A 115,343-nucleotide genomic window follows, 5' to 3' on the forward strand; every position below is an offset into this window, starting at 1 on the left:
GCGCCGGCCGGGGCGACCACGGCCGGCCCGGCGACACCCGCGCCACCCGCCGCCGCGCCGGCGGCGCCGAAGCCGGCGGTGCGGGCCGGTGGGAAATCGGCCGGCGGGTCCGCCGGTGCCAAGGCGCCCGGCAGGAAGTCGCCGAGCAGGCCCGAGAGCGCGTCGGCGGACCCGAAGCCCGCCCCGTCGACCACCGGGCCGGCTCCGAACGAGCCGGCGCCCGGTACGGCCGCACCCGCCAAGGCGCCGAAGGGCGCCGCGAAGGAGGCGGGCGCGAAGGCCGGGAAGAAGGCCGCCGCGCGGAAGGCGACCCCCGAGAAGGCCGCGGCCGAGCGGAAGACCACCGGCAAGCCCGCCGCCGGTACTCCCGGCGAGGTCGGCCGGACCGAGGGAACCCCGGTCCTGCCGACGCGACAGGACAGGCGCCGACTGGTCAAGGACGTTCGCGCCCGGGCCAAGGCCCTGCGGGCGGAGGCGCGGGAGGATCCGTCCGCCGTCGACCGCCTGCGCGAGCTGTACGAGGGCCAACCCGACCACGTGCTCGGTGCGTTGGGCGACGATCCGGTGGCCGCGCAGGTCCGGGACCGCCGCCGGGCGCGCCGGCAGAAGGACGAACTCGCCAGGATCGACGCGAGCGACTTTCGCCCGCCGCACGAGGCCACGGTGCGCGTGCTCGACCCCGACGGGCGGGTCGTACACAACGAGTCCCTGCGCAGCGGCGGCGTCACCCCCGAACAGCGCGCGGCGCGCGGCCTGAACCGCGCCAACCAGGACAGTCACACCGAGGCCAAGGCGGTGGCGCGGGTTCCGCTGACGGCCGGTCAGCGGATGTACATCACCGGTCAGTACGACCCGTGCGGCTCCTGCCGCGCCGCCATGCAGGCGGCGGCCCTGCGCAGCGGCGGCCGGATCAACTACTGGTGGCCCGGCGGACCACCCGAAGGCATCTGGTTCCCGACCGGCTCCGGGGGTGTGCGGTGATCGACATCCTCGACCTGATCATCCGCGAGACGCTGATCGCCGGCGTGCCCGGCCTGACCGGTGCCCGGATCGGGTTTCAGCCGCCCGACGACGACTGGCGGCAGCGGGTGGGCGCGAGCCAGGGGGTGTGGGTCAACTGCGCGCTGGTCGATCTGCGCGAGGACCGGCACATGCGGCAGAACATCCGGCAGCGGATCACCACGGGGGCGGTCACCGTGGAGCGGCCCGAGCCGGCGCGGATCCGCTGCCACTACCTGATCACCGCGTGGAACGCGGCCAAGGACAGCCCGCAGATGCCCGCGACCGAGCAGGAGCACATGGTGCTCGGCGCGGTCCTGGCCGTGCTCCTGCACGCCGACCCGCTGGTCGCCTCCGCCGTCCTGACGCCCGATCAACTCGACGGGGTGCCCGAGGTGTTGCGCGAGGCGGAGCTGCCCGTCGAGGTGGTGCCGCCGGAAGGGTTCGGCAAACTCGCCGAGTTCTGGGGCACGGTCGGCCGGGCCACCTCGTGGCGCCCCGCCGTGTACCTGATCGTCACCATGCCGGTCCCGGAGGCGGACCGGCGCATCGACGGCGTGGTGCACACCGTGCTCACCTCCTACGCGGGCACACCGCCCGACGGCCCCGCCGAGCAACTCGTCGACGTGGGTGGCCTGGTGCTCGACGCCACCGCCGGCCCCGGCGTGCCGCCGGTGCCGGTGGCCGACGCCCGCGTGGTGCTGCTCGACGCGGCGGGCGGCGAGGCGGTCCGCGCCCGCAGCGGCGCCGACGGACGCTTCGTGGTGGTCGACGTGCGGCCGGGTGCGTACACCGCGCTGGTCACCGCCGCCGGACTGCCGCCACCGGCGCCCACCCCCGTCCAGGTCCCCGGTTCCCCCGACGCGCTGATCGAACTGCGCTTCACCTGATCACCCGATCACCTGAGAGGACGTCCGCCATGGCCGTGCAGGTCTCGTACCCCGGCGTCTACATCGAAGAGACCGAGCCCGCCGCGCCCATCCAGGGCGTGTCGACCAGCATCGCGGCGTTCATCGGGATCACCGCGCAGGGGCCGATCGCCGAACCCACCCTGGTGACCAGCCCGGACGCGTTCACCGCGCTGTTCGGCCCGCCCGTCGACGGCGGCGACGTGCCCTTCTACCTGCCGCTCGCCGTGGACGGCTTCTTCCGCAACGGCGGCACCCAGTGCTTCGTGCTGCGCGTGGGCACCGCGACACCGGCCGGGATCGACCTGCCGGGGCGGGCCGCGGGCGCGCCGGCCGCGGCCCGGGCGGTGGCCCGCCTCGACGGTCCGGACGGCGAGGGCGGCTCGGTGAAGATCGCCGACTCCAGCGCGCTGGCCGCCGCGTTGACCGCGGCCGGCGCCGGTACCGACCTGCCCGTGCTCCGGGGCAGCGCGAGCATCACCGCCGTCGACGCCACCCGGCGCGTGCTCACAGTGAACGTGGTCGACGGTCTGGCGGTGGGCGATCGGGTGGTGGTGGCCAAGGGCACCGACCGGCAGACGTTGCGGGTGAAGTCGGTCCAGGCGCCGGACACGGTCGTGCTGGCGAGCGGCCTGTCGGGCACCGGCGACTTCGCCGGGGGCACCGTGAGCGGTGACGATCTCGCCGCGGGGGACACCGTGTTGCGGTTGACCGTGCCCGCCGCGATCGCGCTGCGCCCACTGGTCCCGGTCGGCTCGTCCGTGCGGATCTCCGACGGCACCAACACCGAGTGGGGCATCGTCGCGGCGGTCTCCAACGACTCGATCACCCTGCGCAAGCCGCTCGCCAAGGCGTACAAGCTCACCGCGCCGACGCGGGTGGCCACCGCCGAGTTCGATCTCACCGTCACCGACCGCAACGGCCGGGCCGTCGGCTATCCGGGCCTGTCCACCACCCCGTCGCATCCGCGCTGGTGGGGCGGGCCGACGGTGGCGAGCGACTACCTGCGGATCGTGATCGCGGCCGACGCGCCGATCCCGGCGGGCGATCCGCGCCCCAAGGTCGGGACGTACGCCCTCGCGGGCGCCGTCGCCGACGTGCCCGCCACCTCCTGGGCCGACGTGGCGAACAAGATGCCCCAGCACCTGAACCTGCTCCGCCCGATCGACGAGATCAGCCTCGTACTCGCGCCGGGCTGCACCGACACCGGCGCACAGCGGGCGATCGTCGAGCACTGCGAGTCGCTCTACGACCGCTTCGCGATCCTGGACAGCCTGCCCGGCGTCGACGTGGTCACGGTCAAGGCCCAACGCGCCGACCTCACCGGTGCGTTGGACAAGGGATTCGCGGCGCTCTACTACCCGTGGATCCAACTCCGCGACCCCGCCAAGCAGGCGGTGGTGCCGCAACCGCCGTCCGGCCACCTGGCCGGGATCTACGCGCACACCGACGCGACCCGGGGCGTACACAAGGCCCCGGCCAACGTCGGCATCGCGGGCGCGCTCGGCCTGGAACGGCGCCTCAGCGACGCCGATCAGGGCCTGCTCAACCCCGACGGGGTCAACGCGCTGCGCATCCTGCCCGGACGTGGCTCGCCGGTGGTGTGGGGCGCGCGCACCACCACGGGCGATCGCAACTGGCAGTACGTCAACGTGCGACGGTTGTTCCTCTACCTGGAGGAGTCGATCCAACTCGGGCTGCGCGGAGCGGTGTTCGAGCCGAACGACCTCGAACTGTGGGGCAAGCTCAAGCACACCCTCACCGAATTCCTCACCCGGGTCTGGCGCGACGGCGCGCTGTTCGGCGCCAAGGCCAAGGACGCGTTCTTCGTCCGCATCGACGAGGCGCTGAACCCGCCGAGTACCCGCAAACTCGGGCTGCTCTACATCGAGATCGGCGTACAGCCGGTCTACCCGGCCGAGTTCATCGTGGTCCGCATCGGCATCTGGGACGGCGGCGCGGAGGTCAGCGAGCAGTAGCGGGCGCGCGGCGGCGCGACACCGACCGGTACGACAGGGCAACGGCAACGACAGGCAGCGGAGGGCGCCGTGAGCACGGGCGATATCCAGGATCCCTTTGTCAATTTCAACTTCAAGGTCGAACTCGACGGGATCATCCGCGTCGGCTTCCACGAGGTGAGCGGCCTCGACGCGACGGTCGACGTGATGGAACACCGCGAGGGCGGCTGGAACATCACCCCGTACAAGTTCCCCGGCCAGGCCAAATTCGCCAACATCATGCTCAAGTGGGGCATGACCACCGACACCGAACTGTACGACTGGCACCGGCAGATCGTCGAGGGCGACATCGTCCGCAAGAACGGCGCGGTGCTGCTCCTGGACCGGCGCGGCGTGGTCACCTCGCGATGGAACTTCGTCCGCGCCTGGCCCACGAAGTACACCGCCCCGCCGCTCACCGCCGAGTCCAACGACATCGCGATCGAGACCCTGGAACTGGTCCACGAGGGCCTGGAGCGGGTGCAGTGACCATGTTGCGGATCGAACACGACTTCACCCTCCCGGTCGGACTCCTCGGCGACGACGGCACGTTGCACCGCGACGGCACGATGCGGCTGGCCACCGCCGCCGACGAGATCCTGCCGCTCGCCGACCCGCGCGTGCAGCGCAACCCGGCCTATCTGTCGGTGATCCTGCTCAGTCGGGTGGTCACTCGGGTGGGCGCGGTCGAGACGGTGACCCCGCGCACGATCGAGACGCTGTTCGCCGCCGATCTGGCGCACCTCCAGGGCCTGTACAACCGGATCAACAGCGTGGACGAGCCGGATGCGGCGGCCGAGGGGTCCTGTCCGAACTGCGGCGAGGAGGTCCGCCCGGGCCACGAGCGCCTGGGGGGATCCGCGGATATCCGGTCGATCGGCTGAGGGAGGAGATCGCCTTCGTCGCCTACCACCTGCACTGGTCGCACGCCGAACTGATGGACCTCGACCACGCCGAGCGGCGCCGGTGGGTGGAGCGGGTGTCGGCGATCAACCAGCGTCTCAACGAGGCGGCGGGCGGCGGCTGATGTCGCGGATGTGAGAGCGGGCGTGGATGTGGGTCCGAGCGCTGCGAGCGCCGGGTGCGAAGGGGAGCACTGGTCGTGAACGTGGGTATCGGAAGAGGAGTTCGACCGTGATCGTCACGGGAGCGCGTCCGCCGTCGGCGGGGTGGCCGGTTCGGGCGGCCGCCTCCTCGATGCTCGCCGCCGTTCGTGCCCGGGTCGAGCCGGGCGCCGGGCGGGACCGGGCGACGCGGGTCGAGGGGCGGGTGCCCGGAGCCGTGTTCGTGCTGCGGGTGGCGCCGCGTGCGCCGAAGCCCCCCGGGCCGCGGACGATTTCCGGGCGGGTCGCGGATATTCGGCGGTGTGCGCATGTGCGGCTCGACGTGCGGGTGAGCCTGCCGCCGATGATGGCCCTCACGCGGGTCGAGCGGGTCGACGCGGGTGCGGCGGCCGGGTTCGGGGCGGTCGGCGGGCTGCCGGTACCGGTGTTGCGTACCGGGTCCGCCGCGGCCGGCCGTGCGGTGGTCGAACGGGCGCGGGCGACGCGGGAGTTGTACGAGCGGGGTGCCGGGCACGGTCGGCGGATCGAGGAGCCGGGCGGGCGGACGACCCCGACGTCGCGCGGTGCTCGGCCCGGCCCGCCCGGGGCGGCGTCCTCTGCGCGGTCGCTGACCGCGTTGACGTTTGCCGCCTCCGCCCGTCCCGAGCCCGCCCCGGCCGCCGCCGTGGCCGGGTATCCCGCCGATGCGATCGCCCGGGACCGGACCGCGCAGCCGTCCCGCGCCGCGCCGGCCGCCTCCGCGCTCACCTCGGCGGATCTGCCGCGTCTGGTGGACGGCGTGGTGCGGGAGATCGACCGTCGGGTGCTCGCCCGCCAGGAGCGTCGGGGGTGGAGCCGATGACCGTGATGGAACGCGCCACGATCACCAATTCCGTCACCGGCAAGCTCACCCGCGTGTTGTTCAACCCGGAGGACTACACGGTCAACCGGGAGACCACCTACGCCCAACTCCCGGTCCCCGGACTGTCCGCGCCGATCGTGCAGTTCGTGCACGGCAACGCGCGGACCCTGGAGATGGAGTTGTTCCTCGACTCCCTGGAGGCGAACGATCAGGCGGGCGCGGGCAGCGACGTGCGGATCCTGGTGCGCCGCGTCGTCGACCTGATGGACATCGACCCCACCCTGCACGCGCCGCCGCCACTGGTGTTCGCCTGGTCGAGTCTGACCTTCACCTGCGTACTGACCCGGGTCGCACAGAAGTTCGTGATGTTCAAGCCGGACGGCACCCCGGTGCGGGCCCGACTGAGCGTCACCTTCAGCGAGTTCCGCAACGTGGACATGGAGGCGAAGGAGGTCAAGCGGCAGACCTCCGACTACACCAAGGCGCATACGGTCGTGACCGGCGAGACGTTGCAGTCGATCGCCTGGCGCGAGTACGGGTCCGCCGCCGCGTGGCGGCCGATCGCGCTGCACAACGGGCTCGACGACCCGCGGGTATTGGCCGTCGGCGACACGCTGCACATCCCGCGCCTGCCGTACCGGGATCGGGGTACCGACGAGGTCTTCGACGCGCCACCGCCGGAGGTGCCGGCATGACCGTGTTCCCGCACTACGCCCCGGAGATGCGGTTGCGGTTCGCCGGGCGGCCCGCGCCGGCCGCGGTGCGCGGCTCGGTCACCGGGGTCACCTGCCAGACGGGCATGGGCGACGCGGACCGCCTGGAGGTCTCCCTCGCCAACGAGGCGCTGCGCCGGCTGGACGATCCGCTGTTCGGGCTCGACACCGAGGTGAGCATCGCCCTGGGCTACGCGCCGGACGAGCCGCGCCGGTTGTTCACCGGCGAAGTGGTGGGCAGCGAGGCGACGTTCCCCGCCGACGGCATGCCGATGTTGCGGGTGATCGCGCAGGATCGCCGGACCCGGCTCGCCGCCGCCTCGCCCGCGCGCTGGTTCGGGGTGCCGGTGCCCAAGCTCGGCGTGCTGCCGCTGCCGGACCTGGTGGTCGCCCCGCTGCTCGCGGTCGAACACGGGATGATCCCGCTGCTCGACCCGCTGGGCGCGTTTTTGTCCGCCGCGCTCGGCGTGGTCGACGTGGTGGCCTCGGTCGAGGACCCGAGCATGCGGCAGCGGGTGGTGCGGCGGCAACACTCGGAGACCACGCTCGACTTCCTGCGCAAGATCGCCGCGGAGAACGCGTGGGAGTTGATCGTCGAGCACGACAGCGAACCGTCGGGTTTCGTGCTGCGGCTGATGTCGCCCGCCGCGTATCTGTCGCCCGACGTGACGCTGCGGTACGGGAGTTCGCTGATCGAGTTCAACCCCCGGATCAGCACCGTCGGCCAGGTGGGGCGGGTCTCGGTGCGGGTGTGGCGGTCGGAGGTCGGCCTGGAACTGACCATCGCGGTCGGCTACGACTGGGACCGCCGGGCGCTGACGATCGAGGTGGTGCCCGGATTCCGGGGGCCGGAGGGTCGGGGCGGGCCCGCGCGCGAGGTGCTGCTCGTGGACGAACCGGTGACCATCGCCACCGCGCCGCGACTGATCGTGTCCAAGCTGCTGCCTCGGCTGAACCGGCGTACCACGGCCAGCGGTTCGTGTGTGGGCGATCCCCGGATCACGGCGGGGCGGGTGTTGCGGATCGAGGGTGTGGGGGAGACGTTCGGCGGCCTGTGGCGGGTGGTCTCGGCCCAGCACACCCTCGACGGCGGCGGCTACCGCACGTCCTTCGACCTGCGCAAGGAGATCTGGTTCGGGGGCATCCCGCCGGCGGCACAGGGCGCGGTCCGGGTGCAGGGCGGGCTGTTGTCGCTGCCGGCGCCCAATTCATAGGTGGGAGAGAGACCTGCTGCCGTTGCACGCCGAACGCCGAACGCCGAACGCCGACTGGCGACCGCCGACCGAAGCGCCGACCGAATCCGCTACCGATGACCACCACCCGCGCCGTGTGCGCGGACCCGACCGATGTTCCGACCGCTCGACTTCCCGGGAGGACCGGCATGTTCGAACCGCTCTTCGACGCCCTCGACGACATCCACGAGTCGGACAGCCCCCGGGTGACCGGCGTCGCGCCCGCGACCGTGGTGGACAACCTCGACCTGACCGGGGCCGGGCGCGTGCAGATCCGGTACGCGTGGTTGCCGGGCGTGGAGCCGTGGGCACGGGTGTGCGCGACGGTGGCGGGCGACGGGTCGGGCGTGTGGTTCATGCCGCAGCCGAACGACGAGGTCCTGGTCGCGTTCCGCAACGGCGACGTGCGCGAGCCGTACGTGCTCGGTGGGCTCTGGACGATGACCTCGCGCCCACCGGCGGCCCTGCCCACCGACTCGATCACCAAGCGGGTGATCCGCACTCCCGTGGGCCACGAGATCACCATCGACGACCTGGTGCAGAAGCTCACCCTGAACCACACCCTGGGCCACTCGATCGAGATCGCCGCGGACGGGATCACCCTGTCGGTGGCCGGGGGAGCGGCGAAGATCTCGCTGAGCGCGTCCGGCGCGGTGACCGTCACCGGCACCCGTTCGGTGGAGGTCAGCGGCCTGGATGTGAGCGTCAAGGCCGGCAACGGCCTGACGGCGAACGCGACTCGGGCGGACATCCAGGCCGCCGCCACGTGCAGCATCCAGGGCGCGCTCGTGAAGATCAACTGACCCGCCGGGCTGGGTCCACGCCCACGGCGTCGCATCCGAAGACACCCCCCGGCTCACCACACGCGATCCCACCACACCCGAGGAGGCAGCCGTGCCCGCAGCAGCGCGTGTCACCGACCCCACCGGACACCCCGGCATGGTCGCGGGACCCGGCGTGGCCACCGTGCTGATCGGCGGCCTGCCCGCCGCCGTCCAGGGCGACATGCACGCGTGCGCGTTCCCGCCGCCGGCCGCGCACCCGCCGTCGCCGTTCACCAAGGGCTCGGCCACGGTGCTCGTCGGCGGTCGCGGCGCGCTGCGGCAGGGCGATCTCGCCGGCTGCGGTGCGCCCGTGGTGGCCGGCGTGCCGACCGTGCTGATCGGAGGTTGACGGTGGCCGAGCCGAACGCGCCGCTGAATCCGGATCCCGCGCAGCGCACCCCCGAAGATGCCGCCGTGCTGGGTCGGGGCTGGGCCGCGCCCGCGCACCTGGATCCGCTCGGCGAGGCTGCGCAGGCGTCCGGGCCGGAGAAGGTCCGCCAGTCGGTGCTGTTGATCCTGGGCACCAGGCGCGGCGAGCGGGTGATGCGCCCCGACTTCGGCGCGGGCCTGGAGGACCTGCTGTTCGAACCGGTCACGGCGGCCACCGCCGCCGTGGTGCGGCTGCGCGTGGAACAGGGCCTGATCGCCTGGGAACCGCGGATCGACGTGCTCGGCGTCGAGGTGTCGGTAACCGACCGGGCGGCGGGCCGGCTGGACGTGAGCATCGACTACCGGATCCGCGCCACCAACACCTTCTACAACCTGGTCTACCCGTTCTACCTGCACGAGGGAGCAACCAGGTGAGGGCATCGAGAGGGCACACAGCGCTCGGGCGCGGGCGAGGCGGTGGTGGGGCGGTCTGTGGGCGGGGGCACAGCCGGTTGGGCGCGTCGGCGGGGTGTGCCGTGGGCGGGTGTGGGTGCGGTGTCGGGGTGGTGTGTGGGGGCGGGTGCGCGCGAGGGAGCGGCCGGGTGAGGGCGTCAAACGGGCGTGCGGGATGTGGGTGCAGGTGCCGAGGTGGCGTCGGGTGGGTGTGCGGGGGCGGGTGTGCGCGAGGGCGCGGCCTCGTGAGGGGGCCGATCGGGCGTGCCGCAGGCGGGCGTGGGCGTGGGCGCGGGGGCGGGGGCGGTGGTGGGCGTGCGGGTGGGGTGGCCGCGTGGCGAGTGAGTGGGCTGCGGTCGCGGTCGGGCGTGGGGTCGGGGCGGTGTGTGGTGGGTGTGGGTGAAGGGGTGGGCGCGTGAGTGGGGTGCGCGGGCGGGGTGAGGTGGTGGCGGCTTTGTCGGCCGCGCGGAACGGGTGGGTTCCTGATTGGCATCCGACGCCGGGTGGGGCTTCGATCGGGGTCGCGCATGGTCTCGGGGCGTTGTTGGCCGCGCTGGAGGAGCGGCTTACCGCGTTGCCCGACCGGCAACTCGCCGCGCTTTTGGACATGGTCGGGGTGTCGCTGCTGCCGGCTCAGGGGGCCGACACGACCGTCTTGCTGCAACCGCTGCCGGGTGTGCCCGACGCCCGGGTCACCGCCGGCTCGCGGCTCGGCGCCACCGTGCCGGGACAGGACGCGCCGCTGGTCTTCGAGACCCAGGAGACGGTGGCCCTGGCCGGCGCGCCGCTGGTCGAGGTGTGGAGCGTGGACCCGGGCGCGGACGCCGCCGCCGACCACTCCGCCGACGTCCTGGCCCGCCGCCCGGTCACGCTGTTCACCGGACTGCGCCCCGCGGTAAGGGAGTTGTACCTGGCGCACGACACGCTGTTCGCGTTCGCGGGGCGCGCCGTCGTCGAGGTGGCGATCGCCCTCGCCCGCCCCGCGTCGACCGCGCTGCGGGTCGGCTGGGCCTGGTGGGACGGCGCCGACTGGCGGCCGTTCGCGCCGTGGGGGGACGGCGACGACGCCTCCCGCGACGGCACGGCCGGACTGACCCGCTCGGGCACGGTCCGGCTGGTCGCCCCCTGCGCGACGGCCGTGACCACGACGGTCGACGGGATCGACGGCTATTGGATCCGGGCCCGGCTCGACTCCGCTCTTTCGGCACAACCCGGTTTCGTGGTACCCGAGTTCGCGCACATTCGGCTCACCGCGGAGAGCACGCATGCCCGGATCGCGCTGTTCGCGCGTCCCGCGACGGGCGCCGGAACCACCGTCACCGTGCACGCGCCCTACGGGACGACCGCGCCGCCGACGGTGACGCTGCACGTCGCGGACACCACCGCCGGCGTCAAGGAGGACGTGGCCGGGCAGCCCGACAAGCCGCTCGCCGTGGCGGGTGGGCACGCGGGCCACACCGTACGGTTCGGCGTCACCGTGCCGCCGACCGCCGCCGACACCTTCACCGCCGGTACCGCCGCCCCGAAACCGGGTGTCGACTACTTCCCGCTCGACGACCCCGACGACCTCACCGCGCCGCTCGCCCTGGATACGCCACTGCACCTGGATCTGACCCTGCGCGCCGGACTGGCTCCGGACAAGGCGGTCGCCGACGCGCAAGCCGTCGATCTCACCCGGGCGTTCACCCCGCTGGGTCCGGCCCCGGTACGCGGCAGCGCGTTCCACGTCGCGTGCGACGCGGCCTTCGGCAAACCCGGCGCCCGGGTGAGCGTGGTGGTGGGCCGCCCGCGCACCGCGGCGGAGGAGGCCGACCAGCGCACCGGCGAACTGACCGGCGGGGTCCAGAACGCCAAGGAGTTCCGGGACAAGACCGTCGCCGACATCCGCGCCGTGGCGACGAAGCTGGCCGCCCTCACCGCCGTCACCGGCGACCTCGGCCGCGCCGTCGTCTCGCCGCTGTCCGGCGAGGACCCCGTCGGCTGGTACACCGGGGTCAAGACGCACATCCGCGACGCGCTCGGCGCGCTCGGCACCGCCGCGCAGACCGAACCCGGCCTGTTCGCGGGTGTCGGCAGCGCCCGCGACCACGTCAAGGCCGCGCAGACCGCGGCCGATCCCGGCCCCGACCTCGCCGCCGCGCTGACCGCCCTCGGCGGCGCGCCGCGCGCAAGTGCCGCGCTGCTCCTGGCCACCGCCGATGTGGCGGCGCAACTGTCCGCCGGGGCGAGCGCGTTGGCCGCTCCCCGAGCCGCGCTCGCCCAGGCTCTGGCAGGCGGCTCCGACGCCCAAGTGGCCGCCGCACACGGTCCGTTGGCCGGTGTACTCGCCACCGTGCTGGCCACCCCCACGCCCTACCTCGCGGACACGCCGCTGCCGTCCTTCCTCACCGCCGACCCCGTCGCGTTCGTCGCCGACGTGACCGCGCGGATCGGCGCGGCCAAGGCGGCCGTCGACACCCAGGTGCAAAAGGCCCGCACGATCGCCACCGACCTGGAGAACCTGGCCCCCGAGGACCTGCTCAAGGCCGTCGCCGGGGCGCAGACCCCCAACCAGCTCACCGCCCCCGAGGTGACCTGGGAATACTTCGACGGCACCCGCTGGCGACCGATCGGCGCCGCCGGCGCCCCCGCGGTACTCGCCCTGCAACGCTCGGGAGCGCTGCACTTCACCGTGCCCCACGACTGGGCGAGCGCGAGCGTCACCGGCGACGAACGCCGCTGGCTGCGCGCGAGGTTGGAGCGCGGCAGCTTCTCGTTCCTGCGACAGGTCAGCTGGACCGACAAGTCCGGCGTGCTCAACTTCCTGCCCGTGGTGGAGCCGCGCCCGCCGATCCTGGACCGGTTCGAGGTCTTCTACCGCCACCTCGCCGGACCGGACGACCCGGCCCACACGCTCGCGCTCGACGACCACACGCTCGCCGACCTGACCACCCGCCTCGCCTTCCCCGGACCCGGCGCCACGCCGTTTCGACCGATGGCCGAGACCGCCCCGAGCCTGTACCTCGGCTTCGACGGCGAACTGCCCGCCGACCGCCTCGGGCTCTACGTCGAGCCCGCCGGCGAGGACCCCGACACGGTACCGGTGCGGCCCACCTGGGAGGGGTACGACGGCAGCGCGTGGGTGACGCTGGCCACCGACGACGGCACGGAGGGGCTGACCCGCACCGGCGTGATCGGCCTGCTGTGGCCCGGCACCTCCGGCGTGCCCGGCGCGCCCGTCGCGGGCGCCGCCGACCACACGGTGACCCTGCTCGGGCGCGGCGCCGCGGCCCGATTCGCCCCCGGCGACCGGCTGTTGCTCACCGACCTGCGCGGCGGTGAGCCGGTGACGGTGGCCGGCGCCGACGGCGAGACGCTGACCGTGCGCGATCGGCTCACCCGCGCCTTCGCCGGCGGCGAACTCCGCGACGCGCCGCCGGCCCGATTCGGCACCCCGCGCACGTGGATCCGGGCCCGCTTCCCGGCCGAGGCCGACCCGCCACAGGCGGCGCTGACCGCGTTGGTCCCGGGCGGCGCGCGGGTGCGGCAGGTGCAGACGGTCGCCGACGAACTGCTCGGCTCTGCCGACGGCAGCGCCGGACAGGTCTTCCAGGCCCTGCGGATCCCGGTCCTGGACGGCGCCGTGGTCGAGGTACGCGAACTCGACGGCGACCGGGCGGCCGTCGATCTCCCGCTGTTGCAAAGGGAGTTGGGGGAGCGGGCGGCGGCCGCGCTGCGCCTGGTGGGCGATCCGCGCACCGGCCGGACCACCGAGGTGTGGGTGCGCTGGGACGAACTGCCCTCGCTCGGCCTGGCCGGCCCGGCCGACCGGGTGTACGTGTGCGACCACGCCACCGGGCGCCTGCTGTTCGGCGGCGACGGCCACGGCCGGGTGCCGCCGGTGGGCGCGGACAACGTGCGGCTGCGCAGCTACCGCTCCGGGGGCGGTGCGATCGGCAACGTACCGGCCGGCGCGATCACCCAGGCGATCAGCGCCGTCGCGGTCGGAGGGGTGAACAACCCCCGGGGCGCGAGCGGCGGTACGGACGCGGAACGTTTCCCCGACGTGCTGCGTCGCGGGCCGGCGCTGCTGCGGCATCGGCGGCTCGCGCTGACCGAGGCGGACGTGGCCGCGCTGGCCCGGGAGACGGTACCGGCGATCGCGGCGGCCCGCGCGCTCGGCGCCCGGGATCGGCACGGGCGGGTGCGCCCGGGCGTGGTCCGGCTCGTCGTGGTGCCGCGCGACGGCACGCAACGGCCCGCGCCGACGGGGGAGTTGTTGCGGCGGGTCCGGGACGCGGTGGGTGCGCGGATGCCGGCGGCGGCGCGCCTGGTGGTCGAGGGGGCGCGCTACTTCCCGGTCGGTGTGGCAGCCACGGTGCGGCCGGTGCGGGTCGGCGACGCGGGGCCGGTGCGGGGTGCGGTGCTCGCCGACCTGGCGCTGTTCCTGCATCCGCTGGACGGCGGGCCGGGCGGGACCGGGTGGCCGTTCGGTCGCGGGGTGTATCTGTCCGATCTGGCCCGGCGGCTGGAGGCGGTACCGGGGGTGGACGTGGTGACCTCGTTGGAGCTGACCGTGGGCGGTGTGCCGACCGGGGACGTGGTCCCGGTCGACCCGGACGCGGTGGTGTGCGCGGGTCCGCTCGCGGTGCGGTTGGCCGGTGCGGCCGGTGCGGCCGGTGCGGCCGGTGCGGCCGGTGCGGCCGGGACGACCGGGCGGTCCGCGGGTTCCGGAAGGGAGTACTGAACCATGCCCCTGTTCCCGCCGAATCCCGACACCAGGCGATGGCCGGATCTCGTCGCCGAGGCACGGGCGTTGTTGCCGCTGGAGAGCCCGCGGTGGACCGACCACAACCACTCGGATCCCGGCATCGCGGTGATCGAGATGCTGGCGTGGCTGGTGGACACCGACGTCTATCGGGTCTCCCGGGTGACCGACCGGCATCGTCGCAAGCTGCTCGCGCTGCTCGGTGTGCGACCGGCCGCGCCGAGCGCCGCACGGGTCGTGTTGTCGATCCGCCCCGGGCCCGGCGCACCGGCCGAACTGCCCGCCGGGCTCGGCTTCGTCGCACATGGGGCGGACGCGCCGCTCGGCCTGGAGACCGTGGCGGCCTTGCCGCTGACCGGTGCCACGGTGGCGACGGCCGGCACCGCGACGGACACCGCCGATGAGTCCAATTGGACCGATCACACCCCCACCCTCCTCGCGGGAACCACCGTGGACGCCCTCGGCCCGGACCCGCACGTCGGCGCCGCACTGCTGCTCGGCCTGGACCGGGCGCTGCCCGCGGGCACCGCGCTGACCCTGTGGGTGGACGCCGACGGCACCGACGACCTCGACACCGAGCCGCATCACAGCGCGCGAACCGTCTGGGAAGTGCGTTCCGGCGGCGCCTGGGTGGCGCCGGCCGAGGTCGACGACCACACCCGTGCGCTGACCCGATCGGCCGCCGTGCGATTGCGGATCGGGCCCGGCGGGTTGCCCGTCGAGCCGCTGGGCCCGGCCGGTGCCCGGGCCTGGTTGCGGTGTCGCCTCGCGCGGGGCCGGCACGACGCGGCGCCGCGGCTGCGCCGGGTGGTCGCGGACGCGGTCGAGGCGACGCAGGCGAGTACGGCGGTCGGCGCCTACGACGTCGCGCCGGGGGCGGTGGTCGGCGGGGCGGGCGCTCCGGTGGAAGGGGCCCGTACCGCGCTGACGATCACCGTGGACAACACGCGGACGGTGCGCACGGTGCATACCGGCGACCCGGCCGCGCCGACCGTGCGGGTGCTGCGCTGGATCGCGCCGACCGCGACGGCGCCCGGGCGGCTCGTGGTCGAACTCGTCGCGGTGGGCGTCGGGGACGGCGCGCCGGAGCAGGTCTTCGCGCTGCCCGGCGGCGCGACGGCCGAGGCACCCGGGGTGTGGTTGGCCGACCCGGCGGGCGGCGTGGAGGCGGTGCGGTTGGTTCCGGACCTGGACGCGGCCCGCCGGACCGACCTGTCCGCCGTGTTCGACGCCCGCACCGGCACGCTGACCTTCGGCGACGGCCGCGCGGGGCGGGTGCCCGAACCGGGCCGTACGGTGCTCGCCGGCTACCGGAGCACCGCCGGGGCCCGAGGCGGCGTACTCGCCCCGCCCGCACCCGTGGCCGTCGCCGACGACGCCCGCACCCGGGTCCTGCTCGGCGGCCCACCCGCCCCCGGCGCGCTGACCGCCACCCTCGTCGGCCCTGCGGAGGGCGGCACCGACGCCGAGGACACCGCCGCCGCCGCGGCCCGCGCGGAACGGGCGCTGTGGGCCCACGAACGCCTGCTCGACGCGCTCGCCGCGGCCGACGCCCCATCGCTCGACGATCTGCCCCGCGCGACCGTGCCGCGCTTGGCCGTGCCGGAACGCGCGGTCACCCTGCCGGGCATCGAGCGGTGCGCCCTGGACACCCCCGGCACCCGGATCGCCCGGGCCCGCGCCTTCGCCGAGACCGACCCGCGCCTGCCGGGCCTGGTCGCGGCGGGCTGCGTGACCGTCGTGGTGGTGCCGGCGCTGCCGCGCGAGCGTCCCGAACCCACCCCCGGCCTGCTGCGCGCGGTCCGCCGGCACCTGGCCGGGCGGCGAACGGCCGGCACCCGGTTCTTCGTGACCGGACCGCGCTATGTCGAGGTACGCGCCGAGACGACGGTCGTCATGCTCCCGGGCGCCGATCCGGCGGTGGTCGCGGCGGCGGTGCGGGTCGCGCTGGACACCTTCCTGCACCCGGTCACCGGCGGGCCGCGCGGTACGGGCCGGCCGTTCGGGCGGGACGTGTATCGCAGCGAGGTGATGCGGGTGATCGACGAGGTCCCCGGGGTGGACCACGTGCGCGCGCTCGCGCTGCGCGCCGACGGCGGGCCGCCCGGTTGCGGCGGGTTGTGCGTACCGCCGACCGCACTGGTCGTGCCGGGTCCGCACACGGTGAACGCGGTACGGGCGGAGGCGGGTCGATGAGGGGCGATGGCGGCGCGGCGGCGACGGGATCCGCCGATCGGGTGGTCGAGGAGGTCGGCGTACGACTGGCCGCCGCCGATCTGCGCGACCTCACGGGCAACGAGGTGTCGAGCCTGGCCCGGCACACCCGGGCCGCGCATCGCACGTGGGGTGTCGGCGTGGGCCTGGAGGTGTGGAACCTCGGCGACGGGCGGGTGCTCGTGGAGCCGGGCGTGGCACACAGCCGATGCGGCGAGTTGCTGGTGCTCGGGGCCGACGAGGTGCCGTTCGTGCCGGCGCGGGCGACCGGGCCGCTGACGCTGGTGCTGCGCGCCGAATGCGGCGGCCCGAGGGCCCGGACGCGCTGGGTGGCGAGCGGGATACCGGCGGGCGCCGAGGACGTACCGCTCGCGGTGTACCACCCCGACACGCGGACGCTGGACGTCGGCGACGGCGCGCGGCGCAACGCGCACGGACCCGGCCCGGCGGTGGTGGTCGCGGGCCGGATGGCGCGGGGCGGGACGGCCGCCGAGGGGTCGCGGGCGCAGTGGTCGGCCCGGATCGACTTCGCCCGCCCGTTCGCGGGTGTACCGGAGGTGTTCGTCACCGCCGAGGGGCCGCCGCCGCCCCCCGCGGGCGCCACCACCGTGCAGGTCTCGGCGGTCGACGCGGCGGGCTTTCGGATCACCGTGCGGCACGTGCTTCCGGACGACGGCGCGCCGACCGAGCAGCCGAAGGTGTCCGCGGTGCCGATGGCGTTCGGGTGGACGGCGGTACTGGCCGCCGGGCCGGTCCCGGCACGCCCCGAGCCCCGGACCGACCCATGCCCACCACCGTGCACCCGCCCACCCCTGAACCTGCCCGGCCTCCGCGGCCGAGCCGACACACCGGCCGACGTCCGACCGGGCACGCGCCCGGATCCTCGATCGAGGGGGAAGTTCGTATGACGGGCCCGACGACGAGTGGGGCGGGGTTGCCGTCCACGCATCGGCCGCGCTTCTTCGCTCGGCAGGTGCGGGTGCGCTCGGGCGCGCGGGGTGGGGCGGGTTGGACACCGCTGTGCCGGTTGCCGCGCCGTGTGCGGGTGGCCGCATCGGCGGGTGTTCGTCCGGGTGTGTGCCCGGGTCTCGGATCGAGGGGGAAGTTCGTATGACGGGCCCGACGACGAGTGGGGCGGGGTTGCCGTCCACGCATCGGCCGCGCTTCTTCGCTCGGCAGGTGCTTGCCGCGGCGGAGTTGAACGATGTGGTCGCGGTGGAGCGTTCGCGGCGGTGGTTGCACAACCGGGTGTTGCACGGGTGGGGGGTGGCGCTCGGTCTCGAGGTCACCGGCGCTCGGGGCGGCAAGCGGGTGGCGGTCGGTGCCGGGTATGCGCTCGATGCGCTCGGGCGGGATCTGATCCTGGCCGAGGGGGTGGAGGTCGACGTACCGGCCGTCGCCGCCGGGCCGGACGGCGGTGCCGTGGTGTTCTGCCTGACGCTGCGCTGGACCGAGGACGAGGAGGCGGCGGTCCGGACCCGGTCGGGCGAGTGCGGGGCGGTCGGGGCGGTGCGGTTGACGGACGGGCCGACCGCGGCCTGGTGTACACCGGCCGAACTGCGCGACGGGCTGGACGTGTTGCTCGCGACGGTGTCGGTGCGGGGGTGCGCGCTGACCGCGCCGCCCGATCCGGCCGGGCGGCGGGTGCTGCCGGTGTTGCCGACGCCGTATGTGGCCACCGGCTCCACGGGTGCCTTCGGCACGGTGTGGTCGCGGGTCGTGGATCCGGCCACCGGGGTGGTGATCGGGCTGCGCACGCTGGTGGACACGAGCGCGGCCGGCTTCGGCGACACCCCCGCGTATCTGGTCCGCCTCGACGGCGACCGGGAGTTGACCGCCGTCGGCGCGCCGGGCGGCCAGGCGTGCGTGCTGGACGGTACGCCCTACGTCGACGCCCCCGAGCCGGGACGGATGACCGTGGTGGTGCCGATGCCCGCCGGCCGGATCGGCGGGGTCGTCGGCGGCGCCACGACGCTGCCGCTGAACCCGGCGCAGGTACTGGCCGATGTCACCCTGCCCGACCTGGTGCGAAGCGCACTGGGCTGGCACATCTCGTGGATGGGGGTGGAGGGGGCGTGAGCGGCGTGAGCGAGTACCGCTGGGTCAACGCCCTCGGCCGCTGGCCCGGCGCGCGGTTCGCCGGCGTGCGCACCGACGGCGAGCGGTTGGCGCTGGCCCCGGGCGCCGCCTCGCTCGAACCGGTGGCCGTCGCCGACCTGGACCCGGCGGGCGGCCCGCTGGGCATGGTCGTGCTCGCCGACGGCACGGTCCTGGTCGCCGACCCGGGCCACGGCCGCGTGCTGCGGGTGGACGGCTGCGACCACACGGTATGCGTCCTCGGCTGCCTCGACGTCGCGACGGGCGACCCGGCCGCACTCCGCGAACCGCGCGGCCTGTGGCTGCTCGGCGGCGGACGGCTGTTGGTGGTGGGCGACGCGCCGCAGGACCTTCGCGCTCCCGACGGTTCGCGCCGAGCGCAATGTCGCCCCGTCGGCATGGTCGTTCGGGCCGACACCGGTGAATACCTCGCGCCGTGGACCGACCCGCCGCCGGCCGAGGACCCCGCGCTGCGGGCCGCCCGCGAACGGGTCGGCGGGCTCGCGGCGGTGCGGGTGGCCGACGGGGTGCTGGTGGCGGGCGGGGCGCGACAGGTGCCGGGCGCCGGGGTGGTGTTCGTTCCGGACGACGGCGGCGACGTCGTGCTGTCGGCCGCGGGGAACCTGGCCGGCATCGCGGTGGATCGTTGCGGGCGGGTGCTCGTCGCCGGCCCCGGTGGCATCGCCCGGCTCGGCCCTCGGCGGATCGGCGCGCGCGGCGTCGCCGTGGTGCCCGCGCCGAGGGAGCCGGTCGGGGTCGAGCACTGGGATCGGGTGCGGGTCGTGCTCGCCGAACCCGCGCCGGCGGGCACCCACGTTCGGGTCTGGACGATGCTCGCGACCGACGCCGCCGGCACCCCCGATCCGCCCGACCCGATGCACGCCGACGCCGACGACGCGCCCGTGCCGACCGCCAGGGGACGCTGGCGGGCCGGCCCGCTGGACGGTGTGGACGTACGGGTCCTCGCCGGCCCGGCCCACCCCGGCGACCGGCTCTGGATCACGATCGAACTGCTCGGTGACGGCCGCGGCACCGCGCGCGTGGACGACATCCGGGTGGAACGCCTGGGGCGCGGCCTCCTCGACGTGCTGCCCGCCGCCTACACGGGCGACGACGACGGCTCCGGCACGCTCGGCCGACTGCTCGGTCTGTTCGGCTCCGCGCACGCGGCGTCGGTGCGCGGCCTCGACGACCTGCCCGCCTCGCTCGACCCCGGCTCGGCCCCCGACCGCCCCGACGACCCGTGGCTGGACCGGCTCGCCGGCTGGGTCGACGCCGTACCGCTGACCGCCGCCGACGACGCGGCCCGCCGCGCGAACGTCGCGGGGGCGTACGCCGCGCACGGCCGGCGCGGCACCCCCGCCGGCCTGATCGAGGCGGTCGGACGCGAGACCGGGGTCGCCGTGCGGGTCGTCGAACCGCTGCTGCGCGCACAGGTCTGGCGCCTGGGCACCGGCGGCCTCGGCCGGGACACCGGCACCCGCGTCGCCGACCCCGGCCCGCCCGCCCTGGACACCACCGCGGTCCTCGACGGCGCCGACCTCGTCCCGGCCCACGATCGTGGCCTGCCGCTGTACGCGGCCTACGCGCACCGGGTGTGCGTGCACGTCCCGCCGGAGCGGGCCGACGCACTGCCCGAGATCACCCGCGTGGTCGAGCGCGAGCGACCGGCACACGTGTTCGCACGGGTGCGGCTCAGCCGCCCGGGCGTGATCCCGGGACAGGTCGGCATCGACACCGTCGTGGCGGGCCCGCCGCCCGCGTGGACCGCCGGTACCGGTCCCGGGTCGGGCGCCGACCCGCGCCTGCCCGGCTCGCCCGCCGCGCACGTCGGCGGCCCGGTCGATACCCGCCTCGACACAACGCTTCCCACACCGGGCGGTCGCGGTGCGACCCCCGTCCGTCTGCAAGGGGTTGAGCACACGTGAGCCAGGACCGACACAACCACACGTCGGACACGGGATGCGGCTGTGGCGGCGAGGACGCGGCCCCGGCGCCGCCGGTGCGCAACCGGTTCTATCCCGGCAAGTCGATGGACGTCCGCCACTGGTACATCGAACAGTCCTACCACCGGCGGACGGCGGCCACCCTGGCCCGACTCGGCCTCGGTCCGGGCGTGTTGTGCGGGCTCGACGTCGAACTGGGCACCGACGGCGCGCTGACCGTCTTCCCGGGCGTCGCGGTGGACGGCCACGGCCGGCTGGTCGTGGTCGACGAGCGGGTACGGGTCGAGCACCCGAACCAGCCCACGGACTGCGCGGGACACCCGAAGGGCGACCCGATCCAGACCGGCACGGTGGTACTGCGGTTGTGCGGGCACGAGTGCGGGGCCGAGTACGCGCGCATGCCCGTGGTGGACTGCGAGGTGCGCGAGGAGTGTGTGCCTTCGCTGACCCTGGAACGGTTCTCCCTGCGGATCACCGCCGGCGAACCCGATCCGGTCGGGCTGACCGCCGCGCAGTGTGCCGCGATCTTCCCGACCCGACCAGGCGAGCACTTCGACCGCCGGGAGAAGATCGCCGACACCGTCGAACACGACTGCGGGTGCGTCGAGGAGTGCCCGGCGCTGGCGACGGTGACCTACGACCCGCCCCACGCGCCGGACCTGGACGCGGTCACCGCGCGGCCGGTCGTGTACTCCAACCGGGTGCTGTTCGACCTGCTGATGTGCCTGGCCGCGCGGGTGGACAGGTGTTGCGCCGACACCACCGCCCCGCCACGGATCACCGGGCTGTGGCCGAAGGTCGGCACCGGGGCGAACCCGGACACCTGGCGGGCGTTCGTCGCCGAGAAGCGCCTGGAGATCGCCTTCGACCGGCCGCTCGTGGACGCCGCGTTCGACGCCCCCGACACCTGGCTGGGCCTGTGGCAACTGGATCACCTCGGCGCCCGGCGGCTGACCCTGACCCGGGCCGGCGGCGCGTTCACCCGCGTCACGGTGCCCGCCGGCGGCGAGGGCGTGGCGTACACCGTCGGCCTACAGAGCGAGGGGCTGCCCACCTCGACGGTGTTCGTGGTGGGCAGCCGGGTGGCGCTCGGCGGGCCGCCGCGCGCGCAGGGCCCGGACGGACTCGCCCTGGACCCGGACCTGGTCGGCACGGCACTGACCACGGCCGATCGCAACACGCTGTGGGCGCTGACCCCGGGCGCGCCCCGGGACACCACCCTGAACACGCTGATCGACCGGGCGCCGCTCACCGCCGTCCCGCCGTTCCCCTCCGGCAACGGCACCCAGGGCGGCGAGATGCACGTGTTCACCCCGTTCCCGCCGCCGACCCTGCAGGACGAGGAGCACGCGCCCCGGCTGCTGCGGGTGTGGCCCGAGGGCGGCGTACGCCCGAACCGGGCCGAAGCGTCGCGTTTCACGCGTAGGCCGCGGATCCAGCTCACCGTGGACCGGGCGCTCACCGATGCCGCCCTGGCCGAGCCCGGCGGCTGGATGCGGCTGTTCCAGGCGGTGCGCGAGGGTGACCGGATCGCCGGCTTCCGGCGGCTCGAACTGGGCGGCGGCGTGGCCGCGCGGCCCGAGGGCGAGTCGCCGGCGCCGGCCGAGTCGATCACCTACACCTTCGAGGTGACCGGGGCGGAGCCGGACGGGGAGTTCCTGCTCCAGGTGCGCTCCTCGGACACCGTCGCGGTGCCGCCGTCGGGCGCGGACGCGCCGACCCTGGCGCTGGACGCGGACTTCCTCGGTACCGCGCTGGACAACCACACGCTCTTCTCGATCTGGTCCGGCGACCGGCACCCGCTCCCGCCGCCGCCGGCCGGCGTCCTCGGCACCCGGTCGACGGTCGGCGAGCGGTTGTTCGACGGGAACCCCGGCGGGTTCCTGCACATCGCGTTCACGGTGGCGCGGGGATGAGCGCGGCGGCGGTGAACCGACACGCATGCCGAGACGCCCACCGAGGCGTATGCCGCGACGCACACCCGCACGCGCACCGACTCACACACCCATACGCACACCCATACGCACACCGATACGCATACCGAGGAGCTGAGGGACGTTGACCGGGTACGAACAAACGATCCGGCCCGTGGCGCCGGGCGGGCCGGGCGGGTGCGGTTGTGGGTGCGGCGGGGGCGACGCCGGGACCGGCGGGTCCGGTTCCGGTGGTTGCGGATGCGGGGACTGCCTGGCGGGACACGCGACCGGGCGGCTGCGCCCCCGCTGGTTCGGCGGACAACTCGTCGGCCCGGAGGACCTGACGCAGACCGGGGTCTGGCTGCTGGAGCGCATGCGCCGCCACAACCGGCTGCTGCACGGATGGGGCGTGGTGTGCGGGGCGAGCGTACGCACGGTGCCGTTCGGCGACGGCGGCCGGCTGCCCTGGCTGCTCGACGTGTCGGCCGGCTACGTGCTGGGCCCGTACGGCGACGAGATCGTGATCGAGCATCCGGTGCGGGTGGACGTGCGCGACGCGCTGCCCGGCGGCACCGAGGGCTGCCCGCCGCCGACCGACCCGTGGTGCGCGCCGGTGCGCCGGCGCCGCGAACCGGGGCGCACGTACTACCTGGCGGTGCGGTACGACGAATGCCTCACCGCGCCCGTGGCGGCGGCCGGGTGCGGGTGCGAGGACACGGCCTGCGAGTACAGCCGGGTGCGGGAGGGCTTCGTGTTCGGTGTGCTGGACACGCTGCCCCCGGCGTACCTCGCGGGGATCGACGACACCCGCCAGGAGACGACCGGCTGTTCGTCCCGGATCACCGGCAACGGCACCCGGCCGTGCCCGTCGTGCCCCACCGACCCGTGGGTGGTGCTGGCCGACTTCACCGCGGCGGCGGACGGTCGGCTCACCGTCGACCCGCTGTACAACCGCCGCTTCGCCGCCTCGTTCGGCGGCTTCGGCTTCTACTGCGGCCAACCCGGTCAGAGCCTGGCGGGATCGCGGTGGGGCGAGGTCACCCGGCAGGCCGCGGCGCGGGCCTTCGACGAGAGCCGCGCCGAGGACGTGCTGACCGCCGACGACCCGGCGGCGGTACGGGCGCTGCCGGCGCGCGCCCTGCTCGCGGTCGCGGACACCCCGCACCTGGCCGACGTACTGGGCGAGCGCACGGTGGCCGAGCTGGCCCGAGTCGACGCGGCGACGCTGATCGAGAGGGCCCGGGAGGCGGCCGTCCCGCCCGGCCCGGTGCTGACCGCGATCGACCGCGCCAACCTGGTGCTGCGGCTGACCGAGGACTGATCCCGGACGGCCGCCGAACCCTGAAGCCGGAGCCGAGGGGAGTCGAGGGGAGCCGAGCGAGCCGAAGGAAGCCGACCCTGAAGCTCGACCGGAGATCGAGGTGTGTCCTCCGAACCCGGACCGGGCCTCCCGAAAGCCGCCGGCACCGGATCGCGCGCCGGGTCACCGGGCCCGCCCGGCGCTATCGTGAAAGACGGCCGGTGTCGACGCCACGATCGTGTCCGGGGCAGCCCCCGGACCCGGGCGGCGCCGCCGATCGGGCGTGGCGGATCGGGCTCTTCGCGGCGGACCGCGCGTGGAGTCGCGTCGATTCGAGTCCCGAGTCCCGAGTCCCACCACGCTCGGCGCCGTCGCCTCCGGCCCCGGTACGGCCCCCGCCCGTCGCGGGCCGCCGCGCAGGAAGGGGACTCCCATGGCCGGCGCGTACGTGTACGACTTCTCCGAAGGCTCCCGCGATCGGGCCGATCTGCTCGGCGGCAAAGGCGCGAACCTCGCCGAGATGACCCGGCTCGGCCTGCCGGTACCGCCCGGGTTCACGGTGAGTACCGACGCCTGCCGGGTCTTTCTGCGCACCGGCGCGCCGCCGACCGGCCTGGACCGGGAGATCGACGAACACCTGGCCGACCTGGAGAAGTCGATCGGACGGCGGCTGGGGCAGCCGGACGATCCGCTGCTGGTGTCGGTGCGTTCGGGGGCACGGTTCTCCATGCCGGGGATGATGGACACGATCCTCGACGTCGGCCTCAACGACGCCTCGGTGCTCGGTCTGGCCGAGACGAGCGGCCGGGAGCGCTTCGCGTGGGACTCCTATCGCCGACTGGTGCAGATGTACGGGACCACCGTGCTGGGCGTGGCCGCGACGCGGTTCGAGGAGGTGCTGAGCCGGCGGCGGGCCGAGTTGGGCATCGCCGACGACCTGGGGCTGGGTGTGTCCGACCTGATGGCGGTTGTGCGGGAGTTCCGGGCACTGATCGCGGCGGACACCGGTGAGGAGTTTCCGCAGGATCCGCGCGAGCAGTTGGATCGGGCGGTGCTCGCGGTGTTCCGGTCCTGGAACGGCGAGCGGGCCCGGGTCTACCGGCGGCGCGAGCACATCCCCGACGACCTGGGGACGGCGGTGACCGTACAGGCGATGGTGTTCGGCAACTCGGGGCCCGACTCGGGCACGGGCGTCGCGTTCACCCGCGATCCGGGCACCGGACGCACCGGCGTGTACGGCGACTACCTGCCCGACGCGCAGGGCGAGGACGTGGTCTCCGGGGTGCGGGACGCGCATGCGCTCCAGGACCTGGAACGGCTCGATCCCACCGCGTACGAACGCCTGATCGGGTGCCTGGGACTGTTGGAGGCGCACTATCGCGACCTGTGCGACGTGGAGTTCACCGTCGAGCGGGGCAGGTTGTGGATCCTGCAGACCCGGGTGGGCAAACGCAGCGCCGAGGCGGCCTTCCGGATCGCCTGCGCGCTGGTGGACGAGGGTGTGATCGACTGGCCGGAGGCGCTGGCGCGGGTCGACGGCGGGCAGCTCGACCAGCTGACCTTCCCGCGCTTCGACGCGCACGCCGACACCGAACCGCTCGCGCACGGTGTGCCGGCCTCGCCCGGGGCGGCGGTCGGCGCGGCGGTGTTCGACGTGGCCGAGGCGACCCGGCGGGCCGAGGCGGGGGAGCCGGTGGTGCTGGTCCGGCCCGAGACCAGTCCGGACGACCTGCCCGGGATGATCGCCGCCGAGGCCGTGGTCACCGGTCGGGGCGGCAAGACCAGCCACGCGGCGGTGGTCGCGCGCGGCATGGGCAAGGTCTGCGTGTGCGGTGCGGCTGACCTGGACATCGACATCGAGGGCCGGCGGGCCACCGCGGCCGACGGGACCGTGGTCGCGGAGGGCGACAGGATCTCGGTCGACGGCACGGCCGGCACCGTGTACCTCGGCGAACTGCCGCTGGTGGCCTCGCCCGTCACGCACTACCTGGAGACCCGCGAGCGTACGCCCGGCGTGGTCGAGGCGGTCGCCCGCTTCCTGGACGCGGCCGACGGGACCCGCCGCCTGGACGTGCTCGCCAACGCCGACACCGCCGAGGACGCGGCCCGGGCCCGGCGCTTCGGCGCCCGGGGGATCGGCCTGTGCCGCACCGAACACATGTTCCTGGGCGATCGGCGCCGGCTCGTCGAGGACCTGATCCTGGCCCGCGGCGACGCCGACCGCCGGCGGGCCCTGGACGCCCTGTTGCCGCTCCAGCGCCGCGACTTCACCGACATCCTGGCGGCCATGGACGGCCTGCCGGTGACCATCCGGCTGATCGACCCGCCGCTGCACGAGTTCCTGCCCGACCACACCGAATCGGCGGTACGGATCGCCCGGGAGCGCGCGGCGGGGCGGGAGCCGGACGCGCGCGAGGCACGGATGTACGAGGCGGGCGAACGCCTGCGTGAGCGCAACCCGATGCTGGGGCTGCGCGGGGTGCGCCTGGCCCTGGTCGTCCCCGGCCTGATCGCCACCCAGGTGCGCGCGATCGCCGAGGCGACGGTGGCCCGGCTGCGGGCCGGCGGCGACCCCAGGGCGGAGATCATGATCCCGCTGGTGGCCACCGTCGAGGAACTGCGCCCGGCCCGGGCGGAGGTGGAGCGAGTCCTCGCCGAGGTCGGGCGGGAGGCGGGCGTGGCGGTGCGGTGTCCGGTGGGCACGATGATCGAACTGCCCAGGGCCGCGCTCACCGCGGCCGAACTCGCGGGTGAGGCGGACTTCTTCTCGTTCGGCACCAACGACCTGACCCAGACCACGTGGGGGCTGTCCCGCGACGATGCCGAAGCCTCCTTCCTGGCCGCCTACCTGGAGCGCGGCATCCTGGCCGTCTCCCCGTTCGAAACGCTCGACCGCGCCGGCGTCGGCCGGTTGATCGAGAGCGCCGTCACCGAGGCCCGCCGCGCCCAGCCGGACCTCCGCATCGGCGTCTGCGGGGAACACGCGGGCGACCCGGCGTCGATCCACTACCTCGCCGGCCTCCCCATCACCTACGTCTCCTGCTCCCCCTACCGCCTGCCGAGTACCCGCCTGGAAACCGCCCGAGCGGCGGTGGTGGGCGGCGACCCGGGCGACACACGCTGAGCGGAGTCGGAACGCCGCGCCGGTCGCGCGTTGGCGGAATCGGAATGCGTGACCCTTCGGAATCGGCCATGCGGTGATGTCCGAGAGTGGGCGGGGGGTTCCGCGTGACGGGGATGAGCGAGTCCCCGGGAGCGTGTCGAAGAGGGGGTTCTTCACTTTCGGCTCGCTGGGCTGTTTTCCGGGATTTCACCGGGTGTAGTCGGTCGGTCACATGATCGCCGCATGCGTTGTCCACTTTCGGTGACGAGGCCGAAACAGAGCGTGTCGCCACTGTCCGTAAATGGGGTTTCACGCACCGCTGTCGATGCGGAAATGTGGCCTGCGTCGAAGCCGGGCCAACCAACCGCACGGCCCCCGGGGCGGCGGGGCCGGCTCGACGCGAACGAGATCGATACGAACTCGGCCACGTAGAACGCACAACAAGGAATGAGGACACTTCGATGTTCCGCTCACTCGCCATCGCGGCGTCCGGCGTGGTTGCCGGCACCCTCATGAGCACGCTCGTCTTCGCGCCCACCGCACGGGCCGACGCCGCCGCTCCCGACACCTCCTGCCCGACGGGGAACCTCTGCGTCTACAGCGGGGAGAGCCTCACGGGAACGCGCACGGTCGTCTCGGCGCGGGCGATCGAGGAGCGCGGTGACGCCGGATACACGATCCGGGAGCCGGTTCTGTCGATCGCGAACCGCACCGGCTTCGACGTGCTCCACGGCGTGAGTCGCTCCGTGGTGTGCATCCGGTTCCCCTGTTACCAGTACACCGTGGACGGGCGCGTCGAGGCCGGGCGCGACCTCGCGTCCGCCGACACGGCCGGTCGGCCGCTGGTCGTCGGCAAGGACTTCGGCCGGTAGGACCACGGCCGACAGGACTCGGGTACTTCGGTACGACCGCCCGGGGTCGCCGTCCCGCGAGGGATGGCGGCCCCGGGCCATCGCCAAGGAGGCCATGCCGTGCGACGCGGTCGATCCGGATGGTCGGCGGGCGCTGCCGCGGGGTCGGCCGCGTTGTGCCGCTTCGCCTGTCGGGGACGGGTGGCATCATGATCGGCGTGATCGATGAGCGCTACTCCCGGCTTGCCGCCGAGCACCTGCCCTCCGACCTCGCCGGACGGTGGATCGCGTTGCTGCGTCCCGGCGTTCGGCTGCGCCGAGCCGGTGCCGGCGAGCAGGTCGTCGCGGTCCTCGGCGGCGCGCCGGAGTTGCCGAGTGGGGTCGATTGGCCCGACTGGCCGGGGGTCGGGCCGTTGTCGTTCATCGCCTCGGTGCGGTGTGCGGCGCTGCCGGCGGCCGGGCGGTCGCCGGGCTTTCCGCCCGACGGAACGTTGCTGTTCTTCTACTTCGACGGCCGGGTCGAGAGTGACGGCGACGACGGGCCGGCGTTCGTCTCCATCTACGATCCCGCGACGTGGGTCGGAGCCCGAGTGCTGTATGTCCCGGAGGGCACGCCGGTCTTCCCGGCCGACGTGCCCCGTGGGCCGGCACCGTACCCGCGGGTGGAGTTGGCGGCGGAGGTCGAGCAAAGTGCCCCCGACCTCTGGTTGCCACAGGTGCGCAGGGCCCTGCTCGGCACCGACGACCCGTGGCCCGAGCCTCGCGAAATCCCGGCCGCGCTGAGGCCGTTCCGCCGCGCCTTCGCAAAGCTCAACAGCCACATCGGCCACCGGATCGGCGGACATGCCGCACCGATCCAGGGCCCGGTGGAATACGAGGCCGCAGCCGCGGAACTCGGCATCGAACGCCTGTGGGGCGACCCACAGTTGGACGCGGCGGCCACCCACTGGGTCCTCCTCGCCCAGTTCGACAGCGACGAGGCCGCGGGAATGGAATGGGCCGACACGGGAACCCTGTACTGGCTGATCCACCCCGAAGACCTCGCCGACCGAAACTTCACCCGAACCCGCCTGATAACCCAGTCCTGAGCCCCATGGCCGCGAGTGAACCGGTTGCGGGTCGCCGCCACCGGCGCGACCGTCGGCTTGGTGTGCCGGAGCGAGGTGGCCGTGGGCTCGGGGGTTTACGGCTGCGGGTCTACGGCTGCGGGTTGGTGTCCAGGGGGCGTAGGAAGCGGCGTTCGTAGCGTTTGATGCAGCCCGTGGTGCGGGCGAGTTCGATCGCGGCTTGGCATTCCTGGTCGGTCGCACTGTCGATGCGGTACCGCTCGTAGGCGGCGAACCCGGGGAACGAGAAGAGGGCGTAGGCGATGTCGCTGTCGCCCTCGCTCGGCAGGAAGTAGCCGTGGTGGGTGCCGCCGAAGCGGTTGACCAGGTGGATCCAGCGGCGGCCGTACTCCTCGAAGTCGGCGAGCTTGTCGGCGTCGATCTCGTACCTGAGGTGAATGGTGATCATGCGCTCATGATGCCGGGTCGCCGGGCCGGCGTGGCGGATCAGCCGGACTTCAGGCGCATGGCCAGCAACTGGCCGGGCCACTCGGGTTGGTCGGGGCGTTCGACCGTGAAGGGGGTGACGGGGGTGAAGCCCAGGCTTTGGTATTGGCGGACCAGAGCGCCGTCGTCGCCTCCGTAGCAGTCGACGCGGATCAGGTCGACGCCGCGGCTCGCCGCCTCCCGGCGGGCGTCCGCGATCAGGGCGGCGCCGACACCCGCGCCGACGAAGCGGCGGTCGGTGACGAGGAGGTTGATGAACAACTCGGGTTCGTCGACCGGGTCGATGTACGCGGAGGGCGTGTCGGAGAAGACACAACCACCGGCCGGGACACCGTCGATCTCGGCCAGACGGGCGTGCCCGCAGCGGATCACCGACTGGACGCGCGCCTCACCCCCCGGGCGGGTGGACCACGGTTCGGTGCCCCATTGGCCGGGGCGGCCGGCGGCGGTCAGCCAGGCCACCGCGCTGTCGAGCATGGTGAGGAAGACCGGCACGGCGCCCGTGTCGACGTCGACGGTCCGCACCCGTACCGGCGGACGTGTGCCGTTCTCGTGTTCCCGTGCCATCGGGGGCCCCTTTCCGATCACCCCGATCCTCGCATGCGACGCGACTCGTGGAACAGGAGAGAAAGCGTCGATCGGCGGTCGGGTCCACCGAAATCACGATCGTCGCACTGCGGACGTGGTCGGTTCCAGCGTGTTACGTTCCCGCCATGGCATCGAGTACTGCGAAGCAAGTCATCGATGGTTTACGGGAGTTGGCTACACCGGGTCGATCCGCCGCCGAAGTGTTCGCGCGGGCCGATGAGTTGCTGCGGAATGTGCTCGGGTACGACGCGGTCTGTTGGCACACCGCGGATCCCACGACCGGGCTCGTCACCTCCGTGGTGAGCAACGACCTGAGCATGGCGGGGTTTCGTGAGGCGGTGCGGATCGAGGTGTGGCACGAGGACATCGCCTCCTTCGCCGCGATCCGGCGCAGTGGGGTCCGCGCCGAGACGCTGAGTCGGGCGACTCGGGGGCAGCCCGAACGGGCGATGAGATTTCGCGAGCAGCTCGCCCCGTCCGGGTTCGGTGACGAATTGCGCATGGTCTTCGACACGCAGGGCGGCCGGTGGGGTTGTGCCGCGTTCATGCGGGGTCGCGAGCACGGCCCCTTTCTGGGCCGGCAGCGGGACCTGGCCGATGTCGCCGCGCGGCACATCGGCAACGCGCTGCGCGCCTGCCATGCCGCCCCGACGTGGGCGCTCCCGGCGGATCAGGCGCCCGCGATGATGATCCTCGGTCCGTCGAACGGCCTGGTCGCGGCGGATCAGCGGGCCCAGCGGCTGCTCGCCGACCTCGCCGACGACTCGTCGGCCTCACTGTCCGTGCCCACCGCCTTCGCGATGGTGTCCGAGCACGCGCGACGGGCCGCGTCCGGGGTGCTCGCCGCGCAGGTGCCGATTCGGGTGCGCACCGGGGACGGGCGGTGGTTCGTGCTGCATGCCTCGCTGGTCGACGGTTTCGCCGACGGGCACGTCGGGGTGGTGGCCTCGCCCGCGTCACCGGCCGAGACGATGCCGCTGTACCTGGCCGCGTTCGGGTTGACCGGGCGCGAGCAGGAGGTGGCGTTGCAGGCGATTCGCGGTTGTGACACGCGGGAGATCGCCCGGGTCCTGGCGATGACCCCGTACACCGTCCAGGACCACCTGAAGGCCGTCTTCACCAAGGCCGGGGTGTCCAGTCGCCGGGCGCTGATCGCCCGCATCGTGCAGGGTGAGCTGCCGCCGGAGTAGCGGTCGCGGGTGGTGGGCGGGCGCCGGGAAAAGAGCGCGGATGTGCGTCGGGGCGGTGTTAGGGTGCCAGACGCACTGTGTCACATGGGATGAGTTCGTTCGGAGAGGAACGTCATGCGCCGAGGGTTCAGCGGTCTCTACGGAATTCTTCCCATCAGTGCAGCCGCAGGAGCCTCTGGCCGTCATGAACCATCTGAACATCGGGATTCTCGCGCATGTTGACGCGGGGAAGACCAGCCTGACCGAGCGTCTGCTGTTCGACGCGGGAGTGATCTCCCGAGTCGGCAGTGTCGATGCCGGCAGTACCCAGACCGACTCGCTCGACCTGGAGCGTCGGCGTGGGATCACCATCCGTTCCGCCGTGGTGGCGTTTCGAGTGGACGACCTCCAGGTCAATGTCATCGACACCCCCGGCCACTCCGACTTCGTCGCGGAGGTGGAGCGGGCGCTACGCGTACTCGACGGCGCCGTGTTGGTGGTGTCCGCGGTGGAGGGCGTGCAGGCCCGAACCCGGGTGCTGATGCGTTCGCTGGCCCGACTGCGGATCCCCGTCCTGGTGTTCGTGAACAAGATCGACCGAATGGGTGCGCGCTACCGGGAGGTGCGGGCCGCGCTGGCCGCCGAACTGGGGCCCGGGTGCGTCGCGATGGGGTCGGTGGCCGGGATCGGTACCGCGGACGCGCGATTCGCGCCCTTCGACGTGGGCGACCCGGGGTTCGCGGAGCGGCTCGCGGAGGCGTTCGCCGACCACGGCGAGTCGTTCGTGGACGCGTATCTGGACGACCGGGTCGTGGTCACGGCGGCGGACTACACGCGCGAACTGCGGCGCCAGGTACGAGAGGCGCGGGTGTACCCGGTCTTCTTCGGCTCGGCCCTGAACGGGGAAGGGGTCGAACACCTGGTGCGGGGAATCGCCGCGTGGTTGCCGCGCGTCGAGGCGGCGGCGGGGCAAGAGCCCTTGCGAGCGGTCGTGTTGAAGATCGAGCGGGGGCGCGCGGGGGAGAAGATCGCGTACGTGCGGACCTGGAGCGGGGTGCTTCGGGCGCGGGAAGCGGTCGCGCTGTTCCGGCGCGAACACGGGGGCGGTGTGGTCGAGTCGACCGTGCGGGCCTCCGGGGTGCAGGTCTTCGATCGTGGTACGGCGGTCCGGGACGCGGATGCGACGGCGGGCACCATCGCGAAGGTGCGGGGTCTGGCGCAGGCGCGGGTCGGCGACCAACTGGGGTCGGCGGACGGGCTGCCTCGGACCGGACTGTTCGCGCCGCCGACGCTGGAATCCGAGGTCACGCCCGGGCATCCGGGCGAACGCCCCGCGCTGTACGCCGCGTTGCAGCGGATGGCCGAGGAGGACCCGATGATCGACGTGCGGGGCGACGAGTCGTCGGGGGCGATCTCGGTGCGCCTGTACGGCGAGGTGCAGAAGGAGGTGATCGGGTCGACGCTGGCCGAGGAGTTCGGTCTGCGGGTGGCGTTCGCCGAGTCGCGGCCGCTGTACTTCGAGCGCCCGGTCGGGGTGGGCGAGGCCGTGGAGGAGATGGACGCGGACGGGCCCACCTACTTCTGGGCCACGGTCGGTGTGCGGGTCGAGCCGGCGCCGCCGGGGAGCGGGATCGAGTTGCGGCTGGGGGTCGAGCTGGGGGCGTTGCCGCTCGCGTTCCATCGGGCGATCGAGGAGAGTGCGCGTCGGACGTTGCGGCAGGGGTTGTATGGGTGGGAAGTGCTGGACTGCACGGTGACGTTGACCCGTACGGGGTATTTCAGTCCGGTGAGTGCGGCGGGGGACTTCCGCAGTGTGACGCCGCTGGTGGTGGCCGATGCGTTGCGGCGGGCCGGGACGCGGGTGTTCGAGCCGACGCATCGGTTCGAGGTGGAGACTCCGGCGGACTGCCTGGGCGTGGTGTTGTCGGCGCTTTCCGCGGCGCGGGCGGTGCCGGAGGAGCAGGTGGCGCGGGGGGATCGGTTCCTGGTGCGGGGGAGCCTTCCGGCGGCGATGGTGCACGGGGTCACGGGGCGGTTGCCGGGGCTGACGCGGGGGGAGGGGGTCCTGGTGAGCGAATTCGAGGGGTATCGGCCGTTTGGGGGGCGGACGGTTCCGAGGCGGGAGCGTGCGGGGGCGGATCCGTATGACCGTGAGCGCTACATGTTGCAGTCGCTGGGCCGGGTTCGGGGTGGCTGAGGTCGCGCGCGCACGGTGGTCGCGGGTGGGCCCGGCTCGGTTGTCCTCAAGCGCCGGACGGGCTGGGGGGTTGGTGGCCCGGCGCCGGGGGCTGCGGTTTGGCCTTCGGCCACGGTTTGGTGGTGGCCTCCGGCCCGGTGTCCTCAGGCGCCGGACGGGCTGATTGTTTGGGTGTTCCCAGTGCCGGGGGCTGCGGTTTGGCCTCCGGCCGGGTGTCCTCAGGCGCCGGACGGGCTGGTTTGGTTTGGGTGTTCCGTGTGTCGGGGCTGCGGTTTGGTGGTGGCCTCCGGCCCGGGGTCCTCAAGCGCGGGACGGGCTGATTGTTTGGGTGTTCCCAGTGCCGGGGGCTGGGGTTTGGCCTCCGGCCGGGTGTCCTCAGGTGCCGGAGGGGCTGGTTTGGTTCGAGTGGCGCGTGTCGGGGGCTGTGGTTGGGGGTGGTTTCCGGGGCGTCGGGGGGCTTCATGGGGTGGGCTTTGTGGGGGGTGCTCCTGTGGAGGCTCTGGCTACCAGGCGGGGGGTGAAGCGGTGGTCTACGTGGGGGGCGTGGTAGCCCTGGAGTTGTTGCCACATCGCCGTGGCGATTGCCGTGGACATTTGTTCTATTGGTTGTTGGATCGTGCTCAGTGGCGGGTCGCTGTGGGCGGCCAGGTATGAGTCGTCGTAGCCGACCACCGAGACGTCGGTCGGGACGTGGCGGCCGGATTCGCGGGCGGCGGAGATCGCGCCGAGGGCCATCAGGTCGCTGCCGGTGATGATCGCCGTGGCGCCGGCGTCCAGGAGGCGGCGGGCCGCGGCCTGGCCGCCGGTGATCGAGTACGTGGACTCCACGTAGAGCGCGTCGTCGCAGCCGCCGAACGTCGCGGTCATCGCCGCGCGGTAGCCGGCCAGGCGGTGGCGGGAGGGGCGGTAGAACTCCTCGCCGCCGGCCAGCGCGATCCGGGTGTGCCCGAGGCTGTGCAGGTGCGCCACCGCCATCGCGGCGCCGGCCGCCTCGTCGGTGGTGACCGTCGACACCGGCAGGCCCGGCACGCCGCCGTTGACCAGCACCATCGCCACGTGCTTCCCGTGCAGGTGCCAGTAGAAGCCGTGGTCGGCCTCGGGGTTGGCGTGTCGTCCGGAGACCAGGACCAGTCCCTCGATGCCCCGCCTTAACAGGGTTTCGATGTAGTCCAGCTCGGTCGGCCCGTGCTTCGTGGAGCTGCCGATCAGCGCGGTCACCCCGTACTGGCTCAGCCGCGCCTCCACCGCGCCGGCCAGCAGGGCGAAGGCGGGGTTCTCCAGCTCCGGCACGATGATGCCGACGAAGGGTTGTCCGACCGGGGCCGGCGCGACCATGCCCTGCTCGCGGATCGCCGCCAGGACCCGGGTCCTGGTGTGTTCGGCGACGCCGGGCTTGTCGTTGAGGACCCGGCTGACGGTCGCCGCGCTCACCCCGATCCGGTCGGCGATCCTGCGGACCGATGGGCGGTCTGGTGTCACGCGATGGTCACCTCTCTCGGGTGGATACGGCGCACGGGAGACGCGCACACGCTAGCGAAACGTGTTTCTCCGTTGCAACAAAATCTTTGAAACATGTTGCAGAGTGTTGCAGTCGTCAGCGTCGAGCTTTTACGCTCCTCGGCATTCGACCTGATGAACGGCACGTTTCGGAGTCGCAAACACCATGCACCCACCGGAAACACTCTGTAACACAGTGGCACATCACGACGGTTCGCCGGGCTACGTGAGCAACCCGTCGCCGCAACCGGGCGAGCGCGTCGAGCTGTTGGTGCGCGCCCGCACCGACGCCGGCACCAAGCGGGTACACGTGCGCACCAAGCTCGACGGCGAACCGGTGTTCACCGAGGCGCGGGTGGATCGGGTGGCCGGCGACGAGACCTGGTGGCGCGTCGAGGTCGAGGTCGGCAGCACCGAGTTCGGCTACCGCTTCCTGCTCGACACCCCCACGGGCAACCGCTGGCTGACCGGCGCCGGTGTCGCCTCGCGCGACGTGCCCGACACCGGCGACTTCACCCTCACCACCCACCCGGCGCCGCCCGCCTGGGCCGCCGACGCGGTCGTGTACCAGATCTTCCCGGACCGCTTCGCCCGCTCCGCCCGGCAGAGCGACGTCCTCCCGGACTGGGCCACTCCGGCCGCCTGGGACGACCCCGTCCCGTGGGGCACCCCGGGCGCACTCCAGCAGATCTACGGCGGCGACCTGTGGGGCGTGCTCGACCGGCTCGACCACATCCGGGGACTGGGCGCGAACGTCCTCTACCTCACCCCGTTCTTCCCGGCCCGCTCCAACCACCGCTACGACGCGACCACCTTCGACCGGGTCGACCCGCTGCTCGGTGGCGACGAGGCGCTGCGGGCGCTGACCGCCGAGGCACACCGGCGCGGCATGCGGGTGATCGGCGACCTGACGCTCAATCACTCCGGGGACGGGCACGAGTGGTTCCGGCGCGGACAGGCCGAACCGGACTCCGCCGAGGCCGGTTTCTACTACTTCGACGGCGCGGATCGAGGCCGCTACGCCTCGTTCTGCGGTGTGGACACGCTGCCGAAGTTCGACCACGCCTCCGCCGAGTTGCGGGCGCGGTTGTATGAAGGCGCGGGCTCGGTGGTGGCGCGGTATCCGCGCGACTTCGGGCTCGACGGCTGGCGGATCGACGTCGCCCAGTCGGCCGGCCGCTACGGCACGCAGGACCGCAACGCCGAGGTGGCCCGCGCCACCCGCGCCACGCTGAACGCCGCCGCACCGGACACGCTGCTCCTGGCCGAGCACCAGCACGACGCGTCCGCGTCCCTGCGCGGCGACGGCTGGCAGGGCACGATGGCCTACTCCGGCTTCACCCGACCGGTCTGGGGGTGGCTCGCCGACGCGCCGCTCACCGAGTTCTGGGGGGTGCCCGGGCCGATCCCGGACTACGGCGGCGACGAACTGGCCGCCGTCATGCGGGACTTCGCCGCCCTGCTGCCCTGGCGCTCGTACACCCACAACCTGACCCTGCTCGACTCGCACGACACCCAGCGTTTCCGCTCGATGGCCGGGCGCGAACGCCAACACCTGGGCGCCGCACTGCTGTTCACCCTGCCGGGCCTGCCGATGGTGTTCGCCGGCGACGAGGTCGGCGTGGAAGGGGTGCACCTGGAGGACGGCCGCCGGCCGTTCCCGTGGGACCCCGCGCGCTGGGACCACGAAACCCACCGCGTCTACCGCGACCTGATCGCGCTGCGGCGCGGACACCGGGCCCTGCGCGAGGGCGGCCTGCGCTGGCTGCGCTGCGCTGCCGACACCGTGCTGTTCGAGCGGTGGCTGCCCGAGGAGACGCTGCTCGTCCAGGTCGACCGCGCCTCGCACACCCCGGTCGCCGCGCCGGTCGCCGCGCACAGCCTGACCGGCGGACCCGACCTGCGCCCCGGCGAGCCGATGCCCGCCGACGGACCGGCCTTCCACGTCTGGCGGGTGGAACACCCGTGACCCGCACCGAGCCCGCCGCCCCCGCACCCACCCCGGGAGAGTCCCCCCGCATGTCCCTGCCCGCGAACACCGGCGGCGTGATCGAGACGTTGTCGAACGTGCGCTCGACGCACCTGGACAACGTGCGCGACGTCCACGTGTACCTGCCGCCCGGCTACGACCGGCAGGGCGGACCGTACCCCGTGGTGTGGCTGCACGACGGGCAACACGTGTTCGCCCGCACCGGCCTGGAACCCAGCTGGCGGGTCGAGGAGACCCTGGACCGGCTGATCGCCGCCGGCCTGCTGCCGCCGCTGATCGCGGTGGCCGTGGACAACGGACGCGACGACCGCGGCGCCGAGTACAGCCACTACGTGCCCTACCCGCGCGACCCGCGCGCGTTGTCCCGGGGCGAGCTGTACGAGCGTTTCCTGATCGAGGAGTTGCGCCCGCTGATCGCGGCCCGGTACCCGATCACCGACGACCCGGCGCACACCGCCGTGCTCGGCTCCTCGATGGGTGGCCTGGTCAGCTACCACCTGGCGTTTCGCCGCCCCGACGTGTTCGGCCTGGCCGGAGTGCTCTCGCCGTTCCTGGTCTTCGTCGATCCGATCACCCTCGCCGAGACGCCCGTGCACCACCGGCAGAGCGCGCGTGGCCCGGCGCGGATCTGGATCGACATCGGCGGCATGGAGGGCCTGATCACCGTGCGGCACACCCGCGACCTGGTCGACCACCTCGTCACCGACCTCGGCTACGCGCCGGACCGCGAGGTGCGCTTCCACGAGGATCCGCGGGCGCCGCACCACGAGAGCGCCTGGGCCCGACGGGTGGGCAGCGCGCTGCTGCACCTGTTCGGCGACCCCGACCTGCCGCTGGTCGAACTGACCATGCCCGAGCGGCCCGCGGTGGCCACCGGACAGGCCGACGTGAGCGTGGCGCCGGTGGGCGTGCGTGCCGACGGCTGCACCTACTCGGTACTGGACGCCGCGCTCGCCTGGACCCCCGCCGACGCGCTGCGCCCGCTCGGCCTGGCCCGGGTCACCCCCGGTCGACCCGGGCCCGTCACGTTGACCGCGACGGCCGGCGGCCGTACCGCCGAGGGCACGTTGGAGGTGGTCGAGGGCGGCGCCGACGCGCTGTTGGAGGTCACCGTGACCACCGCCGCCGACCTGCCCGCCGACGAGACCGTGTACTACTCCGGCCTGGTCACCACGCGCGTCGCCGCCGGCATCCACCACGGCACCTGGCGGCTGCCGCGCGGGGTGGGCCTCAACGGCGCGGTCGGTCGCGGCTGGCGCTGCGACGGCCTCACCGATGACGGCACACCGATCCGCGACCCCTTCCACCACGACGGCGACCGCCGGATCACCGTGCACGTCCCCGCGTGGACCGACCCGAACGCGCATACCCCCGCGGCGCCCGCCGCCGACCCCGCACCCGAGACCGTCACGACCGCACCCATCGAGGAGACCCCGTGAGACCACGACTGCTGCTCCCGGCCGTGCTCGCCGCCGCCACGCTGCTCGTCACCGCGTGCGCCGGCGGGGGCGGCGACAAGGGCGACGACAAGACCGCCTCGCCCGCCTCGGCCCCGGCGGCCGGCAACGGCTCGCTGACCGTCTGGGCCGACGACGCCCGGGCCAAGCCGCTCCAGGACATCGCCGCCGCGTTCACCCGGGACAAGGGCGTCAAGGTCAAGGTCGTGCAGAAGGGCCTGGGCGAGATCCGCGACGACTTCGTCTCCCAGGCCCCCAGCGGCCAGGGCCCCGACGTGGTCGTCGGACCGCATGACTGGCTCGGCAAACTCGTCCACAACGGAGTGCTCGCACCGCTCGAACTCGGCGACCGCGCCGCCGCCTTCTCCCCGGTCGCGCTGGAGGCGATGCGCTACGAGGGCCGCACGTACGGACTGCCGTACGCCGTCGACAGCATCGCCCTGCTGCGCAACACCGAACTGGCCCCGCAGGCCCCCGCCTCCTTCGATGAACTGCTCGCCACCGGGCGTCGGTTGGTCGAGCAGGGTCGCGCCGAACTGCCGGTGGCGGTACCCGTCGACGCCAAGAGCGGTTCGCCGTACCACCTGTACCCGCTGCAGACCTCGTTCGGCTGCCAGGTCTTCGGCACCAAGCCCGACGGCGCCTACGACCAGGCCAAACTCGAACTGGACGGCCCCGGCTGTCAGCGCTTCGGCCCATGGCTGCGCGGCCTGGGCAAGGACGGCGTGCTCTCCACCTCGCTCACCGCCGACATCGCCACCGACGCCTTCCTCAAGGGCAAGACCCCGTTCCTGCTCGCCGGCCCCTGGGACGCGGCGACCTTCCGCGCCGCGCACGTGCCGTTCGCGGTCGACCCGGTGCCCAGCGCCGACGGCTCCCCGGCCCGGCCGTTCGTCGGCGTCCAGGGCTTCTTCGTCGGCGCCAAGTCGGCAAACCCGATCCTGGCCCAGGACTTCGTGCTCAACTACCTCTCCACTCCGCAGGCGCAGCGTGCCCTGTACGACACCGGCGGCCGGGTCCCGGCGACCACCGCCGTGCTCGACCAGGTCGAGAACGACCCTGTAGTGGCCGGTTTCGCCCGCGCCGCCCAGGCGGGCATGCCGACGCCGAACCTGCCCGCCATGGACAGCGTGTGGGCCGACTGGGGCCTGACCCAACTGGCCATCATCCAGGGACACGGCGATCCGGGGGAGCTGACCGGCGCGATGGCCGCACGCATCCGCGCCAAGATCGCCGCCGGCTGAGCCGGAGCGACGAGGAGAGACCGAGATCGTGACCCAGACCCTGTCCACCCAACCGCCGCACACCCCACCGGGCCGGCGACCCACGGCCGACCCCGGCCACCCCCCGGCCCGCCGCGGCCTCGTCGGCCTCGCCGTGCGGATCGTCCTGCTCGCCGTCGTCGACGCCCTCGCGGTCTACGGGCTCCTCGCACTGGCCGCGCAGCACAAGTGGGGGATGTTCGGCGCCCTGCTCGTGGGCACGGTCGCGGTCAACGTGATCTACGCCGGCAAGCGCCACGTGCCGGCCAAATACCTCGCCCCCGGCGTCGCGTTGCTGCTCGTGTACCAGGTGTACGTGGTGTTCTACACCGGGTTCGCCGCCTTCACGAACTACGGCGACGGCCACAACAGCGACAAGCCCGACGCCGTCGCGGCGATCCTCGCGCACAGCGAGACCCGCGTACCCGACTCGCCGGTACGCCCGGCCGCGGTCGTCGCCCGCGGCGACCGGGTCGGCCTGTTGGTGACCCTGCCCGACCGGGGTGTACGCCTCGGGTGGGCGGGGCACCCGCTGGAGCCCGTCGCGGACCCGGTGTACGACTCCGCCGGGCGCGCGGTCGCCGCGCCCGGCTGGCACCGGCTGAGCTACGCGCAGATCGCGAACCGGCAGAAGGAGATCAGCGAACTGCGGGTGCCCGCGAGCGAGGACCCGAACAGCGGCAGCCTGCGCACCGCCGACGGGATCAGCGCCGCCGCCTACCGATCCACGCTCGACTACGACCGCGGCGCCGACACCATCACCGACCGGGCCACCGGCAAGGTCTATCGACCCACCTCCGACGGCGTCTTCGCCGCCGACGACGGCACCAGACTCAGTCCGGGTTGGAAGGTCTTCGTCGGCGTGGACAACTTCGAGAAGATCCTCACCGACCGCGACATCCGCGGACCCTTCCTCGGGGTGCTGGTGTGGACCTTCGTCTTCGCCGGCATCTCGGTCGCGGTGCCGTTCGCCATCGGACTGGTCCTGGCCGCGGTGCTGGACGGCAAACGGCTGCGCGGGCACCGGATCTACCGTTCGCTGATCATGCTGCCCTACGCCTTCCCGGCCTTCCTGGCCGCACTGGTGTGGCAGGGCCTGCTCAACACCGACTACGGCTACGTCAACGTCTCGCTCCTGGACGGCGCGCACATCCCGTGGCTCACCGATCCGTGGTTGGCCCGGCTCAGCGTGCTCGCGGTCAACGTGTGGATCAGCTTCCCGTACATGTTCCTCATCTGTACCGGCGCGCTCCAGGCGATCCCCGCCGAGGTCACCGAGGCGGCGCGGATCGACGGCGCGGGACGCGGACGGATCCTGCGGCACATCAAACTGCCGCTCCTGCTCACCGCCGTCACCCCGATGCTGATCGCGACCTTCGCCTTCAACTTCAACAACTTCAACGTCATCTACATGCTCACCGGCGGCGGCCCCAAGGACCCCGACGCGCCGATCGAGGTCGGCTCCACCGACCTGCTGATCTCGCTGGTGTACAAACTCGCCTTCGGCGGCAGCAATCGCCAATACGGCATGGCCTGCGCCGTGTCGATCCTGATCTTCGTGGTGGTCGCCGCGATCTCCGTCGTCGGCCTGCGCCGCAGCCGCGCGTTCGAGGAGTCCTGATGATCCGTTGGTTCGCGCGCACCGGATGGCGGCACCTGATCGGGGTGCTCGCGGTCGTGGTGGCCGTCTTCCCCCTGGTGTTCGTGCTCTCCGCGTCGCTGAACCCCAGCGGCACCCTGACCGGATCCAACGAACTGTTCTCGGACACCACCGACGCGCACTACCGGGAACTGTTCGACGACCCGCTGCACCCGTTCGGCAAGTGGTTCCTGAACTCGATGGCGGTCGGGCTGGCCACCGCGATCGGGTCGGTGCTCCTGGGCGCCTGCGCCGGCTACGCCTTCTCGCGCTTTCGGTTCCGGGGGCGGAGGGCCGGGCTGACCACGCTGCTCCTGGTCCAGATGTTCCCGCAACTGCTCGCCTACGTCGCGCTGTTCCTGCTCCTGTCCAGCTTCGACGACGTGTTCCCCGCGATCGGTCTGGGCAGCCGGCTGGGACTGGTGATGATCTACCTCGGCGGCGCGCTCGGGGTGAACACCTACCTGATGAAGGGCTTCTTCGACACCGTGCCGCGCGACCTCGACGAGGCGGCGCGGATCGACGGGGCCTCGCACGCCCAGGTGTTCTTCCGGATCGTGCTGCCGCTGGTGGCACCGGTACTGGCCGTGGTCGCGCTGCTGTCCTTCGTGGCCACGCTCAACGACTTCGTGATCGCGAGCCTGGTCCTGAACGACCCGGACAAGCAGACCCTCGCGGTCGGGCTCTACCACTTCATCTCGTACGGAGTGGGCCGCAACTGGGGCGTGTTCGCGGCGGGCGTGCTGATCGCGGCGCTGCCGGTGCTGGTGCTGTTCCAGTTCCTGCAACGCTTCATCGTCGGCGGGCTGACGGCCGGAGCGGTGAAGAACTGACCCGGCGCGGGCGCTCGATGTTGTGTTTCGACTTCTCCCCCGAAGGAAGCTCTCGGATGACCGTCACGACCACGAACACCCCTACGACCACCGGCTGGTGGCGCGACTCGGTGATCTATCAGGTGTACGTGCGCAGCTTCGCGGACGGCAACGGCGACGGGATCGGCGACCTGCCCGGCGTACGCAGCCGGCTGCGCTACCTGAGCGAACTGGGTGTGGACGCCGTCTGGCTCACCCCGTTCTACGCCTCCCCGCAAGCCGACCACGGCTACGACGTGGCCGACTACCGGGCCGTCGACCCGCTGTTCGGCACCCTCCAGGACGCCGACGCGCTGCTGCGCGACGCGCACGCGCACGGCCTGCGGGTGATCGTCGACCTGGTGCCCAACCACACCTCCGAGGCGCACGCCTGGTTCGTCGAGGCGCTGGCCGGCGGCCCCGGATCGGCCGCCCGCGCGCGGTACCACTTCCGCCCCGGTCGCGGCGTCGACGGGGAACTGCCGCCCAACGACTGGGAGTCGGTGTTCGGCGGCCGGGCCTGGACCCGGGTGCCGGACGGCGAGTGGTACCTGCACCTGTTCGCCCCCGAGCAGCCCGACCTGAACTGGGAACACCCCGAGGTGCACGCCGAGTTCGAGGACGTGCTGCGCTTTTGGCTGGACCTGGGCGTGGACGGCTTCCGGATCGACGTGGCACACGGTCTGGTCAAGGCCGAGGGCCTGCCCGACATCGGCGGCGGCGCCGGGATCGAACTGCTCGGCAGCGCCGAACTGCCGTTCTTCGACCAGGACGGGGTACACGAGATATACCGCGGCTGGCGGCGCGTCCTCGACGCCTACCCCGGCGCCCGGATAGCCGTGGCCGAGGCATGGACGCCGAGCCCGGAGCGCACCGCGCGCTATGTGCGCCCCGACGAGCTGCACCAGGCGTTCAACTTCCACTACCTGGGTACCGATTGGGCCGCGCCCGCGCTGCGCGAGGTGATCGACGCGTCGTTGGCCGGCGCCGCCGGTGTCGGTGCCCCGGCGACCTGGGTGTTGTCCAACCACGACGTGCACCGCCACGTCACGCGCTACGGCGACGGGGAGCAGGGGCTGCGCCGGGCCCGGGCCGCCGCGCTGTTGACGCTGGCGCTGCCCGGCTCGGTGTACGTATACCAGGGCGAGGAATTGGGCCTGCCCGAGGTGTTGGACCTGCCGGACGAGGTGTTGCAGGACCCGAGATGGGAGCGGTCCGGGCACACCGAGCGGGGCCGGGACGGCTGCCGGGTGCCGCTGCCGTGGTCGGGCGGGCGGGCGCCGTACGGATTCGGCGCGCCGGGCAGTGCGCCGACCTGGCTGCCGCAGCCGGGCGAGTGGGCCGGGTTGAGTGTCGAGGCGCAGTGGCACGACCCCGCGTCCACGCTGTCGCTGTATCGGTCGGCGTTGGCGATCCGTCGGGCGCACCCGGACCTCGGAGACGGCGCGGAACTGCGGTGGTTGCCGTCGCCGGAGGGCACGTTGGTCTTCCGGCGCGGGGGCGGGCCGGTGTGCGCGGTGAATCTGGGCGCGGAGCCGGTGCGGCTGCCCGAGTACGGGCCGGTGTTGCTCGCCAGCGGCGAGCTGCCCGGGGACGGCGTGCTGCCGGGCGACACGGCGGCGTGGTACGCGGTGGACGGGGGCTGAGCGGTCCGGTTCGGGTCCGGCGGGCCCGGGAGTTCGGCGGGGCCCGGATGTTCGGCGGCGGCTTCCCATGGGGGAGTCACCGCCGAAATCGGTCGCTGTCGTGGGGCCCGGGGGTCCGGCTACAGTGGGTGGGTGGCGCAGTTCGAAGTAATCGTGGACCCGGAACGCGAAGCCTGGCTCGGGCGGATGCTCACCGAATCCAATACGGCGGTCTCACCGAATCTGGCGGCCCTGCGCGGGACTTCCGCCGAGAACGAGGAGCCCCTCCAGATCTACGTGCGCGACGACGACGGTGATCTCGTCGGCGGGTTGACCGGCTACACCTGGGCCTACTGGCTGCACGTGCACCTCCTGTGGGTCGACGCGCGCCTGCGCGGCGCCGGGCTGGGTTCGGAACTCCTGGGACGGGCCGAGAAGATCGCGTCGACCGAGCGGGAGTGTCGGCACGTGCGACTGGAGACGTGGGACTTCCAGGCTCCGGACTTCTACCGCGGGCACGGCTACGAACTCGCGGGAACCGTGAGGGACTACCCGCCGGGCAGTGTCGAGTACATCTTCGTCAAACGCCTCGGCTGAGCGGCGTCCGGCAGGCGGGTGTCGCTCGGCTGATGGGTGCCGTCATGGCCACCGCGGTGTCCAGGAGTTCGATCAGCGTGCCGGAGAAGTCGGGCAGGAGTCGTACGGCCACCGTCCAGGTTTCCGGGGCCGCGCCGAGGCGGGCCCGGAGGCGATGCGGTCGCAGTTCGTCGGGCAGTCGCCACGGGTCGAACGCGGGTCGGCGGGCGGTCGGGTCCTCGATGATCGCCGAGCCGGCCAGGAGGTCGAACGCGACGCGGGCCGGGCGGCACGTGCGGACGATGTCCTCGACGGTCAACGCGCCGCGATCCAGGGCGGCCCACATCCACGTGCGCACGTGTTTCGGATGGTCGGGCACGAACGTCAGCCGGGCGAGGAGGAGTTCGCGCGGGCAGTCGGGGTGCATGACCACCGCGTCCCGGACCTCGTCGGGCCAGGGGTCGCGGGTCAGGGTCTCGATCAGCGTGTCCCACGGCGGCGGTCCGCACTCGGCGAGGACGATGCCGGCGGCGTGGGCCGGGTCGCGCAGGGCCGTGACGATCGCCGCCGGCGTGGTTGCCTCGGCCAGTCGGGCGCGCAGTAGCGCCGGGCCGTCGACGCCGTCCAGGGCGGCGCGGGCGAGTTTGACGGTCTCGGCCGGGAAGGGGTTGCGCGAGTCCTCCAGGCCGTGGCGGCCGGCCTCGTCGATCAGGGCGCGCACGCCGTCGGGACCGGCGTCCCGCCACCGGTCGAGCAGCGCGCGCAGCCGACCCGCGTCGGTGTGGACGGCGCGCCGGTGCAGCACGATCCGCGCGACGCGGGGGTCGTCCGAGGCGGGGGCGACGTCGAGGGCGAGCCGGTGGTTCGGCCCTTCGTCGCGTTCGAGGCAGCCGAGCAGGGCGGAGGCGAGCGGGACCGTGCCCGGGCGGCCCGCGCGGTCCACACCGGACAGCAGGCGGGTCACCGCCGCTTCGTCCAGGTGGACGCGGCGGAACAGCAGGGCGTTCACCGCGGGATCGTCGAGATCCAGTAACTCTGCGACGGTCTCCGGGGGTTGCTCGGCCACGCCGGCCAGGATCAGGTTCGCGGCGGGCCCGTGCACGGCCCGGAGGCGTTCGCGCAGCGCGCGGTCGGGCGGAGCGGCGGCCAACAGGGGGCGCAGTGCGGGCGGGTCGAGCAGGGACACCAGCGCGTGTTGTTGTGCGCTGCTCGCGCAGCGGAAGAGCAGGATGCGGGCCGGGTCGCCGCCGGAGGGGCGGGTGTGCGCCCGGTTCGGGGCGGGGCCGGCGAGGGCCGTCGCGACGAGGGCGGCCGGGGTGCCGGGGAAGCGCGGGAGTTCGGCGAGGACGGTGGACCACGCGTCGGCGTCGGTGCCCAGGGGGGCGAGGAGTTCGCGTACGGCGGCATGCACGGCGGGGTCCTCGTCGGGCAGGGCCAGGAGCACCGCCACGGCCGGTCCGGCCTCGGTGAGCAGCGCGGACGCGGTGAATCGGCCGCGACGCAGGCCCCGGCGCAGGAGCGGGGTCCATTCCCATTCGTCGTGGTCGAGATCGTGATCGCAGTCTCGCCCCGGAGCGGGCACGGGGAGGCGGAAGGCGCGGGCGCGCAGGGTGGGGCGGGCGGATCGGCCGCCGTCCCGGACGATCTCGTCGGGGCAGTCGGCCCATCGGGCGAGGACCGCGGTCACCGACGAGGGGAAGGGTTTGCGCAGGTGTTCCTCGCGCGCGGCGGACCAGTCGGGCGGGACCGGGACGGGGCCCTTGGCGCGCCGGATGCGCAGGAGTAACAGGTGGGTGGCGGAGCAGCGTCGGCGGACCTCGGCGGCGGCCGGGTCGTCGAGGCGGTCGAGCAGGTCGCCGTGGTCGAGGTCGCCGGCCGCGCGGCGGAAGCGGGCGAACCCGGATTCGTCGAGCAGGGCGCGCAGCGCGCGGTGGCGTTCGGCGACCACGGCCGGGGGTAAGTCGGGGCCGAGTTCGAGCAGGGCGTGTGCGACCAGTTCGCCGAAGGGGGCCCACAACGCCGGTTCGAGCAGCCGTTCGTGATGCTGCGTCAGCAGCCAGGGCACGAAGCCGTGCGGCGCGCGCCAGTCGGGATCCGCGGGATCGGCCGCGGCGAGGACGGCGCGCCGGAGCACGACCGTGTGCCGCTCGGGGTTCGTGGGTCGGTACAGGGTGCGGGCCAGGGCGGGGCGGCCGAGTCCGGCCAGGCGCAGCAGGGTGTCGTGGCCCAGGCCGGGGTTCGCGGCCAACGCCCGGAGCAGGTCCGTGTCGTCGGTCTCGAACACGGCCTCGATCAGGGCACGTGGCAGCGACCGGGCACGGCGCAGGGCCAGGAGGCCGGAACCGCCCAGTCGCCGGAGCAGTGCGCCGGACCGACCCCGACCGACGTTTCGGAGCGCCACCATGGCGGCGGTTCCGGATGTGCCGGTCTCGTGCATGCGGGGCCTCCTGGGGGCGCTGGTGCGGCCCTGGGGACATTACGCGATGGGTCGATGTTCCGGATGGGGGTGGGGTGTTGGTGATGGGGAGGTCTTTACGGTCGGGAGCGGGGACCCGCGGCGCCGGCGGCGGTGCACGAGCCGGGCGGTGATCAGCGCGAGCAGGGCCGCCGCGGTGGCCACCGCGCTCCAGGGAATGGCGCGAACGGTGGTGTGGGCGTGGGTGGTCGGGCCCGTGTCGGGAGAGCCGCCCGGGACGGGCGTCGGGTGCAGGGCGAGGTCGACGTCGAGGCGGAAGGCCTGGGTGACGCCGGATACGCGCACGGTTCGGGTGAGCGAGGCGCCGGGCAGCAACTCCGGGAGCGGGTCCAGTTTTCGGTGGGTGCCGGTCAGGCCCCAGGGGCCGCGGACGGTCAGGTCGGGGCGGGCGCCCAGGCGGATGTTGCCGCTGTTGCGGACGGTGTAGGTGACGTTCAGAGCGCCGTCGCGGGGGTCGAGCGAGGTGCGCAGGCTCGCGCTGAGGCCGCCCGAGGTGAGCGCGGGACGCAGTGGGCCGTCGACGCGCAGGTACATGCGGGTGCCGACGCGGCGGTCGACCACGACCCGGTTGCCGGCCTGGTCCCGGCCGGGGCCGGCGAGGGAGGCGACGATGCCGCCCGCGTGGTCGCCGGGGGAGGCGTCTGTGGGGACGACGAGTTCGAACGGCACGTCGCTACGGGCGTGCGGCGGCACGGTGATCCGGCTCTCCTTGAGGCGGATCCACGCGCCGACGTCGGCGGTGGGGCGGCCGGCGGCGAGGAGGTCGAAGCCGCCGGAGGCGGTGGTGAAGGCGTCCTGCGCGTAGAGGTCGACGGTGAGGGGTTGGTCGCCGACGTTGGTGACGGCGACGTAGTCGACCCGGCGGGCGCCGGGGGCCAGGGCGTACCGGAAGGCCGGCCGGTCGTCGGGCCCGTGCTCGGTGGAGGGCTGGACGGACCAGGTGGCGGTCGGGGGCACGGCGTCGGCGGGCGCGGGCGCCGCCGTGGCGGCGGCGGTGGTGATGAACAGGCAGGTGGTGAACAGGCACGCGAGGGTCGCGGCGATGCCGGCAAGGGTGGTGACGGCTCGGCGGAAGCGGCGGGTCGGGGGGTGGGGCATGAGGTTCCGTTCGGGCCACAGGCGGCGCGGGTCGGTGTGTCCCCGCGCCGCCTGTGGTGTGGTCGGGGCTCGCCGTCAGATCGCGGTGACCGTCAGGGTGGCGCTGTAGGTGCCGGGGGCCGTGGTGGTGGGCAGGTTCAGGCTCAGGTCGGCGCCCAGGACCGCGGTGCCTCGGCCGTGGCCCGCTTCGGCGCTGCCGAGGGTGCGGGTGGTCTTGATGCCGCCGTCGGTCGCCGGGGCGATCGGGGTGCCGGCCGTGACCTGCTGGCCGTTGCCCGCCTTGACCACCTTCGGGGTCCAGCCGAGGGCCGAGCCGTCGAAGCCGGTGCCGCCCCGGGCGGTGGTGAAGTCGGTGACCTGGCCGCTGACGTTCCAGCCCGGGTCGGCCGCGCGCAGGTCGGTGACCTGCACGGTGTTCAGCGCGCCGGAGGTGGCCAACCGGTCGCCGGAGGCGGTGAGTTCGGGGGCGGGCAGCGTCACCGTGTCGCCGGTCGAGGTCATGGTCAGGGCGCCGGTGCTCGTGACCGTGGTGGTGATGACCTGGCTGCCGGACAGCGGGTCGCCGCCGGGAGTGGTGTCGCCGCTCGCGGTGAGCGCGACCTGGTCGACGGCCCAGAAGCGGCTGTTGGTGCCGGTGTAGCGGAAGCGGACCTGTGCGGTCCCGGCGCCGGCCGGCACGTCGAGGGTGAGGCGTTCGACCTGGTTGGTGTCCGCGCGGTAGGACTTGACGAGCTTGGCCTCGCCGCCGTCCCAGGACACGTACACGTCGCCCGTCTGCGGGCCGTCCACCTGGTAGTCGGTGACGTAGCTCAGGTCGACCTTCGCCTTGCCCTGGACCGGGTAGGCCGGGGAGACGAGCGTCGAGTCGAACCGGCCCGCCGCGTGCGCCTTGTCGTCCCATTCGTCGGAGTCGGCGACGGCGAACACGTTGCGGCTGCGCACATTCCCCTCGCGGGCCTGGCCGCCCTCGGCGCGGGTGAAGAACTCGTCGGTGGCGAACGACCAGCCGCGCCACTCGGTCACACCGCCGGTGGGCATCGCGGAGTTGTCGATGGACCAGCCCTCGGGCGCGGTGTGCGTGAAGCCCTTGACGCCGGCGGGGATGCCGGCCTCGTCGACCCGCTCGGACAGGGTCGGCCGCAGCGTGTCGAAGGCGTCCGGCTCGATCTCGTCGATCGGCTGCCCGTCCAGGCCCCACGCGGGATCGATGCGGACACCCTCGTGCTTGAGCACGGTCGGCGCGATGTCGACCAGGCGCACGTCGTGACGCACGGTGCCGGCGGGCAGGCCGGCGCCGTTGGCGATGACGAAGGTCTGCCGCTCCTGCGGGGTCGCGCCGCCGTGGCCGCCGGAGTCGGTGTGGCCGTGGTCGGCGGTGACCAGGACCAGCCAGTCCTCCTGGGCGTACGTCGGACGGGCGCGCAGCGCGTCCAGCACCTTGCCCACGCGCGTGTCGGCGTCCTTGACGGCCTTGGCGTATTCGGGGCTGGTGCCGCCGTTGTTGTGGCCGGCGCCGTCGACCGCGTCCAAGTGCATGAACGTGGTGTCGGGATTGCCCGTGGACAGGTACCGCGCGGTGGTGTCGGCGGCGACGTCGTCGTTCTCGTCGGTAGGCACGCGCACGTCGACCTTCGGCGAGAAGATCGTGGACGCGATCGGCCCCCACGCGCCGACCACGAGGGTCGAGGCGGTCGGGTCGGCGGCCTCCAGACGGGTCGCGAAGTCGGGGTACTTGTCGTACCGGGAACCCGCGAACGTGTTGTCGTGCACGCCGTGCTTGTCGGGCCAGACGCCGGTGGCGATGGTCGACCAGCCGGGGCCGGAGACGGTGGGCGCGAACGGCTGCGCGTACAGGTTGCTCGGCGCGCTGACACCACCGGCCATGAGCGCCTTCAGGTTGGGCGCGTCACCGCTCTGCAGCTTGTCGAAGCGCAGTCCGTCGATGCCGATGACCAGCGTCTTCGCTTTCTTGGTGCCGTTGGGCAACGGCGGCGTCGAGTCGCCGGCGGCGGGGGACGCGGCGAGTGCGGCGCCGGCCAAGGCGAGCGGGACGGCGACCGCGGCGACCGCGGTCGCCGCGAGGCCGCGCCGGGCGCGAATGGATCCGTACACTGCGATAACTCCCTCGGTGGATGAACCGGAGTGGGGTCGGTCCGAGGCGGGCGCAATCCGCCGCGGACCCGCCGGGCCGATCACGTTCTCGTGATCGGCCCGGTCGTGTTTCGTCGAGTGCCACGGGCCTCGGGCGAGACCGGTGGACGTATCGAACCGCCGGACCGTCGGCCCGAGGTGCGATGGGCTTCGGAGTCCTGCGGGAGCGTGCGGGAACCACGATGCAACGGGCGGGAGTTCGGCCATCCACGGGCGGCGGTCGGCCGGTTGAACAACGGGAGAACTTCTGGTCCGGACCCGTTATGGTTCTGTTATACAGAGTGCCGAGGGTCACCCGCGCCTATGTGCGGGCCTTCCCCGACCGGCACCTGCGTGGCCCGTCGGGTGGTGGGGCTACGCGACGCGGGCGATGAGTTCCGTCGCCGGCGAGGGTCTATCGGAAAGGGGTGGGAACAGGCATCGGGGCCGACAACGGTTTCGAGCGTGGTGTCGAGAAGGGTGTGTGCGATGTCCGAGGGCACGGTTTTGCGAGAGGGCATCGTCTTCGGCGAGTCCGCGCGATGGCACGCCGGGCGGGCGTGGTTCGCCGACTGGGGTACGGGCGAGATCGTCGCGGTCGATCCGGAGGGGGCCGGCGAGGTGGTCGTGCGGGTGCCGTTCCCGTCCCTGCCGATGTGTTTCGACCGCGCGGTGGACGGTCGATTGTTGATCGTCTCGTCGAGCGAGGCGCGGGTGGTGACGCCGGAGCCGGACGGTACGTTCGCGACGTACGCGGATCTGAGCACGGTCGGCGGCGGCTTCAACGAGATCGTCGCGGACGGGCGGGGCAACGTGTTCGTCAACGGCGCCGACTTCGACCCGATGACGGGCGAGGTGCCGCGCCCGGGCTTTGTCGCGGTGATCGCCGCGGACGGGTCGGTACGCCGGGTCGCGGACGGCGTCGAATTCCCCAACGGCATGGCCGTGACCCCCGACGACACGACGCTGATCGTCGCCGAGTCCTACGCCAACCGCCTCACCGCCTTCGACATCGACGCCGACGACGGCCTGTCGCGCCGCCGGGTGTGGGCCGACCTCGGCGCGGGCGTCCCGGACGGGATCTGCCTCGATGCGCACGGGGCCGTCTGGTACGCGGACGTCCCGAACAAACGGTGCGTCCGGGTCCGGGAGGGCGGCGAGGTGACGGCGACGCTCGACCTGGACCGGGGCTGCTTCTCCTGCGTGCTCGACGCCGACGGGCGCACGCTGTACATCGTCGCCACCGAATGGCGCGGCATGAGCGACCCGACGGCCGGCCCCCGAACGGGCCAACTGCTCGCGGCGCCGGTATCGACGGCGACGATGACGACTTAGAGTTACCGAATGATCTTTATCGTGGTGAAGTTCCCGGTGAAGCCCGAACACGCCGAGGATTGGCCGCAACACGCCGCGGCGTTTACCGAGGCCACGCGGGGTGAGCCGGGCAACCTCTGGTTCGAGTGGTCGCGCAGTCTCGACGATCCGACCACGTACGTGCTGGTCGAGGCGTTTCGGGACGACGCGGCCGCCGCGCACGTGAACTCCGACCACTTCAGGGACGCGCTGGAGCGGTTCCGGCCGCTGATTCGGCACACGCCCGAGATCGTCAGCACGGTGATTCCGGACGCGAGCGGGTGGAGTGCGATGGGGGAACTACAGATCGACTGAGGCCGGCCGGCGCACCCGACCGCCCGAGGACGCCGGACGTCCGTTGTCCGGCGCCCACTCGGTCGGCCGGACAGGGCCTAGTGCAGGACCTTGAGGCCCACCACGCTGCCGACGATGCCCGCGAGCAGGAGCAGCTTGACGACGGAGAACGCCTCGCCGTCGAAGACCATCGCGTAGGTGACGGTCAGGACCGCGCCGATGCCCACCCACACGGCGTACCCCGTGCCCACCGGCAGGTCGCGCAGCGCGTAGGCGAGGCCGCTCATGCTGGCGGTCAGCGCGACGCCGAAGACGACGGTCGGCCACAGGCGGGTGAAGCCGGCGGACTTGCCGAGGGCCGTCGCCCAGACGGCTTCCAGGACGCCGGAGACGATCAGCACGATCCAGGCCATGACGAGCACTCCCTGACACCGTCTTGTCCTGACCGGGTACGGCGTGCCTCGTCCGGGAGCCGGTTCGGGCTCCGTGAACCACTCTCGCACGCCCGCGACGGCGCACAAAACAGCCGCCGTGTCCAGTCCCGGCCGCCGCCGGTGACCGGGATCACCCGGCGGGAGCCGGGGTGCGTGGGGGAGTTCCGGGCCGGCGTCGGGGGGCGCCGGTACGGTCTGCGGCATGGACATCACCTCCGCGCAATGCCCCGAGCCCCTGCCCGGACGGGTCGGCCATGTGGCCGGGATCGAATCGCTCGTGCTCGACGGGCGCCGGCTCTGGTTCGGCTTCGACTACCAGAGCGACATGGTCGTCTCGCCGCTGATCGAGGACCCGCAGGTCATGGCGGCGTTCGCGAGCGCGTATCTGCGGCAGACCGACGGCGAGCACGACGCGGCCTACTGGGCCGAGCCGGTGGACGCGGCGGTGACGCTGTCCGGTCTGGTCCCGGAGGACGTGCACCGGGAGTTCGAGACGGCGCGGCTGCGGGCCGAACTGCCCGAACCCGGGAGCCACCTGCTCTATCTGTTCGACGCGGTCGTCGGCTGGGACGAGTCGCGGTCGCTGCCGGCAGAGGTGCGGGAGGCATACGAGCGGCTCGGGTTCGACGAGGACGACGTCAACGACTGCGTCGACCACTGCCTGGAGGTGATCCGGGGAGGCGGGGCCGGGGCCGACGAGCGCTCGGTCGTGCGCTTCCATCTGTCCGCGGCGGTGCCGGCGTTCCCGGGCAACTGGGCGGTGATCTTCGGGCCGATGGGGGAGCGCGTCGCGAAGGGGGTCTGAGCGGCGCGGGTCAGCGGGGGATCAGGCGCATCGGGAGGGTGCGCGGGGTCAGCACGCTGCGCGGGACGGCGCGAACCGGCGTGGCGGAGGCCGGGCGCAGTCGCCAGCGGGCGGCGATGGAGGCCAGGGCCAGGACGCTCTCGGTGAGCGCGAAGGTGTCGCCGACGCACTTGGTGGGGCCGGCGCCGAAGGGCACGAACGCGGACCGCGACCAGGCGCCGGGAGCGGTGCCGTCGGCGTATTCGCGTTCGGGGCGGAAGAGTTCGGGCTCCGGGTGGAAGTCGGGGTGCCGGTGCAGGATGTACGGGCTGAACACGAGGGTGCTGCCGACGGGGAGCCGGCGGCCGGCGAGGTCGACCGCGCGGGTGGTGGTGCGGGGGAGCACCCAGGCGGGCGGGTACAGGCGCAGCGCCTCGCGCACGACCCGGCCGGTCCATTCCAGGCGGGACAGGTCGTCGGGGCCGGCGACGCGTCCGTCGAGGACGGTGTCGACCTCGGCGTGCAGGGCGCGTTCCGCGTCGGGGTGGCCGGCGATCAGGTGCAGGGACCAGGCCAGCGCGGAGGAGGTGGTTTCGGCGCCGGCCAGGATCAACACCGCCACCTGGTCGTGCAGTTCGCTCTCGCTGAGCGCGCCGCCGTCGTCGTCCCGGGCGGCGAGCAGGCGGGCGAGCAGATCGCGGCCGGCCGCGCCGTCGGCCCGCCGGTCGGCCACGATGCGCGCCACGTGGGCGCGCCAGCCGGCCAGGCCCCGGCGGTAGCGGCGGCTGCTCGGGGTCGGCACCGCGTCGACGGCGGGCAGCAGGGCGCGCAGATAGACACCCTTGAGGAACGTGTCCAGGCTGTCGCGCAGTTCGGCGATGTCGCGGTCGTCGATGCCCGAGCCGAACAGGGTGCGGACGGCCACCGTGGTGGTGAGCGCGAACATCTCGTCGACCATGTCCACGGTCGTGCCCGGCCGCCAGCGGTCCAGCGCGACGCCGATCTCGTGGCCCATCGCCGTCGCGTAGCCGGGCAGGTGCTCGGTACGGAACGCCGGTTGCATCAGCAGGCGTTGGCGGCGGTGGTCGGCGTGCGGGCAGGTGGCGAGGCCGTTGCCGAGGGCGGCGCGGGAGCCCTCGTAGAGCGGGCCGACGCGGTCGAACGTGCGGCCGTCGCTCATCACTTGGCGAGCGATTTCGGGGTGGCACAGGACGAACGCGGGGCGCGGGCCGAGGCGGATCTCGACCAGGTCCCCGTGTGCGGGCAGCGAGTCGAGGAAGCGCAGCGGCGCGCGGAGCAGGTGCGGGAGGTGCCCGGCCACGGGCCAGGCGCCGGGAGCCCGACCGGCGCGGGCGACGGGCGCCGGGTCGCGAGGCGGGTGGGGGGCCGTGGTCATGGGGCACTTCCCTGGGGGATTCGGCGCGGATCGGCTTCGGCTCGTGCCGTGCGGTGTCCTACCCATTCCAGCAGCGCCGCATCGCGGATCGGGGGAGGCGTCGGGGGACGGGGGCGTGTCGGGTGTGCCCGCGTGGGTGCGGACCGACGAGCCGCGCCGTGTTCACCCGGCCCGCCCCGGGGTCGGTGCCGGGGGTTCGCCGGGGTGTCCGGTGCCGGGGACGCCGCCGTGGCGACCCCCGGCCGACCGGCTGCCCTGCCGAGTTCGGGAAATCTACCGTCGGGACATGACCAAGAAGCGCACGGCATCGCACGACGGTGCCCAGTCCCGGTTCGCCACACCTCTGTTCGTCACACCTCTGTTCGCCAAGCCCCGGTTCGCCGAGTCTTCGTTCGCCGAGACCCGTTTCGCCAAGCCCCCTTTCGCCCGGCCGCTGTTCGTGCGATCCACCGGTCGCCGGATCGTGGTGGGCCTCGCCCTCGCCGGGCTGTTCGTGGTCCCCCTCGCCGGCGGCGCCCGGGCCGACGCCCCCGCCGCGCCGGACAGCGTCGCGGTCGCCGACGCGCGCGGACGCGGCACGCTCGTGGACGTCGTGGACCTGCGCACCGTGTCCGCCGCCGAGGCCGCTCGGGCGCTCGCCGACGACGGATGGGACGCCGGCGCGATACACGACGACGTCGTACTGCGCCGCCTCGTCTACCGCACCGTCGACGCGCACGGGCGCCCGACCACCGCGACCGGCCTGCTCGCGCTGCCGGTCCACGGCGAGCGGCGGCTGCGCGTGGTGTCGTACACGCACGGCACCGAGCTGTATCGCGGCGACGCGCCGTCGACCAGCGACGAGACCTGGGGCATCGCGCCGGCGCTGACCTACGCCTCGGCCGGTTTCGCGGTCACCATGCCGGACTATCTCGGCCAGGGCGAGGGACCCGGCCCGCACCCCTGGATGGACATCCCCTCGGAGACCACCGCGTCGCTCGATCTGCTGCGCGCGGCCCGCGAGTTCATCGGCCGGCACGGGCACACCACGGCGCGCGAGGTGTACGTCAGCGGCTTCTCGCAGGGCGCGTCGGCCGCGCTGGGGCTGGCCCGGGCGCTGCAATCCGGCGCCGATCCGTGGTTCCGCATCGGCGCGATCGCGCCGATCAGCGGCGCGTACGACTTCGGCGGTGTGCAACTGCCCGCGCTGCTCGGCGGCGAGTTGGCGGACAAGCCGAGCGTGCTCTACAGCGCCCTGCTCCTGGTCGCCTACAACCGTCTGCACCACATCTACGACACCCCGGCGGACGTCTTCCGGAAGCGGTACGCGGACATCATCGAGGGCCTGCTCGACGGCTCGCACCGGGACGACGAGATCCTGAAGGCGACCCCGGACTCCCTCGACGAACTGCTGACCGAAGAGGGCCGGGCGCTGCTCACCCGACCCACCGGGGCACTGGCCGCGGCGCTGCGGGAGACCGACGCGGTGTGCACCGACTGGCGGCCCCGGGTGCCGGTCCGGCTGTACGTGGCGGCCGGAGACGAGGAGGTGGCGCCCGCGAACACCGCGCACTGCCGGGCGGCGATGCGGGCCCGGGGCGTGGACGTCGGGGTGACCCGCTTCGGGGCGGATGTCGACCACGCCGGCTCGAATCGGCTGGGCACGGCCGCCGCGCTGCGCTGGTTCCGGGAACTGGCCGGTCGAGCGGGGTGATCGCCCGGGCCACTGTCGCGTGGGGCCCGGGCCGTTACGCCTGGCCCGTTTCGAAGCGCGTGACCAGGCCGTCCTCGACCGTGAAGCGCCAGGTGGTGCGCATCTCGCCCGAGGTGTCGTTGCGGTAGTCGACGACGAGCGATCGTCCGCCGTCGGACTCGGAGCGCACGTTCATGTGCCCGTTCGACGAGAAGATCTCCCGATCCACCCAGTCGTCGACGTCACGATCCGTCCCGTCGTCGGACATGGTCGCCCCGGGCGCCATCAATGCCACGAAGGCCGCCTTGTCGTGTGCGTTCACGGCGGAGACGAAGGCTCCGACGATGGGATCCGACAGTTTCCCGGGGGCGATGGTCACGACAACCTCCTGAACGGCAAACGGTCGGTGGCACAAGCGCCGCCGACGCCCGGTACGAGTCCCCCGACAACCGGGCCCGATAAACCCGCCGCACCCCGCAGGGGCGCGACGCGGGACCCGCGCCCCGGCCGCGCTCCGGCTTCGGCCCGGGCGCGGGTCCGCCCGGGGGAGCGGCACCGTGGGAGTGACGGGAAAGCAGTCGATCGGATGGCTCCGGGCGGTACGCCGTTTCGGGTGAACCCGGCACTCGTTAACCGTCCATGACCGCACCGGCATCGCTGGACGAGGCGCTCAGCAGCCTCATCGACGCCATCGAGGACACCCTGGCCCGCCTGGACCCGCAGGCCGTGCCGGCCCCGGAACCCGTCGCCGCCCCCGCCCCCGTGCCCGCTCCGTTCGCCGCCGACCACCTCGCGCCGCTCGGATATCTGGACCCGTCCGTCGACGCGGGCGCGCTGGTCCACGCGCTGCGCTACGCCCTGCACCGGGCGGAGCCCGGATGATCACCGTATATCCAGGTTGATCCGGGGCGTTGCCTCTGCTCGGCGTCCCCGGCGCGGGGACGATCGGAGCCCCCTGGAGCCGCGGCCGACACCCGTCGAAAAAATCTTCGGCGAGGGTGTCATGTAACCCGCGGGTCGTGGCGTTACTCGTGCGACGCCAAAGTACGGAGGCTCCATGTCGAGAAGCATGGCCGCGGATTTCGAGGAGTTCGCGCACGCACGCAGCGGACAGCTGCTGCGTACCGCCTGCCTGCTCACGGGAGACTGGCATCTCGCCGAGGATCTGGTCCAGGAGACCTTCGGAAAGTTGTTCCCGGTGTGGCGTCGGGTGCGGGCCATGGACGCGCCCATGGCCTACGCGCACACCACGCTGGTACGGACGTACCTGTCCGCCCGCCGCCTCCGGCGCTGGTCGGAGCGGCCCGCCGGCGACGTGCCGGACCGGCAGTCGCCCGACGGGACCGACATCGAACTGCGGCTGACCCTCCTGGAGGGCCTGGACCGGCTGTCCCCGAACGATCGGGCGGTGCTGGTGCTGCGCTACTGGGAGGACTACTCGATCAAGGACACCGCCGACATCCTGCGCATCGCGCCCGGCAACGTCCCGGTCCGCGCCAAACGGGCGCTGACTCGCCTGCGGGCGCTGCTGGGCAACGAACTGCGGGACCTGGCGGCGACATGCTGAGCGACCCGACCGTTTCCCCCAACCCCGGCGATCGCGATCGAAAGGACATGGTGGCCGTGATCACCGATGAGGACTTCGAGCGGTACGAGCGCGACCTGCCCGCGGCGCTCGGCTGCGCCGTCGAGGACTTCCCCGCGCCCAGTTCCGACCTGGTGGCGCGGTCGCTCGCCCGGGGCCGGCAGCGCCGGCGGGCCCGTACGCTGCGTCGGTCGGCGCTGGGGTTCGTGCTGGTGGCGGCGAGCATCGGGGGATGGGCCGCGACGGACGGCGGGTTCGGGCTTTCGTCGTCGGATGCGGCCGACCGGACCCGGTTGCCCTCGGCGGCCGACGTACGCCGGGACCTGGTGCCGTACCTGATGAAGGCGCTGCCCTCGGAAGGGGTGCTGACCGACGCGGAAAGCCGTTTCGCGGCCGACGCCCCCAAGGTGCTCCGGACCGAGGCACAGGTCTCCGGGACGTATTCCACGGCCGCGGGCAAGTCCTCGCTGATCGTGTCGATTTCCCGACCGGTGCCCGGCAGCCGTACCGAGCTGGGAAGTTATGCCTACTGCACGGGAGTTCGCCCGGACAACGAGTGCGTCCGGGTGCTGCAGCCCGAGGGCGGCGCACTGACCGTACGCAAGTCCACGAAGGAGCCCGGGAGTCCGGACGCGGAGTGGAGCGTCGTACACACCCGGGCCGACGGGGCGATGATCGGGGTCCGCCTCTCCGGTGCCTACGACGACGCCGGAGAGCCGGCGGGCGTGCCGACCATGAGCATCCAACAGATCACCGAGATCGCCCGCAGCCCCGTCTGGGCACCGGTGATCGCGGTGGAGCCGACGGCCGCGGAGCAGGTGCTGGGCCTGGTGCCGGCACTCCTGCCGGGGCAGATTCAGCCGCTGTCCCGCGACGGGGACTCGCGCAGCGGCGAGTTCGTCGTGCAGGCCGGGGGCGGCCGGCACCTGCTGACCGCCCGTGTCGACCCGACTTCCCCCGGCGAGGGGCAGGGGTGCCCGACCGGTCCATTGCCGTGGACCTGCGGGGAGGTGACCCTGTCCGACGGGAACCCGGCCGTGGTCGATCGCGAGCGGAACGTGGACGGGCGGGTCGTGCCCCTGAGCCTGACCGCGTACCGGCCGCACGGCCTGCGCATCCGGTTCGAGGTGGACGCGCCGCCCGCCAAGTCCACCACGTCCTACGGCGAACTCGCCGCGGCAGCGCCGGGGTTGGACCTGGAAGTGCTGAAGATGATCGCGGCCTCGCCGCGCTGGGACGCCCGCTGAGCACGCACGCCGGTCGTCCCCGACCCGCGCGCTGACCACCGAACCGCCCATACGACATACCGCGTTGCCCCCGGCGCCCACCCGGCGCCGGGGGTGGGTTCCGCGTCGGCCGAAACGGCGTGCCGCCCGGCGATCGGTGCCGGCCCCGGCCGTCCGCACCGCCGAACCGGCCGGCGACACCCGAAGACGCCGCGGTCCGCGACCGGCGCCCCCGCATCCGACTTCCCGAGGTTGACGAGATCGCTCATGATCCTTCCCGCACCGCCGAAGCACCTGCGCAGATTCGTCCCCGAGATATCGCGGTTCGCGGTGGTGGGCGGGGCCGGCTACAGCGTCGACGTCGTCCTGTTCAACGTCCTGCGCGCGCTCCTGGACGTCTCCGCCCTGCCCGCGAAGCTGGTTTCGCTGAGTGTCGCCACGATGGTCGCCTACCTGGGCAACCGGCGGTGGACCTACCGTGAGCGCACCGTGTCGGGCGCCGCGCACGACGCGGGTCGGCAACTGTTGTTGTTCGTCGGCTGGAGCCTGGGCGGTCTGGTCATCCAGGTCGGCTGTCTGTGGGTGTCGCGGCACGTCCTGGGCTTCGACAGCCTGCTCGCCGACAACCTTTCCGGCAATGTGATCGGGATGGCCCTGGCCACGGGGTTCCGCTTCTGGGGCTACCGCACCTGGGTCTTCCGCGCGGCGACCGACACCACCGCGGTACCGGCGACCGTCACCGCTCGTGCTCCGGCGACCGCGACCGCTCCCCTCCCGGCCGACGTCCGTCGCGACGCGGCCCCGGGCCTGCGGTGAACGCCGCGGCCCTGGTCATCGCCCTCGCGGCCACGCTCGCCGGATGCGGGCACCTGGCGTGCGTGAGCGGGATGCGCCGCGCGGTGGACGTCGTGCTGCTGTGGTTGCTGCTGACCACGGCCCAACTGTCCGCACTGACCCTGCTGGTCGGCGCCCTGCTGCGCCGACTGGACGCGGTTCCCCTGTTCGTCGCCGCCCTCGTGGTCGCGGCGGTGGAGATCGCGGCGACCCGGCGGGCCCGCGTCGACGGGGAGCGCCGGCGGGGTCGGGACCTGGTCCGCGCGCTCGCCCGCCGGGCGCGGCGGTCGTGGCGGCATCCGGCGGTCGTGGTGGTGGCGGTGCTCGTGGGCGCGCAGTACTGCTGGCGGGGCGCGCTGGCCGTGTTCTTGGGTCCGCTCGACTACGACGGGCTGTGGTACCACCTGCCCGGGCCGGCGATCTGGCTCCAGCAGGGGTATGTCGGCCATACCCCACAGGTGTTGTGGGCCGACGTGTATCCGCAGGGCCAGGAACTGCTCACCGGGTTCACCGGCGCCTTCCTCGGCGACACCCGTTTGGGCTGGGCGTCCGGACTGCCCTTCCTGGCCCTGGGCGCGGTCGCCACCGCCGGGATCGCCCGCACCGCCGGCGCCCGGCGCGCACACGCGACGCTCGCCGGGCTCGGGATCCTCGCCGTCCCGGCGGTGTTCCTGGAGGCGTCGACCACCTACGTCGACTTCGCGACGACGGCCACCGCCCTCGCCGCGCTGCACCTGACGCTCGGCCTGCGCTCGACGACGGCGGCGGCGATCACGCGCGGCGTGGACCCGCCGCGCGCGCTGCGCCGCCAGGTCTTGTGGATCGGGATCGCGCTCGGGGTGGCCGTCGGGGTCAAGTCGTCGAACCTGTTGACCGCCGCGATGGTCGGCGTGCTGGTCGTGGTGCAGACCGGGTACGTACTCGCCGACGTGCGCCGGGGCGCGCCGTCCGGGCCACCGCGCGGTCGGGTCGCCGGGCTGCGCGGGGATGCCGCCGCGCTGGTCCGGGTGGCCCTGCCCAATGTGGCGCTGCTCGGCTCGGCGATGACGGCACTGGGCGGCTATTGGTATCTGCGTACCTGGATTCGCTACGGCAACCCGTTCTACCCGTTCAGCATGTTCGGCTTCCCGGGCCGGGGCACCGTCGACGAGTTGATCATCCGGACCACCATCTCGCCGCTGGTGATCGGGGAGGGGAAGGCGCGTGCCACGTGGCACTCGTGGCTGCTGGATCGGGAGCGGTTCGCCTATACGTACGACCAGCAGCCGGGCGGGTTCGGGTTGCAGTGGATCTATCTGCTGCTGCCGGTCCTGGTGGTGGGTCTGGTGTTGTTCGGGCTTCGGCGGCGCTTCGATCTGCTGTGGGGGCTGGTGCTTCCGGTGATCGTGTGGGGGATCGCGTCGCCGGCGCCGTGGTGGGCGCGCTACCAGTTGATCGTGCCGGCCCTGGGCTGTGTGGGGCTGGCGGTGGTGCTGACGGCGCTGGCGGAACGCTCCGACCGGGTGCGCGGGGGACGGGTGGCGGTGCCGATGTCGGCGCGGCGGGTGGTCGCGGGGCTGCTCGCGGCGGTGTTCGTGGGGACCACGGCGGTGTCCATGTGGTGGGCGACGCAGCCGACCAACACCTGGACGGGGGACCGCTTCGGGGCGCATCGGGCGAACGTGCGGGAGGCGGTGGAGCTGATGCGGGATCCGGACCGGGACCGGCGGATCCTGCCCACGGCCGCCTACGCCGGGCTCGACCGGGTGCCCGACGGCCGCACGATCGCCTTCACCGACTTCACCCGGGCGGACTTCCTGCACCTGATCATGGGCGAGCGCGGACAGCGGCGGATCACCAATCTGGGCGAGCCCCGCGACGTCGCGGACTTCACCCGCCGGTTGCGGGCTTCCGGCGCGCGGTATCTGCTGCTCGGTGTCGGCAACGGCGACCGGGACCTGCTGCTCGCCGTGCTCGGCGACCGGGGGCACTATCGGCCGGTGGTGCGCGGGAACGGCGGGATCGGTTGGTTCGGCGGCGGGTTCGGCGGCGCGGAGTTGTTCGAGGTCGGCGACTTCATCCGGGACCTGTGTGCGAACCGGGAGCCCGACCTGGCGGTGACGACAGGGGACGCGGGCACGGTGGCGGTGGTGCTCCGGGACGCGTGCGGGGCGCCGCTGTTCGAGGTGGACGTGGTCCTGCTCGGCGCCGGCGGGGAGGTCGCGCGGGTCATGACGGGGGCGCGGGGCGAGGCGGTGCTGCGGGTTCCGGCTCCGGTGGTCGGGCAGCCGGTGCGGGTGCGGTTCGCGGGTGACGGTTACTACGGCCCGGCGGAGGCGGCGGTCGGCGGCTGAGCCCGAACGGGCCGGGTGCGCCCGTCGGTTCGGGTGCCCCGGTCGGTCATGGCGACGCGGGGCACCTCGGTACGGGGTCGGTGTCCGGCTCAGGCGAGAACGTTCGCGGCGATCCATTCGTGCGCGAGTACGGACCAGACCTCGGTGTTCTGCCATGCGCCGCGGTAGAGGTGGTTCTGCCGGAGCACACCCTCGCGGGTCATGCCGAGTCGTTTGGCCACGTTGATGCTCGGCGTGTTCTGGTCGGACACCTGCCACTCGACGCGGTGGATGCCGCGCTCGCGGATCGCCCAGTCGATGATCACCCGCGATCCGCGGGTGGCCAGACCGTGTCCGGCGGCGGCCGGCTCCAGCCAGCAACCGGCCTCGCAGGTGCGGGCGATCGCGTCGAAGGTCCGGAAGAGCACGCCGCCGACGAGAAGGCCGTCCAGCCAGATGCCGTACAGCCGGCCGGTGTCCGTGACGGCCTTGTCGGCGTACGACTGGAGCCAGGCTCGCGCGCCGGCGAGGTCGGCGGTGGCGTCGGCCAGCCCGATGTGCCGGCCGACGAACTCCCGGCCGCGATCCATGTGGGCCAGGAACTCCTCGGCCCGCCACGGCTCCAGCGGGCGCAGCTCGGCACTGTCGCCCAGCGATATCGCGAACATCGTCGTCCTCCACGGTGGCCGTTCTCGATCACCGTGATCTTCGCACGAGGGCGCGGCCCGCCGCTCACCCCCGACCCGTCGCCTCGTACACCACCCGCCCGTCCACCACCGTCAGTTCCACCGGGACCTGCGGCAGCGCCTCGACCTCGACCCGCAGCGGGTCGGCGGCCAGTACGCACAGGTCGGCGACCTTGCCCGGTTCCAACGAGCCCTTCCACGACTCGGCGCCGTCCTGGCGGGCCGGGGTGACCGTGTACGCCCGCAACGCCTCGCGCACGGCGAGGCGTTGGTCGACGCCGCAGACCGAGCCGTCGACGCCGGCGCGGGTCACCGCCGCGACCACCCCGCGCCGCCAGTCCGGGGTCAGCACGGGGGAGTCCGAGCTGAGGCAGACGTCGACGCCCGCGTCGAGCGCGTCGCGGGTGGGACACATCCGGGCCAGGGTGTGCGCGGCGAGCGTGTCGTGCAGCAGGGGTCGGGTCGCCACCGCGATGCCGGGCTGGGTGTTCAGGCCGATGCCGGCCGCGGCCATCTCGGCGAGCGTCGCCGGCGGCAGCAGGTCGCCGTGGATGAGGTAGTGCCGGGCCGGCCGGGGGTCGTCGGCCTGCGCCGCGCCCAGGGCGGAGACCACGGCGGCGGAGGTGCGGTCGCCGGTGGAGTGCACGCCGATCTGGTGCCCGGCGGCATGCGCGGCGCGGATCATCCCGGTCAGTCGGCGCAGCCGCTGCGCGGCCGAGTCGCCGTCGATCAGCAGCGCGCCGTGCGTACCGTCGGGGTAGGGCTCGCACACCCAGGCGCTGCGCATCGGCGGGATGCCGTCCGCGAAGATCTTCACGCCGGCCACCCGGAACCAGCCCGGCACCTCGGCGGGGGCTGCGAATTCGCGCAGTCCGACGGTGAAGGCGTCGGCCGAGCCGGGGCCGTCCAGCTCGCCGAACAGGAGCAACGCGGTGACCCGGGCCGCGAGTTCGCCCTCGGCGGCCAGTTGCGCGTAGTCGGCGAGCGCGGCGGAGCCGAAGCAGCCCGTGTCGCCGTCGTCCTCGCCCGGGCCCAGGCCGGGTTCGGTGTAGCTGGTGACGCCGAGCGCGGCCAGCAGGTCGCGGGTGCGCAGGATGGCGGCGCGGCGGTCGGCCGAGGTGCGCAGCGCGGGCGCGGCCGGCGGCGCGGCGTCGGCCGCGCCCGCGGTGAGCGCGTCCATCAGCAGGTGCGGCCACATCGCGCCGAGCCAGACCCCGTGCAGGTGCGAGTCGTTGATGCCGGGCAGCACCGCGCGCCCGCGCAGCGGGATCTCCCGGGTGCCCGGTCCGATCAGCGGGGCGACCTCGTGGTCGTGGCCGACCCGGACGATCCGCCCGGCCCGCACCGCGATCGCCTGCGCGAGGTGGTCGCCCTCGTCGAAGACGTGTACCCGTCCGCCGGTCAGGACCAGGTCGGCGGGCGCGTCGCCGGCGGGGGCGGCCGGGCGGCGGGCGTTCCACGATTCGCGGTTGCGCACCTTAATTCCTCCTGGGATCTGGACAGGCCCTGCGAGAGCCCATACCGTACACGCAATCAGATACGATTTGCGAGTCGATTGGGAGGCATACGGTGCCCTTGCATCCGGAAGCCCAGCAGATCATCGAGCGCACTCGGATCGGCGAATCCGGCCCCGCCCCCCTCGCCCTCGACGCACAGGCCATGCGCGAGGGCTTCGCGCAGACCTGGACCATGCCGGCCGACCTGCCGACGGTCGGCGCCGTCGAGGACACCACGATTCCCGGGCCCGGCGGCGACATCCCGGTCCGGATCTACACCCCCGAGGGGGCCGGTCCCTTCCCCGCACTCGTCTGGTTCCACGGCGGCGGCTGGACCATCGGCTGTCTGGACGAGAACGAGTACGCCTGCCGCACCGTGTGCGCCGGCGCCGCGACGGTCGTGGTCTCGGTCGACTACCGGCTGGCCCCGGAGAACCCCTACCCGGCCGCCGCCGAGGACTGCTACGCCGTGGTGCGCGCGCTGCACGGAGACGGCACGCGCCGATGCGTGGACGGCGACCGGATCGCCGTCGGCGGGGAGAGCGCCGGCGGCAACCTGGCCGCCGTGGTCGCGCTGATGAGTCGGGACCTGGCCGGCCCGCCGATCGCGCTCCAGGTGCTGGTCTCGCCCGTGGTCGGCCATCCCGACGACGGGCGGCCCTCCTACCGGGACTTCGCCGACGGCTACTTCCTGTCCAAGGCGAGCATGGACTGGTTCTTCACCCAGTACCCGCGCGACGCCGCCGACCTGACCGACCCCTACCTGCTGCCGCTGCGCGCCGACGACCTTTCCGGCCTGCCGCCGGCGCTGGTGCTCGGTGCCGAATACGACGTGCTCCGCGACGAGGGCGAGGAGTACGCGCGGGCGCTGGCCGCGGCCGGCACCCCGGTCGAGGTGGTGCGCTTCGACGGGCTCATCCACGGCTTCTTCGGCCTGCTCGCCACCGACCTCACCGACGCACGGCGCGCGCACGACCTGGTGATCCGCGCGCTGCGGGACACGTTCGACGGGAGAGCGCGGTGAGCACCGTGAGCCCGGCCGGCACCGAACCCGTGTTGCGGCTGCGTGAGGTGGACATCGACCGGGACGAGATCCCCGTGGTGCGCGGGGTCTCGCTGGACGTGGCCCCCGGCGCGGTCACCGTGCTCCTGGGCGCCAACGGCGCGGGCAAGACCACCCTCATGGACGGCATCGCCGGCCTGGTGCGCACCACCGCCGGCACCATCGAACTCGCCGGCCGCCCGGTGCAGAAGCTGCCCGTGTACAAACGCGCCCGGGCCGGCGTCGGCTACGTCGAACAGGCCCGCACCACCTTCCGCACCCTCACCGTCGAACAGAACCTCCTGGTCGCCCGGGCCGGCGCGGGCGACCCGGAACAGGTCTACCGGCTCTTCCCCGAACTGGCCCGCCGGCGCACTCTCCAGGCCGGCCACCTCTCCGGCGGCGAACAGCAGATGCTCGTACTGGGCCGCGCCCTGGTCACCGACCCCAAGGTGGTCCTGGTCGACGAGATGTCGCTCGGCCTGGCTCCGCTGATCGTGCGCCGGCTGATGCGCGTGGTCGGCGAACTCGCCGCCGCCGGCCTGGCCGTACTGCTCATCGAGCAATTCGCCAACCTCGCCCTCGACGTCGGCAGCCACGCCTACGTACTGCGCAAGGGCCGCATCGTGCACGACGGACCCTGCGCCGACCTGCGCGGCCGGCACGAGCTACTGCACGAGTACTACTTCGGCTCGACCACCCCCGACCCGGGCAAGCCGGTGCCCGCCGACCCCGACCCACACCCGCTCGACACCCCGATCGGCGGTGGCACCCGATGAAGTCCCGGGCCGCGAAGACCCTTTCGGACCTGGTCGACCCGCGCCGCGCGGCGATCGGCGTCGCGCTCGCCGCCCTGGCCTGCGTCGCCGTCCCCGCGATCCTGTCGCCCTACTGGCTCTATCTCGCCATCACCAGCGTGATCGGCGCCGTCGTCATGCAGAGCTACGGCGTGATCGTCGGCCGCGCCGGCGTGATGTCCCTGTGCCAACTCTCCTTCGCCGCGATCGGCGCATGGGTGGTGATGCGGCTCAACCTCGCCGACGCCCCCGGCGGGCTGATCGTGTGGGTGGTCCTCGGCGGCCTCGCCGCCGCCCCGGTCGGCATGCTGATCGGCCTGCCCGCGCTGCGGGTACGCGGGGTCAACCTCGCGGTGATCACCTTCGGCGCCGCCGTCTCCACCGACATCGTGCTCGGCGCCAAGCAGTTCCCCGGCACCGAGGAACTGAAAACCGTGGCCCGACCCGCCGCCTTCAGCACCAACGCGAACTACTTCGTGCTCGTGGTGATCGTCTTCACCGTGATCGCGTTCGCCCTCGCCGCCCTCGACAAGACCCGACTCGGCCGATCCTGGCTGGAGTTGCGCCACTCGGAACGCATGGCCGCGTCGCACGGCATCTCGGTGGCCCGCAGCAAACTCGCCGCGTTCGCGATCAGCGCCTTCGTCGCCGGAGTCGGCGGCGGACTGATGGCCGGCCAACTCGGCCTGGTGGTGGCCGGCAACTTCGCCATGGGCCAATCCGTCACCCTGTTCGCCATCGCCATCCTCATCGGCCCGCACCACCCCGAAGGCGCGCTGATGAGTGGGGTGTTCGGGGCCGCCATGGCCACCATCCTGGAGAAGGTCCGACTGCCCCAGGACCTCGGCGGCATCGTCTTCGGCATCGTGCCGATCTTCGCGCTGCGCAGCGGAATGAGCCAGACCGACTTCACCCGCAACCGCAAACGCCTGGCCAAGGCCCGCAAACAACGCGACGCCACCCCGGCGGCCGACCGGGAACGGGCCGACGCGGGCCCGCCCACGGAGCGCACCGTCGGCGCTCCGGCCCGGACCATCGGCACCGGGCCCGCCCTCGAGGTCACCGGCCTGACCGTGCGCTACGGCCCGGTCACCGCCCTCGACGCGGTGGACCTCACCGTGCCCGCCGGCGCCGTGGTCGGCCTGATCGGCCCCAACGGCGCCGGCAAGTCCACCTTCATCTCCGCCGTCGGCGGCTTCCTCGGCACCCTCCCCGGCACGGTCCGCCTCGACGGCGTGCCGATCGACCGGCTCGCCCCGCAGGTGCGCGCCGCACGCGGCCTGCGCCGCACGTTCCAGACCACACTGATCGCACCCGAACTCACCCAGTACGAATACCTCGACATCGGCGCCGGCCGCCGCCTGGAGCGGGCAGAGGCCGACGAACTGCTCGAATTCTTCGGCTGTCCGGTCGGCGACCTGCCCGTCTCGATCGTCGACGCCGGCACCCGGCGCCTGCTCGACGTCGCCGCCGCGATCGCCGCCCGACCGGCGGTGGCCCTGCTCGACGAGCCCGCCGCCGGACAGTCGGCCGCCGAATCCCGGCGCCTGGCCGAACGATTGGCCCTGGTGCCCGAACGCTACGGCGTGTCCGTCCTGTTGGTCGAACACGACATGGAACTGGTGCGGGTCGCCTGCCGCGAAGTCACCGTCCTGGACTTCGGTCACGTGATCGCCACCGGACCCACCGAACAGGTCCTGCGCGACCCGGCGGTCACCGCCGCCTACCTCGGCAGCTCCGACACCCCCGACGGCGCGGTCCCCGCGACCGCGATCGTCACCCCGACCGGCTGAACCCCGACCGCCCGACCGTCCCCCGGGGCCGGCGCCCGCTCGCGCCGCCGACCCGGATCCCCCCGGCATGCCTTCGACCGGATCGACCCCGTGCCGATCCATCCCCCCACGAAGACAAGGACGTTCCCATGAAGCGTTCCCTCGTGCGCCGACCGGCCGCGGCCGTGCTCGCGCTCGCGTTCACCCTCGCCGCGACGGCCTGCGCCGCCGACGACGGCAACGACGGCGGCTCCACCAAAGGCGCCATCAAGGTCGGCTCGATCAACGGCATCACCGGGCTGTTCCAGACCCCCGAGGTCCCGCAGGCGGTCAAGGCCGTCTTCGACGAGGTCAACGCGGCCGGCGGGATCAACGGCCGCAAACTCGAACTGATCAGCAAAGACGACGCGATGAACCCGCAACGCTCCACCGAGAACGAGGTCGAACTCGTGCAGTCCAAGGGCGTGGTCGCCCTGGTCGGCTCCTCCAGCGCGGTCGACTGCGGGGTCAACCGCGCCGCGTACAAGACCGCGAAGATCGTCTCCATCCCGGCCGTCGGCGTCGACCCCGCGTGCTTCAACAGCCCCGACATCGCACCGGTCAACCCCGGCCCGTTCAAACTGCTCACCGCGATGCTCTACTACGCCTCCGAGACGCTGCACCACGACAAGGTCTGTCTCTACTACACGACCCTGCCCGGCAGCGGCGGCGGCATCAGCGACGCGATCAAGGAGTGGGAGACCCTCACCGGCAAACAACTCGCCGCCAAGGACACCGCCGTGGGCGAAGGCGACCCCACCCCGCACCTGATCGCCGCCAAGCAGGCCGGCTGCCAGGCCGTGCTCTACAACGCGCAGGTCGGCCCCTGGTTCGCTCAGGCGCAGACCCAGGGCATGCAAAACGTCGACTTCATCATGGGCGCGAACAGCTACACCGACGCCAACGCCAAGCTGGTGCCCTCCGGCATGCGGGCCTACGTCGGCACCGAATGGCAGCCGTACACCGACACCACCCTGCCGGGCAACGCGCGCTGGGCGGAACTGATGGACAAGCGCGGCATCCAGCGCACCGCGTTCAGCCAGGGCGCGGTGATGGCCGCCGACGTCTTCGTCCAGGTGCTCAAGGGCATGAAGGGCGACATCACCCGCAAGACGGTCACCGAGGCGTTCAAGAAGATGAGCCCGATCGACTACCCGATGGTCGGCTCCCCCTGGGTGTTCGGCCCCGACGACAAGCACAACCCGGTCCAGGGCAGCCGGTTCGTCAAGGCCGTCGACGGCAAGTGGCAGGTACTGCCCGAAGGCTTCATCGTGCCGGGCAAGAAGTAGCCCCGCGCGGATCGCCCGAGAACGAGGTGTCGACATGCTGAACTCTGTGATCGCGGGCCTGAGCAGCGGCGGCGGCTACGCCCTGCTGGGGCTGTGCGTGGTGTTGACCTACCGACTCGTCGCCGTGGTGAACTTCGCGATGGCCGCGGTCGGCGCGATGGGCGCCTTCACCATGGTGTCGCTGACCGACGACGGCCTGAACGTGTGGCCGGCGCTGTTCCTGGGCGTCGCGGTCAGCGCGGCGCTGTCCGGCGTGCTGGGCGCGGTGCTGATCCGCTGGTTCGGCGAGCACAACGAGCGCACCAAGGCCGCGGTGACGGTGGCCGTGTACGTCGCGGTGATGGCGGTGGGCCTGCGGCTGTTCGGCGCCACCTCCACCGGCGCGCGCCGCTTCCCCGCGCCCTTCGACGGGGCCGTGTTCCGGATCGGCGACGTGGTCGTGTCCTGGGCCGTGGTGGTCTCGCTCGCCTTCGCGGTGGCGATCACCGTCGGCGTCGAGGTGATGTTGCGCCGGACGCTGGTCGGGCTGCGCCTGCAGGCGCTGTCCGAGCGGCCCGGCACCGCCCAGGTGGTCGGCATCTCCGCGCCGCGCCTGGCCACCGCGGTGTGGGTGGCGATCGGCGCGCTGACCGCGCTGGTGATCATCCTGGTCGCGCCGCGCCTGGGCGGCGACTTCTCCACCCTGGGCAAGCTGATCGTCACCGCGCTCGCCGTCGCCATGGTCGGCGGGTTCCGCAATCTGCCGCTGACCCTGGGCGGCGGGCTGCTGCTCGGCTGCCTGGAGGGCGTCTCCGCCTCGTTGAGCGAGGTGCGCGAATACCGCGGCGTCATCCCCTTCCTGGTGATCCTGGTGCTGCTGTGGTGGCGCAGCCGGCACGAGGTGTGGGACACCGCGCACAGCCGATGAGCCGGACCCGATGCGCGCACAGTCGATGACACAAAGAACCGGAGAGCGTTGATGATCATGGGAACCCGGGCCGTCCCGGACGGCTCCACCCGCGCCGCGGTGTTGCGCGCGCACGAGGAACCGCTGACCCTGGAGGAGATCGGGCTGCCCGAACGTTGCGAGCCCGGCGCGGTGTTGGTCCGAATCGGCTGCGCCACGCTGTGTGCCACCGACGTGCACCTGTGGCGCGGCGCGATGAGCTTCCCGGGCATGTTGCCGATGGTGCTCGGCCACGAGATGACCGGCACCGTCGAGGCGGTGGGGGTGGGCGCCACCGACGCGCTCGGCCGGGTGTTGCGGGTGGGCGATCGCATCGGCTGGTCCGAGTCCACGTGCGGGACCTGCTACGCCTGTACGGTGCTGCGCCGGCCGGTGGGGTGCGTGGACCGGGGCTATGGCTTCCGCCAGCGCGCGGACCAATGGCCGTACGCCACGGCCGGGTTGGCCGAGTTCGCCTATGTCGGGCCGCGCGCGGAGAAGGTGGTGATCCCGGACGACGTGCCGGACGCCTGGGCCGCGTGCGCGGGATGCGCGGTCAAGACCGTGCTGCACGCGTTCGATCGGGCCGGCGGGGTGCGGCCCGGGGCGTCGGTGGTGGTACAGGGCGCCGGGGCGCTCGGCATCGTGGCCGGGGCGATGGCGCGGGCGAGCGGGGCCCGGACGGTGATCACGATCGGCGCGCCCGATGCCCGGCTCGACCTGGCCCGGGAGTTCGGCGCGGACCTGACCCTGGGCCTGTCGGTCGACGCGGCCGAGCGGCGCGAGGCGGTACAGGAGGCCACCGGGGGGCGTGGCGCGGACCTGGTGTTGGACCTGGCCGGGGCGCCGGGGGTGGGCGCGGAGGCGGTCGATCTGGCCGCGTTCGGCGGCACGTTCGTGATCGTCGGCAGTACCGGTCCCACCCCGGAGCGGTTGCCGCTCGGGACCGTGATGGGCAAGGAACTGAACGTCGTCGGCTCGCTCAACGGCGATGTCGGCGACTACCACCGGGCCGTCGAGTTCCTGCGCGACTTCCGTGACCGGTTCGCGTGGGATCGGCTGTTCGCCGCTCCGGTCGGGCTGTCGGGCGCGACCGACGCGCTCGCGGCGATGCATCGGCAGGAGCAGGTCAAGGCGGTCGTGCACCCCTGGCTGCCGTGACGTCCCGTATCGTCCCCGAGATCGATGGCCCGCGAGGACGTTCGCGGTGCCGAAAGGACCATTGCGATGGGTGAGACTTCGAAGGACTCGACGTCGGAGGCCGCGGCGTCGGAGGCCGGCGCGCGGAGTGCGGGCTCCGACGCGATCGTGCCGCGGCGTCGGTTGGGTGCGGACGGACCGCAGGTGCCGCTGTTGTCGTTGGGGTCGTGGCACACCTACGACCGGATGGACTTCCACGACGCGGTGGACCTGGTCACGCAGGCGGTGGAGTGGGGGGTCAACCTCTTCGACGTCGCGGTGTACGGGATCCCCGGGCAGCGACCGGTGTTCACCGACGTGTTGTTCTCGGCGATCGTGCGGGCGGCGGGACTGGCCCGTACGGACTACCAGTTGTCGACCAAGATCTGGTTGGAGGGGTATCCCGCGCAGTCGTTGCGCGAGCAGGTGGAGCGGGCGATGTTCCGGGCCGGGACGGACCATGCCGACCTGGCGATCCTGGGGGACATCCGGGATCCGGATCTGGATCTGGCCCGACTGGCGGGGGATCTGGCCGAGTTGGAGAAGAGCGGGCTGATCGGGCACTGGGGGGTGAACAACTGGTCGGCGACCGCGATTCGGACCATCGGGGGGCACGCGCTGGCCGCCGGGTCGCCGGGGCCGCAGGTGGCCCAGCTCAAGTACAGCCCGTGCCGACGCTCGATCGCGGACGGTGCGCCGTTCGCGGAACTGTTCGCGGCGGGGCTGTCGTTGCAGGCGTCCGATGTCCTGGAGGGCGGGATCCTGGCGGGCAGGGTGGCGCCGGCGCGGGAGATCGGACGGGATCCGGGCGGGGTGCGGGAGCGGATCATCGCCTCCGCGCCCGGGATCGCCGAGGTGGCGGCGGATCTGGGCGCGACGGCGGCGCAGGTGTGCGTGGCGTTCGCGCTGTCGCATCCGGCGACGGCGAGCGTGCTGTTCGGTGCGACGAGGGTGTCGCAACTGGCCGACAACATCGGGGGGTTGCGGCTGCTGGAGCAGGTCGGGGCGACGGCGTTGCGGGCGCGCCTCGTGCCGTTTTACGCGGACCGCGAGGTGGTGTCCCCGGAGGGGCCGTGAGCGTTCGGCCGACGTCGGGTGTCGGTTGACCTGGGTTGGCCTCAAGCGCCGGCCGGGCTGGAGGGGGAGCCCGGCCGGTGTTGGGTTTCGGTTGATTTGGTTGGCCTCAAGCGCCGGCCGGGCTGGAGGGGGAGTCCGGCCGGTGTTGGGTTTCGGTTGATTTGGGGTGGCCTCGAACGCCGGTTGGGCTGTGGAGGTCGGCTGACGTTTGGTGTCGGTTGACTCGAGTGGCCTCAAGCGCCGGCCGGGGTTTGGTGTTGGTGGGGTGGTTTTGTGTGGCGGAGGGGCTGTCGGGTCAGGTGCCGGAGGCTGCCGGGTCGATGGCGTCGGCGTCCACCCAGACGTCCGCCAGGGAGTCGCGGAGGGTGGTGCCGTGTTTGGTGACGAGGTCCAATGCCTTGAGGTTGTCCTGCCACTGGGACATGCGGCTGGCGCCGAAGAGGACCGTGGCGACCGCCGGGTGGGTGAGGCAGAAGGCGATGGCCAGTTGGGCGGGGGAGGCGTCGAACTCGGCGGCCGCGTGAGCGAGTTTCGGGTAGACCTCGCGGATGTGGTCGCGGAGGTTGCCGGGGTCGGCGCCGATCTTGCGCTGCGGATGCGGGTTGCCGGCCAGGATGCCGCCCTCCAGGACGTCGGACGCCTGCAACGCCATGCCGTCGGCGAAGAGTTCGGCGAACGGCGCGCCCTCGGCCACCGCCCGGCGCGCCGGGCTGTACTTGAGTTGGGCGAACGTCGGCGGGGTCAGCCCCTCGGCGGCGGCGAACCGGCGGGCGGTCCACACGTCGCGCGCGGACCAGTTGTTGACGCCCCACGCGGTGAACCGGCCCGCCGCGATCTGTTCGGCGACGTCGGCGACCACGGCCGGGATGGGCAGTTCGCCGAAGAAGTCGCCGACCACGACCAGGTCGGCGCGGTGTGTGCCGATCCGGTCCAGCGCGACGTCCAGTTGCTCGGCGAAGCCCTTCTTCGGGTATTCCCAGAGCCAGAGCTTGCCGCACAACAACCAGTCCTCGCGGGCCACGCCCGCCTCGCGGATCGCCTCCCCGAAGATCAGGTCCGTGCGGGCGTTCTCCGCGTGCGGGCCCATGTCGTAGTGCGCGACGTCGAACAACTCCACGCCGTGCTCCAGCGCGTCCAGGATCAGCGCGACGGCGTCGGCGGGACGCATCCGGTCCCACGTGTTCCACGAGCCCAGGCCCAGGACCGGTACGTCGGGGCCGTGCGCGCCGAGGCGACGACGGGGCACGGGGCTGCTGCCGGGGGAGCGCGTCACGAGTCCTCCACGAAGATGACATTGTTGATGGCATCGGTAATCATATAGCATTCCAGATACCAACTTCCTGCCCTCGAGGAGATCCGCATGCCAGTTCCCTCGGACGCCCGGGCCGCGGTCGATCCGGCCCCCATCGTCGACGTCGCGATCGGATACATGGCCGCCAAGCAGCTGTTCGCGGCCGGCGAGGCCGGACTGTTCGCGGCCCTGGCCGACGGCCCCGCGCCGCTCGACGAGATCGTCGCCCGCACCGGACTGCCCTCGCGGACCGCACTGATCCTGGCCGACACCATGGTGGGCCTGGGCCTGCTGGAGCGCGGCGACGCCGGCTACGCCAACTCGCCCGCCACCGCGCACCATCTTGCCGGGTCGGGGGAGGGCGTGGACCTGCGCCCGTTCCTGACCTTCCTCGACGGCGTCAGCTACCCGCACTGGCTCGGCTTCGGCGAGACCTCGCGCACCGCCCGCCCCGCCCCGCTGGACCTCGGCGGCGACCGGCTCGGCACCTTCCTCGGCGGCGTGATGACCTACAACGCGCTGCACGCGGCGATGCTGGTGCGGTGCTACGACTTCGGCGGCCACCGGCGGGTGCTGGACCTGGCCGGGCTGTCCGGCTCGTTCCTGGCCGAGGCGTTGCGCGCACACCCCGAGCTGACCGCGACGTTCATGTCCGACGGCGACCTCGTCGGGCACGCGGAGAACACCCTCGCCGCCGCCGGCGTCGAGGACCGGGTCGAGGTCGTCGGCGGCGATCCGCTGTCCGGCGAGGTGCCCACGGGTTTCGACCTGGTGCTGCTCGAACACGTGGTGCACCGCTTCGACACCGAGCACAATCGGCGGATCGTGGCGGCGGCGCGCAAGGCCGCCGAGCCCGGGGCCCGGCTGCTGCTGCTCGACTTCTTCCTGGAGCCGACCGGGACGCCGCGCCTGATCGACACGCTGCACGCCGGGGAGTACCTGGTCATCGACGGCACCACGGTGTATCCGCGGGCCGAGGTCGAGGAATGGCTCGTCGAGGCCGGCTGGCATCCGGTGGATGTGCTCGAACTGCCGGGCAGCCCCCGGGTGATCGTGGCGGAGGCCCGATGACCGCCCCGGACGCGCGGCCGGGCCGCGTGGTCGTGGTCACCGGCGGCGCGAGCGGGATCGGCGCGGCCGTCGCCCGGGCCTTCGCCGAGGGCGGCGACCGGGTCGTGATCGCCGACATCGACGCCGCCGCGGCCGACAAGGTGGCCGGGGAGATCGGCGGCACCGCGGTCGCGATGGACATCACCGACCCCGCGTCGGTGGCCGCGGCCCTGGATCGGGTGCTCGCGGAGGTGGGCCCGCTCGCGGTCCTGGTCAACAACGCCGGCCTGGTCGCCGGCGGCGGACTCCTGGTGGACCTGCCGATCGAGGTGTTCGACACCGTGGTGGCGGTCAACCTGCGCGGTACGTTCACCGTCACCGCGGCGGCGGCCCGCCGGATGATCGCCGAGGACACGGGCGGGGCGATCGTCAACATCAGCTCGATCGGCGCCCGGCAACCCACGGCGGGTCTCGGCCACTACGAGGCCACCAAGGCCGCGGTGGACGCGCTCACCCGCACCGGCGCGATCGAACTGGCCCCGCACCGCATCCGGGTCAACGGCGTGGCGCCCGGTCCGGTGCACACCCCGATGACGGCCGGCCTGATGGACGACCCGCAGGCCCGGCGGGCGTGGGAGTCCCGGATCCCGCTCGGCCGCATCGCGGTCCCCGAGGACGTCGCCCCGCTCGCGGTGTTCCTGGCCTCACCCGCCGCCGCGCACATCACCGGCACGATCGTCCAGGTCGACGGCGGCCAACTGCTGGTCTGAGCCCGGCCACGGCGACCGGTTACCGCCCCCGGTCGCCGTGCGGCCGGCCGCACGCGGGCGGACACGCCGCCCGGGTGCGGACGGCGGGCGCCCGTGCGCGGATAGACTCGCGCCTCATGCATACAGACCTGTCGTCCGCCGGCGCCTGGGCGCCGCCGCGCGATGTTCCGGGAGATCGCGCGGGAACCGGATCGTGGTAGAGACCTTCGCGAGGATCGTCGTCGTCGTTCCCACCTACAACGAGCGGGAGAACCTGCCCGTTCTGGTCGGCCTGCTCGCGGAGTCGGGCCTGCCGAACCTGCACGTGCTCGTGGTGGACGACAACTCGCCCGACGGGACCGGCGAGGTGGCGGACAAGCTCGCCACGGAGTCCTCGGGGTTCGTCGGGGTGTTGCACCGCAAGGAGAAGGACGGGCTGGGCCGCGCCTACGTCGCCGGGATCACCCGCGCGCTGGACGAGGGCGCCGACGTGGTGATCCAGATGGACGCCGACCTCTCGCACCCCGTCTCGGTGATCCCGACCATGCTCGACACGCTGCGCACCGGCGACGCCGCCGTGGTGATCGGCTCGCGGTACGTGCGCGGGGGCTCGACCGCCGCGGAGTGGGCCTGGTACCGCAAGCTCCTGTCGACGTGGGCGAACCACTACGTCAACGCCATCCTGCGGCTGGGCGTGAAGGACGCCACCGCCGGGTTCAAGGCGTGGCGGGCGTCGGCGCTGCGGGCGATCGACCTGCCGTCGATCCACAGCAACGGGTACTCGTTCCAGGTCGAGATGAACCACCGCACGGTCAAGCGCGGGCTGCGGATCGTCGAGGTGCCGATCCGCTTCGAGGAACGGGCCGAGGGCGCGTCAAAGATGAGCCTGGCCGTGCAGATCGAATCCGCCCTGACGCCATGGAAGTTGCGCTTCGGGCGCAAGGTCGGCTGACGGCGCGACCTCGCTCCGGCCGCGGCCGGCGTACCCGGGCCCCGGCCGAACCGGCCGGGGCTTTCGGCGCCCCGCGGCCGGTTCGACCGGGGCTTCGGCCCCCGCTACGGCGTCCCGGTCTTGGCCTGGTGCAGGGCCGCCGCGGTGGCGATCTTGTGGGCGCAGGCCGCGCGTTCGATCTCCCCGGGGTCGGCGCCGGCTCCGATCAGGTCGAGCAGGTGCTCGTGTTCGCGCACCGAGGTGCGGGCCCGGCCGGGGACGTAGGTGAACGTCGAGCGGCGCATGTGGTCCAGGCGGGCCCACTCGGATTCGAGCAGCGCGTTCAGGTGCCGATCGGGGCAATGCGCGTAGAGCGAGAAATGGAACCTTCGGTTGAGCGCGGTGAACGCGGTCGGGTCGAAATCGGCCAGCGCCTCGATCATCCGGTCGTTGATCGCCCTCGCCTCGGCGATGTTCTCGGGGCTCATCAGCGGCGCCGAGATCGCCGTCGCGTAGCCCTCGAGGCGGGCCAGCACGTTGAGCGAGTGCTCGACCTGCGAGCGGTCGAACACGGCCACTCGGGCGCCGACGTTGCGGACGATCTCCACCAGGCCGTCGGACTGGAGCCGGCGCACCGCCTCGCGCAGCGGGATGGTGCTCACTCCCGCCTCGCGGGCGAGCTGGTCGAACACCAGCCGGTACCCGGGGCCGTAGGTGCCGTCCAGGATCCGGCCGCGCAGCAGCTCGTAACACATCTCCGACTTGGACGACTTCGACGCCTTGCTCGCGGCGGTTGCCTTTGCGGGGCTCAACTACGGTCTCCTCAGTCTCGACCGGACACGGTCGCGGGCCGGGACACGGTGTCCCGGCCCGGTGTCCTCCGGTGCGGCGCGGTATGCGGCGGGTGGGTCAGCGGCCGACGACCGACACGGCCAAACCCTGGAACTCGGGGTTGACCAGGACGCCGTGGTGGTCGCCGGCCACCACGACCATGCGTGATCCGGCGGCCGCGGCGACCAGCGCGTCGATGTCCCGCGTCATCGGGTCGTCGGTGCCGACCACGAACCACGGCGGGGTGCGGCCGGCCCACGGCGTGGGCTCGAACGGTGTGCTTCGCAGGCCCTCGACACACGTGACCAGCCCGTCGGCGCGGTCGCCCTCGGCGCGGATCACACCCGCGATCATCCCGGTGAGCGGATCGGCGGCGGTCGCCTCGCCGCGTACGACCCGGCGCAGCTCCGCGACGTCCACGGCGGCGAACGGCTCGATCGGGCTCATGCCGCCGAACGCCACGCGGCCCACCCGCTCCGGCGCGCGTTCGGCCAATGCCCAGACCAGCCGGGCGCCGAGGGAGTAGGCGATGATGTCGACCCGGTCCGCGCCGTACGCGTCGAGCACGGCGAGCAGATCGTCGACGGTGGTGTTCGCGTCCGCCTCCTCGCCGCTCGTCGGGGCCGGACTCGCGCCGTGTCCGCGCAGGTCCGGCGCGATGACGGTGCGGCCGGCGTCGATCAGTGCCGTCACCATGCCCGTCTCCAACCAGGAGCGGCGGGCGTCGGAACAGAATCCGTGCACGAGCAGCACCGGGGGTTGCTCGGACTCCCCGACGTCTTCGGAGGGACCGACGCTCGGATAGGTGGTGACGGCGAGGGGCTGCCGTGTGCGCATCCTACTTCTCCACTCGACTATTTCGGATACGATTTCGGATCTTACACCAGGGATGGATGCTCACGGTGGGGACCCCACCTGCGATGATGTGTCGCGCGCGAACGAGAAGCCGTCGGCGCCGACCGTCACCTCCGCCTCGTGGTTCTCCTCCCGAGCGAACACCGGCTGCGGTTTCCCGGCCAGGTCCAGCACGGTGGACGCCTCCGCGTACCAGGACGGCACCACCGGATTGCCCCACCAGTCGCGCCGCTGGTTGTCCCGCACGTCCCAGGACAGCACCGGGTGGTCGGGGTCCCCGGTGTAGTAGTCGGTGGTGTAGATCTCCACGCGGTGCAGGTCCGGATCACGCACGTACACGTAGAACGCGTTGGACACCCCGTGCCGCCCCGGACCACGCTCGATGTGCGCCGACCGGCGCCGGGCGCCCAGCAGATCGCATACATGCAGCACCTGGCCGCGTTCGTGGGTGCTGAACGCGATGTGGTGCAGCCGTGGACCGTCGCCTCCGGTCAGCGCGATGTCGTGCACCGTGTCCTTGCGGTGCAGCCAGGACGCGTACAACGTGTCGTCCGCGCCCCGGATGTCCTCGGTTACCCGAAAGCCCAGGTCGCGGTAGTAGCGCTCGGCCCGTGCCACGTCCGGCACCACGATGTTGAAGTGGTCGAGCCGGGCGATCGCGCCCGCGCCGTGCAGGTCGTAGCTCTGGTGCAGGCGCGGCACATGCTCGGCCGCGTAGAAGAACTCCAGCGGGAACCCCAGCGGGTCCAGCACCCGAACCGCCGGGCCGATCCCCCGGGTGGCGCCCGCCGCGCGGCGCTCCACGGGTACGCCCAGGGCCCGGTAATAGCGCTCGGCCGCGTCGACCTCCCCGGGCGAGCGCACCCGGTACGCGAGCGCGGCCAGTGCCGGGCTCTCGCCGCGGCGCAGCACCAGCGAGTGGTGCAGGTACTCCTCGAAGGCGCGCAGGTACACCGCGTCCTCGTCCTCGTGGGTGACCACCAGGCCGAGCAGGTCGACGTAGAACTCCCGGGACGCGGCGGGGTCGGTGACGACAAGCTCGGCGTAGGCGGCCCGGACGATGTCGGGCGGGGGTATCGCCCCCGGCTCGGGCACGGGGGCGGGGGTGCCGGGGCGGACGGCGGGCACCGGGGACGGGGGCGGAACGGCGGGAGTGGGCATCGGGCTCTCCTCCTGTTCGACGCGCTGTTCGGTTCGAGAGGTGGTGCGGCGACCGGTGTCCGGAAGTGTTGCGGAACCGGTTTCGAGAGCTGTGCGGAACCTAGCAAGCGAGCGACCTGCGCGGATACGGCCGACGACGAACCGCCGGCCGGATCGCGTGAGGTTCCCCGATCGTCACGCGGCGCCGAACCGGGCGGTGTGCAGCGGCGCCATGGCCACATGTACCGCCTGCTGCGTGGTGTAGAAGTCGATCGAGCGATGGCCGCCCTCGTGGCCCAGGCCGGAGGCCTTGATCCCGCCGAAGGGGGTGCGCAGGTCCCGCACGTTGTGCGAGTTGATCCACACCATTCCGGACTCGACCCGGTGTGCCACCCGGTGGGCGCGGCGGATGTCGTTGGTCCACACGTAACCGGCCAGGCCGTAGTCGACCGCGTTGGCCAGCTCCACCGCGTGCGCCTCGTCGTCGAACGGGGTCAGCGCCACGACGGGGCCGAAGATCTCCTCCCGGAAGATCCTGGCATCGGCCGGCACGTCGCGAAACACCGTGGGCGCGAGGTAGTTGCCCGTCGGCAGATGTGCCGGGCGAGCGCCGCCGGCGACCAGGCGCGCCTCGGTGCGACCCACCTCGACATACGCCAACACCCGTTCGTAGTGCTCCGGATGCACCAGCGCGCCGACCTCGGTGGCCGGATCCGCCGGAGGGCCGACCACGATCCGCTCGGCCCGCGCGGCGAAGCGCTCGACGAACTCCTCGTACACCCCGCGCTCGACCAGGATCCGCGAACCCGCCGTGCAGCGTTCGCCGTTGAGCGAGAACACGCCGAACAGCGCGGCGTCGATCGCGTCGTCCAGGTCGGCGTCGGCGAAGACGATCACCGGTGACTTGCCGCCCAGTTCCATCGACAACCCTTTCAGGTGTCGGGCGGCGGCGGCGAAGATGGTGCGCCCGGTGGTGGTCTCCCCGGTGAACGAGATCAGCGGCACGTCGGGGTGCTCGACCAGCGCCGCGCCCGCCTCCTCGCCGATCCCGCCGACCAGGTTGAACACACCTCGGGGCAGGCCCGCCTCGGTGACGATGTCGGCCCACAACGACGCGGACAGCGGGGTGAATTCGGCGGGCTTGAGTACCACGGTGCAGCCGGCCGCCAGGGCCGGCGCCAGCTTCCACGACTCCAGCATGAACGGCGTGTTCCACGGCGTGATCAGTCCGGCGACGCCGACCGGTCGGCGGTGCACGTAGTTGAGCTGGCGGCCCGGCACCTGATACGCCTCGTCGGTCTGACCGACGATCAGATCCGCGAAGAAGCGGAAGTTCTCGGCGGCGCGCCGCGCCTGGCCGAGCGCCTGGGTGATCGGCAGGCCGGTGTCGAAGGTCTCCAGTTCGGCCAGCCGCGCATCGCGTCGCTCGACCTCGTCGGCGATGCGATTGAGCACCACGGCCCGTTCCCCGGCGGGCAGTCGCGGCCACGGTCCGGTGGTGAACGCGCGCCGGGCGGCGGCCACCGCGGCGGCCACGTCGGCGGCCTTGCCCGCGGCGGCGGTGGCGTAGGGAAGGTTCGACGCCGGGGCGCAGACCTCGAACGTGGCGCCGTCCAGGGAGTCGACGTGCCGGCCGTCGATGAAGTGACGCAGCCGGGTGGGCAGCCCGGCGGGCACCTCGGCGGGCTCGACGGGCGTCGTCGTGGTGGTGCTCATGCGGACTCTCCAAGGGCGGGGTCGGTCAGCAGGTCGAACCGGCTCTGCGCGAGGGCGGATACGGTGGTTCGGCCGGATTCGGACAGCGGCAGCAGCGGGGGGCGCACCAGGTCGGAGCCGAGCAGGCCGCGCCGGTGCATCAGCCACTTCGCCGGCGCCGGGTTGGTCTCCACGAACAGCAGGTCCACCAAAGGCTGTACGGCGTAGTGCAGTTCGCGGGCCCGACCGAGGTCGCCCTGCTGATACGCCTCGTACATCTCGGCCACCGCGGCGGGCGCGATGTTGGCGAGCGCGGAGACGAAGCCCGCGCCGCCGAGGGTCAGCACGGGCAGGCACAGGAGTTCGATGCCGGACCAGACCAGGAGTTCGGGGCCGGCCGCCTCCATCACCCGGGAGAAGTGCTCGAAGTCCCTGGTGGTCTCCTTGATACCGACGATGTTCTCGTGCGCGCGGAAGAGCCGGGCCACGGTCTGCGGATCGATGTCCACCGCCGTGCGGCTCGGCACGTTGTAGATCACCACCGGCAGGTCGGGGTATTCGCGGGCGACGGTGGAGTACCAGGAGAACAGCGCGTCCTGGGTGGGGCGCGCGTAGTAGGGCGTGATCACCAGCACCGCGTCGGCGCCCGCGTCCCGGGCGATGCCGGTCAACTCGAGCGTCTCCTCCAGTTTGGCCGACCCGGTGCCCGGCAAAAACGGGGCCCGGTCGCCCAGTTCGTCGGCGACCACCCGGATCGCCTCGGCCCGCTCGGCCAGGGTCTGCGCGGACGGTTCGCCGGTCGAGCCGCCGAGCGAGATCCCGTGCGAGCCGGCCGCGAGCTGCCAGCGCACCAGACGGCGCAGCGTGGCGGTGTCGAGCGCGCCGTCGGCGGTGAAGGGGGTGACCAGCGGCGCGATCGAGCCGCGGATCAGGGACGGGTCGGCGCGGTACTTCATCGGTACTCCTCGCGGGTGATGGGCGAAGCCGGGTCGTGGGTGGGCGGCAGCGCGGCCCGCCAGGCGCGGTAGGCGGGCTCCCAGTCGGGGCCGATGGGGTACAGGCCGGCCAACGCGGCGCCCCGGGCGACCTGTTCGGTGATGAAGCGCTCGCGCGCCTCCTGCTCCTCGGCGGCGGCCAGGACCTCCGTCACCAGGGCGGGCGGGATCACCACGGCGCCGTCGTCGTCGGCGACCACGACGTCGCCGACCTGTACGGTGGCGCCGCCGCAGGAGACGGTGACGTCGACGTCCCAGGGCACGTGCCGACGGCCGAGCACGGCGGGGTGGGCGGCGGCGGCCAGTACGGGCAGGCCCAGGGCGGCGACGGCGGCGCTGTCGCGGACCGCGCCGTCGGTGACGATCCCGGCGGCGCCGAGCGTGCGGGCGCGCAGGGCCAGGATGTCGCCGAGGGTGCCGGCGGTGTCCACGCCGCGCGCCTCCATCACCAGGACCTGACCGGGTTCGAGGTTGTCTACGGCACGCTTTTGCGCGGTGTGGCCGTTGCCGTGGGCGGCGAACAGGTCCTTGCGGAACGGGATATAGCGCAGGGTGCGGGCGGTGCCGACCAGGCGGGTGCCCGGGGTGAGCGGACGCACGCCGTCGATGGAGACGGTGTCGAAGCCGCGGGCACGCAACTGCACGCTGAGCGTGGCCACCGCGACCCGACCGAGCCGGGTGCGCAGGTCGTCGGTCAGCGCGAGGTCGGGCGCGGTGCCGTGGGCGTCGGCGCGGGTGGCCGGGTCGACGCGCGGCGGGGCGCCCCAGCCGGCGAGCGCGGGGCCGGCGACCACGTCGGTGCGCAGCGGGCCGGTGCACCGGGTCGGGTCGTCGAGGCTGTCCACCTCGACCTCGACGCGTTGGCCGATTTCGGCCACGCCGGCGCCGGCCGGGGTGCCGGTCAGGATCACGTCGCCCACCTCCAGGGTGAGCAGCCGGGACAGGTCCGCGATCAGGTGGGCGAAGTCGAAGAGCAGGGTCGCGGTGGTGTCCTCCTGGACCAACTCGCCGTCCAGCCAGGTGCGTACCCGCAGCGCTTCGGGACGCAGCTCGGCCGCGGGCAGCAGGGTGGGCCCCAGCGGGGTGAAGCCGTCGCCGCCCTTGGAACGCACGTTGGCGCCTTTGTCCGCGTGCCGCAGGTCGTACAGACCGAGGTCGTTGGCGGCGGTGACCCAGCCGATGTGCGCCCAGGCATCGGCCGGCGCCACCCGATGCGCGGCGCGGCCGACGACCAGGGCGATCTCGCCCTCGAAGCCCAGCAGCTCGACGCCCGCCGGGCGCTCGACGCGGCCGGATCCGGTGAGCGAGCTGCCGGGTTTGAGGAAGTAGGAGGCGTGCTCGGGGACACGGCCGCGTTGGCGGGCGCGGGAGGGGTAGTTCAGGTGTACGGCCAGCACCTTGCCGGGCCGCCGTCCCGTCGATGCGGTCACCGCGTCCTGCGTCACTCGCCACCGCCCTTCGTGCCTGGTACCGCCCGCCGGATCGGCGATGCCATCTCGGAACGTATATGATTCCGGATAGAATAATAGAGGTGATCTCGGTTCCACTGTCAACCACCCGGAGGGGCACGCTTGTTCGGGCGGGATGGGCGGGGGCGGCGCGGGCACGACGAGGACCCGGCCCCGGTCCCGGTCCGGGTTCAGGTGCCGGCGGGGTTCGGACGAGGGCATGGAATCGGCCATACCCGGGCCGGGCGCACGCCGGGGTGCGCCGGACGCGGATGAGCGCGCTCCCACGGCGTGCGTCGGCCGGCTATCCTTCGGTGTCGGCGTGTTCGGGCTTGTGCGGCACCGGTGCCGGGGCGGAAAGTGGTGCGAGTGGGTGCCGGCTCCCCCCGTGGCCGGGCCCGCCGCGGCCCGGCGTCCGGCCCCCCGTCCGCCCGCCGGGCCGCCCCCATCGGCCCCGCGAGGCCGGCCGTGCGGGGCAGTCGCGACGTGGTCGCCCGCTCAGGGCAGGATCGAGCGGGCCACGCGGAATCCCACATCGTCGACGCGGTAGCTCGGATGGCTGCGCCGACGGGCGCCGGCGCGCAGGCTCCAGTGTTCGTCGAACCAGCCGCCACCGCGCAACACCCGGTACTCGCCGTAGACTTCGGCGTCGTACACGTCCCAACACCAGTCCCAGACGTTGCCGAGCATGTCGTGCAGGCCCCACGGATTGGGCTGCTTGCCGCCCACGTCGTGGATACGCTCCGCCGAGTTGGCGCGATACCAGGCGATGTCGTCGAGCGGGCCGTGATGCGGGCCGGTGGTTCCGGCGCGGCAGGCGTACTCCCACTCGGCCTCGGTGGGCAGTCGGTAGCCGTCGGTCGAGGCGTCCCAGGCGACCCGCTCCCCGCCCGCCGCGAGGTGGTACGCCGGGGTGAGGCCCTCGTATGTGGACAGCGCGTTGCAAAAGCGCACCGCGTCGTACCAGGACACGCCCTCGACCGGTAGCCGGTCCCCGAAGGCGGCACTCGGGCGCTCGCCGGTGACCCGCGCGTACCGCGCCTGGGTGACCGGGAACACCGCCATCCGAAACGGCGCGACATCGACCGACCAGCTGCGTCGCGTGCGCCGATCGGACAGGGTGACCCGTCCGGCGGGGAGGGGGACCATCGCGTCGTCCGCAGTCGCGTCCATGATCCGAAACCTAGTGGTGACCGGCTCGCGTGCCGTCACGGGGCGGATCGCTCCGGGCCTCGTTCGTTCGGCAGTGCGAGGTGCGGAGGCATGCGAGGCGAACAAACGTCCGGGTTCGAAGTCGGCGGGAGCGGGCAACAAGGGGCGCCATGAGCTGTGTGGATGCGATGAGGTCCCCGTCGTGGCGCGCGCTCACCCGATGGGGTGTCGCGCTCGGCCTGTGTGCCTGCCTGGCGGGTTCGGGGTGCGCGGACGAGGACGCCGGCACGCCGCGGACCAGGCCGGGACAGCCGATCGCGGCGGCGAACGCGCCCGCCGCGCCGGTTCCGGACGCCGTCCGGGAGCAGGCCGACGCGCGGATCCGGGCCGCCCGGCTGGGTGCGGAGCAGCAGGAGGCCGCCCGGATCGCGGCCAGTCGGGCCGCCGCCGCGCGGAAGTGGGGCCTGGCGGGGGCGCCGATCGCGGCCCCCGCGCCGCCGGCCACACGCCCCGTGCTGAAGTCGGGTCCCGGCGTGACCCGCTACGGCGATCTGCCGCCGGTGGTGCACCGGGTGCCCACCGAGGACCGGGTGGTCTTCCTCACCGTCGACGACGGCGCGGAGAAGGACCCGGAGTTCGCCCGCATGGCCCGCGAACTGGGCGTGCCGTTCAGCGCGTTCGTCAGCGGCTATCTGGCTCGTGGCGGCTGGGGCTACTTCCGGGGCCTGCACGAGCAGGGTGTCGCGGTGAACAACCACACGGTGAACCATTTGGACATGCGGAAACTCGGCTACGCGCGTCAGCAGCAGGAGATCTGCGGGGAACAGGAGGCCGCCGAGCGCGAGATCGGCGTCGCGTCGCGGCTGTTCCGGCCGCCGTACGGGGAGTTCAACGAGGACACGCTGCGTGCGGCGCGATCGTGCGGGATCGTGGCGCTCCCGATCTGGAACGAGGAGGCGTTCCCGGACCGGATCGAGTATCGCTACGACCACCGGCTCAAGCCGGGCGACATCATCCTCACCCACTTCCGGGGCCCCGGGCAGTGGAAGGGCGACATGGCCCAGATGTTGCGCCGCGTCGTCGACACGGCCACCGCCCAGGGCTTCGCCCTGGCCCGGTTGGACGACTACCTCTAGCGCGACACGCAGTCGTCCGTCGGGAAGCGGCGTGCCCAGCGGCGTTGCCACGGTGTCTCGACGGCCCGGCGGTGGTGGTGTTCGCGGGCCCAGGCGACGGCGTCCGCGGGGGCGATGCCGGCGCGTATGGCCAGACACGCGACGACGGTGCCGGTACGTCCGATGCCGCCCCCACAGGCGACCTCGACCGCCTCGCCCGCGCGGACCCGTTCGTGCAGTGCGCGGATCTCCCGGACCGCCCCCTCCCGGTCGCGCGGCAGCCGGAAGTCGGGCCAGTCGAGCCAGACGTGCGGCCACGTCAGCACCGCGTCGTGGCGGCGGCGCAACCGCTCGTCGCCGAGATAGAGGCCGAAGTCGGGCGTCGGACCCGCCGGCCGCGGACGGCGCAGCCCGCGCGCCCGGATCCAGGCCCCGTCGGGGAGGCGGAGCGCGCCGGTCAGGGGCGGATGTTCGATCGTGGCGCTCATCGGGCCACCCCCGCCCGCTGCCGCCGGGCCCGGTGGTTGGCCACGTTGACCCGGTTGCCGCACAGATCCGGCAGGCAGTAGCGGCGCCGGCCGGCCCGGCTGGTGTCGACGAACACGCCGCGACAGTGGGGGCCGGCGCACGCGCGGAAACGGTCGTGGCCGAGGGCGCGGACGGCGCCGAACAACCCGACCGCGACGAACGCGGCGAGTTCGTCGGCGAGCGACGCCCCCGGCGCGGTCGGGACGTACCACTGCCAGCCGCCGTCGGCCGCCCGGTCCAGGACGGGGGCGAGCCCGGCCCGGGCGACGAGCACGCCGGAGCCCGCGACGGCCTGCTCCGCCGTCTCGGTCTCGACGACACCGCGCACCTCCCGGCGCAGCAGCCGAACCGCGTGGAGGTCCTCGTCGGTGGGCGCGCCCTTGCCCGCCAGGGCGTCGAGCCGCAGGTCGTGCCCGGTCAGGAGGCCCGCCAAGGCGGCCGGATCGGGGAGCGCGTCGCCGGTGTCGGCGCGCACGGTGGGCGAGGTATTGACCAGGTCGGACGCGAAGGCCGCGCCGGCGACGTAGTCGGTCATCGGGACGCGCACATGTTGCCTTTCGCCGAAGTAACCGGTGAAGAAAGACTATAACCCTTACCCGGCTCTGTCCGGCTCTCGCGGATGGCCGGCGCGACACCCGTACGGCCTCGCCGGAACGGGGCCGTACGGGTGGTTCCGGACCCGGGCTCAGCCCGACGTCGCCGGCACCCCGGCCGGGGCGGAGCGGAGTTCGTCCCCGGGCCCCGACCCGACCCGCAACGACCAGGCCAGCACGGCCAGCGCGACCACGCCCGTGGCCAGCGCCGCCCACCCGATGCCCGCGCGGCCACCGAGTGCGAAGCCCGCCGCACCGGCCGCGCCGCCCGCGCTGATCCCGAGGTAGATGGTGCTCTGGTGCAGGCCGAGGACCAGCGGGACCGCGTCCGGGGCGGCGGCGGTGACCCGCAACTGCTGCGGGACGTTGATCATCCAGTGCAGCAGCCCCCACAGCGGCACCACGACACAGGCCGCGGCCATCGAGCTGGACAGCACCGGCACCAAGGCGGCGACCGCGGTGAGCAGCGGGGCGGCGACCACGATGGTGCGGGCGGGGCCGAAGCGGTCGGCCAGGCGGCCGACGAGGAAGTTCCCGCAGACCGCGCCGACGCCGAAGGTCAGCAGGATCAGCGACGTGCGCCCGGCGTCGCCGTCGGTGGCCGGCCGGGTCACCTTGTCGAAGTAGGTGTATACGGTCCAGCTGGTGGTCAGGCACAGCAGGGTGGCGGTGAGGATCACCACGACCCGGAAGTCCGTGAGCGGCGCGACGCGTTCGCGCAGCGTCCGGCGCGGCAGCCCCGGCAGGTCGGGGACCACCGCGGCGATGCCCGCGCCGGCCACCGCGGCCAGGCCGACGATCAGCCACAGCGCCACGCGCCAGCCGGTGGTCGAGCCGAGCCAGGCGCCGAGCGGCAGACCGAGCACGATCGCGGTGGTCAGGCCGCCGACGACCACCGAGGTGGCCCGTCCCTCCCGCCCCGGCGGCGCGGTGGCCCGGGCCACCGCCAGGGCGTTGACGGTGTAGAGCGAGGCGCCGGCGCCGGCGAGCGCACGACCGATCATCGCGAGGCCGTAGTCGCCGGCGACCGCGTTCAGGGCGTTGCCGACGGCGAAGACCGCGAGGCCGCCGAGCAACAGGCCGCGTGGCGCCCGGTGTCCGACGGCGGCGGCGAGTACCGGGCCGCCCAGGGCGTAGGCGAGTGCGAACGCGGTGATCAGCCACCCCGCCGCGGTTCGGGACACATCGAGGTCGTCGGCCATCGGCCCCAGGATCGGCGCGATGACGAACGTGTCGACCCCCATGGCGAAGGTGCCGACGGCCAGGACGATCAAACGCAGCCGCATGACCGCTCCTTTTCCGTTTCGGGCCCGCGGCCGACCGTTCTCGGATCCGCGGGTGACTGTGTCGACGACGATCGTGTGTGCGAGGGTCCCGGCCCATCCCTCAAGTGGGGGATGAGCCGGGGCCGGGCCGCGCGGGCCCGCAAAAAACGCGATGCGCGGCGTACCCGACCCGGCTAGCGTCGCGAGGGTGACCCTCGACATCCGAGAAATCCCCAAGTCGCAGGTGGATCGCATCGTGGACCTCGCCGATCTGGCCTTCCACGAGGCGGACTCGGCCGACGAACGCAAACAACACCGGGACAGGCTGCGCGTTTGCGGGCGTATCGGCGCCTACGAGGACGACGCCCTCGTCGGCACCGTTGTCGCGCACCGCTTCAAGCTGACCGTGCCCGGTGGCGAACTACCGTGCGCCGGGCTCGACTACGTCGCCGTGGCACCCACCCACCGCAGGCGCGGACTGCTGACCCGGATGATCGCGGAACAGTGGCGCAGGTGCGCCGAACTCGACCAGCCGCTGTCCTGCCTGTGGGCCTCCGAGGACACGATCTACGGCCGATTCGGCTACGGCGACGGAACCCTCGGGTGCAGCGTCGAGATCGACGCCCGCCGGCCGCTCGACCTGCGCATCACGCCCGACCCCCGGCCGTTGCGGCTGGTGGACCCGGCCAAGGCGCCGGGCCTGCTCGGTCCGGTCTACGCGGCGGTGCGGGGCAGGCGGGGCGGGCGGCTGGACCGGGACGAGCAGTGGTGGCGCACCATGGTGCTCCTCGACGACGAGGACGAGGAGCCGATCCGGGTCGTCGCGCTCGGCGAGCGGGGCGAGACCCCGGCCGGCTACGTCGTCTACCGGGTGGAGGAGGTCAAGGGGCCCGCCGGCTCGGCCAACGTGCTCCAGGTATTCGAACTGGAGGCGCAGGACGCCCCGGTGGCCGCCGCGTTGTGGGCCTTTCTCGTCTCGATCGACCTGATCGACAAGGTGGTCGCCTGGGCCCGGCCGCTCGACGACCCGCTGCTGCAGTTCGCCGGGGATCGCCATCAGGTGCGGGTGACCAGGCAGTATCCGGCGCTGCGGTTGCGCCTGGTCGACGTGCGTACCGCGCTGACCGCGCGGTCCTGGGCGGCGCCGGTGGACCTGGTCCTGGACGTGCGCGATGCCGCGCTCCCCGCGAACCAGGGCCGCTTCCGGCTCACCGCCGACCCGACCGGGGCGACCTACACCGCCACCGACGCCGCACCCGATCTGGCCCTGGACGTACGGGAGTTGGCCACCTGCTACCTGGGCGGCACGCCGATCCGCCGGCTGGTGGCGGCCGGACTGGTCACCGAGACCACACCCGGCGCGGCGCACCGCCTGGACGCGGCGCTGCGCACGGACCTGCTGCCGTACGCGCACGAGGACTACTGAGCCGCGAGGACCACCGGGTCACGGGACCGCCGGGTCACGCGGCGCCGGCCGACGACCGCCCGCGCCCGCCCGCGGCGACACGGTGGCCGCCACCGCGGCGGCCACCGCCTCGCGCGCGGCGACCGGCGCCACGTCGACGACCGGGTCTCAGTGGCCGAGCGTGGTGCGCAGAGCCGGCTGGAGCAGGTCGCCGTGTGCGCGGACCAGGTCGTCGCACAGGTCCCAGATGCGTTCGACGGGCAATACCGCGGCGGTGGCCGGGTCGATCATCGCGGCGTGGCGGATGTGCCGGGGGTCGTCCTCCAACGCGGCGCGCACCACCAGGTCGTTGACGCTCAGGTAGGTGCGGTTGAGGGCGGCCAACTGCGCGGGCAGCGCGCCGACTCGGGTCGGTTGTACGCCCAACCTGTCCACCAGGCACGGGACTTCGACCACACCGTCGGCAGGGAGGTTGTCGATCAGGCCCTGGTTGGGCACGTTGCCGTAGACCGTGCGCGGGGTGCCGGTGGTGATGCTGTGGATGATCTGCGGGGCGTACTCCATGGTCGACTCGACCGGCACCGGCCGCCCGGCGGCGAGTGCGGCGCGGGTGCTCTCGTAGGCCGCGACGTTCTCGTCGACGATGTCGAGGTAGGCCCCGACGGGCAGCCGCAGTCGGCTGATCTCACTGTCGTGGCCCAGGTACCACGGCACGTACTCGCTGGAGTGCTCGCTGGTCTCGGTCGGGTAGTAGCCGAGCCGGCGATACATGTCCACCCGTACCCGGCGTCGCAGTTGCTCGTCCCGGGCGATCAGCGCGTCCAGTTTCGGGTACAGGTCGGCGCCGGCGTGTTCGAAGCGCAACACCCACGCCTGGTGGTTGACGCCGGCCGCGAGGTAGTCGACCTCCTCGTAGGGCACGCCCACCAGTTCGGCCAGGCCCTGCATGGTCCAGTAGACGGAGTGGCACAGGCCGACCACGCGGGTCAGGCCGGTGGCGCGCCGGAGGTAGCCGACGTTCATCGCCATCGGGTTGGTGTAGTTGAGCAGCCAGGCGTCCGGGCACAGTTCGGTGATGTCCTCGCCCAGCGCGCGCAACACCGGGAAGGTGCGCAGCGCGCGGAAGATGCCACCGATGCCGAGCGTGTCGCCGATGGTCTGCCGCAGGCCGTAGCCCGCGGGTACGTCGAAGTCGGTCCGGGTGGCCTCGCGCATGCCGACCTGGATGATGTTGATCACGAAGTGGGCGCCGGCCAGCGCCTCGCGACGGTCGGCGTGCGCGGTGATCCGCGGGCTCGCGCCCCGGTCGTCGGCGATCAGCCGGGCCGCGCCCCGCGCGGTGGCCAGGCGTTCGGGGTCGATGTCGTGCAGCGCTATGTGCGCGTCCTTCAGTTCCGGGAAGGCGAACAGGTCCGCCAACAGGCCCTGGGTGAACACGACGCTGCCGGCGCCGACGAAGACGATCTTGGTGCGGGTCATCACTGGTTCTTTCCGTTGCGGGCGAGCGCGTCCAGCGCCTCGTCCCGGGTGGGTTGGGCGGCGGTGCCGCCGGTTGCTCGGGTGGACAGGGCGCCGCACGCGGCGGCGAAATCGAGGGCTCTGGCGAGGGGTTCGCCGGCGAGCAGGGCGGCGATCAAGCCGGCGTCGAAGCTGTCGCCGGCGCCGACGGTGTCCACCGGCTCGGCGGGGATGCCCGGTGTGCGCAGCACGTTCGCGCCGTCGTGCGCGAAGGCGCCGGCGCCGCCGTCCTTGACCACCACGACGGGGCCGTGCCCGGCCAGCCGCGCGGCGGCCTGCTCGGTGGTCGCGGCGGGGGAGCCGGCCAACGCCCGGGCCTCCTGGGCGTTGGGCAACAGGTAGTCCACGGCGGGCAGTACGGCGGCGAGTGCGGCCGGATCCCAACGCCCGGCCGGGTCGTCGTTGGTGTCCAGGGACGTGGCGGCGCCGGCCGCGCGGGCGATGCGCAGCAACTCCGGCAGCGCCCGCGCGAGTCGCGGCATCAGGAAGTAGGAGGAGGCGTGCACGTGCCGGCTCCGCCGCAGCAACTCCTCGGGCACGTCGTCGGGCCCGGTCGCGGCCAGCGTACCGGCCGCGGTGACGATGGCCCGGTCCCCGTCGGTGCGGGTGAGCACCGTGGTCAGCGGCGTCGGCAGGCTCGGATCCACGCGCAGTGCCGAGGTGTCCACGCCCCGATCCGCGAGCGCGGCGCGCACGAAGCGGCCCGCGTCGTCGTCACCGATCCGGCCGGCGATCGCGACGGACAGACCCAGCCGCGCCGCGCCGCAGGCGGTGATCGCGCCGGATCCGCCGAGGGTGAGCAGGCCGGTGGGGACCAGGTGTTCGTGCTGGCCGAAGGCCAACGGCCGGTCGAGGGGGCCGACCACGACGTCGGGATTGGCGTCGCCGAGGACGAGCAGGTCGAAGGTGTGCGGCATCGGGCTTCCCGGGTGTGTGCGGTGGATGGGGGCGAATCACGAGAGGGTCGAACTCCCGTGGGATCGCTACCCCTTCAGACCGCTGGAGGTGATCGACTGGATGAACGCCTTCTGCGCGAAGAGGAAGGCGAGGAGCACGGGCAGCACGGTGATCACGTTGCCCGCCATCACCGCGGCCCACTGGGTGTGGTGTTGCCCCTGGAAGGTGGTCAGGCCCAGTTGGAGCGTGTAGTTGGTGTCGTGGTTGATCGCGATCAACGGCCAGGTCAGGTCGTTCCAGGTGGTGAGGAAGGTGAGCACCGCGACGGTGCTCAACGCCGGCCGGGACAGCGGCAACACGATCAGGTACAACACGCGCAGCCGCGAACACCCGTCGATCCAGGCGGCCTCCTCCAACTCCCGCGGCAGCGACAGGAAGAACTGCCGCAGCAGGAACACCGCGAACGGCGTCACGAGCGACGGGATGATCAGCGCGCCGAGCGTGTCGATCAGCCCGAGCCGCTTCATGATCAAAAACGTCGGGATCATGGTGAGCTGGAACGGGATCGCCATGGTCGCCAACATCGCCACCATCAACACGCGCGACCCGGCGAACCGCATCCGGGCGAACGCGTAGCCCCCCAGTGCCCCGAACACCAGGTTCGAGGCCACCGCCACCGCCGAGACGATCAGCGAATTGGCGAACCAGCGGGGGAACATCGCATTGCCCAGCACGTAGCGGTAGCCGCCCAGGTCGATCCCGGAGGGCCACAGCGCGGGCGGGAACCGGTTGATCTCCGCGTTGGTCATCACCGAACTGAGCACCAGCCACACCAGCGGCAGGGCGAACAGCAGGGACAGCGGCATCAGCAGCAGATGCCACGGGCTGAACGGGAGCCGGCGGCGCGGCGCCGCGACCGGGGCGGGCCGGGCCTGCGCGGGGGCGGCCTCGACGGTCGTCGCGCTCACTTGGCACCACCTTCGACGAGCACGGCGCCGGCGGGCCTGCGGCCTCGCACGAGCCGCGACGCGACCCCGATCACCAGGAGGGCCAAGGCCAGCACGTAGGCCGCCGCCGCGCCGTATCCGGCGGTGAAGTTCTTGAACGCCTGCTCCCAGATGAAGTAGACGATCACCGTGGTGGACCCGAGCGGACCGCCCTTGGTGGTCACATAGACCAGGTCGAACACCTGCAACGCGTTGATCGTCTGCCACAACACCAGGAACAGGCTGACCGGGGTGAGCGTCGGCATCACCACGTGCCGCAACAACTGCCACCGCCCGGCGCCGTCCAGCCGGGCCGCCTCCAACAGCGACGGCGGCACGTCCTGGAGCGCGGCGAGGTAGATCACCACGCAGAACCCGGTGCCGCTCCACACCGAGATCGCCACAAGCACCGGCAACGCCTGTCCGGGATCGGTGAGGAAGCCCTGCCGACTGATCCCGAGCGCGTGCAGCACCGAGTTGGCCGCGCCGAACTCCGGGTCGAGGATGAACGAGAACAACACGCCCTGCGCCGTCGCGGAGATCACGAACGGCACGAAGATCAGCGTGCGGTACAGGCCCACCAGCTTGATCCGCCGATTGAGCACCAGCGCCAGGAACAGCCCCAGGGCCATGCTCAGCGGCACGTAGAGCGCGGTGTACAGCAGGGTGTTGCGCACCGCCTGGCTGAAGTGCGGGTCCTGGGTGAGCGCGTCGTAGTTGTCCACGCCGACCCAGCGGCTGGGGGTGACCAGGTCGTCGGCCCGGAAGGACAGCAGCAGGGACCAGACGAACGGCACGATGCTCAGGCCGAGTACGACCAGGACGGCGGGCAGGATGTACGCCCACGCGGTCGCCGTCTCGCGCCGGCGTCTGCGGCGCAGCGTGCGGTGCCGGCGATCGTGGTCGGACAGCGTGAGTGGAGCGGGCAGGGATGACATGGAAGGGCTCCTCAACGCGGTATTCGTCAACGCGGTATGACGAGGGCGGCCTTGGCCGCGGCGGCGCAGCGGTTCAGCGCCCGGGCCGGACTGCTCTTGCCGAGCAGCACGGACACGATGGCCTCGCCGAGGGCCGTGGAGATCTGCGGATAGGCGGGGTGCGCGGGCCGTACCCGAGCCGTCTCCAGGGCGCGGGTGAACACGTCCAGGCCCGGCGTCTCGGCGGCGTGGGCGCGCCACTCGGGCTTGGCCTCGCAGATCCGGCTCAGCGGCAGGCTGCCGACCCGCACGCCCCATTCGACGTCCTGCTCGGGCTGGTTGAGCCAGGACACGAAGGTGCGCGCGGCGCGTACCCGGGCGCCGCCGTTGTCGAAGACGGTCCAGGTGTCGGGGCCGCAGATGGTCATCGGCCGGCCGCTGTAGCTGGGCAGCGGCACCACGTGGTAATCGATGCCCGCCTCGGTGACGTCGGGGATCTGCCAGGGGCCGGTGACCACCATGCCCATCCGGCCGGAGGCGAAGACCTGGTACATCTGCTCGCCGCCGGGCTTGGGGTCGATGTAGACGCTCTTGGCGCGGGCCAGCGCCTCGACCGTCTCCAGGGCGCGGGCGCCCACCTCGCGGAAGCCGATGTCGCGGCCGTTCTCGGCGACCACGTCGCCGCCGAGGTCCCAGATCATCGGCCACAACCGCCAGACGGTGTCCTCGTCGCCCGTGCCCGGCCAGCCGGTGCCGAAGACGCCGCGCTGCGCGTCGGTGAGGCGCTGTGCGGTGGCCAGGAAGTCGTTCCAGGTCCAGCCGGGTTGCGGGAGCGGGATGCCGGCGTCCTCGAAGAGCTTCTTGTTGCACATCACGGCGAGCGCGTCCAGGACGGCGGGCGCGGCCCGTACCCGGCCGTTGACGGTGACCGCCTGGCGGGCCGGGTCCCAGTAGTCGTCCCACGGGGTGGGGGCCGAGCGCACGGTGTCGCCGAGGTCGACCACCTTGGGGCTGCGGGCGACGCCGGCGAGGTCGGAGCCGAAGACGTACGCGATGTCGGGGTAGGAACCGGCGGCGAGGGCCGCGGTGATCTTCTGGAGCATCGCGTCGGCGAGCACGCCGCCGCCGAGGTCGACGCGAATGCCCGACTGGGCCTGATGGAACCGCTCCACCAGGGCCTCCAGCCCCTCGCGCCCGGTGTCGGTCTGGCCGTGCCACATCTCGATCGTGACCCGGCCGTCGGCGCCCACGCCGTCGTCGGTGCCGGCGCACCCGGCCAACGTTGTGGACAGCGCCGTCGCGGCGGCGGCACCGGCGCCGAGGCGGAGCAGGCCGCGTCGGGAGAGGCCGGTGGGATGGAACCGGTCGAGAACCACTGGACCTCCGGGAGATGTCGGAACGCGTGCGGGGGCGGGGCGGGGCGAAGCAAGGGCGAGAGCCGGTGGGCGCGCGTCGGCGGTCGCCCCGGGGCGGGCCCGGACGGGCGCGGGCGCGGGCGAGGGTGCGCGGGGCGGAGGGGGTGGCCCGGCGGCGGGATCCGTGCGGGATCGGGGCGCCGGGCCGACGATCGTGGCCGGGGGTCAGCAGGTCTTGCGCAGGTATCCGCTGCTGCCGGCCGGGACGACGTTCAGGTCGCGGCGCACGACGCTGAGCTTGCCGCCCCACTTGGAGCAGGCGGTGTTCAGGCCCTTGGCGGTGTACTCGATCACGATCACGTTGTTGCCGAACGACTTGGTGTACTCACCGCATTCGTTCCACTGGCCGCATTCCTCGGCGACGGCGAAGTCGAGCCCGGTGCTCGCGCGGTCGGGGGCCAGTTCGGAGGTGTTCTTCTGGGCGATGGCCAGTCCGCGCTGGTGCGCGTGCGCGGAGAGCAGCGTGACGAACGCCTTGGCGTTGTCGGCGGTGATCAGGTCCTCGGAGCGGGTGTAGCTGTCGTAGTTGTCCGGCTCGACGGCCTGGAAGCCCTTGCCCGCGCACTCGTCGATCAGGGCGTTCACCTTGGCGGCGACGGACGTGCGCTTCTCGGGGGTGCGGATGTCGAGCAGCGCCTCCTTCCACTGGCCGTCGTAGACCACGGTGCCGTCGTCACGGCGGAGCAACTCGCCCGGTTTCCAGTCGCCTTCGGCGCCCTTCTGGGCCTGGAAGGCGTTGACGTAACAGATGTTGTACAGGCCGGGCGCCGGGGTGGCGGAGTGGTCGCGGGTGACCACCTTGACCCCGGTGGGCGGCGTGTAGGCGCCGCCGATCTGGTAGTCGAAGTTCGCGTGGGTGGGTGGCAGGGTGACGGCGGCGCTCTTGGGGGCGTTCGCGGGCCCGGCGGTGCCGGCGCTCGCGGACGAGGTGAGGAACAGGGATCCCGCGATCGCCGCGGTGGTCGCCGCGAAGGCGGCGAGACGGCGGGCCGATCTACCCGGGAGGAAGGTGTTCATCATCGAACTCCAGGTGCGGAGGATACGTCCCCGCCTCGGATGTCGACTGGCATCCTGGCGACTTTGTCCGGGCTTGCGGCTTCACGCCGACTACCGGCTGGGCGTACCTTTGACGCCGATTGCGCTGCTCGGCGTCGGAGCAGTAAATCGAGCAACATTCGTCATGTCAAGAGATCGTCAGTGCGCATAGTGCTCACGGGAGTTGCCATAAGGATGCCGGAAATGCCGTCCCCCGACCGCCGGGGGATTGCGCCGGTGGATCCCGTGACTGCGCGAATGCGCACGGATATGCTGCGCGGATGTTGAGAACCGAGCGCCATGCGCGCATCCTCGAACACGTTGCCGCACACGGGAGCGTGAGCGTCGAGGAGTTGTCCGCGATCTTGGCGGTCTCGGGGGCCACCGTGCGCCGCGACCTCCAGCACCTGGACGGGGTGAACCTGCTGCGCCGTACGCACGGCGGGGCGTCCGTGGGCAACATCGGCCTGGAGACGCCGATGCAGTACCGCAGCGAACGCCGCCGACCGGAGAAGCTGGCGATCGCCCGCGCCGCGGCGGCCCTGGTCCCGGCGGAGGCCGTGGTCGGCCTGACCGGCGGCTCCACCGCCACCGAGATCGCCCGCATCCTGGCCGAGCGCGGGCCGGTCACCATCGTCACCAACGCGGTGAACATCGCCGCCGAACTGGTCCTGCACAAGGACGTCACGCTCGTGGTGATCGGCGGTACCGCCCGCAAGGAGAGCTACGAACTGGTCGGCCCGATCGCCGAGAAGACCCTCGCCGACTACTACACCGACGTGACCTTCCTGGGCGTGGACGGAATCAGCGCCGCCCACGGCTGCACCACCCACGACCAACTCGAGGCCGCCACCGACCGCGCCTTCACCGACCGCAGCAACCACACCATCGTGGTGGCGGACCACTCCAAGATCGGAAAGGCCACCCTGGCCCGCATCTGCCCGCTGTCCGGGATCGGCCACCTGGTCACGGACGCGGACGCGCCGAAGGACGAACTGGCCCGGATCGCGGAGGCGGGGGTCGCGGTGACGGTGGTCTGAGGGGGCGATCGTCGTCGGCGGTGCGGGGGTGGTTCGAGCCCGGCGTTTCGTGGGCGGTTCGACGCGGTGGTGCGGGTGGTTCGACCCGGCGGTGCGGCGACGGTCCGACGGCGCGGCCGGGCGGCCTCGCGCCGGAGTCGGGCGATCCGGAGCCGGACGGGGGCCGCCCACGCACGCCGACCCGGCGGTCGACGTGCGTGCCGGTCCGCCCGTTTCCGAGCCGGTCGCAGCCCTCCCCTGCGGGGCTGCGACCGGCTCAGGCGCAGGGGCGCAGTGCCCGGGCCGGGACACGACCCGTACCCGAGCACTCCCGGCGTCCCGGAGGCGGCTTGTGGGCCACCCCCGCGTACATCCACTCCCGCTCCACCAGCGGACGCGGAAGTCGGTCGGCGCGCCAGGACGAGATCGGCACCACGCCGGGCCGGACCGGGTCCAGGCCCGGGAACAGCGCCCGCACCTGCGCGGCCGTGCGCGGGAAAAGCGGGGCGGCGGAGCGGCGATACGCCTCCGCCGTGGCCCGCGCCGCCTCCGGCCGCAGATCCGCGGCGACATGCGAGAGCACCAGCATGCTGCCCGGCACCATCGCACCCGCCAACGCGCCCACCACGGCCCGCGGGTCGTCCGCGTCCGACAGGTAGTGCAACACCGCGGTCAGCACCACCGCCACCGGCCGATCCAGATCCACCCCCGAACGCCCGGACACCCGCGCCAACAGCGCGTACGGATCGCGGAGATCGCCCTCCACCACCCGCACCCGACCGGGCCGACCGGACAACGCCCGGGCGTGCGCGAGCACCAGCGGATCGTTGTCCACGTACACCGCCCGCGCCTCCTCGGTGGCCGCCACCGCGCACTCGTACGTGTCGTGGGCGGTGGGCATGCCGACCCCGATGTCGAGGAACTGGCGGATCCCGCATCCCGCCGCGAACGACACCGCGCGGCGCAGGAACGCCCGATTCGCCCGAGCCATCGCGCGTACCTCGGGAGCCGCCCCGAGCACCGCGTCCGCGGCCTCGCGATCGACCCCGAAGTTGTTCTTGCCTCCCAGGTAGTAGTCGTACATGCGAGCGGGATGCGGCAGATCGGTGCGCAGTCCGGACCGGCGCGTCGCGGACACCTGGACCGGCGGTCGAGCCGGTACCGGCCGGCCCGCGCACGATCGGGTCTCCGGCGCCTGCTGGGGCATCACAATCATCGGCCTTCCCGATTCTCGGGTCACGGGCCGCCCGGATCGGGCGAGGCGGGGATACCCGCCGGGCGGGCCCGCGTATTCCTCCGGTGCGCCTGGGGAGATCAGCGGCGGAGGAAATCCGTGACGACTGCGTCGAAGTGCTCGTGTTCCTCGACGAAGGGTACGTGCCCGCCGGCGGAGAACCTCTCGATCCGCGCATCGGGCAACACACCCGCGAGCCACCCGGCCAGGTCACCCGGGAAGACCCGGCTGCGCTCGCCGTAGACCAGCAGCGTCGGCACCGTCACCTGCGGCAGCACCGACCGCCAGTCCGAGTGCGCCATGTCCATCCAGATGTCGAGCGCGGACGACGTGTGCGTCTGGGTGGTCTCCGCGTACACCGCGTCCACCGCCTCGGCGGCCGGAGGCTCGGCGAAGCACGCCTCGATGAACGGCTTCACCGCGATCGGCCGACTGTGTCGCACGGTCTGCGCGAACACCGCCAGATCGGTGGGGGAATACCCGCCCAGCAGCGGGAACTCCCAGTCGGGGCCGTCCAGAAAGCGCGGCGACTGATCGACGAACACCGCGCCGCGCAGCCCCTCACACCCGAACTGCCGCACATACGACAGCAGTACCGAGGTACCCATCGACCAGCCGACCACGGTCACCTCGGCGAGATCGAGGGCCCGAACCAACTCGCGGATGTCGCGGGCGTACTGGTCCAGGGAGTGACCCTCGGGCGTCTTCCCGGACCGGCCGTGGCCGCGGAAGTCCGGCACGATCACCCGGTTCTCCGCCGCCAACGCGGCCACGTTCCCGGACCAGAAGGTGCCGTTCATCGTCCAACCGTGCAGCAGGACGACGGGCCGACCCTCGCCGTGCTCCTCGTAGTAGAGCGGGACGGTGTCGGACAGTTCCAGGTAGGGCACGCCATCTCCTCCGGTCTCGGTCACGGCACCCCGTTCGCCGCGCCGCACTGCCGGCAGTCTGCGTGAGCCGGGAGCCGTTCCGCCAGACGTCGCGGGGGGGTTGCACCAACGTTGCAGAACCAGCGACGACACCCGCCCCGCCGGCGACCGACCGTGCCGGCATGATGACTCCATGGCACACCGATCGGACGCACGGGAACGGGCGCTGAGCGGCGGCACGGCGTCGGGGGTTCGCGGCCCGATCCGGGCCTCGTGGTCGCGCGCCCGACGACACGGGCTGGCACCCGATGCCTACCTGCCGCCGGTGTGCCTCGACGACGACGAACTGGCCCGCCACCGCGAGGAACACGCGCTCACCGGGATCTGGCCGCTGCTGCGCCGCTCGCTGGGCGGACTGACCGAGGATCCGGGCCGGTTGTTGTTCCTCAGCGACGCCCGGGGCCACCTGCTGTGGGTCCAGGGCGACCACACGTCGCTGCGCTCGGCGGAGCGAGTGCACCTGCTGCCGGGCGCGCTGTGGAGCGAGGACGCGGCGGGCACGAGCGGGGTGGGCTCCGCGCTGGCGACCGGGCGGCCGTTCCAGGTGTTCGGCGCCGAGCACTTCCTGTCCGCGGCCACGGCCTACACCTGCACCGCCACGCCCATCCACGACCCGATCAGCGGTGACCTGCTCGGGATCCTGGACTTCACCTGCCCCGAACGGCACTGGCAGCCACTGGCGATCCCCCTGCTCGACACCGCCCGGCGGTTGGCCCAGTCGGAGTTGGAGACGGTCCGGCTGCGCGAGGAGATGCGGGTACGCACCCGCTACGTCGAGCGCATCGCCCGCCGCCTGGGCACCCGCAGCGCGATCGTCGACGCCGGCGGGCGCGTGGTGCGCGCGGATCCGCCCGGGTGGTTGTGCAATCGGCTCCCGGTGCCGGTCGGCGAAGGCCCGATGTTGCTGCCCGGCGGACAGCTCGTGCTCGTCGAACGGCTGGCCGCGGGCGGCCTGTTCCTGCTCATCGCCGAGGACGGCGCCTCCGGGCCGGTGACCGCCGCGCCGATGCGCCTGGAGGCGCTCGGGCTGCGCCGGGCGCGGCTGCACGTGGCCGGCGCCACCCACGAACTCACCCGCCGCCACGCGGAGATCGTCACCACGCTGCTGAGCGAACCGGGCGGGATGACGGCGAAGGCGATCACCGAGGCGGTGTACGGCCCGACCGGCCGCCCGGCCACGGTGCGGGCCGAACTCGTCCGGCTGCGCGCGATCCTGGGCCACCGGCTGGCGTCGGACCCGTATCGGTTGACCGGGGACTGCGAGGCCGACTTCCTCGATCTGGACCACGCGTTGTCGAACCGGGACACCACGGCCGACACCCTCCTGGACCGCTACCGGGGGCCGCTGCTGCCCGGCTCGACGGCCCCGCGCGTGCTCGAACTGCGGGCCGCGCTGCATGAACGCCTGCGGAACCGGGTGGTGGAGACGGCCGACGCGGACACCGCGATGCGGTGGGCCGGTACGGCCGCGGACTGAGCGGGCGGCGCGGTCTGCGCGGGCGTTCGGGCGGGTGTCTATGGGCGGTTCGGGAGGGCGGGCGTGCGGGGGCGGGTGGGGAGCAGGGCGTGTACGCGCCAGCCGCCCGCCGGGTAGGGGCCGGTTTCGAGGCGACCGCCGAACAGGGCGACCCGTTCGTTCATGCCGACCAGGCCGTGCCCCATGCCGTCGCCCGGAGCCGCCTCGCCGCGGCCGTCGTCGCGCACGTCGAGCTCGATGTCCTCGCCCGTGTAGCGCAGGACGACCCGGGCGCCGGCGCCGGGCCCGCCGTGTTTGCGGGTGTTGGTCAGGGCTTCCTGGACGATGCGGTACACGGTCAGGCCGATGCCCTGGGACAGTTCGACGGGTCGGCCCTCGACGTGCAGGTCGACCGTCAGGCCCGCGCCGCGGACCCGGGTGAGCAACTCGTCGAGTTGGTCGACGCCGGGCTGGGGCACGAACGTCTCGACGTCGCTCTCGGAACGCAGTACACCCAGCAGGCGCCGCATCTCGGCGAGCGCTTCGCGGCCGGTGGCGGCGATCGTGCCCAGGGCCTCCCGGGCCGAGTCGGGCGCGGCGTCGATCGCGTAGGCGGCGCCGTCGGCCTGGACCACCATCACCGAGACGTTGTGCGCGACCACGTCGTGCAACTCCCGGGCGATCCGGGCCCGTTCGGCCGCCGCGGCGAGCCGCGCCTGCTGGTCGCGCTCGACCTCGAGGCGGGCGGCGCGGTCGATCAACTCGGCGTAGAACGCACGCCGGGTGCGCATCGAATCGCCCAACACCCAGGAGATGGCGAGCAGTACGACGACGAAGCCGGACGCGGACAGGTTGGCCCTGAAGGTCTCGCCGTCGCCGTGCGGGAAACGCACCAGCAGGACCGCCGGCGCCAACACCGTGGCGGCGAGCGCGGCCCGGGAGAGCCAACGCGGACCGGACTTGGCGGCCGTGTACACGATCACCAGCATCGCGTAGTTCGCGAACGTGATCGTCCCGTCGCAGAGCAACTGGGCCACCCCGGCCCCGACCACGAGCATCGTCGCCACCCGGGACCGGACCCGGTGCAGCGCCATGCCCAGACTCAGCATCACCACGATCGTGTAGGCCCAGAGCGACATGACGATGCCGTACTCGTAGGACAGGATCTGGAGAACACCGAGGCCGAACGCCGGGATGGTGCACACCGAGTCGACCCACAGGGGATGCGCCCGAAGCCAGGCATAGATTCGTTGCACGGGGCGACCGTACGACCCGCGGGGCGGGTTCGACATCAACCTGGGCGCTCATCGCCACGTCCACCGCAGGTCGAACGTGGTGCGCGCGCAGGCACGACCTGAGCGCGATCCACGGGGGAGGCGGGTCGGCTCCCGGGGCCGCCCGCCTCGGCGTCGTGGTGCCGTGTTCGTGCGCCCGGGCCCGGCGAGCGGCCAAGTGGTCGGTCGCCGGGGTGTGTTCGGGTCGCCCGACGGTTCGCGGCACGGCGTGCGGCGGGCCGCCCGCCCCGGGGTGCATCCGGGGCGGGCGGCCCGTGTCGTGCCGTGATGCCGGGTGGATGGGGTCAGCCGCGCAGGCGGGCCATCCACGCCTCGATCTCGTCGGCGCCGCGCGGCAGGGCGGCGGACATGTTCCGGTTGCCGTCCTCGGTCACCAGGATGTCGTCCTCGATCCGGATCCCGATGCCGCGATACTCCTCGGGCACGGTCAGGTCGTCGGCCTGGAAGTACAGGCCGGGCTCGACGGTCAGGCACATGCCCGGCTCCAGCGCGCCGTCGACGTACGACTCGGTCCGCGCCACCGCGCAGTCGTGCACGTCCAGACCGAGCATGTGACCGGTGCCGTGCAGCGTCCACCGGCGCTGCAGACCCAGCTCCAACACCCGCTGCACCGGGCCCTCGACCAGGCCCCACTCGACCAGGTGCTCGGCGAGCACGCGCTGCGCCTCGTCGTGGAACTCCCGGTACTTGGCGCCGGGCCGCACCGCGGCGATGCCCGCCTCCTGCGCGGCGAACACGGCGTCGTAGATCCGGCGCTGGAGCGCGGTGAACCGGCCCGAGACGGGCAGCGTACGGGTCACGTCGGCGGTGTAGAGGGTATGCGTCTCGACACCCGCGTCCAAGAGCAGCAGATCGCCCGCCCGCGCCGCGCCGTCGTTGCGGACCCAGTGCAGCGTGGTGGCGTGCGGCCCGGCGGCGCAGATCGAGCCGTAGCCGACGTCGTTGCCCTCCAGCCGTGCGCGCAGGAAGAACGTGCCCTCGATGTACCGCTCCGAGGTGGCCTCGGCCCGATCCAGGACGCGGACCACGTCCTCGAAGCCGCGCACGGTCGAGTCGACCGCGGCCTGGAGCTGCCCGATCTCGAACGTGTCCTTGACCAGCCGCTCATCGGCCAGGAAGACCCGCAGCTCCTCGTCCCGCCCGGCGTCGAGGCGCTCACCCAGGGCGCTCTCCAGCCCCGCGTCGTGACCGCGCACCACGCGCACGGGACCCTCGGTCGAGGTCAGCTCCTCGACGACCTTGCGCACGTCCCGACACGGCAAGCCGTACAGCAGCTCGCCCTCGGCCAACCCGGCGCGCCGGCCGACCCACAGCTCGCCCTGCCCGTCCAGCCAGAACTCGCCGTTGTCCCGGTCCGACCGGGGCAGCAGGTACAACACCGCGTCGTGACCGTCGGCGACCGGTTCGAGGACGAGGACGCCGTCCTGGGTCAGGTCGCCGGTGAGGTAGGCGTATTCGGTCGACGCCCGGAAGGGGTACTCGGTGTCGTTGGACCGGGTCTTGAGGTTGCCCGCCGGGACCACCAGACGCTCACCCGGGAACCGGGCCGACAGGGCCGCGCGGCGGCGGGCCGTGTTCGGCGCCTGCTCGATCGGCGCCAGGTCGACGCGCTCGGTGTCGGCCCAGCCGGTGCGCATGTTCGCGGCCAGCTCCTCCGAGACCTCGCCGCGGTAGAGGCCGTTCTTGCGCTGCTTGATGGCCTGCGCCTGCTCTTCGTCGGACGACCGCTTCTCGGCACCCACGCCTGCCTCCTGAACCTCTGGACTTCCGGATTTCCGGACTCGACTGCCGATCGGTTGTCGATCGCACGTTCCCACCCATTGTTCCCGACGCCCGGGCGCGACCCCCGGCAGGCCGGCGCGTCGTCGGGCATGGCCACCGGGGTGGTGGGTACGACCCCTCGGGTAGGTGCCGCGGACAGCGGTCGAGGAGACACAGGGGGACGAAGTGATTCGAAAGCTGCAGGCGATCGCACTGGACTGCGCCGATCCGGCACGGCTCGCGCGGTTCTACGCGGAACTGCTCGGCGGCCGGGTGGTCGAGGATGCGAACGACCCGGACTGGATCGAGGTACACGGCTTCGAGGGCACGCCACTGGCCTGCCAACGCGTGGAGGGCTACCGCCCGCCGGAATGGCCGGGCCAACAGGTCCCGCAACAAATCCACCTGGACTTCGACGTGGACGACCTCGACGGCGAGGAGAAACGCGCCGTGGCCCTCGGCGCAACGGTCCTGGAACGCACGGACCAGGTCCGCCAAGGAGCCAACTGGCGAGTATTCGCAGACCCGGCAGGCCACCCGTTCTGCCTGTGCTTCCACTGACGCCGACGCAGACGCGCGTGGGCGGGGCCGGGCCGGGGCCGGGGTCCGGCTCCGGCCCGAGGTCGGGCGTACGTGCGCGCCTCGCCGTCCCGGCCGGATGGGCAAATCGGCGGCCGGAGAGGACGCCGATTCGCTGTCGCGGCGGGCGTTCACCGTGTCCCGGATGTGTCCACTCTCTCGGGCAACCGCACAACGGCCACGCCGGCCTGGGACTCGCCGAACCCCCAGCCTGCGACAAGGGTGCAGCCGACCGCTTCCAGGACATCGTTCCACGGCCAGCGGCCGCTGCCGTAGTAGAAGCCGCCCTCGCTGCGTGCGTCGCTCTCGCTGAGGCAGAGCATGCGGAGATGGTCGCGGAGGGCGGGATGTGCGACCGCACTCAGGCTTTCCTCCCAGGGCTCTGCGGCGGTGCGGACGGTATTCATGTCGTGGATCGACACCAGATGCTCGGGGCCGCGCCCGGTGAAGGTGGCGGCCCGCATCGCGTCGGTCGGAGTGCCGTCGGTGGCGACCCGCAGCAGTACGGAAAGCCAGCCGTTCAGCTTTTTGGATGCCTCGTCGGTCAGGTCGACCCCATGGCGGTCCAGGAGCGCCCCCAACTCCGCGCCGTAGACCAAGACTTCATCGGCGTCATCCACCGCCGACACGGTCCGCAAGTCGGCGACGAAGGCATCGTCGAACGGCCGGCGACCCTTGTGCCCACCATCCCCCCACGGTCCCGTCCCGGCCAGAAGATCGGCGTCGAAGAGGAACAGCGACTCGCGCAGGTCGAACCGCCACGCCCACGGGGAGAAGGGGTATTCACCGTCGGGATCCGGCAATTGCCTCGATTCCCGACCCACCAGCGCGGCAGGGGTGATCCAGGAATTCGGGAACAGGAACTCGTCGAGTGAATCCGAGACGTAGTACGCCCCGTACCGGGCAGCGGGATCGACGGCCGGCCGGCCGCCGAGCAGTATCTCGAAGGCGCCGGTCAGCGCGGCATCCCACGCGTCGGGGTCAGTCACCAGGGTCGTCTCGGGCGTCACGATGAGCGCTCCTATCGATGTCTTGATGTGTGTCGGATGCGTCGCCGCAAAGTACCGCCCGCCGGCGACACTCCAGGAAGCCGACAACGAAGTCCGCGTCAAAGCAGACGAAATCCATCCGATCGGGATTGCCGTTGGTTTTGCCCGGCCGTCCCACCCCTGCCTGCCGTGGGTCGCCGGTGGGCGTATGACTTTTCAGCCGTCCACCCGTATCGCAGCGATGTATCCGAAGCCGACAACCCCCACAAATCCCGCACTCGACACCCAATTCCCGCTCGCGCATTGCAAAACCGCAGGTCACCGAAGCCCGAAGCCCAAAACCACCCACCGCGATCCGATTCCGAACCCCAACCGCCCTCCAAACGCCCCCAAAGAACCCCAACCCGCCCGGGAAGGCCCCTCGGAGAACCCCACCCATCCACCCTCCCTGTCGGCCGCTGCAGGCCGGTTTTCGCCGAGCAACGCGCCCGTGTCGCCGAAAGCCCCGGATCTCGGAGCCCCACACGCCGCCAGCGGCCCACGACCGACTCGGACCAGGCCCGCACAGGCCGACCCGCAGCCCAAAGCACAACGCGCGCCGAAAGCACCCGGCCCACTCGGGAAGGCCCCTCGGAGAACCCGACCCGGCTACCCTCCCTGCCCGCCGCTGCCGGGCGGTTTTCGCCGAGCAACGCGCCCGTCTCGTCGGGCGCCCTCCGTCTCGCAGCCCCGCACGCCGGCAGCGGCCTACCATCGACTCAGACCGGCCCCGCACCAGCCACCCGCAACCAAGGCACAACGCGCGCCGAAAGCACCCGACCCATTCGGGAAGGGCCCTCGGGGGACTCGACCCAACCACCCACCCCGCCCCGCCGCTGCAGGCCGGTTTTCGCCGACCCACGTGCCCGTCTCGTCGGGCGTCACGGCTTTCGGAGCCCCGCATGCCGGCGGCGGCCCACCTTGCGGACCGGATCGGTCCCGCACCCGCCCACGCAACCCAAGGTGTAACCCCCGCCGGTAGTGCCCGACCCGCTCGGAAAGCTCCCCGGCGGCATCGCGAGCGACCCCCACCCCACCCTCCCCACCCCTCCCCAACCCGCCTCGACCGCGACCGGAGGGCCGGGGGCACGGTCGTCCGTGCCTACGCCGTCCACAGGTTTGTCAGGTGGGTGTGTAGGACGGTTTCGGCTTCGGGTGGGGTCAGGTGGCCCAGGAGGACATGGGCGGTGAGGCCGTCGGCGAGGGCCAGGAGGGTGCGGGCCTCGTGGCGGGGGTCCAGGGGGATGGGGGGATTCGGGGTGGCGGCGGCCGTGGTGATCAGGTGGGTGAAGGATTCCTCCAGTGCGGCGTAGTTGGCCTTGAGGATCTCGGCCAGCGGGGCGCTGATCGCGGCCTGGGCCAGGAATGCCAGCCAGACGCGGGCCTCGGCGCGGTGTTCGTCGCGGAGGAGGGCGACCTCGGAGGCCGCGTGGCCGAGGGCGGTGGCGGCCGACTGGGCGGGGCTGCGGACCAGGCGGGCCCGTACCCGGGCGGCGACCTGTTCGCCGACGTGTCCGAGGGCGAAGACGAGCATCTCCTCCTTGGTCCGGAAGCAGCGCTGGACCGCGCCCATCGATACCTCGGCGCGCGCGGCGACGTCGCGCAGGGTCACGCCTTCGAGGCCGCGTTCGTCGGCGAGCCGGCATACGGCCTCGGCGATGAGGCGGCGTCGGCTCGCGTGGTCCACCTGTCTGGGCATGGCCGGCGCGCCCTTCCGGTCGTCGTGGTGCGTCTTATTGCGATGCGGATGCATCGGTTACCAGGTTATCGTTCCGATGCAGTTGCATCGGAACGATGGAACCAACGGAATGACGGAAACGACGGAAACGATGGAAACGGCGGAACAGATGGACCGGGACGAAAGTGCACAAAAACACCCCATGTCGGAGCAGCTGTGGGCCATGTCCGCCACGGCACAAGCGCAGGCCGTGCGGGACGGGGTCGTCTCGGCCGTCGACCTCGTCGACGCGCACCTGGGGCGGATCGCCGAGGTCGACCCGGAGCTGAACGCGATCACCCGGGTGCTCGCCGACCACGCTCGTGAGCAGGCCCTGCGCACGGATCGTCGGCGCGCCGCCGGGGAGGCGCTGGGGCCGCTCGCGGGGGTGCCCTTCACGGTGAAGGAGAGCACCGCCGTGGCCGGCGTGCCGACCACGTTCGGCGTGCCGCGCTTTCGGGACCTGGTGGCCGCCGCCGACGCGCCGCCCGTGGCGCGGTTGCGGGCGGCCGGGGCGATCCCGATCGGGCGGGGCAACATACCGACATTGATCCTGGCCGGGATGCACACGCGCAGCGAACTCTTCGGCGACACGGTCAACCCCTGGCACCCCGGCCGCACCCCGGGCGGCAGCAGCGGCGGCGACGCGGTGGCGGTGGCCGCCGGGATGGCCGCGATCGGGCTCGGCAACGACTCCGGCGGGTCGTTGCGGATCCCGGCCCAGTTCTGCGGGGTGGCCGCGCTGAAGCCGTCGACGGGACGGTTCCCGGCGGACCATCGGGTGCTGGGGCCGGACGATCCCGGCCCGGCGACGCAAATCCTGGTCACCGACGGGCCGTTGGCGCGTCGGGTGGGCGATTTGCGCGCGGTGTACGAGGTGTTGGCCGGCGCGGACCCCCGCGATCCGCGTGCCGTACCGGTGCCGCCGTACGGCCCGCCCGTCGCCGGGCCGGTGCGGGTCGCGGTGGTGGCGGACCCCGGCGGACGCGGCGTACACCCGGCCGTGCGCGCAGCGGTCGAGGCGGCGGCCGACGCGCTGCGGGACGCCGGCTACGACGTCCGCGAAGTGCCGGACGTACCACGCCTGGACGAGGCCCTGGAGACGTACGACCGGATCACCCTGACCGAGTTCGCGCCGACCTGGCCGGTGGTGCGCACGCTGCTGGGCCCGGGCGGGGACCGCTATATCGGGATGGCGATGGAGCGCACCCCGCCGGCGACCGCGGACGAGTTGTCGAAGCTGATGGGCACCTGGCTGAACATCCGTCGCTCGTGGGCCGAATTCCTCGACGAATACCCGCTGTTGCTCGGACCCTCCTTCACCGAGCCCCCGGTCGAACCCGGTCTGGAATCGCGGGACCGGGCCGGTCGGGATCGGGTGGCGTCGGCGATGCGGCTGTGTACGGTGACCAGCTTCGTCGGCCTGCCGGCGGTGGCGGTGCCCACCGGGGTGGTCGACGGCCTCCCCACCGGGGCGCAGATCGTCGGACGCGCCTTCCGAGAGGACCTCTGCCTGGACGCGGCCCAGGCCGTCGAGGACCGGCTGGGCACCCTGACCCCGGTGGATCCGCGCGCGGGTGGGTGATCGCCGCGTGTCCGCTTCGCGGTTCTCGCGTTGAGGTAGCGGGAGTTCCGATCGGCGAAGGTGGTGCGGTCGGTGGCGTCCCGGGGGAAGAACACGAGTGCGCATCCGTCCGGCGAAGGGAATCGACGAACATGACACGCCGCCACCGCCGTGTGTTCGATCCGACCCACGAATCGGTACACGAGCCGACCCGCCGTTCGGCGTGTACCAGGTGGCGGACGCTGTACCGGCGAACGGCCGCCGTCGCGGCCGTCGCCCTCGCGATGGTCGGGGGCGGCGTGGTCGACGCCTCGGCGAAGGCGGAACCGGAACCGGAGGAGGTGGCGGCGGCCCCGACCCTGGCCTGGAGTCCCTGCGTCGAGGACGCCGGCTTCGAATGTGCGAACGCCTCCGTCCCCTTGGACTATCGGGAACCGGACGGGCGCCGCCTCACCTTGGCGGTGATTCGCCACCGGGCCGCGGACCCGACGCGGCGGCTGGGGACGTTGGTCCTCCAACCCGGTGGGCCGGGCAACTCCGGGGTGGACTTCGTGCGCGGGAACCACGCCTCCCTGCCGGCGGAGCTGCGGGAACGTTTCGATGTGTTCGGCTTCGACGCGCGCGGCATCGGGCGCAGCGCGCCGTACGAGTGCTGGGACGACGCCACCTACTCCCGCGAGGTCGCACAATCGCCGGGTCGGCCCGGGCCCGACGGGTTCGACCGGGCGGTGTCGACCGCGCGGGACTTCGACGCGGCCTGCGCGGCCAAGGCCGGTGACGTACTGCCGTTCATGGGCACCGACTACGTGGCGCGCGACCTGGACCTGCTGCGCCGGGCGCTGGGGGAGCGGCGACTGTCCTTCTACGGACGCTCGTTCGGGTCCTACATCGGCACCGTCTACGCCGACCGGTATCCCGGCCGGGTGCGGGCCATGGCGCTGGACGGCGCCTACGATCCGGTGCACTACGCGGAGCGCCCGTACGAGTACGACCGGCCGCAATACCTCGCGCTGGACGCGGCGATGGGGCGCTTCCTCGACTGGTGCAGTGCCGACGCGGTGCGCTGCGGGTTCGGCCAAGGGGACGCGCGCGGCGCGTTCGAGCGCCTGATGCGGGAGTTGGACGCGCACCCGGTGCCCACCCCGTCGGGCGTGGCGGCGAACGGGTACACGCTCGCCTACCGGCTGATGTTCAACATCAACGGGGGCAAGGCGGTGTGGCCCGCGTTCGGCGCGGCCCTGCGGCAGGCGGAGTCGCGGGACGGCACCGCCTTCCTGCTGCGACCACCGTCGGCGGCGAGTTTCGACTTCCTCACCGCGAACGTCGTGGTCGAGTGCATCGACCGGGCCTACCCGCGCGACCCGGGCCGGCTGGAGCGGAACGTGCGGGCCAATGTGCGCGACGCGCCGCTGCTCGGCCCGCCGGTCGGGTTCGGGCCGCCCACCTACGACCACAACCACGCGCCGGCGTGTGCGCGGTGGAACGGCGAACGGGTCAGCCGGCACCGGGGCTCGTATCGGGCGTGGGGCTCCGCGCCCATCCTCGTGCTCGGGACGACGGGTGACCCCGACACCCCGTATCAGGACGCGGTCGCGCTGTCGGAGCGCCTGGACAACGCGCGGCTGCTCACGTTCCGTGCCGAGGGGCACACCGCCTTCGGGCGCAGCGCCTGTGCGCAGGCCGCGACCGTCCGCTACCTGACGGATCTGACCCTCCCGCCACGCGACACGGTCTGCGCCGACGAGCCGGATCCGGTCTCGACGACCGCGCAGGCGCCCCCGGTGGCGGGCGGCCCGGGTGTGCCCGGGCTGTCGGGGATGCCCGGTGTGCAGGGCCTTGCGGGGCCCGCCGGCCTTCCGGGCGTCGACGAAAGCTTCGATCGCATCGGCGGCTGATCCCGTGTGGCCCGGCCCACGTTCACCGCATCGGTTGCACCCGCCGCCTTTCGGGTCGGGATCGATACGATTGAAGGAGTGATTACCGGCGTCGGTCAGGAGTTGCGAGATGAGTGCTGGAGTGGAGAAGGCGGTTCTGGCCGGAGGTTGCTTCTGGGGCATGCAGGACCTCGTCCGCAAGCAGCCCGGGGTGACGGCCACCCGCGTGGGCTACTCGGGCGGGGACGTCCCGAACGCCACGTACCGCAACCACGGTGACCATGCCGAGGCCATCGAGATCCTGTTCGATCCCTCGGTGACGAGCTATCGCGACATTCTGGAGTTCTTCTTCCAGATCCACGACCCGACGACCCGCGATCGTCAGGGCAACGACATCGGCCGCAGCTACCGCTCGGCGATCTACTACGCCGACGAGCAGCAGCAGGCGACGGCGCTGGAGACCATCGCGGACGTGGAGGCCAGCGGCCTGTGGCCGGGCAAGGTGGTCACCGAGCTGGAGCCGCTGGGCGACTTCTGGCAGGCCGAGCCCGAGCACCAGGACTACCTGGAGCGCTACCCGAACGGGTACACCTGCCACTTCCCGCGCCCGGGCTGGAAGCTCCCGCACCGCGACCGCGCCTGACCCCCGCCCGGGCACCCGCAGGGCCCGGGCCGAGGCAGGCCCGGGCCGACCTCCCGCCCGGGCCCGCCTCCCGCGCGGCCGGACTCGCGTCCCGGTCCGGCTCAGGCCCCGGTCCGGCTCACACCCCGGCCCATCGGCGCAGCGTGGTGGTCGCCTGCGCGGCATCGTCCGGGGTGAGGGTGCCCAGGCGCGCACCGTGGCCCGTGTGCGGGGCGATCAGGACCCGGCTGTCCCGGCTGCCCGGTCCCGGTCGGAACGGCTCGGCGCGTACCGGGTCGTTCTCGCCGTAGACGAACAGGATGCGATCACCGCGGTGGCGGACCCAACGGTCGATGTCGGGCATCGCGCCGGAGTCGAAGCGCAGCGGGGTGCCCGCCGGCAGGTAGTTGCGCACCTCCTGGATGCCGGGGTAGCGCAGCAGGCCGTCCAGATGGGGCGTGGCGAGCTGCATGTAGCCCAGCTGGGTGCCGAGTTGATGGAAGTACGGCCGGAAGAACGCGACGCTCTCGTCGGCGTAGACCGCAAGCCGGGTGACACCGTCGACCCATGCGTAAAGCTCGTCGGCGGACGCACCCGGCGCGGGTATCCCGGCGCACTTCGGCTCGCCCGCGTACATCCAGAACATCATCGGCAGGCGGAGCACAGCGAGTTCGAAAGCCCGGTCGACGCTGCCGAGCGTCTCGAAGGTCTGCGCGTTCGCCGCCGCCCACTGCGCGTAGCGGGCCGTCATCTCGTCGCGCCGCAGGAGCGCCTCGCGCTGCGCCGATCGCAGCGCGGCCCGGCACTCGGGCGTGCCCACCCGGGCCAGGAACGTGTCGTACGCGCTGTCGTCGCGGTCGTCGACGTTGTTCGGCGCGGAGTAGACCACGCTGCCGTCGACGTCGTCGGGGTGGAACCGCCGGTGGTAGACGGTGGCCATGCCGCCCTTGCTGCCGCCGGTGGATATCCAGGAGCCCCGATAGATCGACTTCAGTGCCTGGATCAGCCGATGGTGATCGTCGGCCGCCTGGCGGATGTTCAGGTCGGACATGTCGGCGGGATCGGTGGGGTCGCCGGGCCGGGAGGTGCCGAAGTAGCGCTGTTCGGTGTAGATCTGGTTGCCGTCGAGCAGGGTCGCCGGCTCGGAGCGGAAGCTCGCTCCGGCGCCCAGGTCGTAGCCGCTGGTGTACAGGACCATCGGCCGCTCGGTCGAGCGGTGCTGCAGACTCAGGCGTTGTTCGAAGGAACCCCGCTCGGGGTGTCGGTGGTCGTCGGGCTGGCGATACGTCAGCTCGAAGTAGCGGATGCCCGGCGCGGCGGGCTTCTCGGCCACCACCCGCATGCCCGGTATCGCCGCGATCCGGTCCCGGATGTCGACCTCGCTGCTCTGAGCCGCGGCGCCGCCGGCCGCGACCTGCACCGGGGCCGCCACCGCCGTGCCGGACCCCGACAGCACCAGCAGCGCGGCGCCCACCGCCAATGCCGCGAGCCTGCGCCGGCCCCGCAGCGTCGTGCCGCCGCCCGGGGTCCGCCGCCCGCCGTCCGGGTCGTGCGGCGCCCGGTCTCGATCAAGCCTTGCGTTTGTCATGTCCCCAGGAAAGCCCGGGCACCCATGTCGCAGGATCCCCGGGACGGGGGAAACGCCTCCCCCGGCCGGGGGAGACGACCCATCGCGTACGGTGAGCCCTCGAACGGATCGGCAGCTCGACTACGGGGGTACGGCGTGGAATCGATCGGCGTCGGGGACCCGTCCCGGATCGGGTCCTTCGCGGTGCTCGGCCGGCTGGGCGCCGGGGGAATGGGGCAGGTGTACCTGGGCCGTTCGCCCGGCGGTCGGCTCGTCGCGATCAAGGTGGTCCTGGGCGACCTGGCCGAGGATCCGCACTATCGCCGCCGGTTCGCCTCGGAGATCGCCGCGATGCGCCGTATCGGCGGCTTCTGGACCGCGGCGTTCGTCGACGCGGACGCCGACGCCGAGGCGCCGTGGTTGGCGACCGAGTACATCGCCGGCCCCTCGCTGACCGAGACCATCGCCGCGCACGGCCCGCTGCCCGCGTCGAGCGCGCGACTGCTCGCCGCCGGACTGGCCGAATCGCTGGCCGCGATCCACGACGTGGGGCTGGTGCACCGCGATCTCAAGCCGTCCAACGTGCTGTTGGCCTCCGACGGCCCCCGGGTGATCGACTTCGGCATCGCCCGAATGGTGCGGGAGGCGAACGGGCCGACCCGGACGGGACACCTGGTCGGCACCCCCGGGTTCCTGTCGCCCGAGCAGGCCAGGGGCGACGAGGTCGGACCGGCGAGCGACGTGTTCGCGGTCGGCCTCGTGGTCGCCCACGCGACGACCGGACGCTCCCCGTTCGGGTTCGGCGACGCGGCGCAGATGATGTTCCGGGTCGTGTACCAGGACCCGGATCTCGACCCCGTCCCCGCGGAATTGCGGCCGGTGGTGGCCGCGTGTCTGCGTCGGGATCCGGCCGCGCGGCCCACGCCGGCGCAGATCCTCGGAATGCTGGGCACCACGGCCCGCCCGATGGGCGCGGACTGGTTGCCGGCGGCGCACTCCGCGCTGGTCCGGAGCCGTTCCGCGACGGCGGCGGCGAGCGGTGGAGCGGCGCCGGGTGCGACCGACGCCCCGACCGACATGCCGCCGACCGACGTGCCGACGACCGAAGTGCCGTCAACCGACGTTCGGCCCCCGCACCGCCCCGACCATCCGGCCGAGGCGCCGACGGCGACCGCCGCCGTCGGCCCGGCCGCCACCCCGTCGTTCCGGCCCGACCAACCCCCGGCCCGCCCGACCGGGCCGCCGATGATCCCCCCGCCGCCGCCCGTCAAGCCCGCGTATGCCCCCGCGCCCGTCCCGCCGGAGCCGTCGAGTCCCGGCATCGCGCGCCGCCGCCTCCTGATCGGCGGTTCCGTCGTGGCCGCCGCGCTCGCCGGCGGGGGTGCGTACCTGCTCACCCGCGACGAGGGCAAGGGTGCCGTCGGCGCGGGCAAGGCCGCGAACCCGTCGTCGCCCGGCACGGGTTCGCCCCCGGGCCCGACCACCTCCGCCTCGGCGCCGAACGGCACCGGCACCGGCGGACAACCCGCCCCCGCCCCTCTGGCCCACCTCCTCCCCGAGCCGTACCGGTCCGGACGGCCCCTCATCGTCGGCGTGGACGCCGCCTACCCACCCAACGAGTTCCTGGACACCGACGGCCGGAGCGTCGTCGGCATGTCCGCCGACCTGATCGGTGCGATCGGGCAACTGCTCGGTGCGACACCGAAGTTGGAGAACACCACGTTCGACTCCTTGATCCCGTCCCTGGTCGCACGTCGAGTCGACCTGGTCGTGTCGTCGATGTTCGACACCAAGGAACGGCTGAACACGGTCGACTTCGTCGACTACTTCACCGCCGGCAGCGTGCTCCTGGTCCGCAAGGGCAACCCCCGGGGCATTCGCACCCCGGCCGACCTGTGCGGCGCGAAGGTGGCGGTGCAACGCGGCGCGATGCAGGAGGACCTGGTCGCTCGCGCAACCACCCGATGCGGGCCCGGTGCCTCGAGCCCCATCAAGTTCGACGGCATCGAGGCCGCCGCCAAGCAGATCGCCGAAGGCGGCGCGGATGTGGGCGTGTTCGATCTCCCCGTGGCGGTGAACCAAGCTCGGATCTCGGGTGGTGCCCTCGAAGTCGTGGGCGAGCAGATCGACGCCCTGCCGTACGGCATCGCCCTGCGCAAGTCCGACACCGCGCTGCGGGACGCGGTGCGGCAGGCGCTGGAGCGCCTGCTGCAAACCGGGGAGTACCGGGCGATCCTGGACCGTTGGCACCTCGGCGCGGGCGCCGTCCCGCGCGTCACGGTCAACGGCGGCTGACCCGGCGACCCGCCTCCCCGAACCCGGCGGCGCCGCGAGGAGGCGGCCGAGACGCTTCCCAAGCACTCGTTTGGATGGGGATACTGGCCGGCGTGGACCCCAGTACCGCGTTACGCGAATTCCTCGTGTCCCGGCGCGCCCGATTGTCGCCGCGCGATGTGGGGCTGTCCGACGACGGTCCCCGACGGGTGGTCGGTCTGCGCCGCGAGGAGGTGGCCTCGCTCGCCGCGGTCAGCGTCGACCACTACATACGCCTCGAGCGCGGCCAGGCCTCGCGCGTCTCGGACGCGGTCCTGGACGCCGTCGCCGAGGCGCTGCGTCTGACCCGGGGCGAACGGCAGTACCTGCGCAACCTGGCCCGGCCCGGTACCGCGAGCACGCGGGAACGGGCGGCGGTACGCCCGGGGTTGCGCGTGTTGCTCGACGCGTGGGGCCCGCCCGCGTACGTGGTCGGCCGCAACGGCGTCATCGTGGCCTGGAACCGCGCGGCCACCCGGGTCTTCCTCGACTTCGGCGAAGTCCCGCCCGAGCGGCGCTCGATCGGCGGCCTGATGTTCGGCGACCCGCGCGCCAAAACCCTGTACGCGGACTGGGAGCGCAAGGCGGGGGAGACCGTCGCCTATCTGCGAACCGAGGTCGGCAAGCGCCCCCGAGACCCGGACCTGGCCGCACACCTGCACGAACTCGCGGCGATCAGCCCCGACTTCGTCCGGCTGTG

Annotated in this window: 94 protein-coding genes, 1 pseudogene and 1 riboswitch (1 of these 96 running past the window's edge); of the genes and pseudogenes, 60 read left to right on the forward strand and 35 right to left on the reverse strand. The window is 73.0% G+C overall.

Annotation, left to right across the window (positions count from 1 at the left end):
• The 22 genes and pseudogenes from ACFRCG_RS22630 to ACFRCG_RS22735 all read left to right on the forward strand — a co-directional run.
• A pseudogene (locus ACFRCG_RS22630) lies at nt 1–981 on the forward strand (hypothetical protein); the annotation flags it as partial.
• Nucleotides 978–1,889: a Pvc16 family protein gene (locus ACFRCG_RS22635; RefSeq protein WP_380034074.1), complete on the forward strand. Its 912-nt coding sequence runs from the start codon at nt 978–980 to the stop codon at nt 1,887–1,889. The pseudogene ACFRCG_RS22630 and the gene ACFRCG_RS22635, both read left to right, overlap by 4 nt.
• Before the next feature lie 29 nt (nt 1,890–1,918).
• Entirely contained in the window at nt 1,919–3,886 is a 1,968-nt protein-coding gene (locus tag ACFRCG_RS22640; protein ID WP_380034076.1) for a phage tail sheath family protein, read from the forward strand.
• Nucleotides 3,887–3,955: 69 nt separating this feature from the next.
• Complete coding sequence (locus ACFRCG_RS22645; protein WP_078981626.1) at nt 3,956–4,393, forward strand: phage tail protein; 438 nt, start codon at nt 3,956–3,958, stop codon at nt 4,391–4,393.
• Nucleotides 4,394–4,395: 2 nt separating this feature from the next.
• On the forward strand, nt 4,396–4,788 hold the full coding sequence (locus tag ACFRCG_RS22650) for a hypothetical protein (protein WP_380034078.1): 393 nt from the start codon (nt 4,396–4,398) through the stop codon (nt 4,786–4,788).
• A 50-nt stretch (nt 4,789–4,838) separates the two neighbouring features.
• Nucleotides 4,839–4,931, forward strand: a complete 93-nt coding sequence (locus tag ACFRCG_RS22655; protein ID WP_371863030.1) for a hypothetical protein — start codon at nt 4,839–4,841, stop codon at nt 4,929–4,931.
• Between the two features lie 107 nt (nt 4,932–5,038).
• Entirely contained in the window at nt 5,039–5,809 is a 771-nt protein-coding gene (locus ACFRCG_RS22660) for a hypothetical protein (protein WP_380034080.1), read from the forward strand.
• The gene (locus tag ACFRCG_RS22665; protein ID WP_380034082.1) at nt 5,806–6,504 is read left to right on the forward strand and encodes a LysM peptidoglycan-binding domain-containing protein; all 699 of its coding nucleotides are present in this window, start codon (nt 5,806–5,808) and stop codon (nt 6,502–6,504) included. The genes ACFRCG_RS22660 and ACFRCG_RS22665 overlap by 4 nt, the downstream gene beginning before the upstream one ends.
• Nucleotides 6,501–7,736 carry a phage late control D family protein gene (locus ACFRCG_RS22670; RefSeq protein ID WP_380034083.1) on the forward strand — a complete coding sequence of 412 codons (1,236 nt, stop codon included), beginning with the start codon at nt 6,501–6,503 and terminating at the stop codon, nt 7,734–7,736. Before ACFRCG_RS22665 ends, ACFRCG_RS22670 begins: the two co-directional genes overlap by 4 nt.
• A gap of 167 nt (nt 7,737–7,903) precedes the next feature.
• A complete protein-coding gene (locus tag ACFRCG_RS22675; RefSeq protein WP_380034085.1) occupies nt 7,904–8,557 on the forward strand; it encodes a phage baseplate assembly protein V in 654 nt (217 codons plus the stop codon).
• Between the two features lie 91 nt (nt 8,558–8,648).
• Nucleotides 8,649–8,927, forward strand: coding sequence for a PAAR domain-containing protein (locus ACFRCG_RS22680; protein ID WP_380034087.1), 279 nt, complete (start codon nt 8,649–8,651; stop codon nt 8,925–8,927).
• Nucleotides 8,928–8,929: 2 nt separating this feature from the next.
• Entirely contained in the window at nt 8,930–9,382 is a 453-nt protein-coding gene (locus tag ACFRCG_RS22685; RefSeq protein WP_380034089.1) for a GPW/gp25 family protein, read from the forward strand.
• Nucleotides 9,383–9,941: 559 nt separating this feature from the next.
• Nucleotides 9,942–14,126 (forward strand): hypothetical protein, encoded by a 4,185-nt coding sequence (locus ACFRCG_RS22690; RefSeq protein WP_380034091.1) that lies wholly within the window; start codon nt 9,942–9,944, stop codon nt 14,124–14,126.
• A gap of 3 nt (nt 14,127–14,129) precedes the next feature.
• Nucleotides 14,130–16,343: a hypothetical protein gene (locus ACFRCG_RS22695; protein ID WP_380034093.1), complete on the forward strand. Its 2,214-nt coding sequence runs from the start codon at nt 14,130–14,132 to the stop codon at nt 16,341–16,343.
• The gene (locus ACFRCG_RS22700) at nt 16,340–17,269 is read left to right on the forward strand and encodes a hypothetical protein (protein ID WP_380034095.1); all 930 of its coding nucleotides are present in this window, start codon (nt 16,340–16,342) and stop codon (nt 17,267–17,269) included. Before ACFRCG_RS22695 ends, ACFRCG_RS22700 begins: the two co-directional genes overlap by 4 nt.
• Nucleotides 17,270–17,471: 202 nt before the next feature.
• A complete protein-coding gene (locus ACFRCG_RS22705) occupies nt 17,472–18,440 on the forward strand; it encodes a hypothetical protein (protein ID WP_380034097.1) in 969 nt (322 codons plus the stop codon).
• The gene (locus tag ACFRCG_RS22710) at nt 18,437–20,386 is read left to right on the forward strand and encodes a phage tail protein (RefSeq protein ID WP_380034098.1); all 1,950 of its coding nucleotides are present in this window, start codon (nt 18,437–18,439) and stop codon (nt 20,384–20,386) included. Before ACFRCG_RS22705 ends, ACFRCG_RS22710 begins: the two co-directional genes overlap by 4 nt.
• Nucleotides 20,383–22,320, forward strand: coding sequence for a hypothetical protein (locus tag ACFRCG_RS22715; protein WP_380034100.1), 1,938 nt, complete (start codon nt 20,383–20,385; stop codon nt 22,318–22,320). The genes ACFRCG_RS22710 and ACFRCG_RS22715 overlap by 4 nt, the downstream gene beginning before the upstream one ends.
• 142 nt (nt 22,321–22,462) lie before the next feature.
• Nucleotides 22,463–23,641 (forward strand): hypothetical protein, encoded by a 1,179-nt coding sequence (locus tag ACFRCG_RS22720; RefSeq protein WP_380034102.1) that lies wholly within the window; start codon nt 22,463–22,465, stop codon nt 23,639–23,641.
• Between the two features lie 412 nt (nt 23,642–24,053).
• Nucleotides 24,054–26,744 carry a pyruvate, phosphate dikinase gene (ppdK, locus tag ACFRCG_RS22725; protein WP_380034104.1) on the forward strand — a complete coding sequence of 897 codons (2,691 nt, stop codon included), beginning with the start codon at nt 24,054–24,056 and terminating at the stop codon, nt 26,742–26,744.
• A gap of 440 nt (nt 26,745–27,184) precedes the next feature.
• Nucleotides 27,185–27,595 carry a peptidase inhibitor family I36 protein gene (locus tag ACFRCG_RS22730; RefSeq protein WP_380034106.1) on the forward strand — a complete coding sequence of 137 codons (411 nt, stop codon included), beginning with the start codon at nt 27,185–27,187 and terminating at the stop codon, nt 27,593–27,595.
• A 188-nt stretch (nt 27,596–27,783) separates the two neighbouring features.
• Nucleotides 27,784–28,662, forward strand: a complete 879-nt coding sequence (locus ACFRCG_RS22735; RefSeq protein ID WP_380034108.1) for a YwqG family protein — start codon at nt 27,784–27,786, stop codon at nt 28,660–28,662.
• Between the two features lie 109 nt (nt 28,663–28,771).
• On the opposite strand, the gene ACFRCG_RS22740 is transcribed toward ACFRCG_RS22735, so the two are convergent.
• Together ACFRCG_RS22740 and ACFRCG_RS22745 are read right to left on the reverse strand one after the other, a co-directional pair.
• Nucleotides 28,772–29,089, reverse strand: coding sequence for an NIPSNAP family protein (locus ACFRCG_RS22740; protein WP_380034110.1), 318 nt, complete (start codon nt 29,087–29,089; stop codon nt 28,772–28,774).
• A 38-nt stretch (nt 29,090–29,127) separates the two neighbouring features.
• Nucleotides 29,128–29,694, reverse strand: coding sequence for a GNAT family N-acetyltransferase (locus ACFRCG_RS22745; protein ID WP_380034112.1), 567 nt, complete (start codon nt 29,692–29,694; stop codon nt 29,128–29,130).
• 191 nt (nt 29,695–29,885) lie between these two features.
• On the opposite strand from ACFRCG_RS22745, the gene ACFRCG_RS22750 reads away from it, so the two are divergent.
• Together ACFRCG_RS22750 and ACFRCG_RS22755 are read left to right on the forward strand one after the other, a co-directional pair.
• Nucleotides 29,886–30,905: a LuxR C-terminal-related transcriptional regulator gene (locus ACFRCG_RS22750; protein ID WP_380034114.1), complete on the forward strand. Its 1,020-nt coding sequence runs from the start codon at nt 29,886–29,888 to the stop codon at nt 30,903–30,905.
• A 184-nt stretch (nt 30,906–31,089) separates the two neighbouring features.
• Nucleotides 31,090–33,081, forward strand: coding sequence for a GTP-binding protein (locus tag ACFRCG_RS22755; RefSeq protein WP_380034116.1), 1,992 nt, complete (start codon nt 31,090–31,092; stop codon nt 33,079–33,081).
• A gap of 459 nt (nt 33,082–33,540) precedes the next feature.
• Here the strand turns inward: ACFRCG_RS22755 and ACFRCG_RS22760 are convergent, their stop codons facing one another.
• Entirely contained in the window at nt 33,541–34,560 is a 1,020-nt protein-coding gene (locus ACFRCG_RS22760) for a LacI family DNA-binding transcriptional regulator (RefSeq protein ID WP_380034118.1), read from the reverse strand.
• A gap of 214 nt (nt 34,561–34,774) precedes the next feature.
• On the opposite strand from ACFRCG_RS22760, the gene ACFRCG_RS22765 reads away from it, so the two are divergent.
• The 7 genes from ACFRCG_RS22765 to ACFRCG_RS22795 all read left to right on the forward strand — a co-directional run bounded on the left by ACFRCG_RS22765 (nt 34,775) and on the right by ACFRCG_RS22795 (nt 43,999).
• The gene (locus tag ACFRCG_RS22765) at nt 34,775–36,547 is read left to right on the forward strand and encodes a glycoside hydrolase family 13 protein (RefSeq protein ID WP_380034120.1); all 1,773 of its coding nucleotides are present in this window, start codon (nt 34,775–34,777) and stop codon (nt 36,545–36,547) included.
• 50 nt (nt 36,548–36,597) lie between these two features.
• Complete coding sequence (locus tag ACFRCG_RS22770; protein ID WP_380034122.1) at nt 36,598–38,007, forward strand: alpha/beta hydrolase-fold protein; 1,410 nt, start codon at nt 36,598–36,600, stop codon at nt 38,005–38,007.
• Nucleotides 38,004–39,269: an extracellular solute-binding protein gene (locus tag ACFRCG_RS22775; RefSeq protein WP_380034124.1), complete on the forward strand. Its 1,266-nt coding sequence runs from the start codon at nt 38,004–38,006 to the stop codon at nt 39,267–39,269. The genes ACFRCG_RS22770 and ACFRCG_RS22775 overlap by 4 nt, the downstream gene beginning before the upstream one ends.
• Before the next feature lie 28 nt (nt 39,270–39,297).
• Nucleotides 39,298–40,908, forward strand: a complete 1,611-nt coding sequence (locus ACFRCG_RS22780; protein ID WP_380034126.1) for an ABC transporter permease subunit — start codon at nt 39,298–39,300, stop codon at nt 40,906–40,908.
• Entirely contained in the window at nt 40,908–41,759 is an 852-nt protein-coding gene (locus ACFRCG_RS22785; protein WP_380034128.1) for a sugar ABC transporter permease, read from the forward strand. The genes ACFRCG_RS22780 and ACFRCG_RS22785 overlap by 1 nt, the downstream gene beginning before the upstream one ends.
• Nucleotides 41,760–41,815: 56 nt before the next feature.
• Entirely contained in the window at nt 41,816–43,423 is a 1,608-nt protein-coding gene (locus ACFRCG_RS22790; protein WP_380034130.1) for a glycoside hydrolase family 13 protein, read from the forward strand.
• A 132-nt stretch (nt 43,424–43,555) separates the two neighbouring features.
• Entirely contained in the window at nt 43,556–43,999 is a 444-nt protein-coding gene (locus tag ACFRCG_RS22795) for a GNAT family N-acetyltransferase (RefSeq protein WP_380034132.1), read from the forward strand.
• Here the strand turns inward: ACFRCG_RS22795 and ACFRCG_RS22800 are convergent.
• From ACFRCG_RS22800 to ACFRCG_RS22810, 3 genes are all read right to left on the reverse strand, one after another.
• A complete protein-coding gene (locus tag ACFRCG_RS22800) occupies nt 43,983–46,415 on the reverse strand; it encodes a hypothetical protein (RefSeq protein WP_380034134.1) in 2,433 nt (810 codons plus the stop codon). The two genes, ACFRCG_RS22795 and ACFRCG_RS22800, sit on opposite strands and share 17 nt — an antisense overlap.
• Nucleotides 46,416–46,454: 39 nt before the next feature.
• A complete protein-coding gene (locus ACFRCG_RS22805; protein ID WP_380034136.1) occupies nt 46,455–47,552 on the reverse strand; it encodes a WxL protein peptidoglycan domain-containing protein in 1,098 nt (365 codons plus the stop codon).
• Between the two features lie 75 nt (nt 47,553–47,627).
• Nucleotides 47,628–49,664 carry an alkaline phosphatase family protein gene (locus ACFRCG_RS22810; RefSeq protein WP_380034138.1) on the reverse strand — a complete coding sequence of 679 codons (2,037 nt, stop codon included), beginning with the start codon at nt 49,662–49,664 and terminating at the stop codon, nt 47,628–47,630.
• A gap of 507 nt (nt 49,665–50,171) precedes the next feature.
• Here ACFRCG_RS22810 and ACFRCG_RS22815 point away from each other — a divergent pair.
• Complete coding sequence (locus ACFRCG_RS22815; RefSeq protein WP_380034140.1) at nt 50,172–51,017, forward strand: SMP-30/gluconolactonase/LRE family protein; 846 nt, start codon at nt 50,172–50,174, stop codon at nt 51,015–51,017.
• A gap of 9 nt (nt 51,018–51,026) precedes the next feature.
• Entirely contained in the window at nt 51,027–51,350 is a 324-nt protein-coding gene (locus tag ACFRCG_RS22820; RefSeq protein ID WP_380034142.1) for a putative quinol monooxygenase, read from the forward strand.
• Between the two features lie 77 nt (nt 51,351–51,427).
• Here the strand turns inward: ACFRCG_RS22820 and ACFRCG_RS22825 are convergent, their stop codons facing one another.
• Nucleotides 51,428–51,742: a multidrug efflux SMR transporter gene (locus tag ACFRCG_RS22825; protein WP_078981618.1), complete on the reverse strand. Its 315-nt coding sequence runs from the start codon at nt 51,740–51,742 to the stop codon at nt 51,428–51,430.
• A gap of 12 nt (nt 51,743–51,754) precedes the next feature.
• A riboswitch (guanidine-III (ykkC-III) riboswitch) is annotated at nt 51,755–51,817 on the reverse strand.
• A 148-nt stretch (nt 51,818–51,965) separates the two neighbouring features.
• Here ACFRCG_RS22825 and ACFRCG_RS22830 point away from each other — a divergent pair.
• On the forward strand, nt 51,966–52,568 hold the full coding sequence (locus tag ACFRCG_RS22830; RefSeq protein ID WP_380034144.1) for a hypothetical protein: 603 nt from the start codon (nt 51,966–51,968) through the stop codon (nt 52,566–52,568).
• Between the two features lie 10 nt (nt 52,569–52,578).
• Here the strand turns inward: ACFRCG_RS22830 and ACFRCG_RS22835 are convergent, their stop codons facing one another.
• The gene (locus ACFRCG_RS22835; protein WP_380034146.1) at nt 52,579–53,943 is read right to left on the reverse strand and encodes a cytochrome P450; all 1,365 of its coding nucleotides are present in this window, start codon (nt 53,941–53,943) and stop codon (nt 52,579–52,581) included.
• A 286-nt stretch (nt 53,944–54,229) separates the two neighbouring features.
• Here ACFRCG_RS22835 and ACFRCG_RS22840 point away from each other — a divergent pair, with 286 nt between their 5' ends.
• Nucleotides 54,230–55,636, forward strand: a complete 1,407-nt coding sequence (locus ACFRCG_RS22840; RefSeq protein WP_380034148.1) for an alpha/beta hydrolase family protein — start codon at nt 54,230–54,232, stop codon at nt 55,634–55,636.
• Between the two features lie 34 nt (nt 55,637–55,670).
• On the opposite strand, the gene ACFRCG_RS22845 is transcribed toward ACFRCG_RS22840, so the two are convergent.
• Nucleotides 55,671–55,994 carry a nuclear transport factor 2 family protein gene (locus ACFRCG_RS22845; protein ID WP_380034150.1) on the reverse strand — a complete coding sequence of 108 codons (324 nt, stop codon included), beginning with the start codon at nt 55,992–55,994 and terminating at the stop codon, nt 55,671–55,673.
• Between the two features lie 260 nt (nt 55,995–56,254).
• On the opposite strand from ACFRCG_RS22845, the gene ACFRCG_RS22850 reads away from it, so the two are divergent.
• The 5 genes from ACFRCG_RS22850 to ACFRCG_RS22870 all read left to right on the forward strand — a co-directional run bounded on the left by ACFRCG_RS22850 (nt 56,255) and on the right by ACFRCG_RS22870 (nt 61,593).
• Nucleotides 56,255–56,497 (forward strand): hypothetical protein, encoded by a 243-nt coding sequence (locus ACFRCG_RS22850; protein ID WP_380034152.1) that lies wholly within the window; start codon nt 56,255–56,257, stop codon nt 56,495–56,497.
• 175 nt (nt 56,498–56,672) lie between these two features.
• On the forward strand, nt 56,673–57,182 hold the full coding sequence (locus tag ACFRCG_RS22855; RefSeq protein ID WP_380034154.1) for a SigE family RNA polymerase sigma factor: 510 nt from the start codon (nt 56,673–56,675) through the stop codon (nt 57,180–57,182).
• Between the two features lie 56 nt (nt 57,183–57,238).
• Entirely contained in the window at nt 57,239–58,447 is a 1,209-nt protein-coding gene (locus ACFRCG_RS22860) for a hypothetical protein (RefSeq protein WP_380034156.1), read from the forward strand.
• A gap of 246 nt (nt 58,448–58,693) precedes the next feature.
• Nucleotides 58,694–59,242 (forward strand): GtrA family protein, encoded by a 549-nt coding sequence (locus tag ACFRCG_RS22865; protein ID WP_380034158.1) that lies wholly within the window; start codon nt 58,694–58,696, stop codon nt 59,240–59,242.
• Nucleotides 59,239–61,593, forward strand: coding sequence for a hypothetical protein (locus ACFRCG_RS22870; RefSeq protein ID WP_380034160.1), 2,355 nt, complete (start codon nt 59,239–59,241; stop codon nt 61,591–61,593). The genes ACFRCG_RS22865 and ACFRCG_RS22870 overlap by 4 nt, the downstream gene beginning before the upstream one ends.
• Nucleotides 61,594–61,682: 89 nt before the next feature.
• Here the strand turns inward: ACFRCG_RS22870 and ACFRCG_RS22875 are convergent, their stop codons facing one another.
• Together ACFRCG_RS22875 and ACFRCG_RS22880 are read right to left on the reverse strand one after the other, a co-directional pair.
• The gene (locus ACFRCG_RS22875) at nt 61,683–62,240 is read right to left on the reverse strand and encodes a GNAT family N-acetyltransferase (protein WP_380034162.1); all 558 of its coding nucleotides are present in this window, start codon (nt 62,238–62,240) and stop codon (nt 61,683–61,685) included.
• A gap of 64 nt (nt 62,241–62,304) precedes the next feature.
• Complete coding sequence (locus ACFRCG_RS22880) at nt 62,305–63,735, reverse strand: amidohydrolase (RefSeq protein ID WP_380034164.1); 1,431 nt, start codon at nt 63,733–63,735, stop codon at nt 62,305–62,307.
• A 92-nt stretch (nt 63,736–63,827) separates the two neighbouring features.
• Here ACFRCG_RS22880 and ACFRCG_RS22885 point away from each other — a divergent pair, with 92 nt between their 5' ends.
• The 7 genes from ACFRCG_RS22885 to ACFRCG_RS22915 all read left to right on the forward strand — a co-directional run bounded on the left by ACFRCG_RS22885 (nt 63,828) and on the right by ACFRCG_RS22915 (nt 71,874).
• The gene (locus ACFRCG_RS22885) at nt 63,828–64,778 is read left to right on the forward strand and encodes an alpha/beta hydrolase (protein WP_380034166.1); all 951 of its coding nucleotides are present in this window, start codon (nt 63,828–63,830) and stop codon (nt 64,776–64,778) included.
• The gene (locus ACFRCG_RS22890) at nt 64,775–65,575 is read left to right on the forward strand and encodes an ABC transporter ATP-binding protein (RefSeq protein ID WP_380034168.1); all 801 of its coding nucleotides are present in this window, start codon (nt 64,775–64,777) and stop codon (nt 65,573–65,575) included. The genes ACFRCG_RS22885 and ACFRCG_RS22890 overlap by 4 nt, the downstream gene beginning before the upstream one ends.
• Nucleotides 65,572–67,386, forward strand: coding sequence for an ATP-binding cassette domain-containing protein (locus tag ACFRCG_RS22895; RefSeq protein WP_380034169.1), 1,815 nt, complete (start codon nt 65,572–65,574; stop codon nt 67,384–67,386). The genes ACFRCG_RS22890 and ACFRCG_RS22895 overlap by 4 nt, the downstream gene beginning before the upstream one ends.
• Nucleotides 67,387–67,514: 128 nt before the next feature.
• A complete protein-coding gene (locus tag ACFRCG_RS22900; protein WP_380002563.1) occupies nt 67,515–68,693 on the forward strand; it encodes an ABC transporter substrate-binding protein in 1,179 nt (392 codons plus the stop codon).
• Between the two features lie 34 nt (nt 68,694–68,727).
• Entirely contained in the window at nt 68,728–69,600 is an 873-nt protein-coding gene (locus ACFRCG_RS22905; protein WP_380034171.1) for a branched-chain amino acid ABC transporter permease, read from the forward strand.
• Nucleotides 69,601–69,651: 51 nt separating this feature from the next.
• Nucleotides 69,652–70,779 (forward strand): zinc-binding dehydrogenase, encoded by a 1,128-nt coding sequence (locus ACFRCG_RS22910; RefSeq protein ID WP_380034173.1) that lies wholly within the window; start codon nt 69,652–69,654, stop codon nt 70,777–70,779.
• 66 nt (nt 70,780–70,845) lie between these two features.
• Nucleotides 70,846–71,874 (forward strand): aldo/keto reductase, encoded by a 1,029-nt coding sequence (locus ACFRCG_RS22915; RefSeq protein ID WP_380034175.1) that lies wholly within the window; start codon nt 70,846–70,848, stop codon nt 71,872–71,874.
• A 295-nt stretch (nt 71,875–72,169) separates the two neighbouring features.
• Here ACFRCG_RS22915 and ACFRCG_RS22920 read toward each other — a convergent pair whose 3' ends face one another.
• On the reverse strand, nt 72,170–73,147 hold the full coding sequence (locus tag ACFRCG_RS22920; RefSeq protein WP_380034176.1) for an aldo/keto reductase: 978 nt from the start codon (nt 73,145–73,147) through the stop codon (nt 72,170–72,172).
• A gap of 87 nt (nt 73,148–73,234) precedes the next feature.
• Between ACFRCG_RS22920 and ACFRCG_RS22925 the strand changes: the two genes are divergently transcribed.
• The 3 genes from ACFRCG_RS22925 (at nt 73,235) to ACFRCG_RS22935 (ending at nt 75,916) form a co-directional block, all read left to right on the forward strand.
• Nucleotides 73,235–74,236: a methyltransferase gene (locus ACFRCG_RS22925; protein ID WP_380034178.1), complete on the forward strand. Its 1,002-nt coding sequence runs from the start codon at nt 73,235–73,237 to the stop codon at nt 74,234–74,236.
• Nucleotides 74,233–74,985: an SDR family NAD(P)-dependent oxidoreductase gene (locus tag ACFRCG_RS22930; protein WP_380034180.1), complete on the forward strand. Its 753-nt coding sequence runs from the start codon at nt 74,233–74,235 to the stop codon at nt 74,983–74,985. The genes ACFRCG_RS22925 and ACFRCG_RS22930 overlap by 4 nt, the downstream gene beginning before the upstream one ends.
• Before the next feature lie 193 nt (nt 74,986–75,178).
• Nucleotides 75,179–75,916, forward strand: a complete 738-nt coding sequence (locus ACFRCG_RS22935; RefSeq protein WP_380034182.1) for a polyprenol monophosphomannose synthase — start codon at nt 75,179–75,181, stop codon at nt 75,914–75,916.
• Between the two features lie 104 nt (nt 75,917–76,020).
• Here ACFRCG_RS22935 and ACFRCG_RS22940 read toward each other — a convergent pair whose 3' ends face one another.
• The 7 genes from ACFRCG_RS22940 to ACFRCG_RS22970 form a co-directional block, all read right to left on the reverse strand.
• Nucleotides 76,021–76,707, reverse strand: a complete 687-nt coding sequence (locus ACFRCG_RS22940; protein WP_235619224.1) for a GntR family transcriptional regulator — start codon at nt 76,705–76,707, stop codon at nt 76,021–76,023.
• Between the two features lie 97 nt (nt 76,708–76,804).
• Nucleotides 76,805–77,563 carry an alpha/beta fold hydrolase gene (locus ACFRCG_RS22945; protein ID WP_380034185.1) on the reverse strand — a complete coding sequence of 253 codons (759 nt, stop codon included), beginning with the start codon at nt 77,561–77,563 and terminating at the stop codon, nt 76,805–76,807.
• A 60-nt stretch (nt 77,564–77,623) separates the two neighbouring features.
• Entirely contained in the window at nt 77,624–78,742 is a 1,119-nt protein-coding gene (gene hpaD, locus ACFRCG_RS22950) for a 3,4-dihydroxyphenylacetate 2,3-dioxygenase (RefSeq protein ID WP_380034187.1), read from the reverse strand.
• 174 nt (nt 78,743–78,916) lie between these two features.
• Entirely contained in the window at nt 78,917–80,437 is a 1,521-nt protein-coding gene (gene hpaE, locus ACFRCG_RS22955) for a 5-carboxymethyl-2-hydroxymuconate semialdehyde dehydrogenase (RefSeq protein WP_380034189.1), read from the reverse strand.
• Nucleotides 80,434–81,372 (reverse strand): 4-hydroxy-tetrahydrodipicolinate synthase, encoded by a 939-nt coding sequence (gene dapA, locus ACFRCG_RS22960; RefSeq protein WP_380034191.1) that lies wholly within the window; start codon nt 81,370–81,372, stop codon nt 80,434–80,436. Before dapA ends, hpaE begins: the two co-directional genes overlap by 4 nt.
• Nucleotides 81,369–82,841, reverse strand: a complete 1,473-nt coding sequence (locus ACFRCG_RS22965) for a fumarylacetoacetate hydrolase family protein (RefSeq protein ID WP_380034193.1) — start codon at nt 82,839–82,841, stop codon at nt 81,369–81,371. The genes dapA and ACFRCG_RS22965 overlap by 4 nt, the downstream gene beginning before the upstream one ends.
• 516 nt (nt 82,842–83,357) lie before the next feature.
• Nucleotides 83,358–84,032, reverse strand: a complete 675-nt coding sequence (locus ACFRCG_RS22970) for a formylglycine-generating enzyme family protein (RefSeq protein ID WP_380034195.1) — start codon at nt 84,030–84,032, stop codon at nt 83,358–83,360.
• Between the two features lie 149 nt (nt 84,033–84,181).
• Here ACFRCG_RS22970 and ACFRCG_RS22975 point away from each other — a divergent pair, with 149 nt between their 5' ends.
• Nucleotides 84,182–85,147, forward strand: coding sequence for a polysaccharide deacetylase family protein (locus ACFRCG_RS22975; protein ID WP_380034197.1), 966 nt, complete (start codon nt 84,182–84,184; stop codon nt 85,145–85,147).
• Here ACFRCG_RS22975 and ACFRCG_RS22980 read toward each other — a convergent pair.
• The 3 genes from ACFRCG_RS22980 to ACFRCG_RS22990 all read right to left on the reverse strand — a co-directional run bounded on the left by ACFRCG_RS22980 (nt 85,144) and on the right by ACFRCG_RS22990 (nt 87,533).
• Nucleotides 85,144–85,614, reverse strand: coding sequence for a protein-tyrosine phosphatase family protein (locus ACFRCG_RS22980; RefSeq protein ID WP_380034199.1), 471 nt, complete (start codon nt 85,612–85,614; stop codon nt 85,144–85,146). The two genes, ACFRCG_RS22975 and ACFRCG_RS22980, sit on opposite strands and share 4 nt — an antisense overlap.
• Entirely contained in the window at nt 85,611–86,189 is a 579-nt protein-coding gene (locus ACFRCG_RS22985; RefSeq protein WP_380034201.1) for a CGNR zinc finger domain-containing protein, read from the reverse strand. The genes ACFRCG_RS22980 and ACFRCG_RS22985 overlap by 4 nt, the downstream gene beginning before the upstream one ends.
• Before the next feature lie 150 nt (nt 86,190–86,339).
• Nucleotides 86,340–87,533: an MFS transporter gene (locus ACFRCG_RS22990; RefSeq protein ID WP_380034203.1), complete on the reverse strand. Its 1,194-nt coding sequence runs from the start codon at nt 87,531–87,533 to the stop codon at nt 86,340–86,342.
• 151 nt (nt 87,534–87,684) lie between these two features.
• Between ACFRCG_RS22990 and ACFRCG_RS22995 the strand changes: the two genes are divergently transcribed.
• Nucleotides 87,685–88,938, forward strand: a complete 1,254-nt coding sequence (locus ACFRCG_RS22995; protein ID WP_380034205.1) for a GNAT family N-acetyltransferase — start codon at nt 87,685–87,687, stop codon at nt 88,936–88,938.
• Between the two features lie 147 nt (nt 88,939–89,085).
• Here the strand turns inward: ACFRCG_RS22995 and ACFRCG_RS23000 are convergent, their stop codons facing one another.
• From ACFRCG_RS23000 to ACFRCG_RS23025, 6 genes are all read right to left on the reverse strand, one after another.
• Complete coding sequence (locus ACFRCG_RS23000) at nt 89,086–90,396, reverse strand: alpha-glucosidase/alpha-galactosidase (RefSeq protein ID WP_380034206.1); 1,311 nt, start codon at nt 90,394–90,396, stop codon at nt 89,086–89,088.
• Nucleotides 90,396–91,352, reverse strand: coding sequence for a carbohydrate kinase family protein (locus ACFRCG_RS23005; RefSeq protein WP_380034208.1), 957 nt, complete (start codon nt 91,350–91,352; stop codon nt 90,396–90,398). The genes ACFRCG_RS23000 and ACFRCG_RS23005 overlap by 1 nt, the downstream gene beginning before the upstream one ends.
• Before the next feature lie 66 nt (nt 91,353–91,418).
• Entirely contained in the window at nt 91,419–92,300 is an 882-nt protein-coding gene (locus tag ACFRCG_RS23010; protein WP_380034210.1) for a carbohydrate ABC transporter permease, read from the reverse strand.
• Nucleotides 92,297–93,256 carry a carbohydrate ABC transporter permease gene (locus ACFRCG_RS23015; protein ID WP_380034212.1) on the reverse strand — a complete coding sequence of 320 codons (960 nt, stop codon included), beginning with the start codon at nt 93,254–93,256 and terminating at the stop codon, nt 92,297–92,299. Before ACFRCG_RS23015 ends, ACFRCG_RS23010 begins: the two co-directional genes overlap by 4 nt.
• 26 nt (nt 93,257–93,282) lie before the next feature.
• The gene (locus ACFRCG_RS23020; RefSeq protein WP_380034214.1) at nt 93,283–94,611 is read right to left on the reverse strand and encodes an extracellular solute-binding protein; all 1,329 of its coding nucleotides are present in this window, start codon (nt 94,609–94,611) and stop codon (nt 93,283–93,285) included.
• A 204-nt stretch (nt 94,612–94,815) separates the two neighbouring features.
• Nucleotides 94,816–95,667 carry an endo alpha-1,4 polygalactosaminidase gene (locus ACFRCG_RS23025; RefSeq protein ID WP_380034270.1) on the reverse strand — a complete coding sequence of 284 codons (852 nt, stop codon included), beginning with the start codon at nt 95,665–95,667 and terminating at the stop codon, nt 94,816–94,818.
• A gap of 299 nt (nt 95,668–95,966) precedes the next feature.
• Between ACFRCG_RS23025 and ACFRCG_RS23030 the strand changes: the two genes are divergently transcribed.
• Nucleotides 95,967–96,725, forward strand: coding sequence for a DeoR/GlpR family DNA-binding transcription regulator (locus tag ACFRCG_RS23030; protein WP_380034216.1), 759 nt, complete (start codon nt 95,967–95,969; stop codon nt 96,723–96,725).
• Nucleotides 96,726–96,981: 256 nt separating this feature from the next.
• Here ACFRCG_RS23030 and ACFRCG_RS23035 read toward each other — a convergent pair whose 3' ends face one another.
• Both ACFRCG_RS23035 and ACFRCG_RS23040 read right to left on the reverse strand, forming a co-directional pair.
• Nucleotides 96,982–97,920: an SAM-dependent methyltransferase gene (locus tag ACFRCG_RS23035; RefSeq protein WP_380034217.1), complete on the reverse strand. Its 939-nt coding sequence runs from the start codon at nt 97,918–97,920 to the stop codon at nt 96,982–96,984.
• A gap of 98 nt (nt 97,921–98,018) precedes the next feature.
• Entirely contained in the window at nt 98,019–98,828 is an 810-nt protein-coding gene (locus ACFRCG_RS23040; RefSeq protein ID WP_380034219.1) for an alpha/beta fold hydrolase, read from the reverse strand.
• Nucleotides 98,829–99,000: 172 nt separating this feature from the next.
• Here ACFRCG_RS23040 and ACFRCG_RS23045 point away from each other — a divergent pair, with 172 nt between their 5' ends.
• The gene (locus ACFRCG_RS23045) at nt 99,001–100,344 is read left to right on the forward strand and encodes a GAF domain-containing protein (protein WP_380034221.1); all 1,344 of its coding nucleotides are present in this window, start codon (nt 99,001–99,003) and stop codon (nt 100,342–100,344) included.
• 38 nt (nt 100,345–100,382) lie between these two features.
• On the opposite strand, the gene ACFRCG_RS23050 is transcribed toward ACFRCG_RS23045, so the two are convergent.
• Nucleotides 100,383–101,579: a sensor histidine kinase gene (locus ACFRCG_RS23050; protein ID WP_380034223.1), complete on the reverse strand. Its 1,197-nt coding sequence runs from the start codon at nt 101,577–101,579 to the stop codon at nt 100,383–100,385.
• 323 nt (nt 101,580–101,902) lie between these two features.
• Nucleotides 101,903–103,360: an aminopeptidase P family protein gene (locus ACFRCG_RS23055; RefSeq protein ID WP_380034225.1), complete on the reverse strand. Its 1,458-nt coding sequence runs from the start codon at nt 103,358–103,360 to the stop codon at nt 101,903–101,905.
• Between the two features lie 205 nt (nt 103,361–103,565).
• Between ACFRCG_RS23055 and ACFRCG_RS23060 the strand changes: the two genes are divergently transcribed.
• Nucleotides 103,566–103,940 carry a VOC family protein gene (locus tag ACFRCG_RS23060; protein WP_380034227.1) on the forward strand — a complete coding sequence of 125 codons (375 nt, stop codon included), beginning with the start codon at nt 103,566–103,568 and terminating at the stop codon, nt 103,938–103,940.
• Nucleotides 103,941–104,089: 149 nt separating this feature from the next.
• On the opposite strand, the gene ACFRCG_RS23065 is transcribed toward ACFRCG_RS23060, so the two are convergent.
• Both ACFRCG_RS23065 and ACFRCG_RS23070 read right to left on the reverse strand, forming a co-directional pair.
• On the reverse strand, nt 104,090–104,968 hold the full coding sequence (locus tag ACFRCG_RS23065; protein WP_380034228.1) for a hypothetical protein: 879 nt from the start codon (nt 104,966–104,968) through the stop codon (nt 104,090–104,092).
• Nucleotides 104,969–106,088: 1,120 nt separating this feature from the next.
• A complete protein-coding gene (locus ACFRCG_RS23070) occupies nt 106,089–106,685 on the reverse strand; it encodes a TetR/AcrR family transcriptional regulator (protein ID WP_380034230.1) in 597 nt (198 codons plus the stop codon).
• A 181-nt stretch (nt 106,686–106,866) separates the two neighbouring features.
• Between ACFRCG_RS23070 and ACFRCG_RS23075 the strand changes: the two genes are divergently transcribed.
• From ACFRCG_RS23075 to msrA, 3 genes are all read left to right on the forward strand, one after another.
• Nucleotides 106,867–108,288: an amidase gene (locus tag ACFRCG_RS23075; protein ID WP_380034232.1), complete on the forward strand. Its 1,422-nt coding sequence runs from the start codon at nt 106,867–106,869 to the stop codon at nt 108,286–108,288.
• A gap of 131 nt (nt 108,289–108,419) precedes the next feature.
• Nucleotides 108,420–110,162, forward strand: a complete 1,743-nt coding sequence (locus tag ACFRCG_RS23080; protein ID WP_380034234.1) for an alpha/beta hydrolase — start codon at nt 108,420–108,422, stop codon at nt 110,160–110,162.
• A gap of 109 nt (nt 110,163–110,271) precedes the next feature.
• A complete protein-coding gene (gene msrA / locus ACFRCG_RS23085; protein ID WP_126638798.1) occupies nt 110,272–110,784 on the forward strand; it encodes a peptide-methionine (S)-S-oxide reductase MsrA in 513 nt (170 codons plus the stop codon).
• A gap of 118 nt (nt 110,785–110,902) precedes the next feature.
• On the opposite strand, the gene ACFRCG_RS23090 is transcribed toward msrA, so the two are convergent.
• Nucleotides 110,903–112,351 carry a S28 family serine protease gene (locus ACFRCG_RS23090; protein WP_380034237.1) on the reverse strand — a complete coding sequence of 483 codons (1,449 nt, stop codon included), beginning with the start codon at nt 112,349–112,351 and terminating at the stop codon, nt 110,903–110,905.
• A gap of 135 nt (nt 112,352–112,486) precedes the next feature.
• Here ACFRCG_RS23090 and ACFRCG_RS23095 point away from each other — a divergent pair, with 135 nt between their 5' ends.
• Together ACFRCG_RS23095 and ACFRCG_RS23100 are read left to right on the forward strand one after the other, a co-directional pair.
• Nucleotides 112,487–114,625, forward strand: coding sequence for a bifunctional serine/threonine-protein kinase/transporter substrate-binding domain-containing protein (locus ACFRCG_RS23095; RefSeq protein ID WP_380034239.1), 2,139 nt, complete (start codon nt 112,487–112,489; stop codon nt 114,623–114,625).
• Between the two features lie 92 nt (nt 114,626–114,717).
• A protein-coding gene (locus ACFRCG_RS23100) for a helix-turn-helix transcriptional regulator (RefSeq protein ID WP_380034241.1) crosses the window boundary here: on the forward strand, nt 114,718–115,343 show its 5' portion. The gene runs 187 nt beyond the window's last position; 626 of the gene's 813 nt are visible here — the first part of the coding sequence; the start codon lies at nt 114,718–114,720; its stop codon lies off the right edge, out of view.

The sequence above is a fragment of the Embleya sp. NPDC056575 genome, assembly GCF_042793325.1.
GTDB lineage: Bacteria > Actinomycetota > Actinomycetes > Streptomycetales > Streptomycetaceae > Embleya.

Coding starts and splice junctions, on each gene's coding strand:
- ACFRCG_RS22640 (WP_380034076.1), top strand. CDS start 1,919: ATGGCCGTGCAGGTCTCGTACCCCGGCGTCTACATCGAAGAGACCGAG.
- ACFRCG_RS22650 (WP_380034078.1), top strand. CDS start 4,396: ATGTTGCGGATCGAACACGACTTCACCCTCCCGGTCGGACTCCTCGGC.
- ACFRCG_RS22665 (WP_380034082.1), top strand. CDS start 5,806: ATGACCGTGATGGAACGCGCCACGATCACCAATTCCGTCACCGGCAAG.
- ACFRCG_RS22670 (WP_380034083.1), top strand. CDS start 6,501: ATGACCGTGTTCCCGCACTACGCCCCGGAGATGCGGTTGCGGTTCGCC.
- ACFRCG_RS22675 (WP_380034085.1), top strand. CDS start 7,904: ATGTTCGAACCGCTCTTCGACGCCCTCGACGACATCCACGAGTCGGAC.
- ACFRCG_RS22695 (WP_380034093.1), top strand. CDS start 14,130: ATGCCCCTGTTCCCGCCGAATCCCGACACCAGGCGATGGCCGGATCTC.
- ACFRCG_RS22700 (WP_380034095.1), top strand. CDS start 16,340: ATGAGGGGCGATGGCGGCGCGGCGGCGACGGGATCCGCCGATCGGGTG.
- ACFRCG_RS22705 (WP_380034097.1), top strand. CDS start 17,472: ATGACGGGCCCGACGACGAGTGGGGCGGGGTTGCCGTCCACGCATCGG.
- ppdK (WP_380034104.1), top strand. CDS start 24,054: ATGGCCGGCGCGTACGTGTACGACTTCTCCGAAGGCTCCCGCGATCGG.
- ACFRCG_RS22730 (WP_380034106.1), top strand. CDS start 27,185: ATGTTCCGCTCACTCGCCATCGCGGCGTCCGGCGTGGTTGCCGGCACC.
- ACFRCG_RS22735 (WP_380034108.1), top strand. CDS start 27,784: ATGATCGGCGTGATCGATGAGCGCTACTCCCGGCTTGCCGCCGAGCAC.
- ACFRCG_RS22740 (WP_380034110.1), bottom strand. CDS start 29,089: ATGATCACCATTCACCTCAGGTACGAGATCGACGCCGACAAGCTCGCC.
- ACFRCG_RS22745 (WP_380034112.1), bottom strand. CDS start 29,694: ATGGCACGGGAACACGAGAACGGCACACGTCCGCCGGTACGGGTGCGG.
- ACFRCG_RS22755 (WP_380034116.1), top strand. CDS start 31,090: ATGAACCATCTGAACATCGGGATTCTCGCGCATGTTGACGCGGGGAAG.
- ACFRCG_RS22770 (WP_380034122.1), top strand. CDS start 36,598: ATGTCCCTGCCCGCGAACACCGGCGGCGTGATCGAGACGTTGTCGAAC.
- ACFRCG_RS22785 (WP_380034128.1), top strand. CDS start 40,908: ATGATCCGTTGGTTCGCGCGCACCGGATGGCGGCACCTGATCGGGGTG.
- ACFRCG_RS22790 (WP_380034130.1), top strand. CDS start 41,816: ATGACCGTCACGACCACGAACACCCCTACGACCACCGGCTGGTGGCGC.
- ACFRCG_RS22800 (WP_380034134.1), bottom strand. CDS start 46,415: ATGCACGAGACCGGCACATCCGGAACCGCCGCCATGGTGGCGCTCCGA.
- ACFRCG_RS22805 (WP_380034136.1), bottom strand. CDS start 47,552: ATGCCCCACCCCCCGACCCGCCGCTTCCGCCGAGCCGTCACCACCCTT.
- ACFRCG_RS22815 (WP_380034140.1), top strand. CDS start 50,172: ATGTCCGAGGGCACGGTTTTGCGAGAGGGCATCGTCTTCGGCGAGTCC.
- ACFRCG_RS22820 (WP_380034142.1), top strand. CDS start 51,027: ATGATCTTTATCGTGGTGAAGTTCCCGGTGAAGCCCGAACACGCCGAG.
- ACFRCG_RS22825 (WP_078981618.1), bottom strand. CDS start 51,742: ATGGCCTGGATCGTGCTGATCGTCTCCGGCGTCCTGGAAGCCGTCTGG.
- ACFRCG_RS22830 (WP_380034144.1), top strand. CDS start 51,966: ATGGACATCACCTCCGCGCAATGCCCCGAGCCCCTGCCCGGACGGGTC.
- ACFRCG_RS22835 (WP_380034146.1), bottom strand. CDS start 53,943: ATGACCACGGCCCCCCACCCGCCTCGCGACCCGGCGCCCGTCGCCCGC.
- ACFRCG_RS22840 (WP_380034148.1), top strand. CDS start 54,230: ATGACCAAGAAGCGCACGGCATCGCACGACGGTGCCCAGTCCCGGTTC.
- ACFRCG_RS22850 (WP_380034152.1), top strand. CDS start 56,255: ATGACCGCACCGGCATCGCTGGACGAGGCGCTCAGCAGCCTCATCGAC.
- ACFRCG_RS22855 (WP_380034154.1), top strand. CDS start 56,673: ATGTCGAGAAGCATGGCCGCGGATTTCGAGGAGTTCGCGCACGCACGC.
- ACFRCG_RS22865 (WP_380034158.1), top strand. CDS start 58,694: ATGATCCTTCCCGCACCGCCGAAGCACCTGCGCAGATTCGTCCCCGAG.
- ACFRCG_RS22875 (WP_380034162.1), bottom strand. CDS start 62,240: ATGTTCGCGATATCGCTGGGCGACAGTGCCGAGCTGCGCCCGCTGGAG.
- ACFRCG_RS22895 (WP_380034169.1), top strand. CDS start 65,572: ATGAAGTCCCGGGCCGCGAAGACCCTTTCGGACCTGGTCGACCCGCGC.
- ACFRCG_RS22900 (WP_380002563.1), top strand. CDS start 67,515: ATGAAGCGTTCCCTCGTGCGCCGACCGGCCGCGGCCGTGCTCGCGCTC.
- ACFRCG_RS22905 (WP_380034171.1), top strand. CDS start 68,728: ATGCTGAACTCTGTGATCGCGGGCCTGAGCAGCGGCGGCGGCTACGCC.
- ACFRCG_RS22910 (WP_380034173.1), top strand. CDS start 69,652: ATGATCATGGGAACCCGGGCCGTCCCGGACGGCTCCACCCGCGCCGCG.
- ACFRCG_RS22915 (WP_380034175.1), top strand. CDS start 70,846: ATGGGTGAGACTTCGAAGGACTCGACGTCGGAGGCCGCGGCGTCGGAG.
- ACFRCG_RS22925 (WP_380034178.1), top strand. CDS start 73,235: ATGCCAGTTCCCTCGGACGCCCGGGCCGCGGTCGATCCGGCCCCCATC.
- ACFRCG_RS22930 (WP_380034180.1), top strand. CDS start 74,233: ATGACCGCCCCGGACGCGCGGCCGGGCCGCGTGGTCGTGGTCACCGGC.
- ACFRCG_RS22945 (WP_380034185.1), bottom strand. CDS start 77,563: ATGCGCACACGGCAGCCCCTCGCCGTCACCACCTATCCGAGCGTCGGT.
- hpaD (WP_380034187.1), bottom strand. CDS start 78,742: ATGCCCACTCCCGCCGTTCCGCCCCCGTCCCCGGTGCCCGCCGTCCGC.
- hpaE (WP_380034189.1), bottom strand. CDS start 80,437: ATGAGCACCACCACGACGACGCCCGTCGAGCCCGCCGAGGTGCCCGCC.
- dapA (WP_380034191.1), bottom strand. CDS start 81,372: ATGAAGTACCGCGCCGACCCGTCCCTGATCCGCGGCTCGATCGCGCCG.
- ACFRCG_RS22970 (WP_380034195.1), bottom strand. CDS start 84,032: ATGGACGCGACTGCGGACGACGCGATGGTCCCCCTCCCCGCCGGACGG.
- ACFRCG_RS22975 (WP_380034197.1), top strand. CDS start 84,182: ATGAGCTGTGTGGATGCGATGAGGTCCCCGTCGTGGCGCGCGCTCACC.
- ACFRCG_RS22980 (WP_380034199.1), bottom strand. CDS start 85,614: ATGAGCGCCACGATCGAACATCCGCCCCTGACCGGCGCGCTCCGCCTC.
- ACFRCG_RS22985 (WP_380034201.1), bottom strand. CDS start 86,189: ATGACCGACTACGTCGCCGGCGCGGCCTTCGCGTCCGACCTGGTCAAT.
- ACFRCG_RS22990 (WP_380034203.1), bottom strand. CDS start 87,533: ATGCGGCTGCGTTTGATCGTCCTGGCCGTCGGCACCTTCGCCATGGGG.
- ACFRCG_RS22995 (WP_380034205.1), top strand. CDS start 87,685: ATGCGCGGCGTACCCGACCCGGCTAGCGTCGCGAGGGTGACCCTCGAC.
- ACFRCG_RS23000 (WP_380034206.1), bottom strand. CDS start 90,396: ATGACCCGCACCAAGATCGTCTTCGTCGGCGCCGGCAGCGTCGTGTTC.
- ACFRCG_RS23005 (WP_380034208.1), bottom strand. CDS start 91,352: ATGCCGCACACCTTCGACCTGCTCGTCCTCGGCGACGCCAATCCCGAC.
- ACFRCG_RS23015 (WP_380034212.1), bottom strand. CDS start 93,256: ATGTCATCCCTGCCCGCTCCACTCACGCTGTCCGACCACGATCGCCGG.
- ACFRCG_RS23025 (WP_380034270.1), bottom strand. CDS start 95,667: ATGAACACCTTCCTCCCGGGTAGATCGGCCCGCCGTCTCGCCGCCTTC.
- ACFRCG_RS23030 (WP_380034216.1), top strand. CDS start 95,967: ATGTTGAGAACCGAGCGCCATGCGCGCATCCTCGAACACGTTGCCGCA.
- ACFRCG_RS23035 (WP_380034217.1), bottom strand. CDS start 97,920: ATGATTGTGATGCCCCAGCAGGCGCCGGAGACCCGATCGTGCGCGGGC.
- ACFRCG_RS23045 (WP_380034221.1), top strand. CDS start 99,001: ATGGCACACCGATCGGACGCACGGGAACGGGCGCTGAGCGGCGGCACG.
- ACFRCG_RS23070 (WP_380034230.1), bottom strand. CDS start 106,685: ATGCCCAGACAGGTGGACCACGCGAGCCGACGCCGCCTCATCGCCGAG.
- ACFRCG_RS23075 (WP_380034232.1), top strand. CDS start 106,867: ATGTCGGAGCAGCTGTGGGCCATGTCCGCCACGGCACAAGCGCAGGCC.
- ACFRCG_RS23080 (WP_380034234.1), top strand. CDS start 108,420: ATGACACGCCGCCACCGCCGTGTGTTCGATCCGACCCACGAATCGGTA.
- msrA (WP_126638798.1), top strand. CDS start 110,272: ATGAGTGCTGGAGTGGAGAAGGCGGTTCTGGCCGGAGGTTGCTTCTGG.
- ACFRCG_RS23090 (WP_380034237.1), bottom strand. CDS start 112,351: ATGACAAACGCAAGGCTTGATCGAGACCGGGCGCCGCACGACCCGGAC.